At 62.5% G+C, this 111,454-nt stretch carries 111 protein-coding genes, 1 tRNA gene and 1 pseudogene (1 of these 113 cut by a window edge); 48 read left to right on the forward strand and 65 right to left on the reverse strand.

The genetic code is table 11. The annotated features are described in order from the left end of the window. Both pldH and AC0L3D_RS11580 read left to right on the forward strand, forming a co-directional pair. The coding region (gene pldH, locus AC0L3D_RS11575) for a pyridoxal 4-dehydrogenase, SDR-type (protein ID WP_473644403.1) at positions 1–535 on the forward strand (535 nt) is incomplete at its 5' end. 270 nt (positions 536–805) lie between these two features. Continuing rightward, entirely contained in the window at positions 806–1,039 is a 234-nt protein-coding gene (locus tag AC0L3D_RS11580) for a hypothetical protein (RefSeq protein ID WP_244529057.1), read from the forward strand. Between the two features lie 13 nt (positions 1,040–1,052). Here AC0L3D_RS11580 and AC0L3D_RS11585 read toward each other — a convergent pair whose 3' ends face one another. The 5 genes from AC0L3D_RS11585 to AC0L3D_RS11605 form a co-directional block, all read right to left on the reverse strand. Continuing rightward, the gene (locus AC0L3D_RS11585) at positions 1,053–2,297 is read right to left on the reverse strand and encodes a multidrug effflux MFS transporter (RefSeq protein ID WP_473644405.1); all 1,245 of its coding nucleotides are present in this window, start codon (positions 2,295–2,297) and stop codon (positions 1,053–1,055) included. A gap of 110 nt (positions 2,298–2,407) precedes the next feature. Continuing rightward, positions 2,408–2,743 carry a Grx4 family monothiol glutaredoxin gene (gene grxD, locus AC0L3D_RS11590; protein ID WP_023798253.1) on the reverse strand — a complete coding sequence of 112 codons (336 nt, stop codon included), beginning with the start codon at positions 2,741–2,743 and terminating at the stop codon, positions 2,408–2,410. Between the two features lie 175 nt (positions 2,744–2,918). After that, on the reverse strand, positions 2,919–3,152 hold the full coding sequence (locus AC0L3D_RS11595) for a BolA/IbaG family iron-sulfur metabolism protein (RefSeq protein ID WP_023798252.1): 234 nt from the start codon (positions 3,150–3,152) through the stop codon (positions 2,919–2,921). A gap of 80 nt (positions 3,153–3,232) precedes the next feature. Further along, a complete protein-coding gene (gene purL, locus AC0L3D_RS11600) occupies positions 3,233–5,473 on the reverse strand; it encodes a phosphoribosylformylglycinamidine synthase subunit PurL (RefSeq protein ID WP_473644407.1) in 2,241 nt (746 codons plus the stop codon). A 143-nt stretch (positions 5,474–5,616) separates the two neighbouring features. Then, positions 5,617–7,029, reverse strand: a complete 1,413-nt coding sequence (locus AC0L3D_RS11605) for an aminotransferase-like domain-containing protein (RefSeq protein ID WP_473644409.1) — start codon at positions 7,027–7,029, stop codon at positions 5,617–5,619. A 132-nt stretch (positions 7,030–7,161) separates the two neighbouring features. On the opposite strand from AC0L3D_RS11605, the gene AC0L3D_RS11610 reads away from it, so the two are divergent. Beyond that, positions 7,162–7,368, forward strand: coding sequence for a DUF1127 domain-containing protein (locus AC0L3D_RS11610; protein ID WP_473644411.1), 207 nt, complete (start codon positions 7,162–7,164; stop codon positions 7,366–7,368). Positions 7,369–7,512: 144 nt separating this feature from the next. On the opposite strand, the gene AC0L3D_RS11615 is transcribed toward AC0L3D_RS11610, so the two are convergent. The 5 genes from AC0L3D_RS11615 to purC are packed head-to-tail and all read right to left on the reverse strand — an operon-like array spanning position 7,513 to position 9,992. Further along, entirely contained in the window at positions 7,513–7,929 is a 417-nt protein-coding gene (locus AC0L3D_RS11615) for a hypothetical protein (protein WP_128246630.1), read from the reverse strand. Positions 7,930–7,974: 45 nt separating this feature from the next. After that, complete coding sequence (gene purQ, locus AC0L3D_RS11620; protein WP_023798248.1) at positions 7,975–8,643, reverse strand: phosphoribosylformylglycinamidine synthase subunit PurQ; 669 nt, start codon at positions 8,641–8,643, stop codon at positions 7,975–7,977. Further along, the gene (locus AC0L3D_RS11625) at positions 8,640–8,894 is read right to left on the reverse strand and encodes a hypothetical protein (RefSeq protein WP_023798247.1); all 255 of its coding nucleotides are present in this window, start codon (positions 8,892–8,894) and stop codon (positions 8,640–8,642) included. The genes purQ and AC0L3D_RS11625 overlap by 4 nt, the downstream gene beginning before the upstream one ends. A gap of 18 nt (positions 8,895–8,912) precedes the next feature. Further along, positions 8,913–9,155, reverse strand: a complete 243-nt coding sequence (gene purS, locus AC0L3D_RS11630; RefSeq protein WP_023798246.1) for a phosphoribosylformylglycinamidine synthase subunit PurS — start codon at positions 9,153–9,155, stop codon at positions 8,913–8,915. A 42-nt stretch (positions 9,156–9,197) separates the two neighbouring features. After that, complete coding sequence (gene purC, locus AC0L3D_RS11635) at positions 9,198–9,992, reverse strand: phosphoribosylaminoimidazolesuccinocarboxamide synthase (RefSeq protein ID WP_023798245.1); 795 nt, start codon at positions 9,990–9,992, stop codon at positions 9,198–9,200. A 277-nt stretch (positions 9,993–10,269) separates the two neighbouring features. Between purC and AC0L3D_RS11640 the strand changes: the two genes are divergently transcribed. Continuing rightward, a complete protein-coding gene (locus AC0L3D_RS11640) occupies positions 10,270–10,590 on the forward strand; it encodes a DUF1476 domain-containing protein (protein ID WP_091591813.1) in 321 nt (106 codons plus the stop codon). 212 nt (positions 10,591–10,802) lie between these two features. Continuing rightward, entirely contained in the window at positions 10,803–11,576 is a 774-nt protein-coding gene (locus AC0L3D_RS11645) for an HpcH/HpaI aldolase family protein (protein WP_128173190.1), read from the forward strand. Between the two features lie 117 nt (positions 11,577–11,693). Here AC0L3D_RS11645 and AC0L3D_RS11650 read toward each other — a convergent pair whose 3' ends face one another. Then, positions 11,694–12,242: an RBBP9/YdeN family alpha/beta hydrolase gene (locus AC0L3D_RS11650; protein ID WP_023798242.1), complete on the reverse strand. Its 549-nt coding sequence runs from the start codon at positions 12,240–12,242 to the stop codon at positions 11,694–11,696. Between the two features lie 305 nt (positions 12,243–12,547). On the opposite strand from AC0L3D_RS11650, the gene AC0L3D_RS11655 reads away from it, so the two are divergent. Continuing rightward, positions 12,548–13,360 carry a VOC family protein gene (locus AC0L3D_RS11655; protein WP_473644412.1) on the forward strand — a complete coding sequence of 271 codons (813 nt, stop codon included), beginning with the start codon at positions 12,548–12,550 and terminating at the stop codon, positions 13,358–13,360. 177 nt (positions 13,361–13,537) lie between these two features. On the opposite strand, the gene purB is transcribed toward AC0L3D_RS11655, so the two are convergent. From purB to AC0L3D_RS11670, 3 genes are read right to left on the reverse strand one after another with little or no spacing between them, the layout of a single operon-like run. Beyond that, positions 13,538–14,845: an adenylosuccinate lyase gene (purB, locus tag AC0L3D_RS11660; RefSeq protein ID WP_287259671.1), complete on the reverse strand. Its 1,308-nt coding sequence runs from the start codon at positions 14,843–14,845 to the stop codon at positions 13,538–13,540. A 59-nt stretch (positions 14,846–14,904) separates the two neighbouring features. Beyond that, complete coding sequence (locus tag AC0L3D_RS11665; RefSeq protein ID WP_287171908.1) at positions 14,905–15,423, reverse strand: hypothetical protein; 519 nt, start codon at positions 15,421–15,423, stop codon at positions 14,905–14,907. Beyond that, positions 15,420–16,145: a DUF2259 domain-containing protein gene (locus tag AC0L3D_RS11670; RefSeq protein ID WP_473644414.1), complete on the reverse strand. Its 726-nt coding sequence runs from the start codon at positions 16,143–16,145 to the stop codon at positions 15,420–15,422. The genes AC0L3D_RS11665 and AC0L3D_RS11670 overlap by 4 nt, the downstream gene beginning before the upstream one ends. Before the next feature lie 141 nt (positions 16,146–16,286). Between AC0L3D_RS11670 and AC0L3D_RS11675 the strand changes: the two genes are divergently transcribed. Next, complete coding sequence (locus AC0L3D_RS11675; protein WP_023798236.1) at positions 16,287–16,541, forward strand: DUF2171 domain-containing protein; 255 nt, start codon at positions 16,287–16,289, stop codon at positions 16,539–16,541. A 23-nt stretch (positions 16,542–16,564) separates the two neighbouring features. Here the strand turns inward: AC0L3D_RS11675 and AC0L3D_RS11680 are convergent, their stop codons facing one another. Beyond that, a complete protein-coding gene (locus tag AC0L3D_RS11680) occupies positions 16,565–17,566 on the reverse strand; it encodes a P1 family peptidase (protein WP_473644467.1) in 1,002 nt (333 codons plus the stop codon). Beyond that, positions 17,566–18,651 (reverse strand): branched-chain amino acid ABC transporter substrate-binding protein, encoded by a 1,086-nt coding sequence (locus tag AC0L3D_RS11685; RefSeq protein WP_473644416.1) that lies wholly within the window; start codon positions 18,649–18,651, stop codon positions 17,566–17,568. The genes AC0L3D_RS11680 and AC0L3D_RS11685 overlap by 1 nt, the downstream gene beginning before the upstream one ends. Positions 18,652–18,842: 191 nt before the next feature. Here AC0L3D_RS11685 and AC0L3D_RS11690 point away from each other — a divergent pair, with 191 nt between their 5' ends. The 7 genes from AC0L3D_RS11690 (at position 18,843) to AC0L3D_RS11720 (ending at position 25,340) form a co-directional block, all read left to right on the forward strand. Beyond that, entirely contained in the window at positions 18,843–19,337 is a 495-nt protein-coding gene (locus AC0L3D_RS11690) for a flavin reductase (RefSeq protein ID WP_027154198.1), read from the forward strand. A 33-nt stretch (positions 19,338–19,370) separates the two neighbouring features. Further along, on the forward strand, positions 19,371–20,300 hold the full coding sequence (locus tag AC0L3D_RS11695; RefSeq protein WP_027154199.1) for an AAA family ATPase: 930 nt from the start codon (positions 19,371–19,373) through the stop codon (positions 20,298–20,300). 4 nt (positions 20,301–20,304) lie between these two features. Further along, positions 20,305–21,555: a vWA domain-containing protein gene (locus AC0L3D_RS11700; RefSeq protein ID WP_473644419.1), complete on the forward strand. Its 1,251-nt coding sequence runs from the start codon at positions 20,305–20,307 to the stop codon at positions 21,553–21,555. Positions 21,556–21,583: 28 nt separating this feature from the next. Then, positions 21,584–21,922 (forward strand): XdhC family protein, encoded by a 339-nt coding sequence (locus tag AC0L3D_RS11705; RefSeq protein ID WP_254018040.1) that lies wholly within the window; start codon positions 21,584–21,586, stop codon positions 21,920–21,922. A gap of 183 nt (positions 21,923–22,105) precedes the next feature. Continuing rightward, on the forward strand, positions 22,106–22,810 hold the full coding sequence (locus AC0L3D_RS11710; protein WP_473644421.1) for an XdhC family protein: 705 nt from the start codon (positions 22,106–22,108) through the stop codon (positions 22,808–22,810). Then, positions 22,807–24,429 (forward strand): NTP transferase domain-containing protein, encoded by a 1,623-nt coding sequence (locus tag AC0L3D_RS11715; RefSeq protein ID WP_473644423.1) that lies wholly within the window; start codon positions 22,807–22,809, stop codon positions 24,427–24,429. Before AC0L3D_RS11710 ends, AC0L3D_RS11715 begins: the two co-directional genes overlap by 4 nt. 32 nt (positions 24,430–24,461) lie before the next feature. Then, positions 24,462–25,340: an alpha/beta hydrolase gene (locus AC0L3D_RS11720; RefSeq protein WP_473629324.1), complete on the forward strand. Its 879-nt coding sequence runs from the start codon at positions 24,462–24,464 to the stop codon at positions 25,338–25,340. On the opposite strand, the gene AC0L3D_RS11725 is transcribed toward AC0L3D_RS11720, so the two are convergent. Beyond that, positions 25,337–26,380, reverse strand: a complete 1,044-nt coding sequence (locus AC0L3D_RS11725; protein WP_473644425.1) for a DUF1176 domain-containing protein — start codon at positions 26,378–26,380, stop codon at positions 25,337–25,339. The genes AC0L3D_RS11720 and AC0L3D_RS11725 overlap by 4 nt on opposite strands. Positions 26,381–26,505: 125 nt before the next feature. Here AC0L3D_RS11725 and AC0L3D_RS11730 point away from each other — a divergent pair, with 125 nt between their 5' ends. Next, a complete protein-coding gene (locus AC0L3D_RS11730) occupies positions 26,506–27,012 on the forward strand; it encodes a DUF1993 domain-containing protein (protein ID WP_473629322.1) in 507 nt (168 codons plus the stop codon). 38 nt (positions 27,013–27,050) lie between these two features. On the opposite strand, the gene AC0L3D_RS11735 is transcribed toward AC0L3D_RS11730, so the two are convergent. Next, a complete protein-coding gene (locus tag AC0L3D_RS11735; protein WP_473629346.1) occupies positions 27,051–27,461 on the reverse strand; it encodes a hypothetical protein in 411 nt (136 codons plus the stop codon). On the opposite strand from AC0L3D_RS11735, the gene AC0L3D_RS11740 reads away from it, so the two are divergent. Together AC0L3D_RS11740 and AC0L3D_RS11745 are read left to right on the forward strand one after the other, a co-directional pair. Then, positions 27,460–28,527 (forward strand): aldo/keto reductase, encoded by a 1,068-nt coding sequence (locus tag AC0L3D_RS11740; RefSeq protein WP_473629321.1) that lies wholly within the window; start codon positions 27,460–27,462, stop codon positions 28,525–28,527. The two genes, AC0L3D_RS11735 and AC0L3D_RS11740, sit on opposite strands and share 2 nt — an antisense overlap. 60 nt (positions 28,528–28,587) lie before the next feature. Continuing rightward, complete coding sequence (locus tag AC0L3D_RS11745) at positions 28,588–29,853, forward strand: cysteine desulfurase-like protein (protein WP_473644427.1); 1,266 nt, start codon at positions 28,588–28,590, stop codon at positions 29,851–29,853. 15 nt (positions 29,854–29,868) lie between these two features. Here AC0L3D_RS11745 and AC0L3D_RS11750 read toward each other — a convergent pair whose 3' ends face one another. The 5 genes from AC0L3D_RS11750 to AC0L3D_RS11770 form a co-directional block, all read right to left on the reverse strand. After that, positions 29,869–30,900 carry a histone deacetylase family protein gene (locus AC0L3D_RS11750; RefSeq protein WP_473644429.1) on the reverse strand — a complete coding sequence of 344 codons (1,032 nt, stop codon included), beginning with the start codon at positions 30,898–30,900 and terminating at the stop codon, positions 29,869–29,871. A gap of 8 nt (positions 30,901–30,908) precedes the next feature. After that, complete coding sequence (locus tag AC0L3D_RS11755; protein ID WP_031254578.1) at positions 30,909–31,412, reverse strand: GNAT family N-acetyltransferase; 504 nt, start codon at positions 31,410–31,412, stop codon at positions 30,909–30,911. 208 nt (positions 31,413–31,620) lie between these two features. Next, a complete protein-coding gene (gene kce / locus AC0L3D_RS11760; protein WP_473629318.1) occupies positions 31,621–32,550 on the reverse strand; it encodes a 3,5-dioxohexanoate:acetyl-CoA acetone transferase in 930 nt (309 codons plus the stop codon). Positions 32,551–32,553: 3 nt separating this feature from the next. After that, entirely contained in the window at positions 32,554–33,933 is a 1,380-nt protein-coding gene (locus tag AC0L3D_RS11765) for an aminotransferase family protein (protein ID WP_473629317.1), read from the reverse strand. Position 33,934: 1 nt separating this feature from the next. Next, the gene (locus AC0L3D_RS11770; protein ID WP_473644431.1) at positions 33,935–35,575 is read right to left on the reverse strand and encodes a N,N-dimethylformamidase beta subunit family domain-containing protein; all 1,641 of its coding nucleotides are present in this window, start codon (positions 35,573–35,575) and stop codon (positions 33,935–33,937) included. Between the two features lie 156 nt (positions 35,576–35,731). Here AC0L3D_RS11770 and AC0L3D_RS11775 point away from each other — a divergent pair, with 156 nt between their 5' ends. The 7 genes from AC0L3D_RS11775 to AC0L3D_RS11805 all read left to right on the forward strand — a co-directional run bounded on the left by AC0L3D_RS11775 (position 35,732) and on the right by AC0L3D_RS11805 (position 42,176). Then, entirely contained in the window at positions 35,732–35,980 is a 249-nt protein-coding gene (locus AC0L3D_RS11775; RefSeq protein ID WP_023798216.1) for a ParB N-terminal domain-containing protein, read from the forward strand. Between the two features lie 137 nt (positions 35,981–36,117). After that, positions 36,118–36,603 (forward strand): SRPBCC family protein, encoded by a 486-nt coding sequence (locus AC0L3D_RS11780; RefSeq protein WP_236378199.1) that lies wholly within the window; start codon positions 36,118–36,120, stop codon positions 36,601–36,603. 26 nt (positions 36,604–36,629) lie between these two features. Continuing rightward, positions 36,630–37,586, forward strand: coding sequence for an alpha/beta fold hydrolase (locus tag AC0L3D_RS11785; RefSeq protein ID WP_473644433.1), 957 nt, complete (start codon positions 36,630–36,632; stop codon positions 37,584–37,586). 186 nt (positions 37,587–37,772) lie between these two features. Next, on the forward strand, positions 37,773–38,177 hold the full coding sequence (locus AC0L3D_RS11790) for a GFA family protein (protein WP_473629314.1): 405 nt from the start codon (positions 37,773–37,775) through the stop codon (positions 38,175–38,177). 168 nt (positions 38,178–38,345) lie between these two features. After that, positions 38,346–38,594: a hypothetical protein gene (locus tag AC0L3D_RS11795; protein ID WP_419696895.1), complete on the forward strand. Its 249-nt coding sequence runs from the start codon at positions 38,346–38,348 to the stop codon at positions 38,592–38,594. Between the two features lie 216 nt (positions 38,595–38,810). Continuing rightward, positions 38,811–39,827: a glycoside hydrolase family 25 protein gene (locus AC0L3D_RS11800; RefSeq protein WP_473629313.1), complete on the forward strand. Its 1,017-nt coding sequence runs from the start codon at positions 38,811–38,813 to the stop codon at positions 39,825–39,827. Positions 39,828–39,977: 150 nt separating this feature from the next. Beyond that, positions 39,978–42,176, forward strand: coding sequence for an esterase-like activity of phytase family protein (locus AC0L3D_RS11805; RefSeq protein WP_473644435.1), 2,199 nt, complete (start codon positions 39,978–39,980; stop codon positions 42,174–42,176). A gap of 63 nt (positions 42,177–42,239) precedes the next feature. Here AC0L3D_RS11805 and AC0L3D_RS11810 read toward each other — a convergent pair whose 3' ends face one another. The 14 genes from AC0L3D_RS11810 to AC0L3D_RS11875 all read right to left on the reverse strand — a co-directional run bounded on the left by AC0L3D_RS11810 (position 42,240) and on the right by AC0L3D_RS11875 (position 56,987). Next, complete coding sequence (locus AC0L3D_RS11810) at positions 42,240–42,446, reverse strand: type II toxin-antitoxin system HicB family antitoxin (protein WP_473629311.1); 207 nt, start codon at positions 42,444–42,446, stop codon at positions 42,240–42,242. 4 nt (positions 42,447–42,450) lie between these two features. Further along, positions 42,451–42,651, reverse strand: coding sequence for a type II toxin-antitoxin system HicA family toxin (locus tag AC0L3D_RS11815; protein ID WP_473516233.1), 201 nt, complete (start codon positions 42,649–42,651; stop codon positions 42,451–42,453). 6 nt (positions 42,652–42,657) lie between these two features. Continuing rightward, on the reverse strand, positions 42,658–46,440 hold the full coding sequence (locus AC0L3D_RS11820; RefSeq protein WP_473644436.1) for a vitamin B12-dependent ribonucleotide reductase: 3,783 nt from the start codon (positions 46,438–46,440) through the stop codon (positions 42,658–42,660). Between the two features lie 701 nt (positions 46,441–47,141). Continuing rightward, complete coding sequence (locus AC0L3D_RS11825) at positions 47,142–47,630, reverse strand: NUDIX hydrolase (RefSeq protein ID WP_128168492.1); 489 nt, start codon at positions 47,628–47,630, stop codon at positions 47,142–47,144. A gap of 216 nt (positions 47,631–47,846) precedes the next feature. After that, positions 47,847–48,347, reverse strand: coding sequence for a xanthine phosphoribosyltransferase (gene gpt / locus AC0L3D_RS11830; protein ID WP_023798205.1), 501 nt, complete (start codon positions 48,345–48,347; stop codon positions 47,847–47,849). A gap of 143 nt (positions 48,348–48,490) precedes the next feature. Continuing rightward, positions 48,491–49,324, reverse strand: coding sequence for a universal stress protein (locus AC0L3D_RS11835; RefSeq protein ID WP_128168493.1), 834 nt, complete (start codon positions 49,322–49,324; stop codon positions 48,491–48,493). Positions 49,325–49,529: 205 nt separating this feature from the next. Then, positions 49,530–50,273 carry a competence/damage-inducible protein A gene (locus AC0L3D_RS11840; protein ID WP_128168494.1) on the reverse strand — a complete coding sequence of 248 codons (744 nt, stop codon included), beginning with the start codon at positions 50,271–50,273 and terminating at the stop codon, positions 49,530–49,532. A gap of 252 nt (positions 50,274–50,525) precedes the next feature. After that, complete coding sequence (locus tag AC0L3D_RS11845; protein ID WP_128168495.1) at positions 50,526–51,425, reverse strand: carbohydrate ABC transporter permease; 900 nt, start codon at positions 51,423–51,425, stop codon at positions 50,526–50,528. Between the two features lies 1 nt (position 51,426). Then, positions 51,427–52,278 carry a carbohydrate ABC transporter permease gene (locus tag AC0L3D_RS11850; protein ID WP_287062084.1) on the reverse strand — a complete coding sequence of 284 codons (852 nt, stop codon included), beginning with the start codon at positions 52,276–52,278 and terminating at the stop codon, positions 51,427–51,429. Positions 52,279–52,484: 206 nt separating this feature from the next. Continuing rightward, complete coding sequence (locus tag AC0L3D_RS11855) at positions 52,485–53,810, reverse strand: ABC transporter substrate-binding protein (protein WP_128168497.1); 1,326 nt, start codon at positions 53,808–53,810, stop codon at positions 52,485–52,487. A gap of 39 nt (positions 53,811–53,849) precedes the next feature. Further along, complete coding sequence (locus tag AC0L3D_RS11860) at positions 53,850–54,938, reverse strand: ABC transporter ATP-binding protein (RefSeq protein WP_128168498.1); 1,089 nt, start codon at positions 54,936–54,938, stop codon at positions 53,850–53,852. Positions 54,939–55,217: 279 nt separating this feature from the next. Beyond that, entirely contained in the window at positions 55,218–55,457 is a 240-nt protein-coding gene (locus AC0L3D_RS11865; RefSeq protein WP_023798198.1) for a DUF2188 domain-containing protein, read from the reverse strand. A 31-nt stretch (positions 55,458–55,488) separates the two neighbouring features. Beyond that, positions 55,489–55,782 carry a DUF982 domain-containing protein gene (locus tag AC0L3D_RS11870; RefSeq protein WP_287248156.1) on the reverse strand — a complete coding sequence of 98 codons (294 nt, stop codon included), beginning with the start codon at positions 55,780–55,782 and terminating at the stop codon, positions 55,489–55,491. A gap of 101 nt (positions 55,783–55,883) precedes the next feature. Next, entirely contained in the window at positions 55,884–56,987 is a 1,104-nt protein-coding gene (locus AC0L3D_RS11875; protein WP_473644438.1) for an NADH:flavin oxidoreductase/NADH oxidase, read from the reverse strand. A 189-nt stretch (positions 56,988–57,176) separates the two neighbouring features. Between AC0L3D_RS11875 and AC0L3D_RS11880 the strand changes: the two genes are divergently transcribed. After that, entirely contained in the window at positions 57,177–57,755 is a 579-nt protein-coding gene (locus tag AC0L3D_RS11880) for an NUDIX domain-containing protein (RefSeq protein WP_128168500.1), read from the forward strand. 110 nt (positions 57,756–57,865) lie between these two features. On the opposite strand, the gene AC0L3D_RS11885 is transcribed toward AC0L3D_RS11880, so the two are convergent. Then, positions 57,866–57,954 (reverse strand) — tRNA-Leu (locus AC0L3D_RS11885). 799 nt (positions 57,955–58,753) lie between these two features. Here AC0L3D_RS11885 and AC0L3D_RS11890 point away from each other — a divergent pair. Continuing rightward, the gene (locus tag AC0L3D_RS11890) at positions 58,754–58,933 is read left to right on the forward strand and encodes a hypothetical protein (protein ID WP_027156055.1); all 180 of its coding nucleotides are present in this window, start codon (positions 58,754–58,756) and stop codon (positions 58,931–58,933) included. A gap of 219 nt (positions 58,934–59,152) precedes the next feature. Continuing rightward, positions 59,153–60,964: an adenine deaminase gene (gene ade, locus AC0L3D_RS11895; protein ID WP_128168502.1), complete on the forward strand. Its 1,812-nt coding sequence runs from the start codon at positions 59,153–59,155 to the stop codon at positions 60,962–60,964. Between the two features lie 25 nt (positions 60,965–60,989). Here the strand turns inward: ade and AC0L3D_RS11900 are convergent, their stop codons facing one another. Continuing rightward, positions 60,990–62,150: an alpha/beta hydrolase gene (locus tag AC0L3D_RS11900; RefSeq protein WP_473644440.1), complete on the reverse strand. Its 1,161-nt coding sequence runs from the start codon at positions 62,148–62,150 to the stop codon at positions 60,990–60,992. Position 62,151: 1 nt separating this feature from the next. Next, positions 62,152–63,219, reverse strand: a complete 1,068-nt coding sequence (locus tag AC0L3D_RS11905; protein WP_023798191.1) for an alpha/beta hydrolase — start codon at positions 63,217–63,219, stop codon at positions 62,152–62,154. A gap of 222 nt (positions 63,220–63,441) precedes the next feature. Here AC0L3D_RS11905 and ilvA point away from each other — a divergent pair, with 222 nt between their 5' ends. Both ilvA and AC0L3D_RS11915 read left to right on the forward strand, forming a co-directional pair. Next, positions 63,442–64,698 (forward strand): threonine ammonia-lyase IlvA, encoded by a 1,257-nt coding sequence (ilvA, locus tag AC0L3D_RS11910; RefSeq protein WP_128168504.1) that lies wholly within the window; start codon positions 63,442–63,444, stop codon positions 64,696–64,698. 10 nt (positions 64,699–64,708) lie between these two features. Next, positions 64,709–65,269, forward strand: coding sequence for a DUF1697 domain-containing protein (locus tag AC0L3D_RS11915; RefSeq protein ID WP_128168505.1), 561 nt, complete (start codon positions 64,709–64,711; stop codon positions 65,267–65,269). Between the two features lie 4 nt (positions 65,270–65,273). On the opposite strand, the gene AC0L3D_RS11920 is transcribed toward AC0L3D_RS11915, so the two are convergent. Together AC0L3D_RS11920 and gloA are read right to left on the reverse strand one after the other, a co-directional pair. Continuing rightward, on the reverse strand, positions 65,274–65,567 hold the full coding sequence (locus tag AC0L3D_RS11920) for a DUF2218 domain-containing protein (RefSeq protein ID WP_128168506.1): 294 nt from the start codon (positions 65,565–65,567) through the stop codon (positions 65,274–65,276). Positions 65,568–65,594: 27 nt separating this feature from the next. Beyond that, positions 65,595–66,035: a lactoylglutathione lyase gene (gloA, locus tag AC0L3D_RS11925; protein ID WP_473644442.1), complete on the reverse strand. Its 441-nt coding sequence runs from the start codon at positions 66,033–66,035 to the stop codon at positions 65,595–65,597. A gap of 239 nt (positions 66,036–66,274) precedes the next feature. Here gloA and AC0L3D_RS11930 point away from each other — a divergent pair, with 239 nt between their 5' ends. The 3 genes from AC0L3D_RS11930 (at position 66,275) to AC0L3D_RS11940 (ending at position 68,474) form a co-directional block, all read left to right on the forward strand. Beyond that, a complete protein-coding gene (locus AC0L3D_RS11930; protein ID WP_329608822.1) occupies positions 66,275–66,850 on the forward strand; it encodes a cold-shock protein in 576 nt (191 codons plus the stop codon). Between the two features lie 323 nt (positions 66,851–67,173). Next, on the forward strand, positions 67,174–67,686 hold the full coding sequence (locus tag AC0L3D_RS11935; protein WP_128168508.1) for a DUF192 domain-containing protein: 513 nt from the start codon (positions 67,174–67,176) through the stop codon (positions 67,684–67,686). A 20-nt stretch (positions 67,687–67,706) separates the two neighbouring features. Next, entirely contained in the window at positions 67,707–68,474 is a 768-nt protein-coding gene (locus tag AC0L3D_RS11940; RefSeq protein WP_473629348.1) for an alpha/beta fold hydrolase, read from the forward strand. A gap of 112 nt (positions 68,475–68,586) precedes the next feature. On the opposite strand, the gene AC0L3D_RS11945 is transcribed toward AC0L3D_RS11940, so the two are convergent. Then, the gene (locus tag AC0L3D_RS11945; RefSeq protein WP_473644444.1) at positions 68,587–69,186 is read right to left on the reverse strand and encodes an HD domain-containing protein; all 600 of its coding nucleotides are present in this window, start codon (positions 69,184–69,186) and stop codon (positions 68,587–68,589) included. A gap of 152 nt (positions 69,187–69,338) precedes the next feature. Here AC0L3D_RS11945 and cysE point away from each other — a divergent pair, with 152 nt between their 5' ends. Continuing rightward, positions 69,339–70,187 (forward strand): serine O-acetyltransferase, encoded by an 849-nt coding sequence (gene cysE, locus AC0L3D_RS11950; protein WP_023798183.1) that lies wholly within the window; start codon positions 69,339–69,341, stop codon positions 70,185–70,187. A gap of 196 nt (positions 70,188–70,383) precedes the next feature. Beyond that, positions 70,384–70,587: a DUF3126 family protein gene (locus AC0L3D_RS11955; protein WP_013531334.1), complete on the forward strand. Its 204-nt coding sequence runs from the start codon at positions 70,384–70,386 to the stop codon at positions 70,585–70,587. Between the two features lie 240 nt (positions 70,588–70,827). Here AC0L3D_RS11955 and AC0L3D_RS11960 read toward each other — a convergent pair. Further along, a pseudogene (locus AC0L3D_RS11960) lies at positions 70,828–71,558 on the reverse strand (hypothetical protein). 265 nt (positions 71,559–71,823) lie between these two features. On the opposite strand from AC0L3D_RS11960, the gene AC0L3D_RS11965 reads away from it, so the two are divergent. Then, positions 71,824–72,351: a gamma carbonic anhydrase family protein gene (locus AC0L3D_RS11965; protein WP_128168512.1), complete on the forward strand. Its 528-nt coding sequence runs from the start codon at positions 71,824–71,826 to the stop codon at positions 72,349–72,351. 53 nt (positions 72,352–72,404) lie between these two features. Here the strand turns inward: AC0L3D_RS11965 and AC0L3D_RS11970 are convergent, their stop codons facing one another. From AC0L3D_RS11970 to AC0L3D_RS11980, 3 genes are read right to left on the reverse strand one after another with little or no spacing between them, the layout of a single operon-like run. Continuing rightward, on the reverse strand, positions 72,405–72,623 hold the full coding sequence (locus AC0L3D_RS11970) for a hypothetical protein (RefSeq protein ID WP_473629349.1): 219 nt from the start codon (positions 72,621–72,623) through the stop codon (positions 72,405–72,407). After that, complete coding sequence (locus AC0L3D_RS11975; protein ID WP_473629350.1) at positions 72,571–73,029, reverse strand: hypothetical protein; 459 nt, start codon at positions 73,027–73,029, stop codon at positions 72,571–72,573. The genes AC0L3D_RS11970 and AC0L3D_RS11975 overlap by 53 nt, the downstream gene beginning before the upstream one ends. A 55-nt stretch (positions 73,030–73,084) precedes the next feature. After that, complete coding sequence (locus tag AC0L3D_RS11980) at positions 73,085–73,324, reverse strand: DUF1127 domain-containing protein (RefSeq protein ID WP_473644446.1); 240 nt, start codon at positions 73,322–73,324, stop codon at positions 73,085–73,087. Between the two features lie 172 nt (positions 73,325–73,496). Here AC0L3D_RS11980 and AC0L3D_RS11985 point away from each other — a divergent pair, with 172 nt between their 5' ends. From AC0L3D_RS11985 to AC0L3D_RS11995, 3 genes are all read left to right on the forward strand, one after another. Beyond that, positions 73,497–75,509: a BTAD domain-containing putative transcriptional regulator gene (locus tag AC0L3D_RS11985; protein WP_128168514.1), complete on the forward strand. Its 2,013-nt coding sequence runs from the start codon at positions 73,497–73,499 to the stop codon at positions 75,507–75,509. Positions 75,510–76,581: 1,072 nt separating this feature from the next. Beyond that, on the forward strand, positions 76,582–78,105 hold the full coding sequence (locus tag AC0L3D_RS11990) for a hypothetical protein (protein ID WP_473644448.1): 1,524 nt from the start codon (positions 76,582–76,584) through the stop codon (positions 78,103–78,105). Positions 78,106–79,248: 1,143 nt separating this feature from the next. Then, a complete protein-coding gene (locus AC0L3D_RS11995) occupies positions 79,249–79,881 on the forward strand; it encodes a hypothetical protein (protein WP_473644450.1) in 633 nt (210 codons plus the stop codon). A 188-nt stretch (positions 79,882–80,069) separates the two neighbouring features. Here the strand turns inward: AC0L3D_RS11995 and AC0L3D_RS12000 are convergent, their stop codons facing one another. From AC0L3D_RS12000 to AC0L3D_RS12040, 9 genes are all read right to left on the reverse strand, one after another. Continuing rightward, on the reverse strand, positions 80,070–84,761 hold the full coding sequence (locus AC0L3D_RS12000; protein ID WP_473629354.1) for an alpha/beta fold hydrolase: 4,692 nt from the start codon (positions 84,759–84,761) through the stop codon (positions 80,070–80,072). A 397-nt stretch (positions 84,762–85,158) separates the two neighbouring features. Continuing rightward, the gene (locus AC0L3D_RS12005) at positions 85,159–85,605 is read right to left on the reverse strand and encodes a MaoC family dehydratase (RefSeq protein WP_287253010.1); all 447 of its coding nucleotides are present in this window, start codon (positions 85,603–85,605) and stop codon (positions 85,159–85,161) included. A gap of 21 nt (positions 85,606–85,626) precedes the next feature. Continuing rightward, positions 85,627–86,838 (reverse strand): NAD(P)/FAD-dependent oxidoreductase, encoded by a 1,212-nt coding sequence (locus AC0L3D_RS12010; protein WP_473629355.1) that lies wholly within the window; start codon positions 86,836–86,838, stop codon positions 85,627–85,629. A gap of 10 nt (positions 86,839–86,848) precedes the next feature. Then, positions 86,849–88,081, reverse strand: a complete 1,233-nt coding sequence (locus tag AC0L3D_RS12015) for a flavin-containing monooxygenase (protein ID WP_287237620.1) — start codon at positions 88,079–88,081, stop codon at positions 86,849–86,851. 65 nt (positions 88,082–88,146) lie between these two features. Beyond that, a complete protein-coding gene (locus AC0L3D_RS12020; RefSeq protein WP_287237622.1) occupies positions 88,147–88,725 on the reverse strand; it encodes an OsmC family protein in 579 nt (192 codons plus the stop codon). 858 nt (positions 88,726–89,583) lie between these two features. Continuing rightward, the gene (locus AC0L3D_RS12025; RefSeq protein WP_027154472.1) at positions 89,584–90,009 is read right to left on the reverse strand and encodes a globin family protein; all 426 of its coding nucleotides are present in this window, start codon (positions 90,007–90,009) and stop codon (positions 89,584–89,586) included. Between the two features lie 470 nt (positions 90,010–90,479). After that, positions 90,480–91,088 carry a transglutaminase-like cysteine peptidase gene (locus AC0L3D_RS12030; RefSeq protein ID WP_023798174.1) on the reverse strand — a complete coding sequence of 203 codons (609 nt, stop codon included), beginning with the start codon at positions 91,086–91,088 and terminating at the stop codon, positions 90,480–90,482. A 268-nt stretch (positions 91,089–91,356) separates the two neighbouring features. Beyond that, complete coding sequence (locus AC0L3D_RS12035; protein WP_473629357.1) at positions 91,357–91,974, reverse strand: PilZ domain-containing protein; 618 nt, start codon at positions 91,972–91,974, stop codon at positions 91,357–91,359. Positions 91,975–92,091: 117 nt separating this feature from the next. Next, positions 92,092–92,730 carry a PAS domain-containing protein gene (locus tag AC0L3D_RS12040; protein WP_091591271.1) on the reverse strand — a complete coding sequence of 213 codons (639 nt, stop codon included), beginning with the start codon at positions 92,728–92,730 and terminating at the stop codon, positions 92,092–92,094. Positions 92,731–93,150: 420 nt separating this feature from the next. On the opposite strand from AC0L3D_RS12040, the gene AC0L3D_RS12045 reads away from it, so the two are divergent. From AC0L3D_RS12045 to AC0L3D_RS12065, 5 genes are all read left to right on the forward strand, one after another. Then, positions 93,151–93,909 carry a rhomboid family intramembrane serine protease gene (locus tag AC0L3D_RS12045; protein ID WP_473644452.1) on the forward strand — a complete coding sequence of 253 codons (759 nt, stop codon included), beginning with the start codon at positions 93,151–93,153 and terminating at the stop codon, positions 93,907–93,909. Positions 93,910–94,011: 102 nt separating this feature from the next. Further along, on the forward strand, positions 94,012–94,443 hold the full coding sequence (locus AC0L3D_RS12050) for a CBS domain-containing protein (RefSeq protein ID WP_473644454.1): 432 nt from the start codon (positions 94,012–94,014) through the stop codon (positions 94,441–94,443). Between the two features lie 344 nt (positions 94,444–94,787). Then, positions 94,788–96,287 (forward strand): Asp-tRNA(Asn)/Glu-tRNA(Gln) amidotransferase subunit GatB, encoded by a 1,500-nt coding sequence (gene gatB, locus AC0L3D_RS12055; RefSeq protein WP_473644456.1) that lies wholly within the window; start codon positions 94,788–94,790, stop codon positions 96,285–96,287. 4 nt (positions 96,288–96,291) lie between these two features. Then, positions 96,292–96,780, forward strand: coding sequence for a GNAT family N-acetyltransferase (locus AC0L3D_RS12060; RefSeq protein ID WP_473644469.1), 489 nt, complete (start codon positions 96,292–96,294; stop codon positions 96,778–96,780). Positions 96,781–97,036: 256 nt separating this feature from the next. Beyond that, positions 97,037–97,489, forward strand: a complete 453-nt coding sequence (locus AC0L3D_RS12065; RefSeq protein WP_027154463.1) for a phasin — start codon at positions 97,037–97,039, stop codon at positions 97,487–97,489. A gap of 151 nt (positions 97,490–97,640) precedes the next feature. Here AC0L3D_RS12065 and panC read toward each other — a convergent pair whose 3' ends face one another. Together panC and panB are read right to left on the reverse strand one after the other, a co-directional pair. Next, on the reverse strand, positions 97,641–98,492 hold the full coding sequence (panC, locus tag AC0L3D_RS12070) for a pantoate--beta-alanine ligase (RefSeq protein WP_128173245.1): 852 nt from the start codon (positions 98,490–98,492) through the stop codon (positions 97,641–97,643). 13 nt (positions 98,493–98,505) lie between these two features. After that, positions 98,506–99,348, reverse strand: a complete 843-nt coding sequence (gene panB, locus AC0L3D_RS12075) for a 3-methyl-2-oxobutanoate hydroxymethyltransferase (protein ID WP_128173246.1) — start codon at positions 99,346–99,348, stop codon at positions 98,506–98,508. A gap of 250 nt (positions 99,349–99,598) precedes the next feature. Between panB and AC0L3D_RS12080 the strand changes: the two genes are divergently transcribed. The 3 genes from AC0L3D_RS12080 to AC0L3D_RS12090 all read left to right on the forward strand — a co-directional run bounded on the left by AC0L3D_RS12080 (position 99,599) and on the right by AC0L3D_RS12090 (position 101,225). Next, positions 99,599–99,997, forward strand: a complete 399-nt coding sequence (locus AC0L3D_RS12080; RefSeq protein WP_023798164.1) for an NADH:ubiquinone oxidoreductase subunit NDUFA12 — start codon at positions 99,599–99,601, stop codon at positions 99,995–99,997. Between the two features lie 297 nt (positions 99,998–100,294). After that, a complete protein-coding gene (locus AC0L3D_RS12085) occupies positions 100,295–100,759 on the forward strand; it encodes a DUF2155 domain-containing protein (RefSeq protein WP_473644471.1) in 465 nt (154 codons plus the stop codon). 97 nt (positions 100,760–100,856) lie between these two features. After that, on the forward strand, positions 100,857–101,225 hold the full coding sequence (locus tag AC0L3D_RS12090; protein WP_236378251.1) for a hypothetical protein: 369 nt from the start codon (positions 100,857–100,859) through the stop codon (positions 101,223–101,225). Positions 101,226–101,250: 25 nt separating this feature from the next. Here AC0L3D_RS12090 and aat read toward each other — a convergent pair whose 3' ends face one another. From aat to AC0L3D_RS12120, 6 genes are all read right to left on the reverse strand, one after another. Beyond that, positions 101,251–101,868 carry a leucyl/phenylalanyl-tRNA--protein transferase gene (gene aat, locus AC0L3D_RS12095; protein ID WP_473534510.1) on the reverse strand — a complete coding sequence of 206 codons (618 nt, stop codon included), beginning with the start codon at positions 101,866–101,868 and terminating at the stop codon, positions 101,251–101,253. Positions 101,869–101,897: 29 nt separating this feature from the next. Beyond that, positions 101,898–103,241, reverse strand: a complete 1,344-nt coding sequence (gene accC, locus AC0L3D_RS12100; protein WP_473629365.1) for an acetyl-CoA carboxylase biotin carboxylase subunit — start codon at positions 103,239–103,241, stop codon at positions 101,898–101,900. 19 nt (positions 103,242–103,260) lie between these two features. After that, positions 103,261–103,719: an acetyl-CoA carboxylase biotin carboxyl carrier protein gene (gene accB, locus AC0L3D_RS12105; RefSeq protein WP_027154456.1), complete on the reverse strand. Its 459-nt coding sequence runs from the start codon at positions 103,717–103,719 to the stop codon at positions 103,261–103,263. 26 nt (positions 103,720–103,745) lie between these two features. After that, positions 103,746–104,180 (reverse strand): type II 3-dehydroquinate dehydratase, encoded by a 435-nt coding sequence (aroQ, locus tag AC0L3D_RS12110; protein ID WP_031254564.1) that lies wholly within the window; start codon positions 104,178–104,180, stop codon positions 103,746–103,748. A gap of 307 nt (positions 104,181–104,487) precedes the next feature. Then, a complete protein-coding gene (locus AC0L3D_RS12115) occupies positions 104,488–105,291 on the reverse strand; it encodes a DsbA family protein (RefSeq protein ID WP_473507583.1) in 804 nt (267 codons plus the stop codon). Positions 105,292–105,409: 118 nt separating this feature from the next. Further along, positions 105,410–106,804, reverse strand: coding sequence for a M48 family metalloprotease (locus tag AC0L3D_RS12120; RefSeq protein ID WP_287062007.1), 1,395 nt, complete (start codon positions 106,802–106,804; stop codon positions 105,410–105,412). Positions 106,805–107,002: 198 nt separating this feature from the next. Here AC0L3D_RS12120 and AC0L3D_RS12125 point away from each other — a divergent pair, with 198 nt between their 5' ends. Together AC0L3D_RS12125 and AC0L3D_RS12130 are read left to right on the forward strand one after the other, a co-directional pair. Further along, positions 107,003–108,151, forward strand: coding sequence for a pyridoxal phosphate-dependent aminotransferase (locus AC0L3D_RS12125; RefSeq protein WP_473629366.1), 1,149 nt, complete (start codon positions 107,003–107,005; stop codon positions 108,149–108,151). Between the two features lie 4 nt (positions 108,152–108,155). Further along, the gene (locus AC0L3D_RS12130; RefSeq protein ID WP_023798153.1) at positions 108,156–109,085 is read left to right on the forward strand and encodes a glutaminase; all 930 of its coding nucleotides are present in this window, start codon (positions 108,156–108,158) and stop codon (positions 109,083–109,085) included. A gap of 93 nt (positions 109,086–109,178) precedes the next feature. On the opposite strand, the gene AC0L3D_RS12135 is transcribed toward AC0L3D_RS12130, so the two are convergent. Beyond that, positions 109,179–111,454, reverse strand: partial view of an Rne/Rng family ribonuclease gene (locus AC0L3D_RS12135; RefSeq protein WP_473644458.1) — the 3' portion only. It continues 769 nt past the right edge of the window; the window shows 2,276 of its 3,045 coding nt (coding positions 770–3,045); the start codon falls outside the window, past its right edge; the stop codon is at positions 109,179–109,181.

Here is a 111,454-nt window from a genome sequence, read left to right on the forward strand (position 1 = left end):
GTTCGCCGAGATCCAGGCACTGACCGGTGGCATCGATATCTTGGTCAACAACGCCAGCATCGTGCCCTTCGTCGCCTGGGACGATGTCGACCTCGACCATTGGCGCAAGATCATCGACGTCAATCTGACCGGAACCTTCATCGTCAGCCGCGCGGCAACAGACCAGATGCGTGCCGCCGGCAAAGCCGGCCGGGTGATCAGCATCGCCTCCAACAGCTTCTTTGCCGGCACGCCGAACATGGCGGCCTATGTCGCGGCCAAGGGCGGCGTCATCGGCTTCACCAGGGCGCTCGCCACAGAACTCGGCAAATACCACATCACCGCCAACGCGGTGACGCCGGGCCTGATCGAGAGCGATGGGGTCAAGGCGAGCCCGCACAACGAGGCGTTCGGCTTCGTCGAGATGCTGCAGGCTATGAAAGGCAAAGGGCAGCCGGAACATATCGCCGATGTGGTGTCGTTCCTGGCCTCGGATGACGCACGCTGGATCACCGGCCAGACGCTGAATGTCGACGCCGGCATGGTGCGCCACTAAAGCGCCGACGTCTGAAAGGATCCATCCGCAGCGCTGATACTCGATGGAAGCTTTCGTCGATAAATTCGATTACATTTATCCGCGCGAAACCGGAGACCCGAGATGAAACCTCGGTCCGCAATTGTCGCCCTTACCCTTGCCCTGGTTGCCGGTCCTAACACGGCAACATCGCAGGAACGCGGCTGTCGCAGTCCCGAACCCGTCGACACCATAAACGAGATGTTCTCCGCGATCGTCGCCTGTTGGGAGCCGCCGCCCGGAACCGCGGGCATGACCCTGACGCTGCAGTTCTCAATTCGCCGAAACGGCACACTTATCGGCAAGCCTCGCGCCACCTACTCCCGTCTGGGGGATGATGGCAGCCTCAACCGGGCTTTCGTCGCCTCCGTCCTCGAGGCCCTCGACAAGGCTCTGCCACTGCCGGTTTCGGACAGGATGGGTGGAGCGATCGCAGGGCGTTTGCTGTTCCCTCGCTTCACCGCAGCGAGCGGGGATGAATCCTGAAACGCGTCCGGCCTTAAACCGGCGGATTCTGCGGCTGGAAGAATTTGCCGCGCTCGGCGATCAGCACCATCACCAATGCGCCAAGCGAAACGCTGCAGAATCCGGCGGCCAAGGGCGTCACAGTGCCGTTGAAGGCTTGGCCGATCAGCGTGCCGAGCACACCGCCGAGGAAGGTCTGCATGAAGCCCAGAATGGACGACGCCGTCCCGGCCAACTGGCCGAGCGGCTCCATGGCGAGCGCGTTGAAATTCGCGCCGAGTGCGCCGAACGGGACCATCGTGCAGGCAAAGAAGGTGATGAAAAGCCAGAGCGGCATCTTCATCTGGAGGGAAACGACCAGCCAGGCGAGGCTGATGGCCAGAAACAAGAGCAGCGCGCTTTGCGACAGGCGGCGCATGCCGATGCGGCCGACAAGGCGCGAATTCAGATAGCTCGAAAACGAGAGCACGCCGGCTATCCCTGCGAAAATCACCGGGAACATCTCGCCGACGCCGAAGACGCCGACATAGATCTGCTGCGCCGAGTTGATGAAGCCGAACATCGCGCCGAAGGCAAAAGTGCTGGCGAAGGCATAGCAGAGCGCGATGCGATTGGTCAGCACGATGCGGAAACCGCCAAGGACGGATGATGCCGTCAGCGGCCGGCGATATTCGGGATGCAGCGTTTCCGGCAGCCGCAGCAGCGACCAGGCTGAGACGACCAGTGCGCCTGCCGCCATTGTGATGAAGATCCAGTGCCAGGAGGCAAACAGCATGATGAACTGGCCGATGCCTGGCGCCACCACCGGAATGGCCATGAACACCATGAAGATCAGCGACATCACCTCAGCCATGCGCCGGCCATCGAACGTGTCGCGCACGATCGAGACGGCGATGACGCGTGTGGCCGCGGCGCCGATGCCTTGCACCACCCGGCACAGGATAAGCGTAGCGAATGTCGGGGCGATCGCCGCCGCACTCGCCGCTGCGACGTAGATAACCAGTCCGACGACGAGCGGAGCGCGGCGTCCGAAGCGGTCCGAGATCGGCCCGAAGAAGAGCTGTCCGCCGCCAAAGCCGAGAATGTACGCGGCAATCACATATTGGCGGTGGTTTTCATTTTCCACGCCCAGCGAGGCGCCGATCTGCTGCAGCGCCGGCAGCATGATGTCGATGGCCAGCGAGTTGAGCGCCATCAATGCCGCGCACAGCGCGATGAATTCCCAGCGCGGAATAGGCAAGGTGCTTGCCTGTTGCTGCGCTTCTGCATGCTGATCCACGGCAAAGTCCGATCTTCAAACGAAAAAGCGCCGGCGCACCGGCGCATTCATTCGTCTTGTGCCCCGATACCGGGGAGATAATCAGCTTGGCGAAGTGCCCTAAATGTCCGTCAGGCGGCGCCTTTGACGCTGACGCCCTTTTCGACGAGGAACGTCTGCAGTTCGCCTGCCTGGAACATCTCGCGGACGATGTCGCAACCGCCGACGAACTCACCCTTGACGTAGAGCTGAGGGATCGTCGGCCAGTTGGAGTATTCCTTGATACCTTGCCGCAGCTCGGCCGAGGTCAGCACGTCGACGCCCTTGTAGTCGGCCCCGATATAGTCGAGGATCTGCACGACCTGACCGGAAAATCCGCATTGCGGGAAACCGGGCGTGCCCTTCATGAAGAGAACGACGTCGTTGGCCTTCACTTCGCTGTCGATGTAGTCGTTGATACCGCTCATAGAAAATCCTTTCATGCCCGCGGGAGTCGGGCTCGAAACATTCCCTTTCAAATAAACCCATAGGTTGCCTGAAACAAGACGTTTGCCGCCCTCGTCACGCAAATGGCGCAAAGGATGGCCTGGGCCAAGAGCGTCGGACGGCTATTTTCCCAAGCCAGCAAACCCCCAAAAAAGCTTACTCCGGCACGCTGGTCTGCAGTGCGAGCGCGTGCAGCACGCCGCCCATATTGCCCTTCAGCGCGTCGTAGACCATCTGGTGCTGCTGGACGCGGCTTTTTCCGCGAAAGCTTTCGGCCACCACTTCGGCCGCATAATGGTCGCCGTCGCCGGCCAGGTCGCGAATCGTCACCTTGGCGTCCGGAATGCCTTCCTTGATCAGCCGTTCGATGTCGTGCGCGTCCATTGCCATGCGAGAATTCCTTGTTCAGATCTCATAGATATGATCGAACGGCGGATGAACCACACCGAAAACGGGCCCACTCGATCAAATCAGGGGTCCACGACCTCATTTGCCATGAAGCGAGGAAACCAGGATTCGTGGGCAGCGGTCAATTCGCCGACAGCGATCGCCCGCGCCTCGCCAAGTTTCAACTCACGGCCGCCGGTCGAGCCGATCCACGGTGCGAAGATGCCGAGCTTGCTCTGCTGTTCGCGAATGGCGTCCCATTCCTTGCTTTGCGGATCGATCGACAGCGTCAAGAGGTAGCGGCCCTGATCCTCGCCGAACCAGACCGGGATCGAATCGGTCCCGACCAGGCCGGGGACGGTCGCGCCGATGCCGGACGCCATCGCCATCTCGGCCAGCGCGACGGCAATGCCGCCATCGGAAACGTCATGCGCTGATGTGACGACGCCGGAGGCGATCAGGGCGCGTACATGGTCGCCGACGCGCTTTTCATGGTCGAGGTCGACCGGCGGCGGCGGGCCGTCGGTGCGGCCATGGATGTCGCGCATATAGGCCGACTGGGCGAGATGCGTTCCCCACATGGACGGCGCGCCGACCAGCAGGATCATCTGGCCCTCGGCGGCAAAGCCGATCCGCGCCATCTGGGACCAGTCGGCGATCAGTCCGACGCCGCCGATGGTCGGCGTCGGCAAGATGCCTTGGCCGTTGGTTTCGTTGTAGAGCGAGACATTGCCGGAGACGATCGGAAAGCCGAGCGCGCGGCAGGCGTCGCCGATGCCTTTCACGGCGCCGACCAATTGGCCCATGATCTCGGGTCGTTCCGGATTACCAAAATTGAGGTTGTCGGTGGCCGCGAGCGGCAGCGCGCCGGTGGCGGTAAGGTTGCGCCAGCATTCGGCCACCGCCTGCTTGCCGCCCTCGTACGGATCGGCCTCGCAATAGCGCGGCGTGACGTCGGAGGAGAAGGCGAGCGCCTTGGTCGGATGGCCCTCGACGCGCACCACGCCGGCATCGCCGCCCGGAAGCTGCAGCGAATTGCCCTGGATCAGCGTGTCGTATTGTTCCCATACCCAGCGGCGCGAGGACAGGTCGGGCCCGCCAAGCAGTTTCAGCAGCGCCTCGGCGACATCCGCTTGCGGTGCATCGCCGGCCGCCAGCGGCGCCGGCTTCTTCGGCTCGGTCCAGGGACGGTCATATTCCGGCGCCTGGTCGCCAAGGTCCTTGATCGGCAGATTGGCGACTTCGTCGCCCTGGTGCAGCACGCGAAAGCGCAGGTCGTCGGTTGTCTTGCCGACGATGGCGAAGTCGAGGCCCCATTTGTGGAAGATCGCCTCGGCTTGCTTTTCCTTTTCGGGGCGCAGCACCATCAGCATGCGCTCCTGGCTCTCCGACAGCATCATCTCATAGGCGCTCATGCGCTCCTCGCGCACCGGCACCTTGTCGAGGTCGAGCTCGATGCCGAGGTCGCCCTTGGCGCCCATCTCGACCGCCGAGCAGGTGAGGCCGGCAGCACCCATGTCCTGGATGGCGATGACGGCACCGGACGCCATCAGTTCGAGGCAGGCTTCGAGCAGGCATTTTTCGGTGAACGGGTCGCCGACCTGGACGGTGGGCCGCTTCTCGTCGATCCTGTCGTCGAATTCGGCCGAGGCCATGGTGGCGCCGCCGACACCGTCGCGGCCGGTCTTGGCGCCGAGATAGACGACCGGCAGGCCGACGCCCTTGGCTTCCGACAGGAAGATCGCATCGGTCTTGGCCAGCCCCGCCGCAAAGGCGTTGACCAGGATGTTGCCATTGTAGCGCGCGTCGAAATTGACTTCGCCGCCGACCGTCGGCACGCCGAAGGAATTGCCGTAGCCGCCGACGCCGGCAACGACGCCGGCAACCAGGTGCCTGGTCTTGGGATGGTTCGGCGCGCCGAAGCGCAGCGCGTTCATTGCCGCGATCGGCCGGGCGCCCATGGTGAAGACATCGCGCAGGATGCCGCCGACGCCGGTCGCCGCGCCCTGATAGGGCTCGATGAAGGAGGGGTGGTTGTGGCTCTCCATCTTGAAGACGACGCAGTCGCCGTCGCCGATATCGACCACGCCGGCATTCTCGCCCGGGCCCTGGACGACCTGCGGCCCGGTGGTGGGCAGCGTGCGCAGCCACTTTTTCGAGGATTTATACGAGCAGTGCTCGTTCCACATCGCCGAAAAGATGCCGAGCTCGGTAAAGCTCGGCTCGCGCCCGACCAGATCGAGGATGCGCTGATATTCGTCGGGCTTCAGCCCGTGCGCGGCAATGAGTTCCGGAGTGATCGGCACGGAATTGGAAATGGTCATGGGCGGCAATTTATGTCCTTGGGATCGAGTCCCGTCTTATCGCAAGCTTTGCAGCCGATACACCCATCAAGCGACGAAAAACGATGGAAAGGGTGCAGCAAGTAGCGAAAGATCGCCACTCTGCCCGCCGGTTTCAAGCCGGTTCAGGAGAAACTGTCGTAGCCGGCGCGGCCCTCGTCCAGCAGCCGCCGGATCACGCCGACGCCGCCCGCGATGTCCTCTCGTCGCTCCGGCTGTGAAACGCCAAACCGCACGCCGTGAAAAACCTGCTCGGAACGCCCGGCCTTGAACTCGTCCTCATCGTCGATGAGCACGCCATGTTCGAGACAGGCGTTCTTGAAGGTGCCGGAAAGCCATGGATCAGGCAGGGTGAGCCAGACGAAGGGCACATTGTCTAGTGCGTTGAAGTCGAACCCGGCTAGTGTCTCGCGCACGATCGCCACGCGCGCGTTGATCTCGACGATGCTGCGCTTGCGCATCTCGCTGGCCTGGCCGGACAGAACCAGTCGGCTACACACTTCCGCCAGCAGGAAGGGGAGGCCACCCGTCAGCATCTTGTGAGCGACCCGGATCCGGTGGCGATAGGCCGGCGGACAAGCGAGCCAGCCGCCGCGAACGCCGGCCGCAACCGATTTCGACAGGCCGCCGGCAACGATGGTCCGTTCGGGGGCATATTCGGCCAGGAGCGGCGTCGGGTCGTCGGTCAGATCGCCATAGAGATCGTCCTCGATCAGGATGACATTGTATTCGCGCGCGACGCGCGCGATGGCCTCGCGGCGCGTCGCCGACAGCGTCACCAGTGTGGGGTTCTGTGCCGTCGGCATCAGGAACATCATTTTCGGGTGTTTTTGCGCGCAGACGCGCTCGAAATCCTCTGGATCGAGCCCTTCCGCGTCCGACGTCACCAGCGCGGTGCGGCGGCCGATCAGGCCGGCGCTGCGAGAAATCTGCGAATAGGTGAGGTGCTCGAAGACGATATAGTCGCCGGGCGTGGTCAGCGCGGCAATCGCCGCCATAACCGCGGCATGGGTGCCGAGCGTCGGAACGATGCCATCGGGGCTTGGGCGAAACGAATTTCGCGACAGCCAGCTGCAGCCGGCCTCGACCCAGCGGTTGGGAAAATCCCGCGTATAGCTTGAAATCTCGTACGGATGCTCCTGCGCCGTGCGCGAAAGCACATCGGCGACAATGGCGCCCTGGCCGGTATCAGGCGCAGCCGTGCTGTCGAAGCGCAGTTTGCCGCGAGGCGCATCGATATAGCGCGTGCCTTCCACCTGCGGGTCGGGCGCCAGCAGATCGGTCTTGGTGTCATGCCGGCCAAGCACATAGGTTCCGCGTCCGACTTCGCCGCTCACCAGGCCCCGCTCGCGCAACAATTGGTAGGCCCTGCCGACCGTGCCGACGGTCGTGCCGATGTCGTATGCCAGATCGCGCTGCGGCGGCAATTTTGCCCCGGCGGCGATCAAGCCACGGTCGATGTCCGTTTCGATGGAATCTGCAAGCCGCTGATAGAGCGGCCCGGAGCCGGCGGAAAGGTCGGGAAGCCAATTTGTCATGGTGACAATTTTCTATATTGCACCGTTTTGAGAGTCAATACATATGTGACCGCGCAACAAATAGGTACAATCTCGAATTTTGGTAGCAAGAAAATGGCTTCAATCGATACAATCCGTTACATGAGAGCTGGATTGCCCGGAGCCCGCCCGTCAGGCCGGCAAGGCTATGTCCGTCGCCTGGTGCAAATGGTCAACTCACTCGCAAACCGGATCGGCCGCTTGCTGGATCGCCGGCGCAGTCGGCTGGTCTTGCTGGAAATGACCGACGATCAGCTCAAGGATATCGGCATCTCGCGTGCCGACGCCCATCGTGAGGGTCTGAGGCCGTTCTGGGACTGAGAATACGCGCTGAAATAGAAGACGAGCGAGCCGACAAAACTGCGGCCGGCTGCCATCGACGCTGGAACGGTGATGCAGATTTGCAGGACAAGTGCGGCCAAGCCGATGACCAGACCGGCGACCTGCAGGCAGCGGCTCACTGCCCTATGCAGCCGCACCGCAGGCCTGATTGCCAGCCTGCCAGCGGGCAATGTCCGAGCCGATGCGTGCGCCGAGCGGTTCGGCCATCAGCGGACCGTACACGTCAACCCGGCGTGAATTGCCCTGTGCCTGCACGACCAGCAACGGCTTTCCGCCATAATGCTTGACCGGAACCAGCAGGAAGCGCGGCGTGCCGGTGAACGAATTCAGCTCGTTGGCCATCTGATAGGGCTTGAAAGCGGGATCCTTGCTGGCGATCCAGCATTTGTGGGCGGCGATCGCCACCTGTTCCATGGCAAGCAGCGCCGCACTCTTGCCCGAAGGCGCCGGCGCGTTCTTCGGCTTCGACTGGCAGGAGGCGAGCACAAGGCAGGCGGCGGCGACAAGAGCGAGGCGGGCGATCGTCTGTCTCGGGCTCATGCGGCGCCTATTTCGAATTCGGAAAAAAGATGAACGCTGAAGATATCAAGCGGCGATGCCAAGCGCACTTTCGAACAGCGCCCGGCCGTCGCTGCCCCCATGCGCCGCTTCGATCAGGTTCTCGGGATGCGGCATCAGGCCGAGCACATTGCCCTGGCCGTTGATGATGCCGGCAATGTCGTTGATCGAGCCGTTGGGATTGGTGCCTTCGGCATAGCGGAACACGACCTGGCCTTCGCCTTCGAGCCTGCGCAGCGTCTCGGCGTCGGCAAAGTAATTGCCGTCATGATGCGCCACCGGCGAGCGGATGATCTGGCCCGGCTGGTAGCGGCGGGTGAACATTGTGTTGGCGTTGGCGATCTGCAGCTTGACCTGTCGGCAGACGAATTTCAGCGACGTGTTGCGCATCAAGGCGCCTGGCAAAAGGCCGGCCTCGACCAGGATCTGGAAGCCGTTGCAGACGCCAATGACCATCACGCCCTTGGCCGCCTTTTCGGCGACCGCCCGCATCACCGGCATGCGCGCCGCAATGGCGCCGCAGCGCAGATAATCGCCGAAGGAGAAGCCACCGGGAATGGCGATCAGGTCGACGTCGGGGATTTCGGTATCGGTCTGCCAGACCGTGACCGGCGGCGTTCCCGAAATCTTGGTCAGCGCCGCGATCATGTCGCGGTCACGGTTGAGGCCCGGCAGAAGAACGACGGCTGATTTCATTTCGGTTCGTAAGGCCCCTGGGCTTCGGCAAGTCCACGCAATTCGAGACGGCGCTCTATACGTTCGAGACGATCGTCTTGACGGCCAAGAATGCCGTAGATGTTATGGATGTCGCTTTGCGTTGCGACCATGTGACCCCGAATTGCGTTCAACTCCCGCTTCACTTCGGAAACATCTGGTCGAAGTTCAGCAACTTCGTGGTGCACACGCTTCAGGAGCTCGTACATCAACTCGTTCGTGGCTTCAGTCATATACCCTCCGGCACAACCTCAGGTAATGGCCACACTATAGTTCTCAATCACCGTATTCGCCAGAAGCTTGTCGCACATGGCTTTGAGATCGGCCTCGGCCTTGGCCTTGTCGCTCTCGGCAAGCTCGACGTCGAAAACCTTGCCCTGCCGCACCTGGCCGACGCCGTCAAAGCCCATCCCGGACAATGCGTGTTCGATCGCCTTGCCTTGCGGGTCGAGCACGCCGTTCTTGAGAGTGACGGTAATGCGGGCCTTGATCACGCTGGACATGCTCCTGTTCGACGTGTTGAGCGGCAAGAAATCTCAGTGCGGCTTGCCTTTGAGGCCATCGGTCGAGGCGACGAGCACCGGCCCGGCGGGACGCGGCGGCTCGTTCTCGTTCATGATGCCGAGGCGGCGGGCGACTTCCTGATAGGCTTCGACCAGACCGCCCATGTCGCGGCGGAAACGATCCTTGTCGAGCTTGTCCTGGGTCGCCACGTCCCACAGACGGCACGAGTCCGGCGAGATCTCGTCGGCAACGACGATGCGCATCATGTCGCCTTCGAACAGCCGGCCGCATTCGATCTTGAAGTCGACAAGCTGGATGCCGACTCCCATGAACAAGCCGGAGAGGAAGTCGTTGACGCGGATGGCCAGCGCCATGACGTCGTCGATCTCCTGCGGGCTTGCCCAGCCGAAAGCAGTGATGTGCTCTTCAGACACCATTGGGTCGTCGAGCGCATCGGCCTTGTAATAGAATTCGATGATCGAGCGCGGCAGCACGGTGCCTTCCTCGATGCCGAGACGCTTGGCCAGCGAGCCGGCGGCGACATTGCGCACGACCACCTCGAGCGGGATGATCTCGACTTCCTTGATCAGCTGCTCGCGCATGTTGAGCCGGCGGATGAAATGGGTCGGAATGCCCATCCGGTTGAGATGGTTGAAGATGTGCTCGGAAATGCGGTTGTTGAGCACGCCCTTGCCATCGACGATTTCGTGCTTCTTCTTGTTGAAAGCGGTCGCGTCGTCCTTGAAGAACTGGATCAGTGTTCCCGGCTCAGGGCCCTCATAGAGGATCTTGGCCTTGCCTTCATAAATGCGGCGGCGATTTTTCATCTGATCTTTTCTCTGGATTTCCGGGCAGGCGGCAAGCGACCAGTTCCTGTCCGTACGCCTAAATTAGTGCGGCAACGGTAGGGGTTCAATGCCGGTGTCTATCCCAATCGCAGTGTTTGCTCAATCGGCAAATCCTTTCAATCACCGCTTTCCGGAATGAAATGCCGCAGCGCAGCAAGTGATGTAGCATATTGACCGGCCCGCGGCCTTTTGGTTTGTGCTGGGCAAGACACATATTTCGACTGCCAACCAAATCGGATTTGACCGGAGGGATGCCATGAGCAGCATGAAAGATCGCGAGGAGGGCTTCGAGCGCAAGTTCGTAATCGACGAGGAACTCCGGTTCAAGGCTGCGGCCCGCCGCAACAAGGCGCTCGGCCTGTGGGCCGCTGAAAAGCTCGGCAAGGCCGGGGCCGACGCCGAAGCCTATGCCAGCCAGGTCGTCCTCGCCGATATCGAGGAAGCCGGCGACCACGACGTTTTCCGCAAGATCCGCAAGGATTTCGACGAAGCCGGGGTCGTCCAGTCGGATCATCAGATTCGCCGCACCATGGACGATCTGATGGCGCAGGCAATCGAGCAGATCAAGAACACCTGACCCTTTGCTCTGAGCCAATCGACACGCTGGACCAATCGACCGCCTCGCCCCTCCGGGCGGTTTTTCTTTGCCTTTGCAGCTGTTTCCGGCTGAACTGCATTAGAGTGACGTGCATCCATTCGGAAAGTACGCTCTAAAACTTTGACTCCTCGCGTCGGGCCGACTTTGTCGGCGATTTTGGGCCGATGCGAGGTCGAATAAGAAAGGCGCCCATGTCCCTCAAGTCACGCCTTGTGGCCGATGAAACCTTGTGCACCGCATGGTCCGGCGTGCCTGATGCCCTGACGGTCGAGATTCTTGCCAGACAGGGTTTCGATGCCGTCACGCTCGACATGCAGCATGGCGGACATCATGAGGACAGCGTGCTGCGCGGCCTTGCGCCGGTGCTGGCCGCCAGCAAACCGGCGCTGGTGCGCATTCCGGTCGGCCGCTTCGACATGGCCAGCCGCGCGCTCGATTTCGGAGCCGAGGCGGTGATTGCGCCGATGGTGAATTCGGTGGCGGACGCCAGGCTGTTCGCTGCCGCCATGAAGTATCCGCCGCTCGGCGAGCGTTCCTGGGGCCCGACTTACGCCTTTCCGCGTCATGGCAAGGGCGACTATGCCGACTGGCTGCGCGACAGCAACGCGCGCACCATGGCCTTCGCCATGGTCGAGACGCGCGCCGCGCTCGATGCACTCGACGGCATCCTCGACACGCCGGGTATCGACGGCATCTTCCTAGGCCCATCGGATTTTTCGATTGCCTGGTCGAACGGCGCCGCCGTCAACTCGACGCTCGAAAGCATGATGGAAACAGTCGCCTCGATCGCCGAGCGGACGCGCAAGGCCGGCAAGCATGCCGCGATCTACGTCATCGAGCCGGCCATCGCCGGCCGTGTGGTGTCGATGGGCTACCGGCTGCTGGCGATGGGCTCCGAGCATGCGCTGATCGGCCTGGGGGCAAAGACCCTGCTGAAGAGCGTGAGGGACTCGATCAGCGCCTAAAGCGCGTCGCATTGAAGGGAATGTAACGCGCTTAAAGTCTTTGTTTTATGCATGTCGTCCCAAAACCGCTTCGCACCCTCGGGTCAGGCCCGAGGGCATGCTTTTGGGCGACATGCACTAAAGGTCGGTCAGGAATTTCGCAAAAGTCATCGAGCCTTCCGGCCACGGGCCGAAGCCGGCATCGGCGTTGAGATGTCCGGCCTCGCCGGCGTCGATGAACAGCGAGCCCCAGGCGCCGGCAATGTCCTCGGCCACCTCGAAGGTGCAGAACGGGTCGTTGCGGCTGGCGATCACCACCGAGGGAAATGCCAGCGGCTCGCGCGGATAAGGTCCGAAGGTCATCAGGTGCCTGGGTTTTATCTCTGGATTGGCGACGTCGGGCGGCGCCACGAAGAAGGCTCCGGCGACCGGACGCTGGAACTGCGGCATTGCCTGGATCACGGCAGCGACGCCGAGTGAGTGCGCGACGATGACGACCGGTCGCTCGGCCTCGTTGACCGCCTTCGCCACGCTCGCCGTCCAGTCTTCGCGCACTGGCTTCGACCATTCCGCCTGCTCGACGCGCCGCGCCGTCGACAATTTCGATTGCCAGCGGCTCTGCCAATGGTCGGGACCGGAATTGGTGTAGCCCGGCACGATGAGAATGTCTGCATCCCTGACTTTCATGGCGCGCATGTAGCGAGGGACACGGTTTCGTGCAACCGCGCATGATCCCAAAAAGTGTGAAGCGGTTTTTGAACAAGATCATGCGCAACTGGGTCTGATCATTTTGCGATTGCTCATAATTGTGAACACCATGTTCGCTTCTTGACGTCTTGTGTGAACGATCAAGAACGACGATCTGTCATCGGGAAAAGAAACAGCCGTGTACATGAGACCCAGGATTTGGAACTGACACGACGTACGATGGTAGGTGGCGCGGGCTCCTGGTTTTGGGGATCTCGTCGAAGGCCGGCCAAACGGAGACTTTGATGAGCGAATTGCCTTTTGCCGCCACGACCCCGGTCAGCGTTGCCCGCGTCGGGCTGCGGGCGCGAGATGCCGAAAGCTTGGCCGCTTACTATCGCGATGTCATCGGGCTGCAGGAACTGAGCCGCACCGGTGGCACGATCACGCTGGGCGCCGCCAATCGTCCCTTGCTCGACATCGAAGCGGATGCAGCGGCGAAGCCTGACGATCCGCGCAGCGCCGGCCTGTTTCACACTGCCTTCCTGCTGCCCAGCCGGGCCGACCTCGGGCGCTGGATCAACCACGCCATCGCCAACAATATCGGCATCGACGGCGCTTCCGACCATCTGGTCAGCGAGGCGCTCTACCTGACCGATCCCGAAGGCAACGGCATCGAGATCTATTCCGACCGCCGCCATGAGGACTGGAAGTGGAATGGTGACAAGATAGCGATGGCGACCGACCGGCTGAATATTTCGTCGGTCGTCGCCGACGTGCCCGCCGGCAATGCCGCCTGGCAGGGCATGCCGGACAACAGCATCATCGGCCATGTCCATCTGCGCGTCGGACGGCCGGAAGACGCCGAGGCCTGGTGGCACCAGGAATTCGGCTTCGATACCATGGCGAAATATGGTGGCGCGGCGGTGTTCCTGTCGTCAGGCGGCTACCACCACCACATAGGCGCCAATTCGTGGCAGAGCGCCGGCGCCGGCCGTCGCGATCCTTCCCGGTCCGGCCTCGCCTGGGTCGAAATGCGGTCCGACAATGTGACTGATGCAGCGACGCGCGAGGACCCGTGGGGAACGGTGATCAGGACCGTTCCCGGCAAGGCTTGATTATTCGAACCTGACGGTGCGGCGAGGTCGATGCCGTCTTACCTTCTCCCCTTGTTTGTGGGAGAAGGCGGCCGCCCACGGGTCTTGCCTTCGGCAAGCCCGAGGACAGGCTCCGCGGTCCGATGAGGGTGCTCCAGCTTGGAACCGCCGGCTGGGACCGGTCAAAACCGCGTGGCCTCACGCTTCTCCGAACACCCGCTTGAAGATCGTGTCGACATGCTTGGTATGATAGCCAAGGTCGAATTTTTCACGAATTTCGGCCTCGGGCAAGGCTGCGGTGACCTCCTTGTCGGCCAAAAGTTCCTCAAGGAAATCAGCGCCTTGCTCCCATACCTTCATGGCGTTTCGCTGCACCAGCCGGTAGGCGTCCTCACGGCTGACGCCGGCCTGGGTCAGCGCCAGCAGCACACGCTGCGAATGCACGAGGCCGCGGAACTTGTTCATGTTCTTCAGCATGTTGTCGGGATAGACGAGCAATCTGTCGATGACACTGGTCAGCCGCGATAGCGCGAAATCGAGCGTCACAGTCGCATCCGGGCCGATCATGCGCTCGACCGACGAATGCGAAATGTCGCGCTCGTGCCAGAGCGCCACGTTCTCCATCGCCGGCAGCGCGAACGAACGCACCATGCGCGCAAGCCCGGTGAGGTTTTCGGTCAGCACCGGGTTACGCTTGTGCGGCATCGCTGACGAGCCCTTTTGCCCGGGCGAAAAATACTCTTCGGCCTCCAGCACCTCGGTGCGCTGCAGATGGCGGATTTCCGTCGCCAGCCGTTCGATCGACGAGGCGATGACAGCGAGCGTCGCAAAGAACATCGCATGGCGGTCGCGCGGGATCACCTGCGTCGACACCGGCTCCGGCTTCAATCCGAGTTGCTTCGCCACATGTTCTTCGACATAGGGATCGATATTGGCGAAGGTGCCGACTGCACCTGATATGGCGCATGTCCCAATATCCTCGCGCGCGTGCACCAGCCGCTCGCGGCAGCGCGAGAATTCGGCATAAGCCTGCGCCAGCTTGACGCCGAAGGTGGTCGGCTCGGCGTGGATGCCGTGGCTGCGACCGATGGTGACGGTGTCCTTGTGTTCGAAGGCGCGGCGCTTGAGCGCCGCAAGCAGGCCGTCGATGTCGGCCAGAAGGATGTCGCTGGCACGGGTGAGCTGCACGGCAAAGCAGGTGTCGAGAACGTCCGAGGAGGTCATGCCCTGATGAATGAAGCGGGCGTCCGGCCCGACGAATTCGCTGAGGTGGGTGAGGAAGGCGATGACGTCGTGCTTGGTGACGCGCTCGATCTCGTCGATCGCCTCGACGTCGAACTTGGCGGCTCCGCCTTTTTCCCAGATCGTTTTGGCGGCCTCCTTCGGGATCACGCCGAGCTCGGCCAGCGCGTCGCAAGCGTAGGCCTCGATCTCGAACCAGATGCGGAACCGGGTTTCGGGCGACCAGATGGCCACCATTTCCGGCCGGGAGTAGCGAGGGATCATCGGTCAGTCCTGACTTGCGAGGGCGTTCGCCCGCGTCGTAACAGAGGCAGACAAAATGCTCAACGCTGCTGCCGCGCAAACCAGATGCTGGCGAGAGCAAGCGCGATGAAACCGAGCGGAAAATAAAGCCGGATACCCAGCACGATGAATTGATAGAACGCCGTTGCCATGGTGTGCACGAACTGGATGGACCAGCCAATGGTCAGTGCAGGTTCATGCCATTGGGCATAGTAGGAACGGTATTGCAGCGCAAAGAGCCCACCGGTGAAGCCGATCGTGGTGGCAAGAAGGCAGACAAAGGCGGCCGCCAAGGCTACTTGCCAATGCCGCCCGAGCGAGACGAGCCGCGCCAGGAACAGGCCAACCGGAAAGGCGAGCGCACCGCCCGCCGCATAGAGCAACGAGACGAAGCGGATATTTGCCGGGGTCACCCAGTCGTCCAGCAGCAGATTGACAAGTGCGCTGGCGCCCATCGCGGCGGCCCACAGCAGGGCGCCGCAAACTGCGGCGGACGGCGACGGCAAGGCCTTGCGGATGCGATCCAGGACGCCGCTGCGTATGGCGGGGAGCGACGTCACAGCCGGCCGGTCACCGCGATCCAGCGATAGTCAGGCCCTTCGAAGCCGTACTGGCGCACCGCGATCAGCACGGCATAGGCGCTGAGGCCCTGCATGGAAAATGTCTGCACCGCGCCGATTCGATAGCCGTTCGGGCAGCCTCTGGTTTTGGGGATCGACTTGTCCTCGTGCAGGAGTTCAGTCTTGCCGCCGCCTTTCGCCTCGATGCGCAACAGGCGAAAGCCGTTGATCTCGCCAAGGTTTTGGCAGGTTTCGGTATCGTTCATGCCGATCTCGTCGAGTCGGAACTCGAGCGGATCATCGACCGGCGAAAAGATCGGCCGCGGGTTGACCACCATGCGGAACGGATCGGCCGAAAGCTCGGTCACCGGGTTGGAGCCGGCGGTGATGCCGCGATTCGCCGTCAATTCCGCCTGTTTGATAATAGCTTCACCTTTCTGCCGGGCTGCAAGACGCGCCGCGTCGAGCGTTGCGTTCTCGTCGTCAAGCCGCACCCTGATCGGTGTGCCCTTGAGAAAACTGTCGTCGGCGGTGTTGATGTAATAGCGATTGGCATAGGGAAACCCCGACCCGTCCTGGACACCGTACTCCTCGAAGGCGAAGGCGCCGCCATCCCCGGTGAAGCCGAGGATTTCAAGCTCGGCAACATCGCCGGCATGCGCGGCGAGCGAAGTTGCAAACTGGGCAAGGAGGGACACAGCAAACAGGACGAGAATTCGCATCGGATTTCCGTTTGAGCAGCCAGCGTTGTTTCGATCACTATCACGACATCGTCAAAACGTCGTGCCCTCTGAGACGCAACCCGATGCATCCAATCGTGCCGTCATTTGTTTATGTTGGCAGCTTGAAATGGAGAACCCACAATGACCGATGCAGCCAGCATTCGCGAACATATGGAAGTGATCGGCGCCGACGGCGTCCATGTCGGCACTGTCGACAAAGTTGAGGGACAACGAATCAAGCTGACCAAGCGCGACAGCGGCGAGGGCGCCCACAGGGGGCATCACCACTTTATTCCGCTCAGCCTCGTAGCCGAAGTCGAGGGCCAGAAAGTCCGGCTGTCGGCAAATTCGGATGTCGCGGTCACGTTCGAGGAGGAAAAATCCGACCCCACCTGATGACGGGCCACGGCAGCCCGCATTCAGCGCGACGACCAGACCGGAAACAGGTCGCCATCGGCGGGCGTTGCGGCAAAGACGCCGCGGCTGATGGCGCGCGCCATGGTGGCGCCGGCCACGGCGTAAAGCTCGATGGCGTCGTTGGGCGCGAGCTCGATGCCGCTCTTGCCGGTCGCCAGCGCGAAAACCAGATCGCCGTCGGCCGGCGTATGTGTCGGCCAAATGGCGCGCACGAAGCCGTCATGCGCTGATATCGCCAGGCGTTTTGCGGCGGCCTTGGTGAGAAGGGCGTCCGTGGCGATGACGGCGATGGTCGTGTTGCCTCCGACGTGCTTGTCGCGAAATTTCAGCAGGATCCTTTTCGCGTTCTTCGGCATCGGCGTGGGATAACCGAGTCCGCCGAACTCGTCGCCGATCTCGAAGGGCGCTGCCCAGAAGTGCCTGCTTCGGGCGATCGTCACCGAGCCGGTCGGATTGACGGCGACGAGTGCGCCGATGGTGACGCCGCTGTCGAGCATCGTCGAGGCCGATCCGAGGCCGCCCTTGAGGCCGGAACTCAGGGCACCGGTGCCCGCGCCGACCGTGCCGAGCGGAAAATCGATGCCGACTGCCTGTGCCGCCTCATAGCCGAGATCGCGGTAGGGCGGATAGCGGCCCCAGTCCTTGTCGCCGCCGTTGCGCAGGTCGAACAGGATCGCCGCCGGCACGATCGGCACGCGAAAGCCGCCGACCTCCACGCCGATGCCGTTTTCGCGTAGTGCCGCCTGTACGCCGGAGGCGGCATCGAGGCCGTAAGCCGAGCCACCCGAAAGCACCACGGCATGGATCGCCTCGATCGAATTGTGCGGCTCGAGCAGGTCGGTCTCGCGGGTGCCCGGCGCACCGCCCAGGATCTGCACACCGGCCACTGCCGGCTCGTCGCAGACGATGGTGGTCACCCCGGACTTCAGCCTCGCATCGGAAGCGTTGCCGACACGCAGGCCGGCGACATCGGTGATGAGATTGCGCGGCCCGGTGCGAAACATCATTTGGCCTCCGCCGGCACGAAATTTGCGCCGTTGAAACGGAAGACCCGATAAAGGTTTTCGGTCAAGTCGCCCTTGCCGTCAAAGCGGATCGGTCCGATCGCGGTGCTGAAGTCATGCGCGGCGAGCGCATCGGCCAGTGGCCTGCCGGGGGGGTCCGCCAGGGCTGTCGCCGCCTTGGCGATCTCGACCGCTGCATAGGCCGGCAGCGTGTAGCCGTCCGGCACGATCGTTTGTGCGGCAAAGCTTTCGAGCACCCTGGAGTCGGCGACATCGGCCCATTCGGGCGGCGCAAACATCAGCGTGCCCGTGGCATAAGGCACGTCGCCGGGCGCTGTGCGCAGCGCTTCGCCGCCGGCAAAAATGATGCCGGCGTCGAGCTGGCCGGCGTCGCGGCCCATGATGGCGATGTCTTCGCCGTCGCCGCCGGCAAAGACATGCGTTGCGCCGGCCTTCCTTAGCCGCCCGAGCAGCCCGATCTGGTTGTCGAGCTGCGGCCTGAATGTGTCGACGAACACCGGTTTCAGCGCCGCCTGCTCGGCTGCCGCCCGAAGCGTCTCGGCGATTTCGCGGCCGTAAATCGTGCCGTCGTCGATGATGGCGAACAGCTCGTTCTGCCATTGGCGGGTGAGATTGAAGGCGACGGCGTTCCGCTCGTCATCGCCGCGCGGCCCGAGCCGAAAGATCGGCCAGCCGGTCTTGGCGCGCCGGTCGGTCAGACTTTCGGTGCGCACGCCAACGGTGATGACCGGTATGTCGGCGTCCTTCAGGATCGGCAGTGCCGCCTCGATCGCCTCGGTGCAGAGGAAGCCGACGACCACGCCGACTTTCGACGCAACGAATTCTCTCGCCGCGGCAGCCCCGCCATCGGCCGTGCAGGCGTCGTCGACAACCTTGAGTTGAGCACCGTTCGCCGCTGCTGCCAGGCCGGCGCCCGCCTCGATCTGCTTGCCGAGGGTCGCCGACGGCCCGGACAGTGGTGCCGCGACACCGACCAGCAGCGTCTCAGCGTTCGCATCACCGGCGAGAGACAGCCAGGCCAGCACCGCTATTGTCGTTGTCGTGCCTATTGTCCGGGGTCGCATGCGAGCGAAGAATTCCTCCGCGCCGGTCGCGTGTTTGCCGGCGCCACTTCCTGCCAAGACCTAAAGGCTGGTCAGCTTTCACGCAACACGCGAAATTCAGGATGCGTGTCAACCACTTCGCTTGTGGCATGCAATATGCCGCCATATATAACGGTTGGGTTCATCTCGCTTCAAACCAATGGAAATCGCCGGTGCTGAAGAAGAACGACATAGGGCCGCAGGCCTATCGCGACGCGATGGCCCATTTTGCCGGCCACGTCCATGTGGTCACCACCGATGGTTCCGCCGGCAGGCGCGGTGCGACTGTCATTGCAGCCTGTTCGGTGTCGGACACGCCGCCGACCATCCTGGTCTGCCTCGATCGCGAAAATCCCAAGAACGAGCCGTTCGTGAAGAATGGCAGGTTCGCCTTGAACGCGCTGGCTTCGGACCAGGAGGCGCTGTCGGTGGGCTTTTCCGGCCTCACCGGCCTGCCCGTCGAGGAACGCTTCGCGCTCGCCGAGTGGGATATGATCTCGACCGGCGCGCCGACACTGAAGGGCGCGCTTGCCGTGTTCGACTGCGAACTGATCGATACCAAGGATCTGGCCACCCACCGTGTGCTTTTTGGCAAGGTGACAGGCCTGCGTATCGGCGATAATTTGCGGCCGCTGATCTATCACGACCGCGGCTATCACGCTCTGTAGAGGCTCTGGATGGGCCGCACCCACGGAGAGAGAATGACCGGGTTGAAACCACGCCCTACGCCGCGGACGATCGATGAGACGCTCGATCTCCTGACCGGCGCGGACTATGTGGCGGACCGGTCGCTGGCGACCGTGCTGTTCTTGTCGCTGCGCATGAATCGGCCGCTGTTCCTCGAGGGCGAGGCCGGCGTCGGCAAGACCGAGATCGCCAAGGTGCTGGCGCAAGCGCTCGGCCGCCGGCTGATCCGCCTGCAATGCTATGAAGGCCTCGATGTCTCTTCGGCCGTCTACGAGTGGAATTACGCCGCGCAGATGATCGAGATCCGCATGGAGGAGGCGGCCGGCAAGGTTGACCGCTCCGACATGGAACGCAACGTCTTTTCCGAAAAATACCTGATCCGCCGCCCGGTGCTCGACGCGCTGACCGGCAAGGCGGGCGCCGCCCCGGTTTTCCTGATCGACGAGCTCGACCGCACCGATGAGGCCTTCGAGGCGTTCCTGCTCGAAATCCTCTCCGACTTCCAGGTGACGGTGCCCGAGCTCGGCACGATCAAGGCGGAGGAGCCGCCGATCGTCATCATCACCACCAACCGCACCCGCGAGATCCACGACGCGCTGAAGCGCCGCTGTCTCTATCACTGGGTCGACTATCCGAATGCCGAGCGCGAGCTGGAAATCGTGCGCCGGAAAGTGCCGCAGGCCAACAGCCGGCTGTCGGCCGAGGTGGTTTCGTTCATCCAGAAGCTGCGCCAGATCGAACTGTTCAAGGTGCCGGGTGTTGCCGAGACCATCGACTGGGCCGGCGCGCTGACCGAACTCGACAAGGTGGCGCTCGATCCGGAAACCGTTTCCGACACGATCGGCGTGCTGTTGAAATATCAGGACGACATTGCCCGTATCGAGCAGGGCGAAAGCCGGCGCATCCTCAACGAGGTCAAGGCCGAGCTTTCGGCGGCGGAGTAGGGCGATGGCAACGCCGCATCCCGAACCGAAAGAGGCCACGCCGGACGGGCGGATCGCCGATAACATCGTCTATTTCGCCCGCACCTTGCGCAAGGCCGGCATGCGGGTCGGCCCGGCCTCGGTCAAGGATGCCATCGAGGCGGTGCTGGCCGCCGGCATCGGTTCCCGCGACGATTTCTACTGGACGCTGCATGCCGTGCTGGTATCGCGGCACGAGGATCACCCCACCTTCGACGAAACCTTCCGGCTGTTCTGGAAATCGCACGAACTGATCGAAAAGATGCTGGCGATGTTTTCGCCGGTGGCGCCTGATATCAGAGAGAAGCAAAAGCCGCGGGCTGCGGAAAACCGCGTCAGCCAGGCGATGTTCGAGGGCCACCAGAAGAACCAGCCGGCGCAGGAAATCCCCGAGATCGAGGTCGACGCCCGCTTCACATTTTCCGGCAACGAGGTGCTGAGGGGCAAGGATTTTGCCCAGATGAACGCCGCCGAGATGATCGACGCCAAGAAGGCGATCGCCGAGTTACGGCTGCCCTTCGACATGGTCAGGACACGCCGCTTCAAGTCTGATGCGCATGGTCGCCGTATCGATCCGCGCGCCATGATGCGTTCCGCTGCGCGCACCGGCGGCGAATTGATCCTGCCGAAATTCCGTTCAGCCCGCGAGGTTCACCCGCCGCTGGTCGTGCTTGCCGATATTTCCGGTTCGATGAGCCAGTACACGCGCATCTTCCTGCATTTTCTGCATGCCCTGACCGAAAAGCGCCGGCGCGTGCACGCCTTCGTTTTCGGCACCAGGCTGACAAATCTGACGCGGCAGATGCGCCATCGCGATCCAGACGCAGCACTCGCCGACTGTTCGGCGGCGGTGATGGACTGGTCGGGCGGCACCCGCATCGGCGATACGATGGGCGAATTCAACCGGCTGTGGTCGCGGCGTGTGCTGGGGCAGGGTGCGGTGGTTCTCCTGATCACCGACGGGCTGGAGCGCGACGACGTTGCCGGCCTGTCGGAGGAAATGGAGCGCCTGCGCAAATCCTGCCGGCGGCTGATCTGGCTGAACCCGCTGCTGCGCTTCGACGGCTTCGAGGCGCGTGCCCGCGGCGTCAAGGCGATGCTGCCGCATGTCGACGAATTTCGCTCGGTGCACAATCTCGATGCGCTCGCCGACCTGTGCGCATCGCTGGACAAGACTTCGGCGCGCTCCGTCGACCCACGCAGATGGATTGAGGGTGGCGCGAGAGGCGCAGCATAGTCATATGTTTTCTCCGGGAGAAGCGGTGATGGAAAACAGCATTTATCTCGATGAGGCCCGCGATCCGCTGATCATCGCGGAAGGCTGGATGAAAGACGGCAAGGATGTCGCCATTGCCACCGTGGTCGAGACCTGGGGCTCGGCGCCGCGCCCGGTCGGCAGCCACCTTGTCATCGACGCGGAAGGCAATTTCCACGGCTCCGTCTCTGGTGGCTGCGTCGAAGGCGCGGTGGTCACCGAGGCGGTCGACGTCATCGACAGCGGCAAGGCCAAGATGCTGGAGTTCGGCGTCGCCGACGAGACCGCCTGGCAGGTCGGCCTGTCCTGCGGTGGCCGCATCAAGGTCTATGTCGAGCGGTTGGGTTAGAAGCATGATCCCGCAAAGTGGGAACCGGTTTGCGGACAAGAATCATGCTTAAACAAGAGAGCATGATCCCGCAAAGTGGGAACCGGTTTGCGGACAAGAATCATGCTTAAACAAGAGAGCATGGTCCCGCAAAGTGGGAACCGGTTTGCGGACAAGAACCATGCTTGAACAAGAGATATTTCGATGGATCCCTACGCGCTGAAGACGCTGAACGCCGAACGCCGCGCCCGCCGCGCGGTGATCCTGGTCACCGATCTCGGTGATGGCCGCGATCGCATCGTGCGGGAGGGCGATCAGGTCGCCGGCGAATTGGGCGCTGCGATCGCCAAGGCGTTTCGATCAGGCAATTCCGGGTCGGTCGAGGCGGAAGGGCGAACCTTCTTCCTCAACGCCTACCTGCCGCAGCCGCGCCTGGTGGTGATCGGCGCAGTCCATATCAGCCAGGCACTGGCGCCGATGGCCAGGATCGCCGGCTACCCCGTGGAGATCGTCGATCCGCGCACGGCCTTTGCCACCGCAGACCGCTTTCCCGATGTCGCGCTGCATGCCGAATGGCCGGAGGATATCCTGAAGCGCCAGCCGCTCGACAGCTTTACGGCGCTGGCCGCCGTCACCCATGATCCGAAGATCGACGATTTCGCGCTGAAGGCGGCGCTCGACGCCAACTGCTTCTATGTCGGTGCGCTTGGCAGCCGCAAGACCCATGCGAAGCGGGTTGAGCGCCTGCTGGCATTGGGCGCGACCGCCGACCAGATCGCCCGCATCCACGCGCCGATCGGTCTCGACATCGGTGCCGCGAGCCCGGCCGAGATCGCGGTCGCTATTCTAGCACAGGCGATCCAGGCCTTTCGTTCGCGTGGCCTCGAATCCAAGGACGCGGTGGCGTGAAGTTCGGTCCAATCCCCGTAGATACGGCCGAAGGCGCAGTGCTGGCGCATGCCACCACGGCCGGAGAACGGCGCTTGCGCAAGGCACACAGGCTGAGCGCCGAGGATGTGTCTTTGCTCAAGGCAGCAGGGATTTCGGAGATTGTCGCGGCTGTTCTTGCTCCCGATGATTTGAGCGAGGACGCTGCCGCCGAAAAGATCGCCGAAAGCATGATCCATCGCAATGTCGAGGCGAGGCCCGCCGCGACCGGCCGGGTTAATCTGCACGCCCGGGCCGCCGGTATCTTCACGGTCGATGCCGCGATGATCAACGCCATCAACGCCGTCGATCCGACCATCACCATCGCCACGCTGGCGCAGCACGCACCGGTCGAAAATGGCCAGATGGTCGCAACCGTGAAGATCATTCCCTTCGCCGTTGCTTCCGCCCTGGTCGATGCGGTGGCAAGGATCTGCGCCAGCGGCGAGATCTTTGCCGTCAATGCCTATCAGCCGGTGCGCGTCGGCGTCATCCAGACGGTTCTGCCCGGCATCAAGCCGAGTGTGCTCGACAAGACGTTGCGGGTCACCGAAGCCCGTCTGGCGCGCTCAGGTGGCCGGCTGACGGCCGAGCGCCGCACGCCGCACGAAATTGGCGCCGTTGCGGAGGCTGCGGGCTCGCTGGCGCGTGACAACGATATTGTGGTGATCTTCGGCGCATCGGCGATGAGCGATTTTGGCGACGTCATCCCGGCAGCGATCGAGAAGGCCGGCGGCACCGTCACTCGCGCCGGCATGCCGGTCGATCCCGGAAATCTCCTGGTGCTCGGCGCGCTTGCCGGCAAGCGCGTCATCGGCGCGCCGGGCTGCGCCCGCAGCCCCAAGGAGAACGGCTTCGACTGGGTTCTCGACAGGTTGATCGCCGGTCTCGACGTGACGGCCAAGGATATTGCCGGCATGGGTGTCGGCGGTCTGTTGATGGAAATCCCGACCCGGCCACAGCCGCGCGAGCCGCTGCCGGCGCCAAAGTCTGAGAGTGCCGAGTTGAAGGTCGATATCGTGCTGCTGGCCGCCGGCCGCTCCAGCCGCATGGGCGGCCCGAACAAGCTGCTGGCACTGTTCGACAGCCAGCCGCTGGTGCGCCGCAGCGCCGAGCGCGCGCTCGGCTCTAAAGCTTCGGGCACCGTCGTCGTCACCGGCCATCAGCGCGAGCGTGTACGCGCCGCGTTGTCGGGACTGGATGTGACTTTCGCTGATAATCCGGATTTCGCCGAGGGCCTGTCTTCATCGCTGAAGGCCGGCATCGCGCGGGTCAGCGGCGATGCTGCCGGCGCCATGATCGTGCTTGGCGACATGCCTGGCATCGCGTCAGCCGACCTCGACAGGCTGATCGATGCATTCCGCAAATTCGAGGGCCGATCGGTCGTGCGCGCGTCGCATGAGGGAAAGCGAGGCAACCCTGTGTTGCTGCCGCGTTCGCTGTTTGCGGCGATCGCTCATCTCGAAGGCGATACCGGCGCGCGCCATCTGGTCGAGGGCGAGGGGCTCGATGTCATCGATGTCGAGATCGGCAGGGCAGCGTCCATCGATGTCGACACCCCCGAGGCGCTGGAAGGCGCCGGCGGCGTGCTGCAGGATTGACAAACCGGGGCCGAAAAACGCATGCCTGAGGGATGGCTATTCGAACCGTCCTATGCGCTCTACTGACTTCAATATTTTTCCTGTCTTCTTGCGCTGCTTACGCTGACGTTCTCAAGCCCTTCAAAGACGATCTGTTCGCCTATCCGGCCATCCTCTCGTCCGAGGGCGCCTATGTAGTCGTCGACTATCGCGAGCTGCGCGATATCAACGCCCGCGACCAAGTGCCGGAGCGCCGCGCGCAGGCGCAGTATGTCGACATCGGTGTGCGCAAGGTGCAGCAGGATCTGCTGCTGAAGACCGACGCCGGCAATATCCGCCACGTCGCCGTCGGTCGCACGCAAGGCGCCGGCATCATCGTGCTCTATCTCCACGGGCAGGGCGGCAGCCGTAAGCAGGGCGTCGACGATTTCACCTTCGGCGGCAATTTCAACCGCATCAAGAACCTGATGGCCGGCAATGGCGGCCTCTATCTGTCGCCGGACTTCTCCGATTTCGGCGACACAGGTGCTGCCCAGATCGCCGCGCTGATCGGCCACTATGCCGAACGGTCGCCGGGCGCGAAGATCTTCGTCGCCTGCGGCTCGATGGGCGGCGCACTGTGCTGGAAGCTAGCCGTCCGCAAGGATACTAGCGGCCGCATCGGCGGGCTGCTGCTGCTCGGTTCGCTGTGGGATGAAAGTTTCCTCTCGAGCCCGGCCTTCAGCCGCCGGGTTCCGGTCTTCTTTGGCCAGGGCAGCAAGGACCCGGTGTTTCCAGTCGAGAAACAGGAAGCCTTCTTCCGTTCGATCCTGGCCAAATCGAAAACCTATCCGGCTCGCTTTGTCCGCTTCGAGACCGGCACGCACGGCACGCCGATCCGCATGACCGACTGGCGCGGCACGCTCAACTGGATGCTGTCGAAGGCCCCTTAAGGCGGTGTGTTGTAGTCCACCACTGTCTGCGGATTGATCTCGCCGTCATAGGAGGCGTCGACATCGTACTGCACCAGCGAGAAATTGCCGTTGCGAAACAGATACGTGCCGGCCGACGCGGCATCGCCGACACCGCGCCACTTGTTGAGCGACGAGATCGTCTTGGTGGCGTCGTCATACTCGGAATTGACCAGCTGGTCGTCGGTCTGGAAGCCGGTGACGTTGATCGCCTCGACCTTGCCTTCGCTATCGTTGTTCTCATAGTGGATATCGAGTTCCGGCGAGGCGAACTGCAGCTGCCGGACGCCTGACACATCGTCGTGGACATAGTAGACGGCACTCTCATTGTAGGCAGCCATCGAGCAGAAGAAGCGAAACAGCCGCGTCTCGCGTTCGGGTTGATCGGCCTCGGCGCCGGCATCCTTGTAGCGCAGGGAGTAGGCGTCCGGCTCTGCCAAGGGCTCGCCGCCAGGCATTTCCTTGTCGCACTGGTCGCCATAAGTGGCCGCAAACGCCTTCTTGGCCTGCTCCAGCGCCGCATCCTTCTTCGGCGGCGGCGGTGCGTCGCCGCAGCTTGCCGGCACGGCGTCCTCGAATTCGGCATTGGACGGTTTCAGCGCGCCCTTGTCGATGAAGATCGGGCGGAATGGCGGTTCCTGGATCGAGGCGTTGACCTGGCGCAGCGTGTAGCAGCCGGCAAAGACATTTTCGCTGCCGTCCTTGGCCGTCGCCCGGATGGCGACCGGAACATTGTAATAGATGCTGCCGGCCGCACCGTCTTCGGACACGCCACCGGTTTTGACCTCGACCCTTTCGGTGCCGTCATAGCCCTTGACGAAGGCGTCGAAATCCTTGGCCGGCCTGGTGTCGCCGAAATAGTCCCAGGCGCGCGCGAACTCTTGCCGGTTGATGGCGCTGTAGAACGAGCGGATGACCGCTTCGGCGTCCGACCTGTCATCGACATAAGGTGCTTCGGCGGCGAGCACTGGCTGCACGGCAAGGAAGAAAAAAGCCGTCGCTGCAGAAAGGGCGCTTCTCATCGGGAATCTCCACCGGATGGGAAATCCTATCATAGCGATTGCGGCGACGCGGTGACGCTTGAAGAATCGCCCACGGAGGCGCTAGGTCAGCGCCGTCGGCGTTCCCGCCAGGATAGGAGAGTCTCGTGACCATATCGATGTACGAAGCGTCCGTGCCGGTGTTTTCGGCCAGGTTGAAGGCGCTATCCGACGTGCTGAACATCGCCGAGCAGAATGCGCTCGACCGCAAGATCGATCCGCAGGTGTTTTTGACGTCGAGGCTGGCGCCGGACATGTATGCGTTGACCAGACAGGTGCAGATCGCCACCGACCACGCCAAGGGCGCGCCGTCGCGGCTTGCCGGTCGCGAGGTGCCGAAATACGAAGACAACGAGGCGAGCTTTGCCGATCTCCAGGCGCGTATCGCCAAGACCGTCGACCTCCTGGCGACATTCTCGGCTGCCGATATGGACGGCTCCGATGACAGAATGATCGAGCTGAAGCTTGGCCAGCGCGAATTGTCGATGGCCGGCATGCAGTATCTGCTGCATCTCGCCATGCCCAATTTCTATTTCCACGTGACCACCGCCTACGACATCCTGCGCCACAATGGTGTGCCGCTGAGCAAGGCGATTTTCATGGGATCGCGTTGAAGAATGGCGATATCCCGGTCGAGCCGGGATATCCGTGACTAACGTGAGGACATTTCGCGGGCGACGCGCGGAAAATCGGCTGGTTTGATGCCGATGTCGGCACGATCGGCATTGCTCATCGAATGAAGCAGCGCCAGAGCCGCGCGGTAGCGCAGATGTTCCTGTGGACGTGGACGGGCGAACATTTCAGTGAGAAAACCCATGATTCCAGCCCCTGGTTGGTCCTCCCGAGCTTCAATGTAGGCGACTCGTAACAATTGTGCAGTGCAGCATTTGCATGGCAGCCATGCCGCGCTGATCTTTTGACTTCGCCGAGCGCCCTGCTTCGGCCGCTCGGAAAAGTCGCTGGCCACGGTCGGCAGGGTTGGAGACAGCCCGCGCATTCCTGTATGCTGCGGCTTCCTTCCCGCGCAGCCGCGCAAAAGAGTTCCCGCCGGAGAAATTTCCATGCAAAAACGCCGCCTTGGTCGGACCGATCTTCTTGTTTCCCAGATTTGCCTGGGATCGATGACCTGGGGCCAGCAGAACACCCAAGCGGATGGCCACGCCCAAATGGATCTGGCATTTTCGCGCGGCGTCAACTTCATCGACACCGCCGAGCTCTACCCGATCCCGCCCAAGGCGGAGACGCAAGGCTGGACCGAGAAGATCATCGGCAGCTGGATGAAAGCGAAGGGCAACCGCGATCAAGTGATCATCGCCTCGAAGGTGGTTGGCCGCACCGCCAACACATGGTTTCGCGGCAACCGCCCGTCGAAGCTGGTGCGCGCCGACATCTTCGATGCCGTCGAAAAATCGCTGACCAGGCTCAACACCGATTATCTCGACCTTTACCAGATCCATTGGCCGGAACGGGACGTGCCATGGGGCGCCAATCCGAACCGCGTCGGTGCCGTGCCGCTGCGGACAGATTCCGCCGGTGCACCGGGCGGCGAGACGCCGATCACCGAAACGCTCGCCGTCTTCGAAGAATTGGTGAAGGCCGGAAAAATCCGCCATTTCGGCCTGTCGAACGAGAGTTCCTGGGGCGTCATGCGGTTTATCGGCGAAGCCGACAAAGGCGTCGGCCCGCGCCTGGCGTCGCTGCAGAACGCCTATAATTTCGTCAACCGCGGCTTCGAGGTGAACCTTGCCGAGGTCTGCGAGCGCGAACAGGTTTCACTGCTCGCCTATTCGCCGCTGGCGCAAGGCTACCTGACCGGCAAATACGATCATGGCGCGCGGCCGCAAGGCTCGCGTTCTCAGCTTTTCAACCGTGGCCAGCGCTACGAGACGCCCAATGCCGCGGAGGCGCAGCTCCAGTATAACGAACTGGCGCGCTCTTTCGGCATGGAGCCGGCATTGTTTGCCAACGCTTATGTCACGAGCCGGCCCTTCGTCACTTCGAGCATCATCGGCGCGACGACCCTTCCGCAGCTCGAAATGGCGCTGTCTTCCGCTGATGTCGTCTGGACCGAGGATATGCAGAAGGCGGTCGATGCAATCCACCAGCGTGTCGGCAACCCGTGTCCGTGAGCTCCTTTCCGGCGCTGCAAGGCGTGATCGCCGAACGATTACAGTAGGGAGGGGGAAAAAGTGAATTTTCCAATCGAGGTCGTGCGCGAGAAATTTCCGGCACTGTCGCTGACCGACAAGGGCCGTCGCCGCATCTATCTCGACAACCCTGCCGGCACTCAGGTGCCGCAAGCGGTCGCCGACGCGGTGTCACGCTGCCTGTTGACCACAAACGCCAATCTCGGCGGCTTCTTCGAAACCACGATCATGGCGCAACAAATCGTCGACGAGGCCCATGCGGCGATGGCCGATTTCCTCGGTGCTGCAAGCCCGCAGGAAATCATCATCGGTGCGAACATGACGACGCTGACCTACCACATGTCGCGCACGCTCGGCCGCACGATGAAACCCGGTGACGAGATCATCCTCACCCGCATGGACCACGAGGGCAACGTATCGCCATGGCTGCAGCTCGCCGAAGATCTTGGCCTTGTCGTGCGCTGGCTGGCTTTCGACGAGCAGAGCTGGCGGATCGAGGAGGCGGCGCTTGCTGCGCTGCTCACCGACAGGACGCGGCTTGTCGCCTTGAACTACGCCAGCAATCTGACCGGCTCGGTCAACCGGGTGAAGGCGCTGACCGGCATCGCCAGGCAGGCTGGCGCGCTGGTCTATGTCGACGCCGTGCAGTTCGCACCGCACGGCCTGATCGACGTCAGGGACCTCGGCTGCGATTTCCTGGTCTGTTCGGCCTATAAATTCTTCGGGCCGCACATGGGCATCGTGTGGGGCAGGCTGGATGTCATCGACGCGCTGACACCCTACAAATGCCGCTGTTCGTCCAACGCTCTGCCGGAGCGGTTCGAACTCGGCACGCCGCAGATCGAGCTGATGGCCGGACTGACAGCCGCGGTCGATTATTTTACGGAGCTGGGCGCCGCCGCCGGTAAGGATGGTTCGCGACGTACCAGGATAGTCAAGGCGTTTGAAAGTTCAATTGCTTACGAGAACAGGCTGACGCAAAAGCTGATCGACGGCCTGTCGGCCGTTTCGGGCCTGACCATCCACGGCATCACCGATCCGGCACGGTTCGGAGAGCGCGTGCCGACGGTCTCGTTCACTGTCGACGGCATCGTGCCGGAGACGATCGTGCGGCAGATGAATGCGGAAAACATCTTCCTGTGGTCCGGCCACAACTATGCCTGGGAGATCGTGCACCAGCTTGGCATTCCGGCCGAGCACGGTGTCGTGCGCATCGGCATCGCCCATTACAATACGGCGGCCGAGATCGATGAGACGCTGGAGAGCGTGCATCGCGTTATCGCGATGCTGCGACAGGAGCGATCCTGAGGCATCCGGCTGATATTAGCGTTTCTTGCCGCCGCTGAACCCGGTGAGGAAGGCAGTAAGATTGTCGCCGAGTTCGTCGCAGAGATAGCCGCCTTCCTGGACGATGACCGTCGGCAGGCCACAACCGGCGATGGCTTCGCCGATGCGCGAGAAGCCTGGCGTCGTTACCGTCAGTCCGCCGAACGGATCGCCCTCGAAGGCGTCGAGGCCGAGCGCCACGACAAGCGCTTCCGGCGCAAAGGCGCGGATGCGCTGGAACGCCATGTCGAGTGCTTCCAGGAACGCGGCATCGCCGGATTTGCGCGCCAGCGGCAGGTTAAGATTGTAGCCGAGACCAGGCCCTTCGCCGCGTTCGTCGGCATGACCCCAGAAGAACGGATAGAAGCGCACCGGATCGGCATGCAGCGAGACGGTGAGCACGTCCGGCCGGGCATAGAAAATACCTTGCGTGCCGTTGCCGTGATGCAGGTCGACGTCGAGGATCGCCACCCGCGCAGCTTGCCTGCGCAGCACCTGCGTCGCGACCGCCGAATTGTTGATGAAGCAGAAGCCGCCGGCGACGTCGGCAAAGGCGTGATGGCCGGGCGGACGGCACAGCGCATAGGCAGCCGGCGCGCCCGCCATTACCGTGTCGGCGGCCTCGACCGCGCTCCAGGCGCTCCACAGCGCGCTCCGCCAGGTCTCGCCGGAGATCGGGCAAGCGGTATCGGCCATGTGGTAGCCGGCCTGGCCGACCGCCGAGGCCGGATAAGAGCCGCCCCGCGCGATCGGATGGATGTTGGGGATCACTTCGGCCGAAGCGCCTTCGATTCGCTGCCAGCGCGCGAAGATGTGCTCGAGAAAATCGAGATATTCGGGCGTATGCACAGCGGCAACCGGACCAAGCCCGTGATCTCTCGGCCGTTCGATCGTGCAGCCGGCAGCCTCGGCGCCGGCGAGCAGCCGTTCGACGCGCTCCGGCTTTTCCGGATTGGGCTTTTGGGCGCCGCTGGAGAGGAACGCCTTGGGATCGTGGCGCTTCTGCTCTTCGGCATAAAAGGCTTTCATGATTTCCCTCATTCCTCTGGTGCATCGGCGAAGGCAAAGAACGCGTCGCCGACGATCTTCTGCACCTGCTCGTAGCTCGACCAGGCAATGCCCAGCCTTTCGTAAAAGGCCTTGGCGGTTTCATTGTCGCTGTCGACGGACAGTCTGAGATAGGCGCCGCCGTCCTTCCGGCATTCTCGGGCGACACGCCGCAGCAGGCGTTCGCCGATCCTGCGGCCGCGAAACCGATCTTCGACATAGAGATCCTGCACATAGACGCCGGGCCGCCCCATCCAGGTCGAGAAGATCGGGAAATGCAGGCAGAGGCCGGCAAACTCGCCGTCGACTTCGGCGATCAGAGTCGAGAAGGCAGGTTTTTCGCCAAAGCCACAGGTGCGCAGGTCTTCGGGCGTAGAAGTGATTTCCTGGTGTGCGCCGGTATGCGCGCCAAGCCGCAGGATCGCGGCATGGATGGTTTCGACGTCCTCGATGCGGCCGGGGCGGATGAGGACGTTTGTTGATGGCGTAGTCACGACAGGCAGGGCGCCCAGGCACCCCCCTCTGTCCTGCCGGACATCTCCCCCGCAAGGGGGGAGATTGGCAGCTTCGCTCTTGGCGTCTGTCCTGCAACGTAGACGATTGGCGGAAACGACTGGGACATCCGATCTCCCCCCTTGCGGGGGAGATGTCCGGTAGGACAGAGGGGGGTGCGACGGAACGCAAGCATCTCAAATCATCGTCTCAAAAAGCCACCCGGTCACCGCCCTTGAGCGCCAGCATCTCGCGCGCCTCGGTGGGCGTGGCGACGTCCAGCGACAGCCCGTCGAGCACGCTGCGGATGCGGCGCACCTGGTCGGCATTGGACTTTGCCAGCTGGCGGCCGTCGTAAAGGCTGTCCTCCAGCCCGACGCGGACATTGCCGCCCATCGCCGCCGCAATCGCAATCATCGGCATCTGGTGGCGCCCGGCGGCCAGCACCGAAAACTGGTAGCTGTCGCCGAACAGTTTGTCGGCGATGCGCTTCATATGAACCAGATTGTCGGGATCGGCGCCGATACCGCCGAGAATGCCGAACACGAACTGGATGAACAGAGGTCCCGACACCAGACCTCGATCGCGAAAATGCGCCAGTGAATAGAGGTGGCCGACATCGTAGCATTCAAATTCGAAGCGTGTGCCGCAGCCCTTTCCAAGTCTTTCGAGCACGGTCTCCATATCGGCAAAGGTGTTTTTGAAGATCGTGTCGCGGGTCGCTTCCAGCAGTTTCGGCTCCCACTCGTGCCGCCACTCCCTTGACCGGTCGAGCATCGGGAACAGCGCGAAATTCATCGAGCCCATGTTGAGCGAGCACATTTCGGGCTCGGCCCTGAGTGGTGCGGCCAGCCGCTGGTCGAGCGTCATCAGCGAGGAGCCGCCGGTGGTGATGTTGATCACCGCTGATGTCGCCTGCTTGATGCGCGGCAGGAACTGCATGAACACATCAGGATCGGCGGTCGGCCGCCCGTCCGTCGGATCACGGGCGTGAAGATGCAGGATCGAGGCGCCGGCTTCGGCAGCCGCGATCGCCTCTGCGGCGATCTGGTCCGGCGTCACCGGCAGATGCGGCGACATCGACGGCGTGTGCACCGACCCGGTGACGGCGCAGGTGATGATGACTTTTCGCGGCGCCATGGCTCAGCCTTCGACCGGCAGGTCGAGTTCGCCGGCCAGCACCTGCAGCGAGTCACCGATGATGGCGACGATCTCGCCGATCTGCTCGGCCGTGACGATCATCGGCGGCGCCACCATGAAATTGTCGCCGTCGACGCCGCCCTTGACCTTTCGCCCATAGATGATCAGGCCGCGCTCATAGGCGAGGTCGAGCAGGCGCTGGGTGGCCTTCTTCGCCGGTGCGATCGGCCGCAGCGTATCGGGGTCGGCGACCATCTCGGCACCGAGCAGCAGTCCCTTGCCGCGCACGTCGGCGATAAACGGAAACCGCTTGGCCAGGCCCTTCAACTCAGCCATCAAAAGATCGCCCATGCCAGCCGCGTTGGCGATCAGGTCGAGACGATCCATTTCGCCAAGCACGGCGAGCCCGGCGGCGCAGGCGAGCGGATTGCCGGCATAGGTATGGCCATGCTGGAAGCCGCCGGAGGCGAGCAGCGGCTGCACCAGCCGCATGGATGCCGCCAGCGCGCCGAGCGGCGCATAGCCCGAGCCCAGCCCCTTCGACAGCGCGACGATGTCGGGCTTGCAGTTAAAATGGTCGCCGCCGAGGAATTTGCCGGTGCGGCCGGCACCGCTCATCACTTCGTCATGGATGAGCAGGATGCCGTAGCGGTCGCAGATTTCGCGGATGCGCGGATAGTAGCTGTCCGGCGCCACCAGCGCCGCGGTGGCAGCGCCGCCGACCGGCTCCATGATGAAGGCGAGCACGCTTTGCGGCCCCTCGGCGAGGATATTCTCTTCCAGCATGTCGGCGTAGCGGACGCCGCGCTGTTCCATCGAGAGATTGTCGCGGTCGCGCCAGGCGGCCGGCGCCGGCACGGTCGGCATGACCTGCATCATCGGCGCAAAGGTTTCGGCCAGCGCATCGTCGCCCGTGACGGCGAGCGCCCCGAGCGTGCCGCCATGATAGGAGGGAAAGCGCGTGATCACCTTCCAGCGGCTGGCCTGTCCGGTGGCGACGGCCCATTGCCGCGCCAGCTTGACGCAGGATTCCGTCGCTTCCGAACCGCCCGAGACAAAGAAGATCCGGTCCAGGTCTTCGGGCAGCTTTCCGGCCAACTCCCGTGCCAGGTCCTCGGCCGGCTCGTTCTCGAAATGCAGCCGGTAGGCGAAGGTGGCGCGATCCATCTGCCGCTTCATCGCATCGAGTACGTTGCGGTTGGAATGACCGATATTGGCGACCATCGGTCCGCTCGACCCGTCGATGAAGCGGCGGCCGTCCTGCGTCCAGATGTAGATGCCTTCGGCGCGGTCGACCAGCGGCCGGCGCAGGCTGGACAGATAGAACAGATGCGACGGCAGGCGCGTCTCGGTATCCGGGGCAGGGGTCTGGGACTTCAGCATGTCAGGACTTTCCGAGATAGCGGTCGAGTACATTCCTGGTGACACGCTCGACCATCGCGTCCTGCCTTAGCAGGCCGGCGACCCATTCGCAGCTTCCGGCGTGGAACACCTCGCCCTTGCCGCGCCGGAAATTGACGATCATGCCGTTGCCGCGCTTGACCTTGTCGAGATTGGCGTCGCTCGCCTCGCCGAACAGCGTTTCGGCGGTGAAGCGTCCATCCTCGTCGCCGAGAAACTGGTGTTCGAACGCGATGTCGGCGCTCTCCTCGACTTGCGCAGCCATGCCGACCGCAAGGATTTCCAGCCCATCCGGCGCGCCGCTGTCGGGCGTCGGGTAGGGCAGGCCGCCGTGGATCTCGTGGTCGAGCCCGTCGACCTCATAGCCATAGACATGGCTGTCGGCGCCGAGCAGGTCGCCGTAATAGATGCCTGTGCCGGCGAACGCCCAATGCTCAGGCCGGTAGACCGGAAAGCCGCGCACGCCGCGCGGTGCGCAACCGCCCCAGCCGGCGTAGAGGCCCCTGGTCGCATTGAGCCCGAAGGTCGTCGCACCCGGTCGGCCGATTTCCGGTGCTTCCCAGGAGTTGGTGGCGCGGGTCACGTCGCCGCCGCGATAGACCGGATCCTCGGCGCGGGCGCGGTATTTGTAGCAGACCTGACGGCGGCCCTCGTCCTCCAGTCTGGTCTGCCACATGAAATTGCCGGCGAAGCGCGCCGCATGGCCGCCGCGCTCGACATAGGCGTCGACAGCGTCGCGCATCTCCCAGGTCCAGTATTCGTCATGGCCGACGAAGACGACGCAGTCGTAGTCGTCGAGGATTTCGGGCGAGAAATGCAATTCGTGCTGGCTGGCAAGGTCGACCGCATAGGCGGCACGCTCTGCAAAACGAAAGAAGTGGCTGTCATAGCTTGCCCAGCCCGACGAGGCGTATTTCTTCGAATGGCCGGTGGCGAATGCCCCTTCCATATGCGGATAGCGCGGCACGGTTTTGGGCGCCACGGCGACCTCGAGCGGCACGCGCGGCGCCTCCTTCGGCAGGACAACAAAGCCGCGGCACCATGGCCGCTGCGTCGACACCATTGGGGCATACTGGTCGCGGTTCGGGCCGGTGATGCCTTCGTAATGATTGGAGCCGCCCCAGGTGTTGTAGGCAAGCCAGGTGCCGGTAGCGGCGACCTGCAGCACACGACCCCGTTTCTTGCCGGGCTGCGGGGTAACGATGAAAAGATGGTGGCAGCGGACCGGCTTGCCATCGCGGCCATCCGCCGTCAGCGTGACGCGATAGGCCCCGGACGGCCAGTCGTCGCCGACGCGGAATTCAAACGACGCGTCCCAGTCGCAGCCTAGGACCGAACATTGGTCGGGTGTATCCTGCCAGCGTGCCGCGATCCCGGCCTTCTCGAACATTTTCGTCTCGATGCCGCCGTCGCGGACGATCGCCATGCTGAAGCTGGAGGCCGTCGAGCTGACATGCAGCGTCACCGTCTCGCCCCGACGGTATGAGAAACGGTCGCTGTAGCACCAGATCTCGCCATGTTCGCCGTCCATGCCCGGCCACTCCCAGTAGTGGCCGCGCACCGCTTGCCGGCGCTGGTGGGGCGTCAGTCCGAAATCGGGGAATTCGGTCGGCAAGTCAGTCATGGCTACCGGCATGATCGAAGATCGCCATTTCGGCCATCTGCTCGGCAAGCGTCAATCGGAAACGATCGGGCCAGCGATAGCTGACAGCCGGCCTTGGCCTTGCCTGTCAAACCGACTATCTCTCAAAAGGCGGCCTTTTCCGCCGCGGGAGCCGACATGCTGAGAGTGCAAAAGGTCAGGGTGGACGACATCTACGTGCCGACCGCGCGCAGGAAGACGCTGCATCCCGAGACCGTTCGGCATCTGGCCGAGGACATTCTGGAAAACGGCATGAAGACGCCGATCCAGGTGCGCCACGACGGCAAGCGCCATATCCTGGTTGAAGGCCTGCACCGGCTGGAAGCGGCGAAGTGGCTCGGCGAGACCGAGATCGAAGCCTATCTGGTGCAAGCCAAGCGCCACTAAGCTCTCATTCGGCGTCCGCCGGAATCGGCCTGGCGAAGTTTTTCGCGAAACCGTGTCGGGCTGCGCGTTGCCCACTCGTCCTTGAGACGGAAACCGGCATTCAAGCAATCCTTTTGCAAGCAAGTGAGGAGACCATCATGACGACCAAGCTCGACATCGCCCCCAGTTCCGACCGTGAACTGGTTCTCGCCCGCATCATCGATGCGCCGCGCGAGAACGTCTATCGCTGCTGGACCGAGCCGAAGCTCGTGACGCAATGGTTCGCGCCAAAGCCGTGGACGACGCCGCGCGCCGAAATGGACGTACGCACCGGCGGCTCCAGCCTGGTTGTGATGGCCGGTCCCGACGGCAACGAATTCCCGAACCCCGGGGTCTTCCTCGAAGTCGTGCCGGGCAAAAAGATCGTTCTCACCGACGCCTACACAAAGGCCTGGGAGCCGTCCGAAAAGCCGTTCATGACGGTCGTGCTGACCTTTGAGGATGAAGGCGAGGGCAAGACCCGCTACATCGCCCGGGTTGCGCATTGGTCGGTCACTGACCGCGAAGAGCACGAGAAGATGGGCTTTCACGAGGGCTGGGGCCAGTGCGCCGACCAGCTCGAAGAAGTCGCCAAGCGGCTTTGATATCGGCGGGACGCAAGGAGACCGACATGTCCAGATCGATGTTTTTCGCCATTTTCGCCTCGGCCGCGGCGCTCTTCGCCGCGCCGGGCGACAGCAATGCCGAGGACGTAAAGCCGTCCATGACCAGCGAAACGAAAGCCATGCCCAAGCCGGCGAAATCCGGCCTGCTGCCGATCAACGGCCTGAATTATTATTACGCCGTCTATGGCCGGGGCGAGCCGCTGCTTCTGCTCCATGGTGGTCTCGGCACCACAGACATGTTCGCGCCGATCCTGCCGAAGCTTGCCGAAAGCCGCACCGTCATCGGCGTCGACCTGCATGGTCACGGCCGCACCGCGCTCGGCGATCGGCCGTTGAGCCTTGAGGTGATGGGCGACGACATGGCGGCGATCGTCAAGGCGCTCGGCTACGACAAAGTCGACGTCATGGGTTATTCGCTGGGCGGCGGCGTTGCCTTCCGCATGGCCGCCCAGCATCCCGAGACAGTGCGCCGGCTGGTGCTGGTCTCGACCGGGTATGCCTCGGACGGCTTCTATGCCGACATGCGTACTCAGCAGGCGCAGGTCGGCGCCGCGATGGCCGACATGATGAAGGACACGCCGATGTACAAATCCTACGTGGCGGTCGCGCCGCGCCCGCAGGATTTTCCAAAACTGCTCGACCAGCTGGGCGCCCATATGCGCAAGGACTACGACTACTCCGCCGCCGTGGCGAAGCTGAAGATGCCGGTCATGCTGATATTTGGCGACAGCGACATGTACCGGCCCGAGCATGAGATCAAGTTCTATCAGATGCTCGGCGGCGGGCTGAAGGACGCCGGCTGGATGCGCGAGAACCTGTCGCAGAACCGCTTGGCCATCCTGCCGAACCGCACCCACTACGACGTGTTTTTCGCGCCGGAACTGGTGGCCGCCGCACTGCCCTTCCTCAATGGCGAGACCAAGGTCAAGACCTGGGACGAGATCGTCAGAGAAACGCACTGACCGCCTGACAACTGCCTGCCGGCCGTCCTCCCGCGAGATGGCCGGCGACGCTCGTTGCGCATCGCGCCTGATCGTACATTCGGCCTGCCGCATCACGCCAACAGATGGCGCCATCAAAGCTTTTCAATTGACGCTCCTATCCCGGCAGCTACCTTCCTGCCAATCTTCAGAAGACGGGCTAAGGCAATGGCGAAATATCAGGGTGGCTGCCTGTGCGGGGCAGTGCGCTACCGCACCGAGGCCGCGCCGATCAACGAGCGCGCCTGCCATTGCCGGCTTTGCCAGAAGGCGCTGGGCGCGGCCTTCAACGCCCGCGTGCTGTTCCGCATCGACGACGTGACCATCGACGGGCCGGTGGCGACGGTGAATTCCTCGCCCGATCTCAAGCGCGGCTTCTGCCCGGGCTGCGGCACGACGATATTTTCCCGGCGCGACTCCGCCGGCATCACCTCCGGCTCGCTCGACGATCCTTCCATGTTCAAGCCGCAGATGCATATCTGGACCGCCTCGAAGCAGCCCTGGGTACAGCTCGACGACGGACTGCCGCAATATGAAGGCGCCCACCGCCGAATTGAAGCACAGGCGAATTGAAGTACATGCGAACTGAAGCACAGGCGAACCGAAGCGCAGGCGAAATCAAGCACAAGGCGTGCCCAAATTTTTTCGTCCGGGGCACGAGATAGTCGGCAAAGCGTCATTGGCGAGCCATCATTGCCGCCTATCTATTGCCTGCGGGTCGGCAGTCGAAGGAGGCGACGGATGAACGACAGAATTAACACCCTGGATGAGCTTTTGAGCGATCCGATGGTCAAGCTGGTGATGGAGCGTGACCGCGTGCAGCCGGCCGAGCTTCGCTCGCTGCTTGAAGAAAAGGTTCGCCGGGATGACGATGCGTCGGTCAATCCCGTCACCGATCGCCCAAACTCCGATCGCCTTGGCACCGACCGCTCCGTCCCGCCCGCTCATATGGTAGCCGAGAGCTGCCACAATCTGTGGTTGTGCGGCTAAGCAGCGGCCTGGCGTCGGCGATCCTTCGCGCGCCTTCGGTCCTGCGGCGTTTCCAGGCTCTCACCGCTACGGTGATAGAGCGAGCGCCTTACCCAGCCCCTCTGCCCTAACAATTTGATTCAAACTTTGTTGGTAATTTCTTGTTAGTAATCCGGACTGGTTTGTCCGGCGGCGTTGTCTTGCCCTCGGTCTGTTGTGTTCTGCGTACAGGTCCAGATGCGGTTACCAGGCGTCGTCATCTTCTCGATCGCGTCACTTTGCCTTGCCGGCTGCACGTCCACGTCCGGCGTCGACGCGCTGCAAGTGCCGTCCAGCGAGACGACCAGTTCGGTTGTGCGGCCGCCCGCGCCGGTGGCGTCGGTCGGCGCTGCCGATGTCGAACCCGACTTCGCGCAGGAGGAGGCGACGGAGCAGACTGTGGCGATGGCCACTCCGGAGCCTGCCGAAAGCATCGAGCCACCCCTCGAGCCGATTGCCCTGGTGGCGCCGAATCGGCTGGCACGGGCAGCACCGATGCTCGCCGAGCCGGTCCAGCGCTATCGTTTTCGTGACGCCAAGCCGATCAATTTCGGCAGGGCATCGCCCAGACACCTCGCCATTCACGGCGTCGACGTCTCGCGCTGGCAAGGCAACGTGAACTGGGCGAAGCTGCGCGCGCAGGGCGCGAACTTCGCCTACATCAAGGCGACCGATGGCGGCGATCATCTTGATCCGATGTTCATGAAGAACTGGCGCAATGCCGACGCCGCCGGCCTGAAGCGCGGCGCCTACCATTTCTTCTACTGGTGCCGCACTGCTGGTGAGCAGGCCGACTGGTTCATCCGCAACGTGCCGAGGGTCGAGGGCGCCTTGCCGCCGGTGATCGATGTCGAGTGGAACGGCGAATCCAGCTGCAAGCGGCGGCCGACGCGGCAAAAGGTGCTGGAGAAGATGCAGGTCTTCATGGACAAGCTCGAGCGCCACTACGGCCAGCGGCCCATCATCTACACCGCGCCTGATTTCTACCGCGACAATCTCAGAGGCGCATTTCTGGACTATCCATTCTGGCTGCGCGCGGTGGCACAGCACCCGTCAAAGGTCTATCCCGGCCGCAAATGGGTGTTCTGGCAGTATTCCGGCTCCGGCCTGTCGCATGGGGTGAGGGGCCGCATCGACCTCAACGTCTTCCACGGCGACGAGAGAGCCTGGCGGAACTGGGTTGGCGGGCGGCAGATGGTGGCCGAGGCGGAGTAGGCGGCCGAACAAAGTGTCCATTTGCAGACCAGCATGAGGTGAATATCGACGGACCTGGCCGCCTGTCGCGGAAGTGTCATCGTTCCGTCATCGCATTGAAATGTCGTTCCCGCAATCAGGTGGCTTCCATTCGAACAGGAGACGCCACCCGTGCCCCGCCATTCCGCGCTTTTCGTCCTGACGGCAGCGCTTGCTGCCTCGGTTTCGCTGCCGGCCCATGCCGACATGATGTTCAACCGGGTCGCGAGCTTCGCAGTCGCTGGTAACCTGCCGGGAAACGTCGAGAACACCACGCCGACTTCGTCCGAGATCATCACGGCGAGCGAAAACGGCATGACGCTGGTTTATTCCGATAGCCCGCTCGGTGCTGTCGGCTTCATCGACATCGCCGATCCCAAGGCGCCCAAGGCCGGCGGCATCGTCAAGATAGCAGGCGAGCCGACCTCGGTTGTGGTCATCGGCGGCAAGGTGCTGGCCGGCGTCAACACGTCGGAAAGCAAAGCCAGGCCTTCGGGCAACCTCACCGTTATCGACCTTGCCGCCAAGGCGATCGAAGGCACTTGCGACCTCGGCGGCCAGCCGGACTCGCTGGCGTTCAGCAAGGACGGCAAGTTTTTGGCCATCGCCATCGAGAACGAGCGCGACGAGGATCTGAACGACGGAGAAATTCCGCAGATGCCGGCAGGCGACCTTAGGATTTTCACGCTTGCCGAAAGCCAGCCTGATTGCGCGACGATGAAGACCGTCAACCTGGCGGGCATTGCCGAAGTCGCTGGGGAAGATCCGGAGCCGGAATTCGTCGCCTTCAACGAGGCCGGCGAGATAGCGGTCACGCTGCAGGAAAACAACCACATCGCCATCGTCAACGCCGAAACCGGCGCGATCGTCACCCACTTCTCCGCAGGCTCCGCCACGCTGGACAAGATCGACACCAAGAAGAACGGCGCCTTGTCGTTCGATGGCAAAATGGAAAACGTCGCGCGCGAGCCCGACGCCGTGAAATGGCTCGACAATGACCGCCTCGTCGTCGCCAACGAAGGCGACTACAAGGGCGGCTCGCGCGGTTTCACGATCTTCAGCAAGAAGGGCGAGGTCCTCTACGAATCCGGTTCGTCCTTCGAGCACCAGGTCGCCAATGCCGGCCATTATCCCGACGACCGCAACAAGAAGGGTGTCGAGCCGGAAGGTCTCGAGACCGGCACGTTCGGCGAGGACAGGCTGCTGTTCGTCGCTTCGGAGCGTGGCTCCGTTGTCGGCGTCTACAAGGACACCGGTGCGGAGCCTCAGTTCGCCCAGATCCTGCCGTCCGGCATCGGCCCGGAAGGCCTGGTCGCGATCCCGTCGCGCAATCTCCTGGTTACCGCCAACGAGGCCGACCTGGTCGAGGACGGGCTCGCCCGCTCGCACGTGATGATTTATGAGCGCTCCGAAGGCTCCGCCACTTACCCGATGATCACGGCAAAGCTCACGGCAGACGGCACGCCGCTCGGCTGGGGCGCGCTTTCGGCGCTCGCTGCCGGCGACGCTGCCGGCAGGCTGTTCGCTGCCTCGGACTCGTTCTACGCCGACGCGCCCTCGATCTTCGAGGTCGATGCCACCCAGACCCCGGCACTGATCACCGGCAAGACCATCGTCACGCGTGATGGCCATCCTGCACAGAAGATCGACATCGAAGGTCTTGTCGCCGACGGTGAAGGCGGCTTCTGGCTGGCCAATGAAGGCGATCCGGCAAAGCTCGTCCCGCACGCCATCCTGCGCGTCGACGACAAGGGTGTGATCAAGCAGGAAATCGGCTTCCCGATGGAACTGCTCGCCCACCAGACCCGCTTCGGTCTCGAAGGCATCACCGCGATCGGCGAGGGCGACGACCTGACGCTGGTGATGGCCGTGCAACGCGAATGGGCCGACGATCCGAAGGGCCAGGTCAAGCTTTTGGCCTACAAGCCGAAGGCCAAGGAATGGTCGGCTGTGCGCTACCCGCTCGAAGCGACCGAAGCTGGCTGGATGGGCCTGTCGGAGATCACCGCGCATGACGGCAAGCTCTACATCCTCGAACGCGACAACCAGATCGGCGACCTGGCCAAGGTGAAGCGCATCTATTCGGTGGTGCTCGATGCCTTCAAGCCGGCCAAGCTCGGCGGCGACCTGCCGTTGGTCGAAAAGACGCTGGTGCGCGACATCATCAGTGACCTGAAATCAGCCACCAACGGCTATGTCGTCGACAAGGTCGAAGGTTTCACCATCGACAAGAACGGCGACATCTTCGTCGCCACCGACAATGACGGCGTCGATGATTCGTCCGGCGAAACGCTGTTTTTACGCCTGGGCAACATCAGCGCGGTGAACTAAGGCTGGAGCAGTTCTCCCTTCTCCCCTCGTGGGCCCACAAGGGGAGAAGGGAAGGCCCGGTTGTTACACCTCTACATATTCCGCCAGGCTCACACCTTTGGGCACATCCAGCCCATCGGCACGCAAGCCTTCGATATGAAAGCGTATAGCGTCGCGAATTTCGGTTTCCACCTCAGGCACCGTCGCACCGGTCGCGATGCAGCCAGGCAGGTCCGGCACGTAAGCGGAAAAATTGTTTCCGGCTTTTTCGATCACCACCGCGTAACGCATGTTATCACTCCTTTAAACCGGACTGCTTGAGGATGCTATTCAGTGTTCCCGGTGCAACCTCGTCAGACGGCTTGCCGGCCACCGTGACGCGGCCGGCTTTGATTTCATGCTTATATTGGCGATGACTGCCTTTAGTTGCAACCAGATACCAGCCGTCGGTTTCCAGCAGGCGAATGACTTCGCGGACCGTAAGCCGAGGCGGCATCGGTCCTCAGCTACATCCGCTCGTCGAGCCACAGGTGTCGCACTTCTCGCACGTGCCGTTCCGCACCATCGTAAAATTGTGGCATTCGGAGCATTCGTTGCCGATGTAGCCCTGCATCAGGGATTGCTGACGCCGGGTCGCCGCAAGCGCCTTGGCCTCGGCGGCTTCTTTCGCGGCCTCGTCGGTGAACAGCGCAGTCGGGTCGGTTGCTTCCTCGTAGGCAATGTCCTCGACCAGTTCCTTCGCCCGTTCCTCATAGTCTCGCTTATAGGCGATGGCTTCGTCGCTGGCCGGCTTCAGCGCCAGCACGTTGGAGCCTGAGAACGCGGTCGGCGCCGAGCGAGTGGTAGCGGGAGAGGGACTTGAACCGCCGAACCCCTTGGGGTCGGCGCCCATGCCCGACACCAGCTTGACCGGCGAGACGCCGCGGGTCAGCCCCTTCGAGAACGGCGTCGCCTTGCCTTCGTTGATGCCGCGGCCGAGTGCGGTCTTGTCGAAATCCGACTGGTCGACATGGGCGAGGTCGTGGCGGGCAAGATAGGACACAGCAAGCTCGCGGAACACGTAGTCGAGGATCGACGTGGCGTTCTTGATCGCGTCATTGCCCTGCACCATGCCGGCCGGCTCGAATTTGGTGAAGGTGAAGGCTTCGACATATTCCTCGAGCGGCACGCCATATTGCAGGCCGAGCGAGATGGCGATGGCGAAATTGTTCATCATCGCCCGGAAGGCCGCACCTTCCTTGTGCATGTCGATGAAGATCTCGCCGAGGCGACCGTCGTCGAATTCGCCGGTGCGCAGATAGACCTTGTGGCCGCCGACGACCGCTTTCTGGGTATAGCCCTTGCGGCGGTTCGGCAGCTTTTCGCGGTCGCGATAGAGGCGTTCGACGACGCGTTCGACGATCTTTTCGGTCACCTGCACGGCGCGCTGTGAAGCCGGCGCGGCGATCAGCTGCTCGACGGCATCGTCCTCGTCGTCTTCGACGTCGGCAAGCAGCGAGGCGTTGAGCGGCTGCGAGAGTTTCGAGCCGTCGCGATAGAGCGCGTTGGCCTTCAGCGCCAGCTTCCACGACAGCATGTAGGCGCCCTTGGCGTCTTCCACCGTCGCGTCGTTCGGCATGTTGATGGTCTTGGAAATGGCGCCGGAGATGAACGGCTGCGCCGCCGCCATCATCTGGATGTGGCTGTTGATCGACAGTGAACGCTTGCCGATCTTGCCGCACGGGCTGGCGCAGTCGAACACCGGCAGATGCTCGGCCTTCAGGAACGGCGCGCCTTCCAGGGTCATCGCACCGCAGACATGGATGTTGGCGGCCTCGATGTCCTTCTTCGAGAAGCCGAGCGCCGGCAGCATCTCGAACGAGAAATCGTTGAGCTGCTCGTCGGTGAAGCCAAACGTCTCCTTCACCCAATCGGCACCCAGCGTCCACTGGTTGAAGACGAACTTGATGTCGAAGGCCGACTTCAACGCGGCGTTAAGCGCCGCGATCTTGTCGTCGGTAAAACCCTTTGCCCTAAGCGAGCCGGGGTTGATGGCAGGCGCCTGGTTGAGGTTGCCGTGGCCGACCGCATAGGCCTCGATCTCGGCGATCTGGCTTTCCGAATAGCCGAGCGTGCGCAGCGCTTCAGGGACGGCGCGGTTGATGATCTTGAAATAGCCGCCGCCGGCCAGCTTCTTGAATTTCACCAGTGCGAAATCGGGCTCGATGCCGGTGGTATCGCAATCCATGACCAGGCCGATCGTGCCGGTCGGCGCGATCACGGTTGCCTGCGCATTGCGGTAGCCATGCTCCTCGCCGAGCTCGATGGCGCGGTCCCAGGCAGCCTTGGCATGGGCGGCAAGCTCCGGCTGCTTCAGGTCGGAGGCGACCAGCGGCACCGGGTTGACGGCGAGTTTCTCGTAGCCGTCCTTGTCGCCATAGGCAGCGCGGCGATGGTTGCGCATGACGCGCAGCATGTTCTGCGCATTGCGGTCGTAGTCGGGGAAGGCGCCGAGCTCGGCGGCCATTTCGGCCGAGGTGGCATAGGCCGTGCCGGTCATGATTGCGGTGAGTGCTGCGCAGATGGCGCGGCCCTCGTCGGAATCATAGGGAATGCCCGAGGTCATCAGCAGGCCGCCGATATTGGCGTAGCCGAGGCCGAGCGTGCGGTATTCGTAGGAGAGCTTGGCGATCTCCTTCGACGGGAACTGCGCCATCATGACGGAAATTTCCAGCACCATGGTCCACAGCCGAACCGTGTGCTCGTAGGCTGCGATATCGATGGTGCCGTCGGCGTTGCGATAGGGCAGCAGGTTGATCGAGGCCAGGTTGCAGGCGGTGTCGTCGAGGAACATGTATTCCGAGCACGGGTTGGACGCCCGGATCGCACCGGCCGCGGCGCAGGTGTGCCAGTCGTTCATCGTCGTGTTGAAGTGCAGGCCCGGGTCGGCCGACGCCCAAGCGGCATAGCCGATCTTTTCCCACAGATCCCTGGCTTTCAGCGTCTTCAGCACCTTGCCGTCCTTGCGGGCGGTGAGATGCCAGTCGCCGTCCTGCTCTACGGCGCGCAGGAAATCGTCCTTCAGCGAGACCGAATTGTTGGAGTTCTGGCCCGAAACCGTGAGGTAGGCGTCCGAATCCCAGTCGGTGTCGTAGGTCTTGAACGACATCGAGGTGTAGCCCTGCCTGGCGAACTGGATGACGCGGTAGATGTAGTTCTCCGGCACCCCGTCCTTCTTGGCCAGCTTGATCTCACGCTTCAGCGCGGTGTTGATCGCCGGGTCGAAGCAATCGTCGTCCTGGCCTTCGCAGTTGATGCAGGCTTTCATGATCGCTTCGAGGTGCTTCTTGACGATCTTAGAGCCGGTGACCAGCGAGGCGACCTTCTGCTCCTCATTGACCTTCCAGTCGATGAATTCCTCGATATCGGGATGGTCGGCGTCGATGATGACCATCTTTGCGGCGCGGCGCGTCGTGCCGCCCGACTTGATAGCGCCCGCCGCGCGGTCGCCGATCTTGAGGAAGCTCATCAGGCCGGACGAGCGGCCGCCGCCGGACAGTTTTTCGCCTTCGCCGCGCAGGAACGAGAAGTTGGAGCCGGTGCCGGAGCCGTATTTGAACAGCCGCGCTTCACGCACCCACAAATCCATGATGCCGCCTTCGTTGACGAGATCGTCCTGCACGCCCTGGATGAAGCAGGCATGCGGCTGCGGATGCTCGTAGGAAGACTTCGACTTGGTCAGCTTGCCGGTGAACGGGTCGACATAGAAGTGGCCCTGGCTCGGGCCGTCGATGCCGTAGGCCCAGTGCAGGCCGGTGTTGAACCATTGCGGCGAGTTCGGCGCAACGCGCTGGGTGGCCAGCATATAGGCGAGCTCGTCGCGGAAGGCGCGCGCGTCGTCCTCCGACTTGAAGTAGCCGCCCTTCCAGCCCCAATAGGTCCAGGTGCCGGCAAGACGGTCGAAGACCTGGCGGGCGTCGATCTCGGAGCCGTAGCGCTCGGCTGCGGGCAGTTTTGCCAGCTCGGCCTCGTCGGCGACGGAGCGCCACAGGAAGGAGGGGACGTCATTCTCCTCGACCTTCTTCAGCCGTGCCGGCACTCCGGCCTTGCGGAAATATTTCTGCGCCAGGATGTCGGCGGCAACCTGACTGAACTGCGCCGGCACATCGATATTGTCCAAGCGGAACACCACCGAGCCATCCGGATTCTTGATCTCCGAAAGCGCCTTGCGGAATTCGATCTCCGCATAAGCCGCCCGTTCTTGACCTGCTAGCCCTTGCTTGGTGAAACGACGCTCGATGCGCATTGGTCCTATCCCTTTGTGTCTAGATATAGCGCCTTTCCCAGGGGATTTCTGCCCCCATTGCGAAACGCGCATGTCCGCCGTCTGCCGGCGTTCGAAAACGGCCGGCTCCTTTTCACGAGGCTCCGCCCGCCCTGCTGGTCGAACTCCTTGCGAAGTAGCCGTCCAACGCGCCGACAGACCCTGCGGGTCCCTCAAGACTGAAACTTTTTTGCGACTCCCTCAATCGAGGGAACTTCACATTATCTAGCGTCGAACCTACCTGCAAACACTAAATATAGTATTAACAGACAATTTATTCCAGTCCGACATTTTTCCCTTTCGTCCCCAAAAACCCCAAAATCCCGACGCCTCCGCCGGCCCCGTAGCCAGGGCGGAAATGCGGCCAAACGCACATAATCCGGGAAAAAAGACCGGGCTCAAAACTTTCCGGTCGCGCTCTCAACAGGAGCGCATGACCTATAAAAGGCGACTCGTTTTGCGCCGTCAAGGATTCGTTTGCGTAGCTTTTGTGACCCCAACATCTTGTGTGTCACATATGTGGATAACGGGGATAGAAGTGGCCGCAGGATTTCGATTTACCCACGTTCAGGCCATCAGCCCGACAACGCATGCCAAAGCTGGAGTGGCCAAATCGATTCCCTTTGCCCAAGAACATCGCCGGTGATGCGCGGCAGGTGCGCGGCTTTGGCCGCTATGCTTGCTCAGGAGAACTGGTGCGGGTCGGCACAGAAATAGGCGATGATCTGGCCAAGATCCGGCTCGTTGACCATGCGCACAGCCTCGGCGGGGCTGACCCATTTTCGGATGCGCGACCGCTTTTCCTTCCACCGGTCGGCGATCTTGTCGACCCGCAGCGGAAACACCAAAACCTCGCAAGGCACTTCCTCGCCGGAAGCCAATGCCTTGGCATAGAAGTAGCGGCCGGCTTCGTGGTGGGAGACCGTGCCGCGCAGTCCGGCTTCCTCGCCGGCCTCGCGCGCCGCCGCTTCGCAAAGCAGTTCCTTGGCCTCAGGCCAGCCCTTGGGAAGCACCCAGCGACCGGTATCGCGGCTGGTGATCAGCATGATCTCGACGCCATGGCCGGTGTCGCGCCAGGGCAATGCTGCAACCTGCAGGCGGCACGGCGCTGCGCCGAAGAGCCGCTGGACCCTTTCGGCCAAATGGTTGTGCGTTACTGGCCTCGTCAACATCGTAGAAGCTTGCCCCAGCCTCCAGAATCACTTGTCGTCTCGTGAATCTTACGGCTAATCATAAGCAATAAAAGTAAAAAACCTCATACGCACGAATTAACCACACACGAGACGTCGATTCAGGAATATCGTGCGCCGCTGCACTCTTTCAAGAAGTGCGCCGGCAAGAAGGCCGCGCCGGTATGTTCCGGGAGGAGAAAAAGCAGCTGCCGCGAATCAGCCGGCGTGGTCGTCGGCGATCGGCTTCTGGTAGGTGAAGCCCATGTCCCACGGAAAATAGATCCAGGTGTCCTGGCTGACCTCGGTGACGAAGGTGTCGACCAGCGGCCTGCCTTTCGGCTTGGCGTAGACGGTGGCGAAATGCGCCTTGGGCATCATGGCGCGGACGATGCCCGCGGTCTTGCCGGTGTCGGTGAGGTCATCGATGATCAATACGCCGGCGCCGTCATCGGCGAGCAGTGCCGGCGTGACCTCCTTCAGCACCTGCAACTGCCCCTGGCTGGCATAGTCGTGATAGGAGGCGACGCAAACCGTCTCGATGACCCGGATGCCGAGTTCACGCGAGATGATGGCGGCCGGCACCAGGCCGCCGCGGGTGATGCAGACGATCGCTTTCCATTGGCCTTTGTTGGCGCCGGCAAGCCGCCAGGCGAGCGCACGCGCGTCGCGGTGGAACTGATCCCAGGAGACGGGAAAGGCCTTTTCGGGAAGGGACATTTTTCGCGCACTCCGCAGCGCGCGAAAACGCGCGCAGACACTTGAAGGAACGCGCGGAATTAACTGGAAAGCCTTGGCCCTGGCAAGGGCGGCGGCAGGCGATCCCTGTGGACTTGCCGCCTGTGGACTTGCCGCTTGTCGATTTACCGCGACAGGAAAGCTGCCACCGGCAGGGTGCGCAGCACCGTGCGGGTGACACCGCCGAACAGAAGCTGGCGCAGCCAGGAATGGCTGTAGGCGCCGAGCACGAGCAGGTCGGCGCCAGTTTCGGCAACCCTGGTCTGGAGCACCTCGTCGACCGAGTGGCCGGCCGATTGCAGCACCGAGACGCTGACCGTGGCGCCATGCCTGGACAGGGCGGCGGCGATTTCGGCGCCGGCCGCCTCCGGGGCCTCGTCGAGCGTGTCCGGCGGGTCGATAACGACAATATCGGTTTGTTCGGCCTCGATGATGAAGGGCAGGGCGTCGAACGCGGCGCGCGCCGCTTCCTTGCTGCCGTTCCAGGCGAGCAGCACATGCTTGAAGCTGGTGATCAGCGGGCCTGAGTGCGGCACGACCAGCACCGGCCGGCCGGCGTCATAGACCAGCGTGTCGACATCGGCGTTTTGATCGCCGCCCGTCTCGCGCTGCGCGGCGATGATCAGGTCCGCGGTGCGAACGGTCGGGATGCCGGTCAGCGCGCTGTCTCCTGAAAAGCTCTCGAGGCTGCGCCACTCGAAGGACAGGCCGGACTCTTCGACATGCCGGAGGAAAACCGCCCGCAATTTTTCAGCGCGTTCCTTGTTCATGTCGGCCGAAACCTGCAGGAACTCGGTGTCGGGAAAGCCGGTGGCCGAGGTGTAGGGGACCGGAAGCGCTTCGGCATGAATGCCGATGAGATGGCTCTCGAACTTGTCGGCAAGCGGGACGGCGCATTCGAGCACGCGCTCCGCGTCCTGTTCGTTCTGCAGTATGGCGACGATGGTCTTGAATCGCATGGCAACCCCTCAATTCGCGGGCGAGCGAACTCGCCCGCATGAAACGTTACAGCACTATGCTTGGTTCCGGTTAGCCCGGATATGGCCTAATGTATGTCGCCCAAAAGCATGCCCTCGGGCGCGTGGTGCGCAGCGGTTTGGGGCACCATGAATAAAGACAAGAAGGCGCGTCGCATGAATCCTCTCAGGCGCGACGCGCTTTGGATCAGTTGGCCGCGCTGGCGAGCCCTGCGACCATCGCTTCGACGTCGGCGCGGGCGGCGTCCAGCGCTTGCTGGCTGCGGGCACGGACGACCAGCTCGGTCCAGAACTTGCCGTCGCTGTATTTCGGGTAGGAGCCGATGATTGTGTCCGGATGCGCCCTCTGGATCTCGCCCAGCGGTCCGCCGACCAGGCCTTCGCCGAACGGACAGTGCACCGTGGCCGACAGCATTTTGGTGCCGGCCTGCAGCGTCGGCACGACATTGTCGAGCATCGCCTGGAAAATCGCCGGCACGCCGGCCATGACATGGACGTTGCCGATGCGAAAGCCCGGCGCGATCGACACCGGATTGTCGATATGGTCGGCACCGCGCGGCATCCGCGCCATGCGCTTGCGCGCCTCGGTGTATTCGATGCCGCGCGCGGCGTAGCTCGCTTCCAGCATCGCATAGGCTTTGGCGTCGTATTCGCAGGGCACGCCGAAGGCCCTGGCAATGGCATCCGCGGTGATGTCGTCATGCGTCGGACCGATGCCGCCGGTGGTGAAGAGGTAGGTATAGCGGGCACGCAAGGCATTCACCGCGGCGACGATCTCGTCTTCCTCGTCGGCAACGATGCGCACCTCCTTCAGGTCGATGCCGATCGCCGTCATGATGTCGGCGAGGTGGCCGATATTCTTGTCCTTGGTGCGGCCGGACAGAATCTCGTCGCCGATGACGAGCATGGCAGCGGTGACGATTTCGGGCATCGGGAGGCTCCGCAGAAGGTCAGTTGAGGCAGGCAGGTCGCCTGAGATAACGCGGCGGATGGTTGGCGGCAATGCGCCTCTTCTTCCTTCTCCCCTTGTGGGAGAAGGTGGATTGGCGCGCAGCGCCAAGACGGTTGAGGGGTGTTGGACGGAACGCTGTTGGTGCCAAGCTGGAACACCCCTCATCCGACCTCGCTTCGCGAGGCCACCTTCTCCCACAAGGGGAGAAGGGAGAAGGCGCCCCGCAGGGCGCTATTCCTTCACCGCTCCGGTCATCGAGGAAACGTAGTGCTCGACGAAGAACGAATAGAGCACCACCACCGGCAGCGAGCCGATCAGGGCTCCGGCCATCAGCGCTCCCCATTCATAGACGTCGGAGCGGACAAGCTCGGTGAGCACCCCGACCGGCACAGTTTTGTTTTCCGACGACTGGATGAACGTCAGCGCATAGATGAATTCGTTCCATGACAGGGTGAATGCGAAGATGCCGGCCGAAATCAGGCCGGGCACCGACAGCGGCAGCACGATCTTCATGAGGATCTGCCAGCGGCTCGCCCCGTCGATGAGCGCGCATTCTTCCAGTTCGAACGGGATCGAGCGGAAGTAACCCATCAGCAGCCAGGTGCAGAAAGGGATCAGGAAGGTCGGGTAGGTCAGGATGAGCGCGAACGGGGTGTCGAAAAGCCCAAGGTTGAACACCATCACCGACAGCGGGATGAACAGGATCGAGGGCGGCACGAGATAGGCGAGGAAGATCGCGAGCCCGACGTGCCGCGCTCCCGAAAACCGCAGCCGTTCGATCGCATAGGCCGCGAACACCGCAGCCAGCAGCGACAGGAATGTGGCGGCGGTGGAGATGATGATCGTGTTGAGCAGCCAGCCCGGATAGGACGTGTCGAACAAGAGATAGCGGATGTGCTCGAATGTCGGATGCACGACCCAGAACGGATTGAAATTGGCGTAGTCGGTCATCTCGTGATTGGGCTTGATCGCCGTGATCGTCATCCAGTAGAACGGGAACAACAGCACGATGACGAACACCAGCAACGGCAGATAGACCGTCACCACGCGCCGCGGCAGGCTCTGAAGATAGCCCATGCCGCCTTCGTCGAGTTCCTGCCGTTTCGTTTTCTTGATCGCGGTCTCAGCCATGTCAGTCTCCTCCGCCCTGCTGCCATTTGCGGCGTTGCAGGCCGAAATAGCTGAACAGGATCGCCGCAAGCAGGAACGGGATCATGGCGACCGCGATGGCGGCGCCCTCGCCAAGCTGGCCTCCCGAAATGCCGCGCTGAAACGACAATGTCGCCATCAGATGGGTGGCATTGACCGGTCCGCCGCGGGTCAGCACATAGATCAGCTGGAAATCGGTGAAGGTGAACAGCACCGAAAACGTCATGGTGATGGCGATGATCGGCGTCAGCAGCGGCAGCGTCACAAAACGGAACAATTGCCAGCGACTGGCGCCGTCGAGCGTGGCGGCCTCGTAAAGCGACTGCGGTATCGTTTGCAAGCCGGCAAGCAGCGTGATGGCGACGAACGGAATGCCGCGCCAGACATTGGCGGCGATGACCGAAGCGCGCGCGTTCTCCGGATCGCCGAGGAAATTGATGCGATGGTCGATCAGGCCCATTTCCATAAGTGCCCAGGACAGGATGGAGAACTGCGAATCGTAGATCCACCAGAAGGCGATGGCCGACAGCACCGTCGGCACCACAAACGGCAGCAGGATGATCGCGCGGAAGAACGATTTGATGGGAAGGTTCTGATTGAGAATGAGCGCCAGCCAGAGGCCGAGCGCGAACTTCAGGATCGAGGCGCTTATCGTGTAGAGCAAGGTGTTGAAGACGGAGAGCCAGAAGACGGCGTCATCCGACAGATATTGGTAGTTTTCGATGCCTATGAAGATACCGGGGCGACCGATGCGGGTATCCGTGAAGCCGAGCCAGACCCCGAGCCCGAGCGGATAGGTGAGGAAGACCAGCAGCAGCGCTGCCGCCGGCAGCATGAAGCCGAAGCTAAGCGCGTTCCGGCTGTCGGCCAGGAGCGACAGGCTCCGCGACAGGATCGACGGACGCGGCTGAACGGCAGCGGACGACACGGCCATGGGACGGCTCCTCATAGGGTCTAGTGGCATGGTGGCCTGAGTGGCGGCCACGCGATTTCAGAAACCAGACCGGGCAGCGCGGTCGCGGCTGCCCGGCTGCGCTGCGATCAAACGCGATAGTAGCGGTTGGCGCGTTTCTCCGCCTCTTCCATCGCCTCCTGCGGCGTCGCCTGGCCCGTCACCGCCTTGGCGAACATGTCGACCAGGACATAGTCGGCCATGGTCGCCGCCGAAGCGTAGCCGAGCGGCCCGGCATAACCGTTGGGACGCAGCGTCGCAGAGGCCTTGGCGTAAGCGGCATTGTTCGGGTCGGCCGTCCACACAGGATTGTTCTCGAAGGCTTTGAGTGTCTGGCAGCAATAGCCGGCGGAGGAGGTGATCCACTCTGCCATTTGCTGTTCCTCGAACATGAACTGCAGATAGGCCTTGGCCGCGTTGGGGTAGGGCGTGTAGTCGAAGATCACGGCCGTGGTCACCTGGAACAGCTCGACCGATTTTCCGACAGGACCGATCGGCAGGCTGGTCGTGCGCATGTCCTTGGCGATTTCAGCCAGTTTCGGATCATTGTCCTTGTTGGTCTTGGCCGTGTTATACACGGAAATGCCGTTGGCGATGACGCCCAGTTCGCCGGCCAGGAAGGCGCGGTTGTTGTTCACGTCGAGCCAGCTTTCGGTGCCGGGGATGAAGGTCTTGTAGAGTTCCTGGGCGTATTCGATCGCCTTGAGCGTCTCGGGGCTGTTGATCGTCACCTTTCCGCTCTCGTCGACCATCTGGCCGCCATGGCTCCAAAGCAGCCAGTGAGCATAGTTGTTGCCGTCGCCGACGCCATGGCCGTGCGTGAAGCCGGCCGGATGGCCCTTCGCCTGCAAGGCCTTGCAAAGCTCGAGGAAGCCCGCCGTGTCCTTCGGAAACTCCGAGAAGCCGGCCTCCTTCACCCAGCTTTCCCGATAGACGATGGCATTGCCGATGGTGGCCAGGGGCAGGCCGAGGAATTTTCCCTCCCGCGTCGCATATTGCTTTGGTCCGTCGTGCCAGCCGCCATATTTCGTGCCGAGATACTCACCCAGTTCCGACACGTCGTGCAGCTTGTCGGGGTACTGGTGCGGGTCGTCGAACCAGACCAGCATCAGATCTGGACCGGAGCCGACATTGGCGGCAACCGCCGCCTTGGGGCGAATGTCCTCCCAGCTTTCCTTGTCGACGCGGACCTCGACGCCTGTCGCCTCGGAGAACCGCTTGGTGTTGGCCAGCCATTGGTCTTCATCGCCCTGAACGAACGGCGACCAGCGCAGCATGCGCAGCTTTGCGCCATCTTCGGGCTTGTACGTCAACCCCTCCTGGGCAAAGGCGGAAGAGCCGACGAAGCGGCTTCCCAAGGCTCCCGCCGCCACGCCGGCGGTCGTGCGGATCACGTCACGTCTGGTGAATTTCATGCTCGTTTCCTCCTGTTTATTGTCCTTGCCTTATGGATCCTACTGCCGGGCGCGCAGTTCGAAGCGCTGCCCGGTTTCGCCATGAAAGAGATGGATGAGGCCCGGCTCGGCCGTGAGCCGTACGGTCTCGCCCGGCGTGAAGGAATGGCGCTCGCGGAAATTGGCGACGATCTCGTCACCGCCGGCCGTCCGGCCGATGAGCTGCACTTCCGACCCGGTCGGCTCGACCACCACGACGGTGACTGGAATGCCGTCGTCTTGGGATAGCCGCAGATGCTCGGGGCGTATCCCCAGCACCACCTGCTCGCCGCTGCCGGTCGACGGCACTGCGGCCAGCGGCAGGGAAATCCCGCCGGAGCCGCGAAAAGACGGTGAGCCGCCATCCGTCGCGATTTCGCCCCGCAGCATGTTCATGGCGGGCGAGCCGATAAAGCTGGCGACAAAAAGGTTGTTGGGCCGGTCGTAGAGCTCCAATGGCGGCCCGATCTGCTCGACGATGCCGTCATGCATGACGACGATCTTGTCGGCCATGGTCATCGCCTCGATCTGGTCGTGGGTGACATAGACCGTCGTGGTTTTCAAGCGCTGGTGCAGTTCCTTGATCTCGGCGCGCATCTGCACCCTGAGCTTGGCGTCGAGATTGGACAGCGGCTCGTCGAACAGGAAGACCGCCGGATCGCGCACGATCGCCCGGCCCATGGCGACGCGCTGGCGCTGGCCGCCGGAAAGCTGCCGGGGATAGCGCTCCAGCAATGGCACCAGCCCCAGGATTTCGGCGGCGCGCTTGACGCTGGCAGCGCTTTCGGCTTTCGCAGCACCCTTGAGCATCAGCGAGAACGCCATGTTCTCGGCCACGGTCATGTGCGGGTAGAGCGCGTAGTTCTGGAACACCATGGCGACGTCGCGTTCTTTTGGCGCAACGTTGTTGACGACGCGCTCGCCAATCGCGATCTGACCGCGCGAAATCTTTTCCAGGCCGGCGATCATCCTGAGAAGGGTCGATTTTCCGCAGCCCGACGGCCCGACCAGCGTGACGAACTCGCCGTCCTCTATATCGACGCTGACACCGTGCAGAATCTCGACGGTTCCGAATGATTTGTAGACATCGCCAATCGCGACAGACGCCATCGATTTCCTCCCGAATGCTTCCTGCGACGTCTTCGAAGGAAACCGCTTTCCTGACTGGCCGCGGCAGTTCCCAAAGCTCCTCCCTGGTCACGCGCGATGATGAAACGGTAGCGCTACCAGACTGCCCTGTAAAGCGGCTGCGTGGCAAGCGCCCTTCTTCGTCGCGCCTGATCGTGAGCGTTCCCAGCGGGACTGTAATTCGCCATGTCCGGGATCATAGCAAGAGCATGACTTGTCAAGCCCCAGCTCTTGAAACCGAGGTGCGAGAACGACACCAGCCTAATCGGAAACTTCGGTTTGCGGCCGGTCCCGGCCGTCGGCGAGCTCGTCGTGCCATTTGCCTTCGGCGTCCTCGTACTGGATGCCGTCGGTGGTGCCGGCGACCTGCTGTTCGGCCGAAGCGATCTCGGCGGCGCGCAGCGCGTCCTCGTGAGTAGGAAACGTCTCCGAAAATGTCTCGCCGACCTTATAGGCCCAGCCCCCGTCATGCTCGACGATCTTGTAGGTCAGCTTGGCCATGAAATCCTCCAGTGGAAAAAGCTCGGGTTGCTCAATGCGGTTTGCGGTCGGGCAGTTTGCCTTCGGGCAATCTCTCTTCGGGAACCAGCACGTCCGATTCCATGGCGGCCTCTACCAATGCCCGGCGCGCATCCGCTGTCGAACGATAACCTTCCAGCACTTTTAGGCAAGTGTCGAGAGCATCGCGATGCCGAGGGCCACGATTGAGCGGCCAGACGGTCATCAGGCACTCCGCAGCTTCCTGGGTGCTGCGGATCTCACGGTATTTGCCGACACGGCCAAGTTCGACCACGACCGGCTTTTCAAAAGGCTTGCTGTCCATCATCGCCGCCAACGCGGAGCCGCTGATTTGGTTGCACGCCCCTCGGCGTGCGCAAATGTCTCGGGGTAACGGTCGTTGCGGCGGCGGCCCTGCAATCGGGCCGGTCAGCCGGCCGCCTTCATCCAGTGCTGCATCGTCGTCACCGAGCGGGCAAGCTGCGGCGCCGGCTGGATTTTTTCGCCGAAGGTGGCCGCGGCGCGCCACGCCCACCGCGGATCGGCGAGGAAGGCGCGGGCCAGGGCCACCATGTCGGCACGGCCCTCGGCGACGATCGCCTCGGCCTGCTTCGGATCGTCGATCAGGCCGACGGCCCTTGTCGGGATTCCGGCGCCGTTGCGAACGGCCTCCGCCAGGTGCACTTGGTAGCCGCGACCTGCCGGCAGCTTCTGCAGGGGCGAATTGCCGCCGCTCGAGCAGCAGAGATAGGCGACGCCCGTTGCCTTCAGCGCCTTGGCCACTTCGATTGCGTCGTCGACTTCGAAGCCGCCATCGACCCATTCCTTGACCGACAGACGCGCCCCGAGCATCAGCCCGGGCACTGCCTTTCTCACTGCCTTGGCGATCTCGACGACAAAACGCATGCGGTTTTCCAGCGAGCCGCCCCAGCGGTCGGTGCGCTGGTTGGAAAGCGGCGACAGGAACTGGAAGATCAGATAGCCGTGCGCGGCGTGCAATTCGATGAAATCGAAGCCGGCACGTTCGGCCCGCCTTGCCGCCTCGGCGAAGCGTTCGATGATCTGCAGGATCTCCTCATCCTCCAGCGCCCTCGGCACCTGCCAGCCCGTGTCGTAGGCGATTGCCGAGGCCGACACGATCGGCCAAGGGTCCTGATCGGCGTTCAGCGGCCCGCCGCCTTCCCAAGGTTTCTGGTTGGAGGCCTTGCGGCCGGCATGGGCAAGCTGCGTGCCGAACCTGGTGCCGGGAGCAGCGACGCGCTTGGCCGCATCCAGCGCGCGCCGGGCGGCCGCCTCGTTGTCGTCGGAATAAAGGCCGAGGCAGCCATGCGAGATGCGGCCGCGCCGCTCGACGTCGGTCATCTCGACGGTGACCATGCCGGCGCCGGACATCGCCAGGTTCATCCAGTGGTACAGGTGCCAGTCGCTGGCCGAGCCGTCTTCGGCGGAATACTGGCACATCGGCGCCACCGCAATGCGGTTGGGAAAGGTCAGGCCGTCAAGCGTGATCGGCTGGAAAAGGGAAGGGGTCATCAGGAAACTCCGGGGAGGGGCTGTCGCTATTTAGGCAATGGATTGCGCCCGCGCCATACACGAGGCGGTGAAGCGCGCCTCTGCTGGATGAAGCCGCGATCCTTCGCTGTAGCGATTGCCCTGAATTGCTGTCGGGATTGCGCGAAGGCCCGATCACCGCTACGCCTCGCCGGCAACACGGAGTTCACCATGGAAGACCGCATTCGCATCCGTTCGGAGGAAGTCCTTTCCGACGACTGGGCAGTCCTGAAAAAGACCGTCCTCGATTATCGCCGCCGCGACGGGCAGTGGGAGACGCAGATCCGCCAGACCTACGATCGCGGCGACGGCGCGGTGATCCTGCCTTACGACCCGGAGCGCTCGACGGTTCTGCTGGTGCGGCAGTTCCGCTACGCGGCCTACGCCACCGGCCACCGCGAGCCGCTGATCGAGGCCTGCGCCGGCCTGCTCGATGAACACGATCCCGAAACCTGCATCCGCAAGGAGGCGGAAGAGGAACTCGGCTATAGGCTGAAGGACGTCGAACGGCTGTTTTCGCCCTTCATGAGCCCCGGCAGCGTGACCGAACGGCTCTGGTTTTTCGTCGCCCGCTATTCGCCGACCGACCGCATCTCCGACGGCGGCGGCGCGCCGGACGAAGGCGAAGACATCGAGGTCCTGGAAATGCCGCTCGACGAGGCGCTGGCCGGCATCCACGACGGCCGCATCATCGACGCCAAGACCATCATCCTGATCCAGCAACTGAAGCTGAACCCGATCCGGGTGTGATCCAAGCCGGAACCTGCATGCACCAGCGCTGTGGCGTCGGTTGCTGGTGCGGACGACGGGAATCGAACCCGTACGATCAGAGATCGAGGGATTTCAAGTCCGAGGTGAGGTGGTGCGAGCGACGGGGATCGAACCCGTAAGCCATTGTAGTGGCGGCAGATTTTAAGTCTGCTGAGTTTACCAGTTTCTCCACGCTCGCTGGCACAGTTGGCCCTGTTTGGCACAGCCGTGTCACTGTGTCACGAAGGTTTCTCAGCAGGATTGGCACGGGCAAACTTGGTGCGCTGCTGCGGTGCAGAACCTTTTGATGGCGGAGCGAGGCGCCCCCCTCTGTCCTGCCGGACATCTCCCCCACTTGGGGGGGAGATCGGCAGCTTCACGGACAGCGTCCTTTTTTGCCAGGTTGGTGTTGGCGAAATCAGTGATGAAGGCCGATCTCCCCCCTCGTGGGGGAGATGTCCGGCAGGACAGAGGGGGGCGCGAAGGATCGCTACGGAGCGCGTTTATTCTGAGCCGTTGCATTCTTCGGCGGATGTCACGGAATGATCCCAGGGTCTGCGCCGCGTCGCTAGGATGACGAAGGCGCGGCGGCTTTCGGCCAATCGCAGACGTTGGAGAATTGGCGGCTGCAGGCCGGTCAGCAGCGACGGGCCATCCACTGATTCAAACTTGATCAAAATCATCCCGGAACCATTTCGGAGCGGCTGAGTTTCGGGCTAAAGCTACTGGAACCCCTGACATGGCAGAGTTTGACGCAGGACAAGGGAAGTCTGTTGCCAACGCGGTACGGCGATTGCTGCGTTCCGAAGACTTATCGCCGGCACTTGCACGGCGTGCTGAATCTTGCCGTCGACCCACGACTGCCCAGCACCTTTGTCCCATTGTTTGAGGCGCTTGATCAGGCCGGGCGGGAACCGTTTAGGCATTCCCGGAGCTCAAACGAGCGATAACCGAGTAAACGCGCTGATTTCTCCTGTACCCGCTATTTTCTCCACCCCATGACTCAACGCTATGACATTGAGAAGACACCTGAAGGCACATGGGACATCATCGATGTGTTCACGGGACTGCCGGTTGTCGAGGTCGGCGTCCCGTTGATCGACATGCCGATCGAAGAGGCCGACGATCTGGTCGAGCTTCTCAACTGCCGCGACAGGGAACAACGGGGCGATACTTGAGCGCCCGATTTCCTGATCGAAACTCCCGAACAACCTGATTTGCCGCAAACGGACCCGCCTTCCGGTTGAGGCATTTTGTCGTGGACGGCGCCTCGCAGCGCCGCCGACGGCGCCTCCGGCAACGACAGGTGAAGACCGCGTAGCCGCACACGACCCACAAGTTCCCCGCTGGTCAAAATCCGCGCGGCTTGGCACAGTCGGGAAAACAGGAGTCTCCTCATGGCGAAGACCGCGCGTGCGACGAAACCAAAACCCTGGGCCGAGGCGGCGACGCATCTGGTCGACGTCGCCATGGGCAGGAGGCCCGCCGATCTCGTCATCCGCAACGGGCGCTGGGTCAACGTTCATTCCGGCGAGATCATCGCCGGCACCGACATTGCCATTGCCGGCGGCCGTTTCGCCTATTGCGGGCCGAATGCCGGCCATGCCATCGGCCAGGGCACCAAGGTGGTCGACGCCGGCGGGCGCTATCTGGTGCCGGGCCTTTGCGACGCTCACATGCATGTCGAGAGTGGCATGGTGACGGTGACGGAGTTTTGCCGCGCGGTCATCCCGCATGGCACCACCTCGATGTTCATCGACCCGCACGAGATCGCCAATGTGCTCGGCCTGCCGGGTGTGCGGCTGATGCATGACGAGGCCGTCGTCATGCCGATCAACGTGCTTGTGCAGATGCCGTCCTGCGTGCCTTCGGCACCTGGGCTGGAGCATGCCGGCGCCGAGCTGACGGTTGCCGATGTGACCGAGGCGATGGGCTGGGAAAACATCGTCGGACTTGGCGAGGTGATGAACTTTCCCGGTGTCGCTGCCAACGATCCGGTGATGGCCGGCGAGATCGCCGCGACGGTGAGGGCGGGCAAGACCGTCGGCGGCCATTATGCCTCGCGCGATCTCGGCCTGCCGTTCCACGGCTACGTCGCCGGCGGCCCCGAGGACGACCACGAAGGCACGCGCGCCGAGGACGCCATCGCCCGCGTCCGCCAGGGCATGAAGGCAATGCTGAGGCTGGGCTCGGCATGGTACGACGTTGCCTCGCAGATCAAGGCGGTGACGGAGAGCGGGCTCGATCCGCGCAACTTCATCCTGTGCACCGACGACAGCCATTCCGGGACGCTCGTCCATGAAGGCCATATGGACCGGGTGGTCCGCCACGCCATCAGCCAAGGGGTGAAGCCGGTGACCGCGATCCAGATGGCGACGCTCAACACCGCCCAGCATTTCAGGCTGGAGCGCGAGCTGGGTTCGATCGCGCCGGGGCGGCTCGCCGATCTGCTGATCGTCTCCGATCTGGCCGCAATGACCATCGACGAAGTCTATGGCCGCGGCGTCAGGCTGGCCAAGGGCGGTAAGCTCGACATCGACATTCCGGCATATGACTATCCGAAGACGGCAAAGAACACCGTCAAGCTCGGCAAGAAGCTCAAACCGGGGGATTTCGACATCGTGGCGCCTGTCGGCGCCAACGAAATTCGGGTGCGGGTCATCGGCGTGATCGAGAACCAGGCGCCGACGCGGGCGCTCGAGGCCGATCTTCCGGTGGAGGACGGGCTGGTCGCCATGGACCGTCGCAACGACGTCTGCCAGATCGCGCTGGTCGAGCGCCACCGCGGCACGGGAGGCGTCACCAACGCCTTCGTCTCCGGCTTCGGCTATATGAGCGACTGCGCCATGGCCTCCAGCGTGGCGCATGATGCGCACCACATCATCGTCGTCGGCACCAGCAAGCAGGACATGGCATTGGCGGTCAACCGGCTGGGCGAGGTCGGCGGTGGCGTCGTGCTGTTCTCCAGGGGCAAGGAACTGGCGCTGGTCGAAATGCCGATCGCCGGCCTGATGTCGGACGAGCGCGCCGAAATCGTCGCCGCCAAGGCCGACAAGCTGACCGAGGCAATGCGCCAGATGGGCTGTTCGCTGAACAACGCCTACATGCAGCACTCGCTGCTGGCGCTGGTCGTCATCCCGGAACTGAGGATTTCCGATGTCGGCCTGATCGACGTGACGACGTTCCAGAAAGTCGAACTGTTCGTCTGACAACGACCAAGGGCGTGCCCGCTCCTCATCTGCCGGTGGCGATGGTCAGCACCTTGAACGGCGTGGTGATGACGATCTCGGCGACGGAGCCGACGGCCTTGCCGATGCCCTGGCCGAGATTGTTGATCGGCTGCGCCGGATCGACCTCGTCCGATGCCAGGCCGGCCGGCGCGCGCAGCCGGTCGCCGAGTAGCTGCACCAGGAATGGGTTGTCGGCGAATTTGGCGTGGTTCAGGCGGTCGCCGCCTTTGGTCTTGCTCAAGTCGACCACCGACACGCCATAGCTGGCGAGGTCGGCCGCGTCGCCATAGTCGCCGACGCGCGGCTTGTCGCCGGAGATCAGGGAGGACAGCCTCAGGGCGCGATCGTCGCCCGAAAGCAGGATGGCGAAAGGCTTGTCGGGCTTGCCGTAACGGATCGTCTGCTTCTTGAATACATCGACATCGATGTCGGGCGAGGCCAGGATGACATAGCCGAGCTTGTCGCCGAGATCACGGTCGCCGGTGATGGCAAGCTGGCGCAGCGCCTCCATCGTCACCCAGGTGCCCATCGAATGGGCGATGATGTCGATGCTCTTGGCCTTGGTCTTGGCCAGCATCCGCAACGTCTCTTCGAGATCGTCGCGCGCCGCGTTGGCGCTTTCCTTGTCGTAGATATAGCCCGTGGTCTTGCCGCTCGACGCCCATGAGAACAGCACCGGCGTGCCGGAGTATTTGGTGTCGTGCGCGATCTGCGTCAGCCGGTAGATGCCGTCGTCGAAACCGTTGTTGAAGCCATGCACGAAAACCAGGGCGCGGTCGCCGCGCATGGCGATGTCGGCGCCGACCGCCTTGGCGAATTGCGGGGCGCCTTCGTAGAATTCGACCTCGGTTGCCGTGAAGTCCTTCGCCGGGTTGCTGTTGGCGGAGCCCCTGACCCGCTCGACGGCGCCGACCTGATGGGTTTTCGGGACGGTGACTTCGACACTGGCAAAACTGGTGGTCGGTGAACGGTCACCGTCGAACACCTGCCGCGGGTCCTTCGTCGCCTTTTTTCGGGTGGTGGCGACGAAGATCTCATGCGTGGCGGCGATGTCGGAGGCAGGCACCGTCACGGTCGTCGTGTTGAGAAGGTCGTGGGTCTTGCGGCCGGCGCAGCCGGTTACCGCGAGCGCCAACGCTACGACGAGACAAGTCTTCGAACGCACCTCACTGCCCGAGCAGACTGATGCGGTCGGTCACCTCGCGGTCGCTGGCAAATCCGTCATCCTCGCGCAGCCGCTGGCCGATCATCTTCACCAGCTCGGGGTTGTCGGCAAATTTGGTGTGGTTGAAGCGATCCGATCCCTTGACGCTGGAGAGATCGACGACGCTCACGCCATAGTCGGCGAGGTCGGCCGCGTCCTTGTAATCGCCGACGCGCGGCCGCGAGCCGGCGATCAGGCCGGAGAGCCGCAGCGCACGGTCGTCGTCGGACAGTAGAAGGATGAATGGCTTGTTCGGCTTCCCGTAGCGGCGCATCTGGCTCTTGAACACGTCGACATCGATGTCGGGCGAGGCCAGCACGACGTCGCCGAGCTTGCCGCTGAGATCGCGGTCGCCATTGATGGCGAGCTGGCGCAGCGCTTCCATAGTAACCCAGGTCCCCAGCGAATGGGCGACGATGTCGATGCGCCGCGCGCCGGTCTGCGAGAGCATTCTCAGCGTGACTTCCAACTGGTCGCGGGCAGCACTGGCGCTTTCCCTGTCATAGACATAGTCCCGGGTCTTGGCGCCCGATGCCCAGGAAAACAGCACCGGCGTGCCCGGGTAGCCGGAATCATGGGCGATCTGGGTGACGCGGTAGACGGCGGCGTCGAAGCCGGTGTTGTAGCCATGGACGAAAAGCATGACGCGGCCGCCGCGCGCGGCGATGTCGGCACTGAGCGCGTTGGAGAATTTCGGTGCGGTGTCGTAGCCGACGACGTCGGAGGCCATGAAATATTTGGCAGGGTCGTTCGACTTGCCGCGTGAGCGCCGCTCGATCTGACCGGCTTCGTGGGTCCCCGGCACGGTGACGTTGACGCGGGCATAGTTCAGCGTGGCCGAGCGCTCGCGGTCGAAAACCTTGCTGGGATCGTCGGAGCGCTTGCGCGTCGTGGCGATGAAGATGCTGTGGTTGCCGGCGATATCGGTCACCGGCGCCGACACCATGGCGCTGCCGAGCAGTTCCTCGGTCTGCCGGCCGCCACAGCCGGCAACGAGCAAGGCAAGGACAAGGATACAAATCTTCTTCAACTCTAGAATTCCACTCCGGCCGAAAGGCTTGATCCAACCTCCGCGACCCCTCCCGGACAGCCGAAGTGCGGCAGAAGTAAGTCGTTTCCTGCCGAAATGCGCTCAGCGGCTTGCGACAGTCATCGCACTGTTGCGCGAAAGCCAAAACGATTGCCCTGATCAAACACGTACGGCGTGTGCTAGCTTCGCGGACACCACAGACGATCCGGGGTAATTTTTTCGATGACCAGTTTCTCTTCCCGCGTCGCGGTCGCCGCTGCCGCGATCCGCCAGATCTTCCCGGAAACACCGCTGCAGGAAAACGACTATCTGTCGAAGAAGACCGGCGCGCGCGTGCTGCTGAAGCGCGAGGACCTGTCGCCGGTGCGCTCCTACAAGATCAGGGGCGCCTTCAATTTCTTCCGCAAGGCGCTCGACGCCGGCAACGATGCCGAGCTGTTCGTCTGCGCTTCCGCCGGCAACCATGCCCAGGGCTTTGCCTTCGTCTGCCGTCATTTCGGCAAGCGAGGCGTGGTGTTCATGCCGGTGACGACACCGCAGCAGAAGATCGACAAGACGCGGCTGTTCGGCGGCGAATTCGTCGAGATCAGGCTGGTCGGCGACTTTTTCGACGACTGCTACCGCGCCGCCTCCGAATTCACGGAAAGCGCCGGCGCGCACATGGTGCCGCCGTTCGACCACAAGGACATCATCGAGGGGCAGGCGACGGTCGCCTACGAGATATCAGGCCAGATGCCGGGCGCGCGCATGCCCGACATCATCATGCTGCCGGTCGGCGGCGGCGGTCTGGCAGCGGGTGTGACGCATTATTTCGCCGACCAGCGCCGCGACACGCGCTTCGTCTTCTGCGAGCCGGCCGGCGCGCCAAGCCTGAGCGAGAGCCTCGCCACCGGCAAGCGCATCAAGCTTGCCAGGGTCGACAATTTCGTCGATGGCGCCGCGGTGGCCGAGATCGGCCGCGAGCCGTTGCGGCATCTCAGGGCGTTTGCCACCGAAGCGGTGCGGCTGATCCCAGAAAACCGGCTCTGCGCGACGATGATCGAGATGCTGAACGTCGAAGGCGTGGTGCTGGAGCCGGCCGGCGCACTGGCGATCGACGCGCTGAAGGATTTTTCGAAGAAGGAAATCAGGGGCAAGACCATCGTCGCGGTGGTTTCGGGCGGCAATTTCGATTTTGAGCGGCTGCCGGACGTGAAGGAAAGGGCGCTGCGCTTCGAGGGGCTGAAGAAGTACTTCATCATCCGCTTTCCGCAGCGGCCGGGCGCGCTGCGCGACTTCCTCGAATTGCTCGGTCCCGACGACGACATTGCCCGCTTCGAATATCTGAAGAAATCGGCGCGCAATTTCGGCTCGGTGCTGATCGGCATCGAAACCAAGGACCGCCGCAATTTCGAGCTGCTCAACGCCAATTTCGAGGCCGAGGGCGTCCAGTATCAGGACATCACCGACAACGAGACGCTGGCCGGGTTCATCATATGAGCGCCCGAATATGAGTGCCCGGGCGAAGATTTTCGTTGCGTTGTTTTCCGGCATCAATGTCGGCGGCAACCGCATCGTCAAGATGGCGGAGTTGCGGTCGTTCTTCGAGGAGCTCGGCTTTGGCGACGTCGCCAGCTATGTGCAGAGCGGCAATGTCGTGTTCCGTTCGGCAAAGGGCGACGCGGCCACGCTGGCCAAACAGATGGAAACGGCCTTCGAGAAGAAATGGGGATTTCACTCGCGCATCATGGTGCGCGATCTCGGCTGGTTCGAGCGGCTGGTGGCAGAAAATCCCTATCCGGAAATTGCCGGCGAGCCGACGAAGCTTCACGCCTATGTGCTGGAGCGCCCGCCGACCGCCGACGAGGTCGCGCGGCTGGCCGAAAAATGCACCGGTCCCGAACGGTTCGAGGTCAGGGGCGACGTGCTTTACCTGCTCGCACCAGAAGGCCTCGGCAAATCGGTATTTGCCAACCTCATCCCGCGCACGCTGAAAGTGCCCGCCACCGCGCGCAACTGGCGCACGGTGCTGATGCTGCTAGAGATGGCCGGCCGGAATGGCGGAGCGTAGTCGCCTACGCTGCCGAAGCCTTTTTCCAATCGAAGGTCAGCTGTTCGCGGAAAGCGAAGCGTTTGATGTGGTCGGCGACGACCGTCTCCAGCCGCTCCAGCGAGCCGGCTTCGTCAGCGGTTACCGCGATATGCAGCGCTGCCGGGTCGGCATCGAGAACCGTGCGGCCCAGTGAGAGATCGATGGTGCCGTGGTTCGGATCGAACGCGACGGGAAACTTGTGCGCCCAGTGTTTGCAGAGCTGCTGCAGATAGCGGCTCGCATGTTCAGTGACGACATCGGCATGGCTGGTCGGCATGAATGAATTCTTCCCCAATGCGGCCCGTTACCAGCTTCCGGTATTGGGCATCGACGCCCAGGGCTCGGCCTTGGCCTTGGCCGGGCCTTTCTGCAAAAGCTCGATCGAGATGCCGTCCGGCGATTTGACGAAAGCCATGTTGCCGTCGCGCGGCGGCCGGTTGATGGTGACGCCCTTGTCCATCAGCTGCTGGCAGGTGGCGTAGATGTCGTCGACCTCGTAGGCGAGGTGGCCGAAATTGCGGCCGTCCTTGTAGTCTTCCGGATCCCAATTGTAGGTGAGCTCGATCAGCGGCGCCTTGTCGGTGATGCCGCTTTGCTCGTCTTCGTCAGCTGCGAGGAAGATCAGCGTGTAGCGCCCCTGTTCGTTTTCGTGGCGGCGCACTTCCTTGAGGCCAAGCTTGTTGCAGTAGAAATCGAGCGAGGCATCGACGTCGGCGACACGGACCATGGTGTGGAGGTAGCGCATGTGATTTTCCTCGAAATGTTGCTTTGCGGCGGAACATAGGGGCCACCCGGCCAAAGGGCAATTCCCGATAGCTGCTCCTGCCGGCAAACAACAAATCCGGTATTCCCGCAATGAACCGTGAAAAAACGCAGCTCAGGTCTTGCACACACCGGAAACGGAAGTGTTAATCTAACGTCAAGAATCAGTTGCGGTATTCTTGGAAAAAGGGGGGCGTTGTTATGGGGGAAAAAGCCTCTTTCATGGGGCGGGACGGAACCGGTCACGACGCCTTGCAAAGAGACGAGAGCGGCGACACGGCCGGTCTTGTCGAGATTGCGGGCGCTATCAAATGGTTCGACGTGGCCAAGGGTTACGGTTTCATTCTTCCCGATGACGGCTCTTCCGGCGATATTCTCCTCCATGTGACATGTCTTCGAAAAGACGGTTTCCAGACCGCCTTGGAAGGTGCGCGCGTCGTCTGCCTGGTCAAGCAAGGTGAGCGCGGATTGCAGGCATTCCGCGTGCTCTCCATGGATCTCACCACGGCGACCCATCCGGCGGAGATGCAGGAGCAGCGCACCCACGTCTCGGTGACGCCGGAAAGCGGCCTCGAACGGGCGCTGGTGAAATGGTTCAACCGCACCAAGGGGTTTGGTTTCCTGACCCGGGGCGAGGGCACCGAGGACATTTTCGTCCACATGGAGACGCTGCGCCGTTACGGTATTACCGAACTCAGGCCGGGGCAGGTCGTGCTGGTCCGCTTCGGGCGCGGCGACAAAGGCCTTATGGCTGCCGAAATTCACCCGGATATGGGGACCTTGCCCGTCTCGCATTAGGTGCGTTGATATTCAGGCCTTACTCAGATCTTTTCGAACGTTTGCGCTGCCCCTCACCTGCCTGCCGGCATCCTCTCCCCGTATAGTGACGGGGAGAGGGGCGCTGTCATCAATGATTTCGCCAATTTCCGGCCGTTGTAGAAATGTATGCCATCGTTGCGGCCAGCCCCTTCTCCCCGTCACTATACGGGGAGAAGTGCCCGGCAGGGCGATGAGGGGCAGCGCTGAGATCAACAATTGGTGGGTCGCAAGCGCAGGGAACTATATACAGGCTGGAACCACTTGAATATCAACATACCTAGGACGATGGCCGAGGAGTCTGAATGACTTACAGGAACTGGCTGACAACGGGCATAGTCTGCGCCGCGATCGCCTTTGTCATCGCCACAGGCGCTTTCTTCCATTCGCAGCGACCGGCTTCGGCAGACAGCCGGGCGATGATCCTTGCCGTCGACCCGCAGCCGCTGGTCGCGGTGACGAAAGGCGGCGAACGCTCTTTCTCCGTCGAAATCGCCGACACCTCGGCCGAGCGCGAGGCTGGCCTGATGTTTCGCGAGGAGATGGCCGACGATCATGGCATGCTGTTCGTGTTCGAGGAGGCTCGGGATGTCAGCTTCTGGATGAAGAACACGCCGATGCCGCTCGACCTGATCTTTGTCGGTCAGGACGGCAGAATCCGGGCGATCAAGCAAGGCGAGCCGCAATCCGAGGCGATGATCTCGCCCGGCGAGCCGGTTCGCTTCGTGCTCGAGCTCAAGGCGGGCACGGCCGCCAGGAGCAGCATCGAGGACGGCGACCTGTTGCGTCACCCGGCAATCGGCACTGCGCACAACTGAACGCGCAGGATCCATCGCAGATGCAGTTTTTCGCCCATGACGGTTTTGACCTTGCCTTCCTCGACCGCCAGCCGGCATCGGGGCAGGGCGATCCGGTGCTCATGATCCATGGCTTTGCCTCGACCCATTACGTCAACTGGGTGTCGCCCGGCTGGTTCAAGGCGCTGAACGATGCCGGCTACCGCGCCATCGCCTCCGACAATCGCGGCCACGGCGCCTCGTCGAAGAGCTATCAGGACGCCGATTATACGCCGGCAAGGATGGCGTCCGACGGGGCAGCGTTGCTGAACCATCTCGGCATCGAACGCGCCCATGTCATGGGCTATTCGATGGGCGCGCGGATTTCCGCGTTCCTGGCGCTTTCCGACCCGGATAAGGTGGCGACGCTGGTCTTCGGCGGTCTCGGCGTCGGCATGGTCGACGGCGTCGGCGACTGGGATCCGATCGCCGCCGCCCTTCTGGCCGACGATCCAGATAGCACCAGCCATCCACGCGGCCGCTCGTTTCGCGCCTTCGCCGACCAGACCCGCAGCGACCGCCGGGCGCTGGCCGCCTGCATTGCCACCTCGCGGGAATTGCTGGCCGAGGCCGACATTGCGCGCATTGCCCAGCCGACGTTGATTGCCGTCGGCACCAAGGACGATATCGGCGGTTCGCCCGACGAACTGGCCGCCTTGATGCCGAACGCCAGGGCTTTCCATATCGAGGGCCGCGACCACATGCTGGCCGTCGGCGACAAGTCCTTCAAGCAGCGGGTGCTGGAGTTTTATGCCGATAATCCGCTGTGAGTACATCGGTGGTTGAGTTGGGGTGACCCAAGGCCTGAAGGATGCAGCGGCTCAGGATAAAGCCGATCCGTAGCGATCCTTCGCGCCGGCATCAAAGGTGCAGCAGCAGCGCTCACGCCCCGAGCGCTTCGAGCGAACGCGCCATGTTTTGCCGAGCCTGAGCCTCGAACCGCTGCCTGAACTCCTCGGTGTGGAAGATGTGCGGGCGGGCGAGGAAGCCCTTCAGGACAGCACTGCGGCCGGCACGCCACATCGGCTCTTCCACCCAGCCATATTCGCGGCGAACCGCCTGTTCATAGGCGTCGAACGCATCAGGCGGCGCCCCCAGGATCGCCAGGTCCATGTCGAGGAACAGCGCTGCGTCGCGGGCGGCATTTTCGTCGTCAAACTGCGGTAACTCATGAGTGGCGGTGGCTGATATCATCGTCGTGATGCGGCCAAGGCGCTGCGCATCGGTGCGGCCGGCGAGCTTTTTCTCGGCAAGGACGGCACTCCTCGCCTCGTTGTCCTTGCCCCGGCTGTTATAGATGGCGTCGTGGAACCAGATCGCCGCTTCGACCGCCTTGGGATCGTGCAACGATGCCCGACAGTGGCCGGCCAGCGCCAGCATCGCCTCGATATGGCCGAGGTTGTGATAGTGACGACCCTCCGCCTCATAGAGCGCGGAAAGCTCGCGCTTCAGCGGCTCGTCGATCAAGGCTTGGTCTTCCATCGCCGCTTGAATTTCCGTGAACCAAATCCATTTGACAAAGCACTAAGGAAAATTGAGTTCAACCGTGCTATGATCTGGCTTATAGAGCATGTCGCGCAAAAGTGCGCAGCGGTTTTGGTGCCAAGCCGGAGACATTAGGCCGGAGACCATTGATGAACAGCGTTACGATTGCCCGCCCGACCATGGTGAAGCCGATCGACCCGATCTGGCGCTCGATCCGCGACGAAGCGATGGAGGCGGTCAACCGCGATCCGCTGCTGGCGGCGTTCCTCTATTCGACCATCCTCAACCAGGAAAGCCTGGAGGAAGCGGTCATCCATCGGCTGGCCGAGCGGCTCGCCCATCAGGATATCGGTTCCGATCTCATCCGCCAGACATTCAAGGCGATGGCAGCCGACGACAAGGATTGGGCGTCGACGGTGCGTGTCGACATTCAGGCCTACTACGACCGCGATCCGGCCTGCGACCGCTTCATCATGCCGGTGCTCTATTTCAAGGGTTTTCATGCCATCCAGACGCACCGGCTGGCGCATTGGCTGTGGAACCAGGGCCGCCAGGATTTCGCGCTCTACCTGCAGAGCCGGTCGTCCTCGGTGTTCCAGACTGACATCAACCCGGCCGCCCGCATCGGCAAGGGCATCTTCCTCGACCACGCCACCGGCCTCGTCGTCGGCCAGACGGCGGTGATCGAGGACGACGTGTCGATCCTGCACGGCGTGACGCTGGGCGGCACCGGCAAAGCCGGCGGCGACCGCCATCCAAAAATCCGCTACGGCGTGCTGATCGGCGCCGGCGCCAAGATCCTCGGCAACATCGAAGTCGGCCATTGCTCCAAGATCGCGGCAGGCTCGGTGGTGCTGTCGCCGGTGCCGCATAACAAGACGGTTGCCGGCGTGCCGGCCCGCGTCGTCGGCGAGACGGGCTGCGACCGGCCCTCGCGGCAGATGGACCAGCTTTTGCCGTCGCAGTCGATGGACCACGTCGTCAGCTTCGATATTTGAGCGCTCGGGCAGGGGCCCTTTGCAAAGGCGTCTTTCTCCCGTCACTATACGGGGAGAAATGCCCGGCAGGGCAATGAGGGGCAGCGCAAACCTCAAGCGATTGCCCTGTCTCTCTCGCCGGCTTGCCTTTACATCGCCATTGTCGACGTGCCAGAAGCGCGCTCAAACGAGCAAGACCGACGATCGGAGAAGACTTTTGAAGCCGGACGAAATCAGAAAGCTGGACGCCTATTTCAAGCGCGTCTTCCAGAACCCCAAGCTTGAAGTGAAGGCGCGGCCGCGCAAGGATGATTCGGCCGAGGTCTATGTCGGCGACGAATTCCTCGGCATCGTCTTCAAGGACGAGGACGACGGCGACTATAATTTCTCGATGGCGATCCTCGACATCGACCTCGCCTGAGCCGGGAGGCGATCGGTGCCGGCCGACCTTGAGCCAGCTTGCTCGCCGCACCCTCTTCTTCAACGTTGGCGATTGGCGAAAGAAGAACGAATAGCCAATCTCCCCCTTGAGGGGGAGATGCCCGGTAGGGCAGAGGGGGGTGCTGGGGGTGCTGTCCCGCCGACGTCGCGCAAATTTCTGCGCTGCTGCGCGATCAAAAGTCACTGAGCAGATTCTCGCACGGTTCGCTTCATCATCATCCTAATGCCCGGCCTTCAGCATACGCGCAGCCTTGGCGGCGATGGCTGCGTCGAGCGCCTGCCAGTCGCCCAGAAATTCCATGGGAAAGCGGTAGGTGAGGCTGAGATTGTCGCCGACCAGAATGTCGCGTTCGCAGGGCGCCAGCGATTGCGCAGCACTTGGGCCGCTCAGGCAGCGGGCCACGAACGGGTCCTTGCCCCGGCGATTGCCGACCACCAGCACCTCGTTGAAATAGCCCGATTTTTCATTGAAGCCGTAAAGCGTCGTGCCGCCCGGACCGGGCGTGCCGGGTTCGACAATCAGGGCGCTGTAGATCGGCGCGAAGCGGCCGCTCATGTCACGCGACATGACCTGTCGTTCGAACGACAGAAAGATGATGCTCTTGGCTGATCCAGTGTGGTTGAAATCGTCGCGGGCCGCCTCGCTGTAGCCGTCCATTTCGGGATAACGCAGATAGAGGTCGAGGCGCGAGGCGATGCCGTCGCGCCGCGCCTGGTCGAAGCGGATGACATTGGCCGGCACGGCGATGACGTTGTTGCCGATCACCACCTCGTGGACTGTCGTGTCGTCGGTATATCCGGCCATGGCGATCGAGCGGCCCAACCATTTGCCGCCAAGGCTGATCGTCATCGAAAGCACTGCCAGCGCAGCGAACACGTAGAACACCCGCTTCATCAGCTTGGAATCAACGACGGTGAGTTGCGACCGTTGGCGGTGGCTGCCTGCTTCATCGCGATCCCCGATTATCGCGTGGCACGGCTCTTGCGGCACGCCTGTCGAAACACGACTGTGCGGTTTCATGGTAAATGGAAGGTGAAGATGGGTCCGGTTGGACACACACTCGTTGCTTTTAGTGTTGCCTGACGGCGCTGATCTCTTGCGGTTGTACGGCGAGGATCTTTGGCGTTGGGCGTCGTGCTGATCGACATTGCATCCCAGGCAGGCACTCACCTAGGGTCGACCGATCTTTCAGCCTGAGACGATTCGGAGGAGAAAATGCCGCTCTATGCGATCGACGGAAAAGCCCCCGGTTTCGAGGACGCCGACAGCAACTGGATCGCGCCCGACGCTACCCTGATCGGCGACATACAGATCGGCCGCAACGCGGGCTTTTGGTTCGGCGTCGTCATCCGCGGCGACGACGAGCCGATCATCATCGGCGCCGATACCAATGTGCAGGAACACACGGTCATGCATACCGATGTCGGTTTTCCCCTGACCATCGGGCAAGGCTGCACGATTGGCCATCGCGCCTTGCTGCATGGCTGCACGATCGGCGACAACAGCCTGATCGGCATGGGCGCCATCGTGCTGAACGGCGCGAAGATCGGCAGGAACTCGCTGGTCGGCGCCGGCGCCCTGGTCACCGAAGGCAAGGGATTTCCCGACAATTCGCTGATCATCGGCTCGCCCGCCCGTTTGGTGCGAACACTGGACGATGCCGCGGTGGCAAGCCTGCGCGCTTCGGCCGCGCACTACGTCGCCAACGGCAAGCGCTTCAAGGCGGGGCTGACGAAGACCTGAGGCCAGCCTTGGTCAAATCTTCGGCTATGGTTTCACCGGCATTGTCCCCCAACTCACCCTCCATTGGAGCCGCGCCTGGTCATTGCATCGCGCAGCAACGAAGCGTCAGCTTCAAAGCCGGCATTGTCGGCGTCCTCGAGGGCCGTCGTATAGTCGTCGATGCGGGTTTCGATGGATGGGTCGGCGCCCGCCGCCAACAGTAGGCGGATGGCATCGACGCTACGAATGGCGACCGCATAGTGAAGCGGCGTCCAGTCGTTTACGCCCCGCATGTTCAGGTCTGCGCCCCCACCGTCGGGTTCGGACTATTTCCAGTCTGTCAGCCCGGTCGGCGGAGAGTGCCGCAATGATTGCCGGAAAACCGCCGTGGTGGTGATAGTTCGGGTCCGAGTCCGCATCCAGTAAGATCGAGATGAAAGCGGCGGGGCTCCAATAGATCGCATACTCCAGTGGATGCCCAAGGCCGAGTTCAAAGGGCATCTGCTCGTCGAACCAGCCGGGTGAGCCGCCGAGAGCCACACCGAGGGCCTCGAAGTCGCCCGCCTTGAACGCGTCGTCGATGGCCTTGAACAGGCGGTGGCGCTCGCATCGATCTTCCGGGATTTCCAACATCGCAGCGATCCGGAGGTTGAATTGGCCGCCATATTGCCCCCATCCGCCGCTGCCTGAAAGCGCCATGGGCGGGTTGCGATTGGAGAGCAGGTCGATAGCTTTGCGCAGCCGTACGCCGAACTTATCGCATCGACATCAAGTTCGTGATCAGACCTGCCTTGATGTCGAGTGCGGGTCGATGGGCCTCCGGATGACCGATGTCGTTCAGCTGATCGGCCGTCAAGTCGGCCAGTGCCCTGCGTCTTGCGACGGTGCGCCGCCACCCCCTGAAGGTGGCAATCATAATTGCTGCGCTTTTCAGGCCAGGTCCAAACAGATGTCTTTTCGAGGTGCGGGCGGCGCGAGTTTGCGTGTCAGCCATTTTTAGTCTCCCATTCGAGATTTGCGGATGAGAGCGTGCCACGCGGGTGTTTTCGGGCCGTTCGGCTGTGCGTGAAAAAAACCGAAAAGCCCGACGAGCTGCCGTTAAATCGGTGTTAAAACTATCCTCCGAAATGTATTCCGCCGCGGCGGTCAAAGTCTGGAGACCATCTGTGCGCATCAGGTTGCTGGGCGGCCTCGAGGTTACTTCGCCGGAGCGCCGGCCCGTCCGTTTCGCCACGCGCAAGACTTCGCTTCTTTTTGCTGCCCTGGTGCTGGCGGGCCACCGCGGCCATCGTCGCGAGCAGCTTTCCGAGGCCTTTTGGCCGGGACGAAGCAATGGCCAGGCCCGCAATAGTTTGCGGCAAGCGCTGGTCGACATCCGGCGCTCGTTCCCGACCAGCAAGGATGCCACCCTCTACATCGATGGGGATCAGGAAGCCATCGCGCTGATTGCCGGTCCGGATGACGCGGACATTTCGATCTTCGACCGGAAACTGGAGCAGGGCGGGGCGGCCGATCTCGCCGTCGCCGCCGACCTCTACCGCGGTGGGGTGCTTGCGGGGGAAGCCATTCCTGAGGAACTGGATGAGTGGTTTGGACCCTATCTGGACAGGTATCAGCGCAAGGCCCTGCAGTTGGTCGATCGGCTGAGCCTCGCGCTGCCGATACCCGGCTCAGCGGAAGAGACGGCCTGCGAAGGGCTCGCCGAGAGATTGCTCGCCTCAGATCCTACCGCGGAGGCCGCCCATCGGGCGCTGATCCGGATCCACGCGCATCGCGGCCACGAAAACGCCGCCTTGCGCCAGTTCGAACTTTGTCGGACTGCCCTGAAAAAGCAGCTGGATGCTGAGCCGGAGGCGCAGACAAGCTCGCTGGCGGCTTCTCTGCAGTCCCGGGAACGACCTGGGGATCAGCAGCCGGGGCCAAGCTCTGGCGTCGCGGCGCCGGCACAGGTGCTGGCAGTCCTAACGAGACACGGCGACCAGCCGTCAATTGCGGTGCTGCCGTTTCAGAATCTAAGCGGTGATATCGAGCAGGAATATTTCGCCGACGGAATGGTGGAGGACATCGTCACCGCCCTGGCTCACTTTCGTGCCCTGTTCGTAGTAGCACGGAATTCGAGTTTTACCTACAAGGGACGGTCGATAGACATAAAGCAGGTCGGGCGTGAACTGGGCGTGCGCTATGTGGTCGAGGGAAGTGTGCGGAAAGCGGGTGAGCGCCTGCGCATCACCGGACAACTCCTCGACGCTTCGAGCGGCCTCCACCTGTGGGCTGACCGTTTTGAAGGTACTCTAGCCGAGGTTTTCGATTTTCAGGACCAGATCGCCTCGAGCATCGTCGGCGCGATCACCCCAAAGGTCGAGGAGGCCGAAATTGAGCGCGCCAAGCGCAAGCCGACTGAGGACCTCGACGCCTACGACTATTATCTGCGCGGGTTGGCGTCCCACGACCGAGCGGTCAACACCAAGGAAACCATGGATGACGCTCTGCGGTTCTTCATGAAGGCGATCGGCTGTGACCCGGTGTTCGCTGCCGCCTATGCCCGGGCGGCGCGCTGCTATGCGGCGCGAAAGAGCAACCGCTGGATGATCGATCGCCTAGAAGAGACTGCCGAGGCGACCCGACTGGCAAAGAGAGCGATCGAACTTGGATGGGACGATGCAATTGCCCTTTCGTACGGCGGATACGTGCTCGGCTATGTAGGCGGCGATGTGGAGGAAAGCGCGGCGTGCGTCGAACGCGCGCTTGGCCTGAACCCGAACTTGGCTGCGGCGTGGGGTTACAGCGCCTGGGTTCAAGCGTGCTTAGGTGAGCCGGAGAAAGCCGTCGAGCGCGCCGCGCAGGCAATGCGCCTCAGTCCGTTCGATCCTCGCTTTTTTGTTTGGGAATTTTGCACCGCACTCGCTCACTTTTGTGCCGGGCGCTACAACGATGCTGCTGAGTGGGCGAAAAGGTCTTTGCGCTCGCAACCAAACTACGCGAGTGCGACGCGTGTGGCGACGGCAAGTTACGTCTTGGCCGGTCGGCTTTCGGAAGCCGAGAAGATGATGGCCCGCCTGCGCGAACTCGACCCTACGTTGCGGCTTTCGAATCTCGCTGAGGTGCTGCCGCCGTTTTGTCGACCGGACGATCGCAGCAGATATATCGAAGGACTTCGCAAGGCGGGCCTGCCCGATTAACGCGGTGTCAGCGTGAAGCGAGGCAAACGGCTTCGGCACCAGATGGCCGACGTACTGCCGATGGATGCTAACTATAAGGTGACGGTTGACCGTGGAGGCCTGTGACCTAGCTTAAAGCTTAGCCGGACCGTCCAGAGCCGGAAATGGTGGGATGGTGCGCTACCGTGGGAGAACTCTGGGGACGTTGAGATGCAGAGGTGCAAGTCGGCTTTTCAGAGCCTGTGCGCCCTTGGCGGCCGACAATCGGCGGCCACGGCCTGTCAAGTTTCGTTTCAAACAAAAGTCATCTGCGCCGGCACGCCTATCAACGCGCGACCGCCGCTCCGCCATGCAACAACAATTCGAGCACTGGAGGGACCTCGAAGCAAGTGACAGCTTCGAACGCGACCAAAGGCTTTAGCCAGCACCAAGGCGAGGGGCCAACAACGCTTCACGATCTTAAGATTACACCCAAAACCGCACAGGCACGGCAATGCGAAATCATCTTGCCGAAATTTACGCAAACAGCGCAGATCTCGCCGTCCTGGGTGGGATAGCAGCATTTGCCTCGATGGGCCTCTATCTTGTGCTAAGGCGTATCCTTATCGGGGTGCAACGGCGTCGCCTCAAATCAGATGTGAGCGAACGCGGATCTGACCTCCCCGAGGAGGAGGTGTCTTGGGATTGGGAAATCCCGGTCAACCTTGCAACCGAGCCTGCTTCTTCTTCTCAGGTTGCCGTGCCCTCAGACGCGGCAGACCTGGATATTCGGCGTCAGGATGCCAATTGCCTTCGGTTCGGGGTGCGAATCGAGTATTTCGACGTGATCTCCGAAGCTTGCGAGAGCTCGTCTGTCACCCGGACCAACGCTGTCGCTTCCGCGACGAACATAGCGCAATCCGGCCGACTTGCGACATCGATCAGGGAAATCGCTGGCTATGTTCATAGGCAGGTGGCGGCAAATCTTGCCGCCTTAACTAGTCCAGCATTGACGGCTCTGAGCCGTATGCCAACACAACTCGCCCTCGCGGAGAATCCCGACCCCACCACAGCGACGGCCTCACCTCCTCGCATTCGCAGGCCGATCGGTCTTGTGCCCCGCTTTGGCGTCGCAGCAATCTGTCTGGCCGTGCCGCTTACCTATGCGATGACGAGACAAAACTGGGTCGAAAGCGCCCCCGCCATTTCGCTGGTCCAGGGCAACGTCAATCCGGAGCTTTCGCGATCCTTCGAGCTTCCGGCGAGTGCTGCATTGGATGTGCGTAGGCCAGCCCAGGGAGACGAGCGCACGAGTGTCGAATTGCTCAGCCCGGATCTCACGGCTGCCCGGGCGCAAGTCGGAGCAGCTGGTGCTCAGGCAGCCGCAGCGAAGGAATTGGACGGCCAGGAGCGCCGGGCGGCGGAAGGTGAGCGCGCCAGGAGCGCCGCTCTGCAGCGAGCGCTGCTCGAATCGCGCAAGGAGATCGACGCGCTGAGGACAAGCATGGCAGCCGCCGCCAACGTACGCCAGGAGCAATTGCGCAACGAGCTCGCGGCAGCCCTTACAGCTGACGCATTGCGGCGCCTTGCGGGAGATGCCCGCACGATGCTGAGCGAGGCCACCAACTATGTCTTTACGGAGATGCCCGCTGCTCACCTGGAGCGTCAGCGAGCCGGATGGGTGGCGCGCGATCTATCGCGAGCGCAGGCGCAAATTGAGCGGCTTGAGACCGAGGCCGCCGAGGATCGCGCCAAGGCCAAGGCTTCGCTGGCGCAAGCGAGCGGAATGCTCGATGACGAACGCCGAAAGTCAGACGAACTTCGTGGCGAGCTCTCCAAAGTGAAACTGTCCAATGCTGCGCTCATGGAGCGCGCGGACGCGGCTGAGCAGGAATTGACCGGTGCCGTCACAGCGAGAGAACGAGTGGAGCAGACGGCAGCCGAGACGGAGCGGGCGCTGGCGCGACAACAGGCGGCAGCAGCGTCGACGCGTGAGGAGCTGAAAAAAGCTCGCCTCGAGCGCGACGCGGCTGAACAGGAACGAGCCAGGGCAGTCTCAGCGAGAAAGCGTGCCGAGCAGACTGCAACCGAGACATCGCAGGCTCTGGCAACAGAACGCGCTGCAGCAGTCTCGACGGGGGAGGAGCTGAAAAAAACTCGCATCGAGCGCGACGCGGCTGAACAGGAACGAGCCAGAGCAGTCGCAGCGAGAGAACGAGTGGAGCAGACTGCAACCGAGACGGCGCATGCTCTGGCACGAGAACGCGCTGCGGCAGTCTCGACCCATGAGGACCTCGATAAAGCTCGCCTCGAGCGCGACGCCGCCCGAGCACTTTTGCTACAGGTCGCCAAGCTGAAGGAGGCTTTGGACAAGCAACGTGACGTCACTGTTTCTCTTTCCCGCGACCTGGCCGCCGCGCGCGCGGACAATGACAGGCTCAGGGCTGAGCGTCGCAGCGCCAAGATTGAGCCGCCGCTGAAGCGGCGCGCTGGCCGCGCAGCCGCCGCTGCCGGCGGCGTGAAGGCTGTCAGCCAGAAGACTGCACGCAGCAAGGCTCGCGACCCGGCGCGGATTGCGGGGGTGCGTTCTCTCTCACTTCCCTATCCCCTCAGGCCAAGACAGGCGACATTGGAGTGATTTCCAAAACGACTGCGCGGTCCTCCTGTTGAAGGCCCAAGCTCTTTGAGATCATTGCGACACGTGTGTATTGCGAGAGTAGACTAGGATGAATCGAATCACCCCATTCGAATTCATTCTGCTCTCGTCGGCGAGTAGTTCTGCGCGATACGCTATGTCAGCCCGATCACACTGCCTGTAGCATTCAATTCGCATTTGATCGGCGCCTGCCGCGTCTCCACGTTGCCTTGCCGTCCATAGTCGATGCTGACCTCGACGGGAGCTGAGATCGTATCCGGGGTCAACCGACGCATGGAACCTGCGCTGCTGACGCGCACACTGGTCGCGCCAAACGGGGCGGCGGCTGACTCGATTGCGTCATGGCAGGCGCGAACGACTTCATCCGGGACGCCCGGCAGCGCCTTGATTGGACTGACCGTTGCTGGACTGTCGACGTCACCAGGAGGCTGAAGGCTGGACGGAAGGTCGAGCGACCGTCCACTTGCGGACCGGGCGACACTGACGGCAGTGGCGGCCGTGGTTGCCGCAACTGCCGCCGTTGCAGTGGTGCTGGTCCCATCGTCATCCACCGGTGACCTGCTGCTGGAGCCGCTGGGTCCTTTGTGCGCGCCGTCTTTGCGGCCTTCACCGTGATGGCTGGCAGCGCTATTGCCTCCGCCACCCTGGCTGGCAGCGCTATTGCCTCCGCCACCATGGTTGCCACCGCTTTTGCCTCCGCCGCGCTCGCCGCCGGCGGTAGCTCCTGCGCAAGCTACCGCGATCGAGCAAACGAATACGAAACATGCCCAGCTGGATTCAGGGGATTGACGCACGACCACCTCCATAAAGTGCGTCGGTCGAACCGTCTTTCCGCGGCATGCAGTCAGGACGGCGCAACCGCCGCCGCCATGCAAAACTCGCGACTAAGGCGCCCACGGAGGTTAACTAGCGGATCAATCCGGTGTATCAAGGACGCGGTACGTGGTACGGGCGTCGTCCCGGTTGCTGGCGGGAGGGGAGGCCACGATTTGACCCCGTCGCGAGGTGCAGCCGAAGAGAACTGCAAGCGTCTCTGCAACTAGGCGACTCGCCTCTTGAAATGAAACGGCCTTTGACCGGACGATCACTAGTGGATCGGCCATTGACGATGCCTTGCGCCTCTTTATGAAGGCGATCGACCGTGATCCGGAGTTCGCGATAGCCCATGCGCGGGCGGCGCGGTGCTACGCTACCGGAAAAAGCAACCGCTGGATGGTCGACCGTGCGGAAGAGATTGCCGAGGCTACTCGACTGGCCAGGAGAGCGGTCGAACTCGGAAGGGACGATGCGATTGCGCTTTCCTACGGTGGATACGTCCTCGGCTACGTAGGCGGCGACCTTGATGACAGTGCCGCTTGCATCGATCGCGCGCTCGCTCTCAACCCGAACTTGGCCGCCGCTTTGGGCGTCAGCAGCTGGGTGCGGGCTTGCTTGGGCGAGCCAGGCAAGGCCGTCGAGCACGCCGCGCTTGCCATGCGTCTTAAGCCCATTGGTCCACGCCTGTTCGCTTGGCAGTTCAACACCGGGCTCGCCCATTTTTGTGCCGGCCACTACGATGACGCTGTCGCTTGGGCGGGAAAGTCGCTGCGGCACCAGCCGAACCACGTGAGCGCGATGCGTGTAGTGGCGGCGGGTCATGCCCTTGCGGGGCGCCTATCGGAAGCGCAGCAAATGATGGCTCGGGTCTGCGCGTTCGATCCATTGCTGCGGCTTTCGAATCTCGCCGAGGTGCTGCCGCCGTTTTATCGACCGGACTGATCGCAGCAGATATATCGAAGGCCTTCGCAAGGCGGGCCTGTCGGGCTAACGCGGTTTCAGCGCGAGGTGAGGTATATGTCGGCTTCACCGACGCATACTGGATTTCGAAAACCTAGCGTAGCCGGATGCTTATTCAGCCGCAGTGGCGGCGGCGCGGTTGCTGGGCACGCGTCACGTAGCCACGTTGGCTAGAAGAACTCACGCGCCGCCCGCGCATCCTGGCTGTCGTCGAGCTTACCGACAAGCTCGCCGTGAGGCGCGATAAATTCACGCGCTTTCTCGACATCTCCAAGGCTTCGAAGACAGCGAGCGAGTTCCACAGCGATACGCAGTTGGCCAATCGCGGAACGCTGCAAGGTGGCGACGTTCGCAGCCTTGTGGAGCATCTTCTCGATCTCGTCAGGTCCGCCACCGCTCTTTTCGCGGATACAGGCTTCGATCCTAAGTACTTCGGCGAGCTGGAAATAGGTTCCGTTGTAGCGGCCGAGCTCGAGGGCAGCTTCAACCGACTTGCGAGCGCTGTCCAGCCTGCCGCTGTCGCCCAGCGCTTCGGCGTAAAGGCCTATCAGATAGGGCAGCCCCATTTCAGCGCCGGTCCGGCGAATGGCAGATATAGCTTCCTCCATGCCGCGCAGGCCGGCCCCCCGTTCCCCAAGCCGGAATTGCCCCCATCCAACCTGGAACGCGGCTTGGCCGACAAGGAGCGGCAACTGGAACTTCTCTGCTATCTGCAACTCGCTTTCCGCCGCCCGAAGCGCGGCCTCAGGCTCCCCCGCGAACATATGGAGGTAGCTGGTCCCCCAAAACGCAAGCGCCATGCTCAGCGGATGCTCGAAACGTCCGGCGAGCCCGGTTGCGTCTTCGCACCGTAGCCTTGCCTTATCCGGCTCGCCGGCCAGCCAGGCTGACAATCCCGAGAAGCAGCGGCAGCAGACGCCCGGGTCATGACCGGAGTACTTGTACGTCAGATAATGATCGCGGTCGGGGTCGTAGAGGCCGATGGCGCGTTCCGCATGGTTCTGGGCCGCCGCGGTCTCCCCAAGGAAGAAATTGTTTGTCCAGAACATGTGCTCGGTCTCGATCGCGAGACCGGGATCGCTGTCGTCCTTAGCCATGCCAGCCCATCGGCAGGCCAGTTCCTGCGCCGCTGCCGGCTTACCGCTAAGCATGTAGTATTGGGCTCTCCCGCGCAGCGCCGTGAACAGACGCGCCTGGTCGCCGATCTTACTGCAAAGTTCCTCGGCGCGCTCGAACGCGGCGAGCACTTCGGTCGCACCCCAGCCACGGGCCGCCATGAGGGCCACGCCCCTCGCGAGCTGGAACTCGATCTCTTGCTCATCGGCGTCGGCGACATCGTTGCTCCTCAGCAGCCTGACCCCAAGGTCCAGTTGCTCAAGTGCACTGACGTGCGCCGACCGCCTGATCGCCTTGCGAGCCGAGATCAGAAGATAGCCGACGGCTTCGACCCAGAGGTGAGCCTGTTGCGCGTGTCTGGCCAGGCGTTCGCTGTGCTCATCAAGCCGGTCCGCGTAATGGGCCTTCAATTCGGCAAGCGCAGTCCTGTGGAGCTCAATGAGCGCCGACGATACGATACGTCCGGACACAGCAGTTCGGATGAGGACGTGCTTGAAGCGGACGAAAGCCTCGGGAAAAACCTGAAGCTCCACTAGGAGATCGGCCTTTTTCAAATTCTGGAGGGCGGCATCGAAGCGCAGGCTCGACAGCGTCGCCATCCTTCGTAGCAAGGGCACCGGAATCTCTCCGCCGAAGATCGAGGCGACCTCGGCTACCCGCTTCGAATCCTTGTCGAGACGTTCGAAGCGAGCGTCGACGATCGTCTGGATACTCGCCGAAACGACGATCTCGTCGACCTCGCCAGAAGGCCGGTAGCGGCCCGGCTGCCCTTCCAGCTTGCCGGTCTCGGCGAGAGCGCGGACGGTCTCTTCCAGGAACAATGCATTGCCTTTGCACGCATCCCCGACTGCACCGCGGAGCTGCGCCAGCTCAGGGTCCCTGCCAACCAGGTAGTCAAGAAATGCTGCTGCTTCGGCCGTATTGAACGCCGGCAGGCGGATTTCGGAAGGTCCTGCAGCGGCGAAGGCACCGCGATCGTATTCGGGTCGACAGGTCAGGATAAGCAGACAGCGGACAGTGGGCAGTGCCTGCGCCAGCCGCACCAGGACCCCCTCACTCTCGGCGTCTATCCAATGAAGGTCCTCGACCAGGAGAACGACGGGCTTCTCGCGGCCAAGGAAGAGCAGAAGCCCAACCGCTGCTTCCTGCATGCGCCGGGATCGCTCCTGGCCAGAAATGATAGCCCAGTTCGGATCCTGAACGGGCAGTTCCATGACTGCCATGATCGGATCTAGGAGCCGCTCATCGAAGCCTTGCGCGCTTTGCGCGGCCAGTACCTTTTCGATTGCGATTGGCGGCGCTTCGGTGTCGCCCACGCCGAACAGGGTTTGCAGCAGTTTCCGAATTACGACGAAGCCGCTGCGCAGGTCCGTTTCGAGCGCGCCGACCTCCAGATTCTCAGCATCATCGTGAGGGATGGCCCCAACGAATTCATGCGTGACACGCGACTTGCCGTGACCGGGATCGCCGACCACGAAAACCGTCTGACCTTCGCCGTCGAATACTTCATGCCAGGCCTTGTTCAGAATCTGCAGTTGCATCTCGCGGCCGACGAACGGCGACAGCTGCGTTTCGGCGCGCAACTGCCAGCGCGAGCGGCCCCGCCTGATCTCGATCACTTCAAAGAGCCGCTGGTTCTTCGGGTATTCCGACAGAAGTGGCGCTGCCAGCGCTTCCATACTGACGAAGCCGCCAGCCGATGCCCGGGTCCTGGCGGTTGCCACCACGAGATCGCGCCCCAACGCCTGGCTCAGCGTATGGGCCACGGACACCGGCCCGCCGCGCACCTCCAAAGCCCGGTCACGTGCCGGGCTGACGATCACGATGCCTGTGTCCAGGGCAGCACGAACGCCGGTCATCCAATCGCCATGGCGCAGCGCGAGCTCGCGCAGCGCGAGTGCGGTCCGGCAGGCAAGTGCAGCATGTCCTTCGAGCGGCTCAGGCGCACCAAACGACGCGACGAGGTCGTTCTCGGAAATCGTCAGAACCGTTCCTCCGTTGTCGCGCACGAGTGCGGTGGCCTGCATGAGGAAGGGGTCGACCCGCTCCAGCGCGACATCGGGAGGCAGGTTCTCCATCACCGGTTCGGCGTATTGGAAATCGGCGCACAGGATCGTTGCCTGTCGCCGGGTCCTCGGGTCGACCGCAACGACCGTTTGCGCCTGAAGCGCCTCGTTGGCAAATGTCGACGCCTCGAGAATGAAGTTGCGGAACGCGGGTTCCTCGGCAAGAAGGATGTGATTGGCGCTTTCCAGTTCGACGAAGCGGGCACCAGTTATCGATCTGGCGAGCTCCAAACCTTCCGAGAAAGGCGCGACCCGGTCGCCGTTGGCATGCAGCACGAGCGCTGGCACATGCAGCCGTTCAAGCGATCGCGATATGTCAATGTCGGCAAAGACATAGCTCAACCGCATCGCGTTTTCCGGCGTGAGTGTCCGGCGCTGCAGCTCATTGAACCAATCCATCTGCACGCGATTGGCGCCCGGTATAAACAGGTTGGTGAACATTTGGCGGAACAATGGATCGTCCCGACCCCAGCCCTGACGCATCAACGCCGAGATTGCTTCGCGTCTGACGATCTCCGCCGCATTTCCGCGCGCTCGCCATCCACGAACATATCCCCCCCAAATCAAGAGACCCGCGACCTTCTCGGGATGGCGAATGGCGTATTCGACCGAGAGAGCACAGCCTTGCGATATTCCAAGGAGGACGAAACGGTCGAGGCCCACGGCCTCTACGACGCATTCGAGATCGTCGACGAATGCATCGAAAGACACATCCTCACAGACTGTGTCGGAAAGGCCGTTCAGGCGCCCGTCGTAGCGTACAAGCGTGAAGCCGCTGGACAGGCCGTGGATCCAATGTCCCCAAACCGGGCTTTCCCAATCGAAGTCGAGATGGGACATCCAGTGCGAGGCACGCACGATCGCTGGCCCGGATCCGCTGATGACATAGGCGATCCGGGTGCCATCGCGGGCATTGACGTAGCGTATCTGCTGCTTACCTGACGAAACCTTCGTGGAAGGCGATGGGACGGGTTCGGGCACAGGCCCCGTCAGCGGAGGTTCGGGGGCCGGCCGGCCAACAGGTCCAGCCGTCGTGCCACTTCGGATCGGGGCAGCGGCGACGGTCAGTCGAGCCTGATCGTTAATGCGGGCGATCTCGTCTGCTAGATCATTGTCCGGAAGAAGTGACTGCAGTGTGTGCAGGTGGGGAAGCGCCCGCTCAGGCTCGTCGCCCAGGCGATCGATCAGGGCGCGTAGCGCCTTCAGGTGCAGAATCTCGGTCTCGTTCGAACAATAGACGCGCCAAGCCTCGAACGCCTGGCAGCGCGGCAGATAGAGGTCCGACAAGAACGGGCCGGCGAAAGCCGCAGCGATCGCTTCCAGACGCTCTGTAGGCAGCGAACCAACCGCATCGGCCGACAGGCTCCTGATCAGATCGTAGTCGAGCCAGATCGATCCCGGCTTCAGTTGGACCACGTTGCGATCGGCCGCAAGCCGGGTCTCGCCGTCAGCGTTTAAGATCTGGCGCAGCTTCGAAAGGCTCCAACGCAGCGCGCCCCGAGGATCATCAGGGACGTCCCAAAACATCTCACAAAGCCACTCGCGGCGCTGCTGCTTTTGCTGCACGGCCAGATAGGCGAGTAACGCCCGCGTCTTGCGCGATTGCGTTAGGGCCACAGGCTCGCCGTCACGGCGAACCGTGAGGTCGCCAAAGACCCTTACTTCGAAGGCCGAGCTCAATCCGGTTGTCCTAACCGTATGGTCGGCCTTACATTAGCGACGAAGCATTTGGGTTCGCAATACCCAAACCGATGGCGGACGTGTCTTCACGCCCGCCATCGCATTTGACCCGTACTCCGTCACCGGACCTCAGCCCTGCGAGCGATCTCGCAAAGGCGTCTGAAGTTAATCACCCGGTCGAGATGCTCCCGGACTGCCTCGAGCGGCGGACCTTTGCGGATGTCTTTCCACAGAGTGGATGTCGGGGTTGCATAGATACCGAATGAGATGTTCATAAAGTTGGCTCCTTGGTTTGCAGCGGACCATTCCGCTAAGTTCCTCGAACATGCGTTCTGCCCGTTGGAGACAGCGTGTGGGAGAGCATGGAAATGCGGAGCCGCCCGGCAGCCTATGGCGGCTAATCGAGCGGCACAGTGTAGGTTGTTGCCGTGCCGGACAGGCAAATCTCGCCTGCCGAGTTTGCGACGGTGGTTGACAGCGTGCAGATCGGCTTGTCTTCCCGCACGCTAAGCACCTCCGCGCGTGCGACGATCTCCTCGCCGATACCTACGGCCTTGAGGAACTTCCACTCGACGCCAAGAAAGACGCTGCCGGGTCCTGGTAAGTCCTCGGCCACCAGAGCATTGAGAAGGCCGGAAGTGACACCGCCCTGAACTATGAGACGGCCGAATACGGTGCGGGCGGATAGGACATCATCGTAGTGGAGTGGGTTTCTGTCGCCGGTCATGTCGCTGAACGCAATGATGTCGCTAGCCCGAGTGATGCGCCTTCGCTCTGCACTGGCCCCGAGTTCCGGTTGTCCGAACCGGACTCCGGACCATCCGGATCGTATGGTCGTTTGCATAGCCTTGCTCCGTTTTGTGTTTCAGATTGCCTCTAGCTGCGACGTCACTAGCCCTTGCGGGAGAGGCGGAACCTCGCGATCGCGCGCCGCCCGGGCCAAGAGCACAGTGACTTCGGATTTCATCGCCTCGCTGAAGCGCTTGTGGCGTTCAGGTAGCTCTTCGAGGGACCAGTCGAAGGCACTGATGGCGTCCGTGGTCTCAAGAATGGGCAGCGCGAGGCTGTCGCGTACTTCCTGGAACTCCCGCAATGCGGACGCGCGACAGGAAAGTATTGCCGTCGTGGCCCCTTCGGCATCACGCAGGGCGTCGGAAATACCATGCGAGGTCAGCGGATCGCGGAAGAAGCCGGCATCGCCGATCAGCATCCAGCCAGGGCCGTATGCCTGCCGCAATCGGCCGGGCGTGCCGCGGAAGGCCTTCAGACGTTCGCCACCATTGCCGAAGGCCCGCGATCCCAATCCGGGTGCCAGCGCTGCCAGGGCAAGCTGTGCGGCGGAAAGATCGAAACGGAACTCCGCGTCGAACCGCTCGGTCGGAACGGATGCGACGATACAGGCAAGCCCGTCATTCGTCGGTATCACGCCGCCGGATAAGTTCCGGCCGAAATACCAGTGGTATCCCGAGAACGCCGGCGCCGGGGCGTAGCCGAAGACATGTGCCACCGAGCACCGCCCCTGCACCAGCGTCCGTGCCTCGACCTTGCGAGCGATAAACGAGCCGAGCCCGTCTGCTCCAACCACGATATCGGCGCTTATCTCGCGAGTTTGGCCGCCGGCATCTCTCAATGTGACGCCGCGAACACGGCGATGTGCGTCGAACATGAGATCATGGACCGGTGTGTCATGCATAATCGTGGCTCCAGCGGCTCGTGCTGCATCGACCAACATGCGATCAAGCACCGTGCGGCGTGGAGCCATCAGGCCCGGAATATCTGGCTCGGGCCGAATGGGCACCGTGACCTCCTGCTCGCCATAGTGAAAAGTGGTAGACCTGATCACCGGCGCACCGCTTTGGATCAACGGTTGGAGCAGGCCCCAACGCGAAAGCTGCATGACGGCTGGTCGCATCAGCGCGTGTGTAGACAGAGTGTCAGATCCATAGGACTGGCGGTCGACTGCCAGCACCCGCAATCCTGCCCGGGAGAGCAGCATTGCCGTCGAGGCTCCGGCGCAGCGCGCGCCGACAATGATGGCGTCGTAGTGAGAATGTGCGGGGACGACATTGGAAAGCATCGGAATGTCCTTATGCTGCCTTGAGGCCGCTCTGACCGAGATAGTGTGAGACATGGTCGGCGATCGCTTGCGCGTCCGGTCCAACGCCTCCAATGAAATTGGAATCGCGCTTGCGCAGAAAGCGAAAGCCAAGCGCATAGAGGCCGGCGACGGTCGTTATCCCGGCCTTGTGGGCCAGTTCGCCATCGGCGGTGATGACGGGCAGTTTCAGCCATGAAAACGAGCGGCTGTAGCCGGTCGCCGATATGATGGTGCCGATGTCGTCGTTCGCGAACGACAGGCGCTTGAGGCAATTCGTCGGCAGCTCGATCGGGGCGGGGGCGCCGGCCATGGATTTGTGACCCGCGAACTGGTCGACCTGGCGAAGGAGCCGGTCCTGCTTGGCGTCCGCCGCCGTGATGCTATCTTTGAGATCATCGGCAAAGCCAATTGTCCCGTTCGAGATGCCTTTCAACCGCCCGGTGAGTTCGACTCCGATGCCCTGAAGGGTCGCCAGATCGACATTGGAGCGATCCGCCCGACCGGCAAGTTGAAGTGAAGGCTGTCGTCTGGCGCTGTCGGGATCTGTCAAATCGTCCAGCCGCTGGGACATGAATCCCATATGGTAGAGCCACCAGAAGATATCCTTGTCTCGCCAGATGCGCGGCAAACGCGTGTGCTTGCCGACGGACAGGATTACGCGTCTGCCACTGCGTCGCAGCTCGTCGGCAATCTGGACGCCCGACGACGATGCGCCGACAACCAGCACGCCGCCTGACGCAAGCTGGTCGGGACTTCGGTACTGCGAAGCGTGGATGCTGACCGGTTGGTCCGCGCTGGTATGCAGGGGGAAGGGCATGCTCGGCACGTCGCAATGACCAGTGGCCACAACGACGACTTTCGCCGACCAGTCGCCGGCGGTCGTCCGCAGCCTGAAGCCCTGCCCATCCTGTTCGCACGACAAGACATCGACGTACGAGCGCACCGGCGCTTGCGATCGATGGGCATAGCCAACCAGGGTTTCCACAAACGCGTCGCGGCTCATGTAGCCGTCGGGTTCGGAGCCACAATATGGGGAGCCTGGCAGCGCGTTCAGCCAATTGGGCGTCAAAAGGCGGAGCGAACGCCATGTCGAGGACCGCCACCGTTCGCCAATGCGCCCGCGTTCCAGAATGACATGCGAGATCCCACGTTTTCGAAGGCAATGGCTCAAGGCGATGCCCGCCTGGCCAGCGCCGACGATGACAACGTCAGCCTGTTCCATATTGTTTCCATCAATTTTGGAGGGTGACGGTTCAGACACCCGTCCGAACCGCCTTTCCGGGTGGATTACTGGATGGTTTTGACACCGACCGAAACGGAAACACCGTTCGTCAGCATGTCGAAGACCGCGGACCGTGCCCGTGTCTGCTCGACCAATTGCTGGAGCTTCTCGGACGGCGCATCGCCCTCGATTTCGAACGCCACCGCGATGTTCTGAAAGCCGTTTCGGACCTCGTCGGAAATCCCGAGGATGCCGCGCAGATCGATGTCGCCATCGACCGAGCACTGCACCTTGGTCAGCTTGATGCCGCGCGCCGCGGCGATGTTGGCGACGCCCGCCATCAGGCAGCTGGCGAGCGCATGCAGCAGCCATTCGACCGGGGTGGGCCCGTGATCGGCGCCGCACAGCACGGCCGGGTGGTCGCTGTCGGCGTAATAGGCTTTGGCATGCTTCTGTTCCTGGCCGGCGCCGTGGAAGCCGAGCATGACGCTCTTGCTGTGGGTGCCTTCGACCCACTCGTTGTGGACGCGGAACTGGAACTTGGCCAATTCAGGCTGGCCGGCGACAAAGTTGATCGTTGCCAGAAGGTTCGGCGTGTCGACGCCGTTCAACGGTGGCCTTGAGGCCTTGGTGGTGTGTTGCATCGTCTTCTCCAAGTGAATAGTGCGGCGAATTTGCCGGACCGCTTCCTTGTGACGGCGCTGCGTTTGAACGAGGGTGGTTGCGTTCGTGGAATTTGCCATGGAATTGCTGATCCACATGCTTCCACGCTACGAAACGATCTGCGAGACGTGGGCCTTGTTCAAAGCGCCAAAACCCCCGGCGAGGTGATCGCCCAGGATTGCGCGGTTGAATAATTCTTATGTTGAAGGCTTGGCCCGACTTCGGGGCAACCTCTCGCGCCCGTCGAGCCGAGCCTGTTCACCAGGCCGAGTCAATGTGGATCAGCATCATTCGCGTTCAAGCGACCGCGTTGAGCGCTGTTGGCAATCGTAAACCGCATGGACTTGACGTGATCGATCTCCGAGCGGCCGATGCACATGTCGTTGAGCAGATAAGTCGGGCGTTGAATGTAGCGCGACTCGCTCGCTGCGCATCTTCAATGCACGGAAGGCCAGGCGGATCGCGGATTTGGCGAAGCCGATAGCGTCGAGCCTGTCTCTCGAGGCGGAATAGTTTGCGTGATCGATAGGGGTCGTTTTTTCTCCATCCTCATCCTCATCCTCATCCTCATCCTCATCCTCATCCTCATCCTCATCCTCGCGACGCGACCATTCGCGCCGTCAATTAGAGGAGGTTGCGATAAGACCAGGGGAGTGAGCGTTTGAGCCTCCGTCGAATTATGGTCGAATTCGACGGAATGGATCCGTTAAATTGCGTATGCAACCACGGGAATCGACAGCCACTGTCAATCGCGGCCGCCGGGCTGGGCCACGGGCGCGTTTGGTTTCAAAGCGCGAACATCGCTAACTTAAGTGCCGATTGTTCCGGCATCGGATGCCTCACGCTGCGAGCTGATCCTCGCGAGCAGCCGCGATCATCACACTTGCGAGCAACGCATAGGCTGCCTCCCAAGCCTCGCCGACCGCCGGCGTGAAGGCCGTGCCGAGGCCGGCCGCCATCGTGTCGATGAGCGCTTGCCCGACGATCGGATAATGATGCTCCTTGAAACCGCAAGCCCCATGGCGCTTGGCGAGCTCGCGTACGGTCGGAAGGACGGTGTTGGCACGATCCAGTCCGCGCACGACGGAGCCCAGGCTCGCCATCAGCTCTGCGCCTTGCTTGGGCATGTCGCTCGCCAGAAACAGTGCGCGAAGATCCGAGTCGATCGCGAACAGGCGTTCATAGAACAGAGCCGCGGCTGCCACGCGTATCGGGAGGACCTCGTGGAAACTATCCTGAACAAGTCGAATCTGGTCGGGTGTCATTGGCGACGCTCCTGCGCTCCTGGCCTGCCTGCGGCTCGACCATCCGCCCAAAACGTTTCGCATACATGTCGTCCGGCGCGTCGATGTGTTTCAGTTGTGTCTCAATTGAGGTTCGGTTTGCGCTCAGTGTATTCAGATTCCTTCTGTGTCCTGACGGTGCCCGGAAACGTCTCAATGAAACCAAGCGTCTAGGAAACATTCCCGAACAGTCCTCTGATCACAGATCACTCGATTTTTCATCGCCTGGTAGCTCACGGCCGAAGCTTATTGCGCCGCTGAATTTGTCGCAATCGGAGCAATGTCCGCACCGGTCGTCTCCCGCCATTCCCGACGCGCAAGTAGGATTTGTCACTCACCAGGATCCTAGTACCGCTTGAAAAAGTGGAGCCGGCCCGGGGACTGGGCCGGCTCCTAAACCCGGTCGTTGGGGACGGGGAGGTGGGGCTCGACCGGGCTTTTGCGTCGCGTCCTTAGCGGACGCTGGCAACCGCGCCGGAGCGGCCGTCGTTGATCGTTACCCAAGCGCCAGAATTCTGGCTCGATTGGCGCTTCAGATAGGTGTAGTCGGTGTTGGTCCAGGACAGCACCCTGGTTTCGAGATTGTCGAGGATGAACTCTCCGAGGCTGGTGCGCACGGTCAGCACCGCGTGGCCGTCTCCGTTCGGCTGGCGCGCAACCGTCATCAAGAGATCGCCGGCCGGAACGCCGATGTTCATCAACGCGCGGCGCTTTTCCAGCGCATAGTCCTCGCAGTCGCCGAATTCGCTGTTGGAATAGGACCAGACCTCTTCCTTGCCCCACAGTTCCATATCGGTGCGCGGCGCGATCCTGCTGTTGACCGAATTGTTGATGCTCACGATCTTCGCCCACAGCTTGCGGGTCAGTTCGATCGGCGCCTGCTTCGGCGTTCGCTGATTGCATTCCTGCGGAATCTTCTGGCAGAACTCGTAATGGCCGACCGGCTGTGTGGTGCGGCTGCCGGTGTGCATGAAGGCAGGTCCCGCTGCATACGCTGTTCCCCAGGCGGTAAGCTGCGTCGCCATTGCCAAGAGCAACAGCTTGCCCCTCGTCTTCTTCATCGTCCAGTCTCCCCGTTTGAGGAGACAATGACACGATTGGATTTATTCGGCGCAAAGGCTCGAAGTAGACATTAAGTAAAACGCCCATAGAATAAACATAAAATTTGAATCATTTCAGTATAAAATTGTTGAGGCGTTTTTCGCGGGGATCACATCGGCGCGGCGCGGCGCCTTGGTGCGGCATCGGTGGCAGGCTGCGTTGGCCGGCGCGAGTCAACAAAAAACCGGCCGAAATGGGCCGGTCGATTGCGGGAGTGTGCGCTGTTTGTCAGGTGCCGGATGCGTTGAATTCGGAATCGAGCGTTTCCGGCCTCTGGATGACCGCGAACTCGATGGCGATGCCGTCCTCGAAATGGCGCACCACCTGGCCGCGCATGGTGCCCAGCATGACCTGGGTGCCGATTGCCGGCTTGACGTCGATCTCGACCGCGGCGCCCGAAAGCGACAGGTCGATGATGCGGCACTGGTACTGGCGCCCGTCGCCGAGCTGAAGCACGCTGGTCGGATTGCGCGGCGCCACGCGTTCGTGGCGGCGGTCTTCCGGCAGATCGAGCTCGTGCTTGTTGGCAAGCCAGGTCAATTGCGCTGCAAGCTTGTCCTTCTTGCGTTCCGACGCGATGACCGTCATCGCGAAACCGTCCTGCAGGATACGGGTGACGACGCCTTCGATGCGGCCGATGTGATCGATATAGGCGATGACTTTCTCGCCCGGCATGCCGATGCGCTCGGTGCGAAGCGCTACATTGCCCGGCGACATGTCGACCACCTGACACGGATGTTCGGTGCGATCCTCCAGCATGAAGCGTCCATAGATCTTCACGCGGACGCGCTGAAAGTTGCGCCTTTCAGCTTGGGACGGCGCGGTGTCGACCGCCGCTGACCTCATGACTGCCTACACCCCGTTTGGCATTCCGCGCGTTGATGCGAGGAACTTCGCCGGAAAGCTACAGCGAAGCGGGTTAACAAAGGGGAAAGCCTGACGCCGCTACTTTAGGATTTTGGATTATTCCCCGCGCCCGCCGTCGAATACGACCAGATGACGGATGCGGCGTGCCTGGCCGAGCGCCGAAATCGTCTGGGACGGATCGAGTTCCGACGGGACAAGCGAGGGAACGTCGATGGCCGGCCGGTTCTTGAGGAATTTCGGTTCCTTCTCCGGATCGACGAGACGGATCGAATCGATCAGGGCGTCGGCGATCGGATCCGCGCCCAGCCAGAAGGGTTTTTCAGCGGCGCTTATCACGCCGAGGCAGCGCGGATTGTCGACGCCGCCGTCGAGCGGCAGGGCGAGCAGCTCGAACTTGCTGGAACGGTCGGTGCGGCTGAAACCTTCATAGGTGATGAGCACGACGGATTTTTGATCGAAGACGCCCTGGATCAGTTTCGAGATAAGCCGCTGGTCCTTCTCGCGCCACAGCGAGGGAAAGGAAAACCCCTTGAGTTCACGGCCATAGACCGCGCAAAGCCTGGTGCCGGCGAGCCGGAATACCGCTTCGCCGCGCGTATCCTTTTCCAGGATGAATGTGTCGGCCAGCAGCGACTTGATATCGGCCGGCTCGACTTCCGAACGCTTCGGGGCAGGGCGCCCGTCACGCAGCCGGTTCCAATAATGGAACAGCGTGATCGATCCGTTCTGGTTCATGTTATGCTGCTCCGCGCAATCTGTCGTCTGATGTCCCATCGGTGAACAGAAGGGCGCCCTCCGAGGACCTACATGCGTTGCGGAGCAGGATGCGTGCCAGCATCGTTAACACTTGTTCACGGGTCGGGGCCGTTAAGGTTAACAAGTGGTTTACGTTGCGCTCCGCCCAGGCCCGTGGCACGTTAAAACCACTCCAGAAGCGGTCGTTTCGCAGCGATCGGCAGCATTTCAGTCAAAAGTTTGGGGGAGCATGGGGGCTCGACCAGCCGTTCAAGGGCAACCTTGGACGGCTTCTTTTTGATTCGCGCCAATTTTGATTCGCGCCGTTTTGATTTGCGTGGGGCGATTCGCCCTTTGTGAATCGGGTGACCGTGATCTACATGCTCGCGAAGTCGAAACCAGCGACTGAGTGCGAGCCATATGAGCGAACCAGCAAGCCCCTCGGAAATCGAACAGGGCGAGGGCGGACCTGTCGGCCATGAGCCGGAGCCGCGCCGCGAGCCGGTTTTCAACATGCCGCCCGTTGTGCTGGCGGTGATCGGCATCTGCGTCGTCCTCTATCTCATGCAGGAGTACGTGCTTAGCCAAAGCCAGCTGCTGACATTGTTGTACGATGCGGCCTTCATTCCAGTTCTTTATACTGGCCAATATGGCTTCGACTGGTTCCTGTTTTCCCGGCCCTTCACCTATGCCTTCCTGCATGGCGGCTTTGCTCATCTGGCCGTCAACATGGTGTGGCTGGCGGCTTTCGGCTCGCCACTGGCGAACCGCTTCGGCGCGCTTCGTTTCAGCCTCTTCTTCGCCGCGACGGGGCTGGCGGCGGTGGTGCTGTTCTGGGCCGTGCATCCGCTCGGCGAGGCGCCGCTGGTCGGCGCATCGGGGGCGATTTCCGGCATGATGGGGGCCGCCGCGCGCTTCGGCTTCCGCACCGACCGCTCGTCCGGCAAAGCCGCCTTCGCCGGCGCGCCGCTGCCGATGGCGGCGGTGTTCCGCTCGCGCGGCGTTGTGACTTTTCTTGCCATCTGGATGGTGATCAATCTCGCCACCGGCCTCGTTGCCTTCGCGCCCGGCATCGACAGCCAGATCGCCTGGGAGGCTCATATTGGCGGTTTCGTCGCCGGCTTCTTCGGCCTGCGGGCTTTCGATCGGCAGCAGCAGGCGGACGAGTTCAGGGCCTGAGCCTCGCCGCACTTGAAAACCAATCGATCGCGGCGCACGATGTCTGGCACTAGGGAAAGCCGGTCAGGGCAGGAACCGGCAAGGTAAACTGAGGAGGACGCCATGACTGTTAAGGCAATTCTCGAGCAGAAGGGCCACGACGTGTTGACGCTCGGGCCGAACGAAAAACTGAGCGAGGCCATTCGCATCCTGGCCGAGCACAGGATCGGTGCGCTGGTCATCACCAATGGTGATCACAAGATCGTCGGCATCCTTTCCGAGCGCGACGTCGTGCGGGTCCTCGCCAGGGAAGGGGCCGTCGCATTGGATATCGCGGTGCGTTCGGCGATGACCCCCAAGGTGAAGATCTGCAATGAGAACCACACCGTCAACGAGGTTATGGAGATCATGACCAGTGGCCGTTTCCGCCATCTGCCGGTGGAAAAGGACGGCCTGCTCGACGGCATCGTGTCGATCGGCGACGTGGTCAAGCGGCGCATCGAGGATGTCGAGCGCGAGGCCGCAGAGATCAGGGCCTATATCGCGACGGCGTGAGATCGCCAGCAAGTTTTGTCGAAGTCGGCGCCGCCCCTCATCGCCCTGCCGGGCACTTCTCCCCGTATAGTGACGGGGAGAAGGGGCCGGCCGCAGCCTTGGCGGCTTTTCTTGCTACAATGGAGATTGGCGAAATCGTTGATGCGGGCGCCCCTCTCCCCGTCACTATACAGGGAGAGGATGCCGGCAGGCAGGTGAGGGGCAGCGCAAACGTTTCCAATAACGGTTGCCCCTACCAGCCTGCGGCTTCACGCTTGTCTCCTTTTGCGGTTTGCATTAGCTGATGACTTCACTTTAAACGTCGAATTCACGTGAATTCCGTCACCGATAACGCGCAGGCCGCCATGACCCTCATCGACACCCGCATACCCGACGCCAAGCGCCTGATATCAGGCGCCACCGGCGACTGGGAGATCATCATCGGCCTCGAGGTTCATGCGCAGGTGACCTCGCAAGCAAAACTGTTCTCCGGCGCCTCGACGGCTTTCGGTGCGCCGCCGAACGCCAATGTCAGCCTCGTCGATGCGGCGATGCCGGGCATGCTGCCGGTCATCAACGAGGAATGCGTCAAGCAGGCGATCCGCACCGGCCTCGGGCTGAAGGCCGAGATCAACCACAAATCGGTCTTCGACCGGAAAAACTATTTTTATCCCGATCTGCCGCAGGGCTATCAGATCTCGCAGTTCAAGCAGCCGATCGTCGGCGAGGGCAAGGTGATCGTCTCCGTCGGTCCCGACAGGCACGGCGAGTTCGAGGACATCGAGGTCGGCATCGAGCGCCTGCATCTGGAGCAGGATGCCGGCAAGTCGATGCACGACCAGCATGCGACGATGTCCTATGTCGACCTCAACCGCTCCGGCGTGGCGCTGATGGAGATCGTCTCCAAGCCCGACATGCGATCCGCCGACGAGGCCAAGGCCTATGTCACCAAGCTGCGCACCATCGTGCGATACCTCGGCACTTGCGACGGCAATATGGACGAAGGCTCGCTGCGCGCCGATGTCAACGTCTCGGTGCGTCGGCCCGGCGGCGAATTCGGCACGCGCTGCGAGATCAAGAACGTCAACTCGATCCGCTTCATCGGCCAGGCCATCGACTACGAGGCGCGCCGCCAGATCGCCATCCTCGAGGACGGCGGCAAGATCGACCAGGAAACGCGGCTGTTCGATCCCAACAAGGGCGAGACGCGCTCGATGCGTTCCAAGGAAGAAGCGCACGACTACCGCTATTTCCCGGATCCCGACCTGTTGCCGCTGGAATTCGACCAGGCCTATGTCGATGCGCTGGCAAAGGATCTGCCTGAACTGCCCGACGCCAAGAAGGCGCGGCTGATCTCATCTCTCGGCCTGTCGATCTACGACGCTTCGATCCTGGTGTCGGAAAAGGCGGTCGCCGACTATTTCGAGAAGGTGGCCGCCGGTCGCGACGGCAAGCTTGCCGCCAACTGGGTCATCAACGATCTGCTCGGTGCGTTGAACAGAGCCGGCAAGGGTATTGAAAATGCTCCGGTTTCGCCCGATCAGCTCGGCGCGGTCATTGACCTGATAAAAGAGGGCACCATCTCCGGCAAGATCGCCAAGGATCTGTTCGAGATCGTCTGGAACGAAGGCGGCGATCCGCGCCAGTTGGTCGAAAGTCGCGGCATGAAACAGGTCACCGACACCGGCGCCATCGAAAAGGCGGTCGACGAGGTGATATCAACCAATCCCGACAAGGTCGAGCAGGCGCGCGCCAAGCCGAGCATGGCCGGCTGGTTCGTCGGCCAGGTGATGAAGGCGACTGGCGGCAAGGCCAACCCGCAGGCCGTCAACGACCTCGTCAAGGCCAAACTCGGGATCGAATAGGATGATGTTCGTTCGCACCGCTGGCGAGCGCGATCTTGCCGCGGTCCGGGCGTTGCTGGTCGAAACGTGGCACGCCACCTACGACGCCATCTATGGTGCTGCCAAAGTCGCTGAGATAACAGATGAATGGCATTCGATCGCCTCGCTCAAGGCGCGGCTGACACGGCCGAACTCCGAATTCCTGGTCGCAGACGATGGCAACCGCATTGGCGGCATGGCGTTCGCCGCAGCCACCACGGATGCGAGGATCGTCATGCTGAACCAGCTCTACGTGCTTCCGGCCTGCCAGAGGCAAGGGATCGGCCAGGCGCTGCTGGAAGAGGTCGAGGCCAGCTTTCCCGAGGCGCGGACGCTGCGTGTCGAAGTGGAAGAGGCAAATGCTCCCGCCGTCGCCATCTATCGCTCGAAAGGGTTTTTGCCAGCCGGGAACACTGCTGACTGTGGCGGTGGCTCAGGGCTGCCGGCGCTGATTTTGGAAAAGGCGATCGAATAGATTTGCCTGGCCTGACAGGTCGCAGTCAGTTGCGTTTTTACGGGGCTGCGCCGGTCGGTTGCGGGCTGAATTGCGGAATCGCGGTCCGCAAAAAACACGCCCGAAGGTAGAAATTCACCGGTGGCTAGCGCTGAGGCAAAAAAGCATGGTGCGACGCACAAAAATATTGCAATGCACTGCAGATGCCGTAACGTCAGGTTCTAGATGAACGAGACGGCCTTTCTACAAAGGTCGCCCACCGCAAAGGATGGAAACTATGACGAAGACCGCTGATAAAACTGCTGAAAACGTTGAGAATGCAGAAGTCCAGACCGAGGTAACCGATCAGTTCCGTGCTGTCGCCGAAAAGGGCGTCGAGCAATCGAAAGAAGCCTTATCGAAATTGGCGACCGGCGCCGAGGCGACCCAGAAGGCTCTCGAGTCATCCTTCGAAACAGCCAAGACCGCTAGCAATGAGCTGTCGCTGAAGACGATCGCCGCTTTGCGCGCAAATGTTGAGGCCAGCTTTTCTCACCTCGAAGCCCTGGTTACCGTGAAATCGCCCTCCGAGTTCGTCGAACTGCAGACAGACTTCTTGCGCAAGCAGGTGGAAAAGACGGTCGAGCAGAGCAAGGAGCTCCAGGCGGCGGCGACGAAAGCCGCCGAAGACGTATCCAAGCCGATCAAGGATGTCTACGAGAAAGCGATGAAGGATCTCAAGGTCGCCTGATTGGCCTTGATGCCTGATTGGCCCTAAGCATGTCGCGCAAAAGCACGCCCTCGGGCTTGAACCGAGGGCGCGAAGCGGTTTTGCAATAGCGACATGCATCAAAGCAACAACCTGAAACGCGTCGCATGAATCCATCCAAACGGCACGCGCTTCAGGCGGAGGGAACTTCCACATTGTCGATCAGCCGGGTCTTGCCCAGCCAGGCGGCTGCGAGCAGGCGTCCGTCGCGGTTTGGCCGCCACGGGGCGAGCGTCAGGCTCTCGCGCGCCGCGACATAGTCGACTTTGTCGAAGCCGGCCTCGACCAGCGCGCGGCTGGCCTCGGCGGTCGCACTGCCTTCATCCGCGCCTGCCGCGAGTGCCGCCGCCGTTCGGCGCAAGATGGCGTTGAGCTGGCGCGCCACCGCGAGCTCGGTTTCGCCGAGATAGGCGTTGCGTGACGACATGGCGAGCCCGTGCGCGTCGCGTATTGTTGGCGCGCCGATGATGTCCACCGGCAGATCAAGATCGCTGCAGAGCTGCCTGACGACGCAAAGCTGCTGATAATCCTTTTCGCCAAAGACCGCGCAGTCGGGCGACGCCTGCAGGAAGAGCTTTGCCACGACGGTTGCGACGCCGTCGAAGAAGGTCGGCCGGAAATCCGATTCCAGCCCGGCGGCTGGCCCGCCGACCGAGATCCTGGTGGCGAAGCCGGCCGGGTACATCTGCGCCACACCAGGGGTGAAGGCAAGTTGTGCGCCGGCCTCGGCCAGCCGATCGAGGTCGCGGCCGAGCTGGCGCGGATATTTGTCGAGGTCTTCGCTCGGCGCGAACTGGGTTGGGTTGACGAAGATCGAGACAACGCAGCGATCGGCCTTCTCCAGCGCGATCCTGATCAGCGAGATATGGCCGTCATGCAGCGCACCCATGGTCGGCACCATGGCAAGGCTAAGGCCATCGCGACGGCAGTCGCGGATTTGCGCGCGAAGGGCGGCGACGCTGTCGACGACGAGAGGTCGGCTCATGCTTCGCCCCGGCTCATGCTTCGCTCTTGTCGGCTGCGGCCGAAAAAACGTGGCTCGGGCCGGGGAATGTCCGGCTGCGCACCTCCGCTGCATAGCTGGCTGCCGCCTGCGATATGACGCTGCGCAGGTCGGCATATTGCTTGACGAATTTCGGCACCCGGTCGACGGTCAGGCCGACCATGTCGTCGATGACCAGGATCTGGCCGTCGCACTCGCCGCTGGCGCCGATGCCGATGGTTGGAATGGAAATGTGCCGGGTGATATCGGCGGCGACGGTCTCGACGGTGCCTTCGATGACCACCGAAAACGCGCCGGCTTTTTCGACCGCCTCGGCGTCGCGATAAAGCGCAGCCACATTCTCGTCGGTCCGGCCCTTGATCCTGTAGCCGCCGTCGCTTTCCACCGATTGCGGCTGCAAGCCGATATGTCCCATGACCGGAATGCCGGCAGCGACAATCGCCGCAATCTGTCGGGCAACTGTCACGCCACCCTCCAGCTTGACGGCCTGGCAACCGGTTTCGCCGACAATCCGCCGCGCCGAGGCGACGGCTTGGCGCGCCGTCGCCTCATAGCTTCCGGCCGGCATGTCGACCACCACGCAGGCCTTGGCTGACCCTCGCATCACCGCTTGACCGTGGGCGATCATCATCTCCAGCGAGGCGCCCAGCGTGGTCTTGTGGCCATGGAGAACCATGGCCACGCTGTCGCCGACCAGAAGCAGGTCGACATGATCGTCGAGCAGGCGAGCGATGGGGTAGGTATAGGCGGTGAGGCAGACGATCGGCTCGCCGCCCTTGCGCAGGCGAATGGAGCTGGCACTGATCCGCGGATCGGCGCCGGATGCGTCTGGGGCCATCATTCCCTCCCTCAACCGTCAATCAGGCTGGTTCCTGCATGCGGCGCGCTGAGCTTTAGAAAGACCCGGCAGCCTTGGCAAGGCATGCCTCGAAAGGACGCGAAAGGCTTGCCACTGTGCGTCGGTTTTCCGACGGCCATTTGCGTGGCTCGTGCGGCAAAACCCTTGCCTTGGCGATGGCCTGACGCCATAAGCAGGAAACAGGCGCCGCCGCTGTCGCCACCGCGGGGATTTGCCACGGGGATTTTGGATGAAGACTTTCCTTCTGCAGTTTTTCACCTGGTGGAACAGCCAGACGCTGGGCACGCGCTTCCATACCTGGCGGCATGGCAAGAAAGTCGGGCAAGACGAGGCTGGCAACGTCTACTACGAGGGTGGTGTCGATTCGGAAGGCCGCACCCGCCGCTGGGTCATCTATCGCGACTATTCGGAAGCCTCGATGATTCCGCCCGGCTGGCATGGCTGGATGCATCACCGCGTCGATGTCCCGCCGACGAGCGACACCTACAAGCCACGCGACTGGCAGAAGCCGCATCAGCCGAACCTCACCGGAAGTGCCGCGGCCTATCGCCCCAAGGGCTCCATACTCAGCAATCAGCACCGCCCGCAGGTGACCGGCGATTACGACGCCTGGACGCCGGGGTCGTAACCGCTCGCCAAGGGCGGATCGGTCCTTTATCGCCACAATTGGCGTTTAGCAGCTTGTCGATCTGACAGCAGCGACTAGCCTTGGGCGCGACAGAATCACCCCGGGCGCAAACCACCGGATCCCTACATGAGCATTTTCAGCCGAATCTCGATAGGCGGACTGACGGTGGCCGCCACCGCTTTTGCGGCTTTTAGCATCGCCGCCGCTCAGACGCTGGAGGCGCCAGTGGACCCGGGGGCGCCGACGGAATTTGAGGCGCCAGTGGACCCGGGGGCGCCGACGGAATTTGAGGCGCCAATGGAGCCGGAGGCGCAAGTGGAACCGGAGGCGCCAGTGGACCCGGCTGCACCGCCATTGGAACCGGATGCGACAGTGGAACCGGATGCGACAGTGGCGCCGGCGGCACCGGCCGCACCACAACGCATCACCAATCCTGTCGCCGAATTCGCCGGCATCGACAAGATCACCGGCCGCATCATCACGTTCGATGTCTATATCGACGAAACGGTGCAGTTCGGCGCTTTGCAGGTGACGCCGCGCATCTGCTATTCGCAGCCGCAAACCGAAGAGCCGAAGACCGATTCTTTCGTCGAGGTCGACGAGATCACGCTGGATCGCAAGATCCGCCGTATCTTCACCGGCTGGATGTTTGCCGAAAGCCCCGGCCTCAACGCCGTCGAGCACGCCGTCTACGACGTCTGGCTGAAGGGCTGCAAGCAGAAGTCGGAAGTGCCGGCACCCGACGCGGCCAAAACCAATTAGCCAAGACCAGTTATAATGCCTGGCGTGCGGGATCGCCTGTTCGGAACCGCCTTATTCTCCGTGCGTTGGTCATGGCTGGCGTTACGGAGATGTTCCCATGATGGCCAACAAGAACGAACTCCTCGATCTCGAAAAAGGGTTCTGGACCGGCGACGCAGCCTATTTCAAAGCCAATGCCGACACCAAATGCCTGGTGGCTTTCCCACAGATGGCGCAAACGATGAGCAACGCCGATCTGGCCGAAACCGCGACGGGCCTAAATCGCTGGCGCGATCTCGACATCGACCTCAAGGGCATCATCGAGCCGGGCAGCGACATTGTCATGCTGACTTATGAGGCCCATGCCACGCGCGAGAATGGCGAGCCTTATGCGGCGCTGGTCAGCACCGGCTATGTCCATCGCGTCAATGGCTGGAAGATGATGTTCCACGCGCACACGCCTCTTGAGCCTGCCGCAAAAACCTGACCAAAAACCCGACCTTTGGCGCAGATCATGGGAAAAACACCGTCTCGCCCTTCAGCGCGTCGGCCAGCATCTTTTCGTATTTGCCCCTTGGCACGTCGACCGCGCCGAAGCGTTTGAGGTGCTCGGTGGTGAACTGCGTGTCGAGCAAGGCGAAGTGTCGATCCTTCAGGCGTTCGACAAGGTGCACCAGGCAGACCTTCGACGCGTCCGTTTCCCTGGCGAACATGCTTTCGCCGAAGAACACCCGGCCAAGAGACACGCCGTAGAGGCCGCCAACCAGCCGACCCTCGCGCCAGGCTTCGACCGAATGGCAATGGCCCATCCGATGGAGTTCGACATAGGCCTCGCGGATCGGCGCGTTGATCCAGGTCGACCGGCGTTCCTCGCGCCTCTCGGCGCAGCCGTCGATGGTCGCTTCGAAATCAAAATCGAAACGGATATCGAACAGGTTTTTCCGGATCGCCTTCCTCAGGCTTTTGGGCGTGTGAAAACCATCCAGCGGGATGATGCCGCGCGTCTCCGGCCGCACCCAGAACACTTCCGGATCGGTGGCGCTTTCGGCCATCGGAAAGACGCCCGAGGCGTAGGCCTTGAGCAACAGGTCGGTCGGGATGCGATAGCCTGGCGCGTAAGGACGGGTCATCGCATCATTATATTCTATAAGTTCACGTCCTAATCCTCATCGGCCAGATATTTTTCCAGCCAGTGGATGTCATACTCCCCATTGGCGATATCGGCATTGCCGACGAGATCGCGAAACAGCGGCAGCGTCGTCTTGATGCCGTCGACGACGAATTCGTCGAGCGCCCGCCGCAGCCGCATCATGCATTCGACGCGATTGCGGCCGTGCACGATCAGCTTGCCGATCAAACTGTCGTAGTAAGGCGGGATCTTGTAGCCGGAATAGACGCCGGAGTCGACACGGATGCCGAGGCCGCCCGGCGTGTGGAAGTGGGTGATCGTGCCGGGCGAGGGGGTGAAGGTGCGCGGATCCTCGGCATTGATGCGGCATTCGATGGCGTGGCCCTGAAAGCGGATCTCTTCCTGGCGCATGGAAAGCCCGCCGCCCGAGGCGACGCGGATCTGCTCGTGCACGAGGTCGATGCCGGTGATTGCCTCAGTCACCGGATGCTCGACCTGCAGGCGCGTGTTCATCTCGATGAAGTAGAACTCGCCGTTCTCATAGAGGAATTCGATGGTGCCGGCGCCGGAGTAGCCGAGATCGGCGATCGCCCTGGCACAGACGCCGCCGATATGCGCGCGCTCCTCGGCATTGAGCGCCGGCGAGGGAGCCTCTTCCCAGACTTTCTGGTGGCGGCGCTGCAGCGAACAGTCGCGTTCGCCGAAATGCACGCCGCGGCCGGCACCGTCGCCGAACACCTGGACCTCGATGTGGCGCGGCTTTTCGAGATACTTCTCGATGTAGACGGCGTCGTCGCCGAAAGCGGCACCGGCTTCCGAGCGCGCCGTCTGCAGTGCGACCACAAGATCGGATTCGCTGCGCGCCACCTTCATGCCGCGTCCGCCGCCGCCGGCCGACGCCTTGATGATCACGGGATAGCCGATCTCGGCGGCGATGCGTCTGGCTTCCTTTTCCTCGGTGACCGCCCCGTCGGAGCCGGGCACCACCGGAATGCCGAGGCGCTTTGCGGTGCGCTTGGCCTCGATCTTGTCGCCCATGATGCGGATGTGATCGCCGGACGGGCCGATGAACGTGATGTTGTGCGCGGCGAGGATATCGGCGAATTTGGCATTCTCCGACAGGAATCCGTAGCCCGGATGCACCGCGTCGGCGCCGGTGATCTCGCACGCCGCGACGATCTGGTGGATGTTGAGATAGCTGTCGCGCGACGGCGGTGGCCCGATGCAGACGCTCTCGTCGGCGAGCCGCACATGCATGGCGTCGGCGTCGGCGGTGGAATGCACCACCACCGTCTGGATGCCGAGCTCCTTGCAGGCGCGCAGCACCCTCAGAGCGATTTCGCCGCGATTGGCGATGAGGATTTTCTGGAACATTTTTCGGCTGTTCCCGGCTCTACTCGATCACGACGAGCGGCATGCCGTATTCGACCGGCTGCGCATCCTCGAACAGTATCGCCGTCACCGTTCCGGCACGCGGCGAGGGGATCTGGTTCATCGTCTTCATCGCCTCGATGATCAGCAGCGTCTGGCCTTCCTTGACCTGTTGGCCGACTTCGATGAACGCCTTGGCGTCGGGCGATGGCGCCAGGTAGGCGGTGCCGACCATCGGCGAGGCCACTGCGTTCTTGGACACGTCGGCCGCTGCCGGGGCGGCTGCGCCAGCCGGCTGCGCTGCCGGCGGCGCATAGGCGGGCTGCGGTGCGGCGACCGCATGGACGGCCGGCGCCTGTCGCGACACGCGCACCTTCAAGTCGCCCAGCTCGACCTCGATCTCGGTGAGGTTGGTGTCGTTCAGTATGCCCGCCAGATCGCGGATAAGCTGCTGGTCAACACCATTCTTTTTTATCGACATTTTCGAGCCTTCTGTTTGTTGGCCGGTCATAGGCGTGCGGCCAGCGCCTGCAGCGCCAGTGTGTAGCCGAGCGGCCCGAACCCGCAGATCACGCCGACGGCGACCGGCGAGACCATGGAGACGTGGCGGAATGATTCCCGCGCATGGATGTTGGAAAGATGAACTTCGGCGACGGGCAATGGCGCGACGGAGCGGATGGCGTCGTGAATGGCGATCGAGGTGTGGCTGTAGGCGCCCGGATTGATGACGATGCCGACAGCCTTGTCGGCGGCTTCCTGTATCCAGTCGACGAGGTCGCCCTCATGGTTCGACTGACGGAAATCGATCTCGAGCCCAAGTGCCGCACCTGCCTGCTTGCAATCGTCGGCGATCGCGGCCAGCGTCTTGCCGCCATAGATGCCCGGCTCGCGTTTGCCGAGCGCGTTGAGGTTGGGACCGTTCAGGACGAAAACCGTTTTCAAAATGCCGACCTTTTCCCGGTGTGGTTTCGAATCCGAAATTCGCAATACCTTGGAGCAGCGCTTTGAACGAATTTCGGCTTCAAAGCCACACTGGCATTTTATACATTTCTGATGTGGTGGATTTAAAGTTCCTGAACACTGACGCCACCAAAGCAGCAGGAACTTCAAATCCACCACATCAGCGCCGGCATCAGTCGGCGCACCGGGCCTCTATAATGGGCTTAGACGCCTGCGAAAAGAGCGCAAGTGGGTTCTTTCGCTGTCCACAACAGGCGGAAAATGGCTTGCGCAGAAAGCCAGCCGCCGATCAGAGTGCGGCCTTGGCCGCTTCGATCTTCTTCGCCAGCACGTCCTGGCCGAGCGCACCGAACACCACCTCGTTGCCGACCACATAGGAGGGCGTTCCGGTGATGGCCAGCTTGTTGGCAAGATCATAGGTCTTGGAGAGGGCCTCGGCGATCGACGGATCCTTCATCTTCTCGCGCAGCGTCGCTTCGTCGGCGCCGAGCGAAAGCGCTACCTTGATGGCCGCCGCTTCGGTGGCGCGTCCCTGGGCGCCGAGCAACGCGTTGTGGAACTCGCCGTATTTCTCCGGCATCATCAGGTGGAAGGCCATCGAGACGACGCTTGCCTTCTGCGAATCCGGGCCGAGGATCGGGAACTCCTTGAGCACGAAGCGCAGATCCGGATCGGCTGTCGTCAGCGTCTGCATGTCCTCCATGGCGCGTTTGCAGTAGCCGCAATTGTAGTCGTAGAATTCGACGATGGTGACCTTGCCGTTCGGATTGCCGACGACGCCGTCGAAGGCCGAGTTGAAGATCTGGTCCTTGGCATCCTTGATGACGTCGAGACTGGCGACGCGCTGCGCCTCCTTCTGCTTGGCCTCGAGCGCCTCCTGAGCTTCCAGCAGCACTTCCGGGTTCTTCAGCAGATAGTCGCGGATGATGCCTTCGACTTCAGCCCGGTCGATCTTGGTGTCGGCGGAGGCTGCCTGGGCGATCTGCGCGGCATCGGCCTTTGCCGTCTGCGGACTTCCGGTCACGAACCCGAAACCCAGCATGGCGAGAGCGACCGCCACGCCCGTGGTGCCCAGCAGAATTGCCTTCTTCATCATCCTGATCCTCTTGCCTGGTTTCCGGCCGGGTTGTCCGACCCGATTGGCCCGACTACCCGATTGGTTCGACTACCCGATTGGTCCAATTTCTTGTCGCCGCGCACGGCCGGAAGGTTCACTTTTTCTTGCCTGATGGTGCGTAGTTTATGATGTCCTGCGCGCGGATCCAGCCCGGCTCGCCACGCTTCATTTTCATCTGCGCGCGCATTGCGAAGATCTTGGCATCCTTGTAGGCGCCGGAATAGAAATGGCCTTCGGCGGTCGCAAGGTCGGCGGCCGGAATATTGCCAAGCTCGCCATAGGCCTGCGCAAGATGGCGGTAACCGACGGCGTTTTCTCGGTCGCGCGCGAGACCCTTGTTGATCTGCACCACCGCTTTCTCCAGGGAATCGGGCGTGCCGACTGCCATCAGCGCCTGGCCGTAGGAAACCGGCAGCAGCCCGGATCGCGCTGGGTCGAGGCTGACCGCCTTGGCATAGGCTTCCGCGGCAGCCTTCGGTTTGTTCGCCTTCATCAGGATGTCGCCGCGCAATTCCTGGAAATAGGGGTTCTTCGGCTGTGCCTTGATCAGCGCGTTGGTCTTGGCAAGCGCCCCGGCCAGATTGCCGAAAAGATAGCTCGTCTGCGCGTCGCCATATTGCGAGGCGAGGCTGCCCGGCATCTTGCGCATCAGCCGCGATGCGGCGGCCTGACCTCCCATATAGGCGGCGATCTTGATGCGCATCATGTCGTGCCGCTGCTGCAGCGCCGGCGGATCGACCTTTTCGACGTAGGGGCTTTTTTTGACCAGGACTTCGAGGTTGGCGATGCGTTCGCGCGGCAGCGGATGGCTGATTCGATAGGGGTCGACCTGCGCCCCCGACAGCGAAAGTGCGCTCTGAAAGCGGCCGAAGGTCTTCAGCATGCCCAGGCCGGACTGGCCGGTGGCATTGAGATAGGTTATCGCCGAGCGGTCGGCGGTCATCTCTTCGGTGCGCTGATAAGCGAGGATGCTGCGCTGCGCCATCTCGCCGCCGCCAGCTGCAACCCCCATGCCGGCGCCGGCCAGGCCCCGGCTTTTGCTGGTGGCGCCGGCAACCATGGCACCGGCGCCAAGCAGCGTCGCGATGATGGCCATCGTCTTGGCGCGTTCGAGCTGGTTGCGCAATTTTTGCTGGTGGCCACCGGCGATATGGCCGGCTTCATGGGCGATGACGCCGATGATCTCGTTGGGCGTCTCCGCCGACATCAGGGCGCCGGTGTTGATGAACAGGCGGGACCCGGCAACGAAGGCGTTGAAACTCTGGTCGTTGACCAGCACGATGTCGACGCCGTCTTCCGGCAGGCCCGCGGCCCTGAAGATCGGCCGCGCATAGGCGCGTACCAGCGCCTCGATCTCGGCATCGCGCACCACCGGCACGTTTTGCGCAAAAGCGCTGACGGTGCCGGTCACAGCGACCGTCGCGGCAAGCGAAAGCGTCGCGAAGGCGCGCGCTGCCCTGGCTATCGTCGATTTGGGTCGGCTCAACATGGCAGGTCCACTGGTAGACGAGCGGGTGAAGGATGAAAAGTCGGCACTGAAACTTTTACTGAACTTGTGATCCTCACATCAATCGGGCATTTGTGCGGCGCGGGACGCCAAAGCTCGGCGCCGGCAGCCGGCAAGCGCCGGCCCGAGGGCCGATCTCAAAGGGCCGACCCAAAGGGCCAACAAGGAAAATGAGGTCAAATGGTTGTATCGCTTTCGCGTCGCGGCGACGTCGAGCCGTTCCACGCCATGGACGTTCTGGCGGAAGCGAATCGGCTGAAGGCCACGGGCGTGCCGGTCGTTTCCATGGCCGTTGGCCAGCCGTCCGATCCGGCGCCGGCCGGAGTCAGGCAAGCGGCGACGAACGCATTGAAGATGGGGCGCATCGGCTACACCGACGCATTGGGTCTTGCGGGCCTGCGCGAGAATATCGCCCAGCACTATGCCGACCACTATGGGCTGGCCGTTTCACCCGGCCGGATCGCCGTCACCACCGGATCGTCGGCCGCCTTCAACCTGGCATTTCTGGCGATGTTCGATCCAGGCGACCGTGTCGCCATCGCCGCACCCGGTTATCCGGCCTATCGCAACATCATGGCCGCGCTCGGCATCGAGATCGTCGAGATCGAGCTCGACGGTGATGCCTATCTCCACGCCGAACATCTGAAGGCTGCGCATCGCGAAAAGAATCTGAAGGGCGTGTTGTTTGCCAGCCCCGCCAATCCGACCGGGGCGATTATCCCCGCCGACGAGCTGTTGGCGCTGGTGACGACGGCACAAGAGCTCGGCATCGCCGTGATCTCCGACGAGATCTACCACCGGCTGGCTTACGCTGCGCCGGACAGCACAGCACTTGCCTGCGGCCCTGACGTGACGGTGATCAATTCCTTCTCGAAATACTACTGCATGACCGGTTGGCGCATCGGCTGGATGGTGCTGCCGGAACCATTGGTGCGGCCGGTCGAGCGCATCGCCCAGAGTCTCTACATCTCACCGCCGGAACTGTCCCAGATCGCCGCGATCGAGGCGTTCAAGGCAACCGCGGAATTGGAGGCTGTGAAGGCGCGCTACGCGGGCAATCGCGAGCTTTTGATGAAACGCCTGCCCGAACTCGGCTTTACCCTGGCGGCACCGATGGACGGGGCGTTCTACGCCTTCTGCAATGTCACCAGGCACACCAACGACAGCATGGCCTTCGCGCGCAAGATGCTGGCCGAGGCGCATGTGGCGGCGACGCCCGGCCGCGATTTCGATCCGCTTCAAGGCCATCGAGCCATGCGCTTTTCCTACGCCGGCAGCCACGACGAGATGGTCGAGGCGATGATGCGCATCGAGCGCTGGCTGAGATAGCGTGATGCCGGACCTCGAGCAGGCTTTGACCGAGATTGCCGCCGAAATGGCCGAGCGCACGGATCGCGGCGACGTCGCGACCTACATACCGCAGCTCGGCAAGGTCGATCCGAAAAAGTTCGGCATTGCCGCGGTGACCAATGACGGTCGCGTGCTGATGGCGGGCGACGCCGATGAGCCGTTTTCGATCCAGAGCATTTCGAAGGTGTTCACGCTGACACTGGCGCTCGGCAATGTCGGCGACGCGCTGTGGCAGCGTGTCGGGCGCGAGCCTTCGGGCAACCCGTTCAACTCGATCGTCCAGCTCGAGCACGAAAACGGCATTCCGCGCAATCCGTTCATCAATGCCGGCGCCATCGTCATTTCCGACATTCTGCTCGCCGGTCACCAGCCGCGCGAGGCGATCGGCGAGATCCTGCGCTTCATCCAGTTCCTGGCCGACGACGAGACCATCATCATCGACCGCGAGGTCGCGGCTTCGGAACGAGCCACCGGTTTTCGCAACTTGGCGCTCGCCAACTACATGAAGTCCTTCGGCAATCTCAGCCACGCGCCGGATCTGGCGCTGGGCGTCTATTTCCACCATTGCGCCATCGCGATGAGCTGCCGGCAACTGGCTCTGGCCGGCCGCTTCCTCGCCAATGGCGGCAAGAACCCGGCGACTGGCCATTCCGTGGTGTCGGCCGAGCGCGCGCGCCGCATCGGCGCGATGATGCTGACCTGCGGCCACTATGACGGCTCAGGCGATTTCGCCTTCCGCGTCGGCATCCCCGGCAAGAGCGGCGTCGGCGGCGGCATTTTGGCGATCGTCCCGGGCGTGGCCTCGCTCGCCGTCTGGTCGCCCGGCCTCAACGCCAACGGCAATTCCAGGCTGGGTTCGATTGCGCTGGAAAGGCTGGCGAAGATGATGAACTGGTCGGTTTTCGCGCCATAGAGATTTGCCCGCTTCAGACAAGAAAATCCCGCGCTGTCGACAGGACAGCGGGGATTTTTTTGTTCAAAAGATCAGGCTGAACTACCGAAAAGCTTAGAAAAAGCCTTTCCGCTGCCACCAGCCGGCACGCTTCGGCTTCTCCTCGGTCTTTTCCTCTTCGGCAACAGTCGAGGACACGATCGGCTCAACCGGAGCATCGACCGGTATGGGCTTGCGTCGCGATGGGCGGACCTTCGGTTTCTCGTCGACGGCGGCCACGGCTGTTTCCTCCGAAACAGCTGCGGGAGCCTCGGCAGAAATTTCCGGCTCGGCTACCGGCGTCTCGGCAACGACGTCCGCCGCAGCCTTCTTCGGCTTGGCGGCGCGGCGCGGCTTCTTCGGCTTTTCGGCGCTTGGCATGTCGTCATTGGCCGGAGCAAGGTCCACAGGCTCTTCGACCGGCGTGGCTTCGACCGGCGTTGCTGCTGCCGGTTCGCCGGAGACGGCCTCCAAGACCTCGGGACGGTCAGCCGCCTCGGCAGTGCCTGCATCGACCTCGCCTTCGCCGTCTTCACGGCGATTGCGCTTGCCGCCGCGCTTGCCGCGCCGACGCTTCTTGCCCAGACCTTCGTCAGGCTCCGGACCTTCATCAGGCTCCCGACCTTCAGGCTCTTGCCCGTCATCCGACGCTTCCACCGCCTCGGTGACGCCGACCTGGTCCTCGTGGTCTGCTTCGGCGCCTTCATCGCTTGCCGCCTCGGAGACGCCATCGGCAGTGGCCGAGATGGACGCACCTTCCACGGGGGCGCCATGCTCGCGGTCGCGATCCTTGCCGCCGCGCCGTCTGCGGCGCTTGCGGCGCTTGCGGTCGCGGCCTTCGCCATCCTCGCTGGGCCTTGGCTGCTGCGGCTGCTGCGCCTGGCGCGGTTGTTCCGCCGGTGCAACGACCTCGTCTTCCTCCTCCTCGATGACGATTTCGTCGGCGGGCTCTTCCGGCTCGACATAGGCGGGCAAGGTCCGCACCTCGACGAAGCCTTCAGGCTTTTCGGCCAGCGCGCCGCGGAAGATCGCATAGTGCTGGGCGCCGACCGTATCGTCGGCCTCGACGGTGATGGTCAGGCCGAAGCGGTTTTCGAGCTCCACCAGCGTGCCGCGCTTGTGGTTGAGCACATAGAGCGCGGTCGCCGCCGGCGTCCGCACCGTGATGTGGCTGCGCGAATCCTTTAGCAGGAATTCCTCGATCGCCCGCACCACCATCAGCGCGACGGACGAATCGGACCGCACATGGCCGGTGCCGCCGCAATGCGGGCAAGGCTTCATCGTCGATTCCAGCACGCTGGCACGGATGCGCTGGCGCGACATCTCCATCAGGCCGAAATGCGAGATGCGGCCGACCTGGATGCGGGCGCGATCGTTCTTGAGGTGATCCTTCAGCCGCTTCTCGACGGAGCGGTTGTTGCGGTTCTCCTCCATGTCGATGAAGTCGATGACGATCAGGCCGGCGAGATCGCGCAGCCTCAGCTGCCGTGCGACCTCCTCGGCCGCTTCCAGATTGGTGTGAAGCGCTGTGTCCTCGATCGAGTGCTCCTTGGTGGAGCGGCCCGAATTGACGTCGATGGCGACCAGCGCTTCGGTCTGGTTGATGATGATGTAGCCGCCGCTCTTCAGCGTCACCTGCGGCTGCAGCATGCGGTCAAGCTGCGCCTCGATGCCGTTGCGCACGAAGATCGGCGTCGTGTCGCGGAACGGCTGCACGACCTTGGCGTGGCTAGGCATCAGCATGCGCATGAAATCCTTGGCCTCGCGATAGCCCTCTTCGCCGGAGACCAGGATCTCGTCGATGTCCTTGTTGTAGAGGTCGCGCACCGAGCGCTTGATCAGGCTGCCTTCCTCGTAGACGAGGGCAGGGGCCGTCGACTGCAGCGTCAGGTTGCGGACGTTTTCCCAAAGCCGCATCAGATATTCGTAGTCGCGCTTGATCTCGGCCTTGGTGCGGCTTTCGCCGGCCGTGCGCAGGATGACGCCCATGCCCTGCGGCACTTCGAGATCGGCGACGACCTCCTTCAGCCGCTTGCGGTCCTGCGCGTTGGTGATCTTGCGCGAGATCCCGCCGCCGCGCGCCGTGTTCGGCATCAGCACCGAATAGCGGCCGGCAAGCGACAGGTAGGTGGTGAGCGCCGCGCCCTTGTTGCCGCGCTCTTCCTTGACGACCTGCACCAAGAGGATCTGCCGGCGCTTGATCACTTCCTGGATCTTGTACTGGCGGCGCACCGGCTTGCGGCGGTTGCGCGCTTCTTCCAGCGCATCCTCGGCGCCGACCGATTCGACCTCATGGTCATCCGAATGCGATGACTGCACCTCTTCCAGCATGCCGCGATCATTGTCGGTGG

The organism is Mesorhizobium sp. WSM4837 (assembly GCF_055811435.1).

Excerpts from the sequence above, each read along its gene's own strand:
- cysE (WP_023798183.1), top strand. The coding sequence starts at position 69,339 with ATGAACAGCGTTACGATTGCCCGCCCGACCATGGTGAAGCCGATCGAC.
- AC0L3D_RS11980 (WP_473644446.1), bottom strand. The coding sequence starts at position 73,324 with ATGGCTGACACGCAAACTCGCGCCGCCCGCACCTCGAAAAGACATCTG.
- AC0L3D_RS11820 (WP_473644436.1), bottom strand. The coding sequence starts at position 46,440 with ATGCGCATCGAGCGTCGTTTCACCAAGCAAGGGCTAGCAGGTCAAGAA.
- AC0L3D_RS11995 (WP_473644450.1), top strand. The coding sequence starts at position 79,249 with ATGAAGGCGATCGACCGTGATCCGGAGTTCGCGATAGCCCATGCGCGG.
- AC0L3D_RS11890 (WP_027156055.1), top strand. The coding sequence starts at position 58,754 with ATGACTCAACGCTATGACATTGAGAAGACACCTGAAGGCACATGGGAC.
- AC0L3D_RS11650 (WP_023798242.1), bottom strand. The coding sequence starts at position 12,242 with ATGAAAGTCAGGGATGCAGACATTCTCATCGTGCCGGGCTACACCAAT.
- AC0L3D_RS11825 (WP_128168492.1), bottom strand. The coding sequence starts at position 47,630 with ATGTTGACGAGGCCAGTAACGCACAACCATTTGGCCGAAAGGGTCCAG.
- AC0L3D_RS11850 (WP_287062084.1), bottom strand. The coding sequence starts at position 52,278 with ATGCTGCCGGCGGCAGCGCTGCTGCTGGTCTTCCTCACCTATCCGCTC.
- AC0L3D_RS11865 (WP_023798198.1), bottom strand. The coding sequence starts at position 55,457 with ATGGCCAAGCTGACCTACAAGATCGTCGAGCATGACGGGGGCTGGGCC.
- panC (WP_128173245.1), bottom strand. The coding sequence starts at position 98,492 with ATGAGCCGACCTCTCGTCGTCGACAGCGTCGCCGCCCTTCGCGCGCAA.
- AC0L3D_RS11945 (WP_473644444.1), bottom strand. The coding sequence starts at position 69,186 with ATGGAAGACCAAGCCTTGATCGACGAGCCGCTGAAGCGCGAGCTTTCC.
- AC0L3D_RS11580 (WP_244529057.1), top strand. The coding sequence starts at position 806 with ATGACCCTGACGCTGCAGTTCTCAATTCGCCGAAACGGCACACTTATC.
- AC0L3D_RS11740 (WP_473629321.1), top strand. The coding sequence starts at position 27,460 with ATGCAAAAACGCCGCCTTGGTCGGACCGATCTTCTTGTTTCCCAGATT.
- AC0L3D_RS11705 (WP_254018040.1), top strand. The coding sequence starts at position 21,584 with ATGGAAAACAGCATTTATCTCGATGAGGCCCGCGATCCGCTGATCATC.
- AC0L3D_RS11625 (WP_023798247.1), bottom strand. The coding sequence starts at position 8,894 with ATGACTGAAGCCACGAACGAGTTGATGTACGAGCTCCTGAAGCGTGTG.
- AC0L3D_RS11680 (WP_473644467.1), bottom strand. The coding sequence starts at position 17,566 with ATGTTTCGCACCGGGCCGCGCAATCTCATCACCGATGTCGCCGGCCTG.
- AC0L3D_RS11975 (WP_473629350.1), bottom strand. The coding sequence starts at position 73,029 with ATGGCGCTTTCAGGCAGCGGCGGATGGGGGCAATATGGCGGCCAATTC.
- AC0L3D_RS11605 (WP_473644409.1), bottom strand. The coding sequence starts at position 7,029 with ATGACAAATTGGCTTCCCGACCTTTCCGCCGGCTCCGGGCCGCTCTAT.
- AC0L3D_RS12045 (WP_473644452.1), top strand. The coding sequence starts at position 93,151 with ATGAGCGAACCAGCAAGCCCCTCGGAAATCGAACAGGGCGAGGGCGGA.
- AC0L3D_RS11700 (WP_473644419.1), top strand. The coding sequence starts at position 20,305 with ATGGCAACGCCGCATCCCGAACCGAAAGAGGCCACGCCGGACGGGCGG.
- purC (WP_023798245.1), bottom strand. The coding sequence starts at position 9,992 with ATGAAAAATCGCCGCCGCATTTATGAAGGCAAGGCCAAGATCCTCTAT.
- AC0L3D_RS11685 (WP_473644416.1), bottom strand. The coding sequence starts at position 18,651 with ATGCGACCCCGGACAATAGGCACGACAACGACAATAGCGGTGCTGGCC.
- AC0L3D_RS11735 (WP_473629346.1), bottom strand. The coding sequence starts at position 27,461 with ATGGAAATTTCTCCGGCGGGAACTCTTTTGCGCGGCTGCGCGGGAAGG.
- panB (WP_128173246.1), bottom strand. The coding sequence starts at position 99,348 with ATGGCCCCAGACGCATCCGGCGCCGATCCGCGGATCAGTGCCAGCTCC.
- AC0L3D_RS11815 (WP_473516233.1), bottom strand. The coding sequence starts at position 42,651 with ATGCCGCCTCGGCTTACGGTCCGCGAAGTCATTCGCCTGCTGGAAACC.
- purB (WP_287259671.1), bottom strand. The coding sequence starts at position 14,845 with ATGATCCCTCGCTACTCCCGGCCGGAAATGGTGGCCATCTGGTCGCCC.
- AC0L3D_RS12065 (WP_027154463.1), top strand. The coding sequence starts at position 97,037 with ATGACGAAGACCGCTGATAAAACTGCTGAAAACGTTGAGAATGCAGAA.
- purQ (WP_023798248.1), bottom strand. The coding sequence starts at position 8,643 with ATGAAATCAGCCGTCGTTCTTCTGCCGGGCCTCAACCGTGACCGCGAC.
- AC0L3D_RS11770 (WP_473644431.1), bottom strand. The coding sequence starts at position 35,575 with ATGACTGACTTGCCGACCGAATTCCCCGATTTCGGACTGACGCCCCAC.
- AC0L3D_RS11615 (WP_128246630.1), bottom strand. The coding sequence starts at position 7,929 with ATGAGCCCGAGACAGACGATCGCCCGCCTCGCTCTTGTCGCCGCCGCC.
- AC0L3D_RS12015 (WP_287237620.1), bottom strand. The coding sequence starts at position 88,081 with ATGGAACAGGCTGACGTTGTCATCGTCGGCGCTGGCCAGGCGGGCATC.
- AC0L3D_RS12025 (WP_027154472.1), bottom strand. The coding sequence starts at position 90,009 with ATGACACCCGACCAGATTCGACTTGTTCAGGATAGTTTCCACGAGGTC.
- kce (WP_473629318.1), bottom strand. The coding sequence starts at position 32,550 with ATGGCGCCGCGAAAAGTCATCATCACCTGCGCCGTCACCGGGTCGGTG.
- AC0L3D_RS11670 (WP_473644414.1), bottom strand. The coding sequence starts at position 16,145 with ATGCGAATTCTCGTCCTGTTTGCTGTGTCCCTCCTTGCCCAGTTTGCA.
- AC0L3D_RS11835 (WP_128168493.1), bottom strand. The coding sequence starts at position 49,324 with ATGCGATTCAAGACCATCGTCGCCATACTGCAGAACGAACAGGACGCG.
- AC0L3D_RS11710 (WP_473644421.1), top strand. The coding sequence starts at position 22,106 with ATGGATCCCTACGCGCTGAAGACGCTGAACGCCGAACGCCGCGCCCGC.
- AC0L3D_RS12115 (WP_473507583.1), bottom strand. The coding sequence starts at position 105,291 with ATGAAGAAGGCAATTCTGCTGGGCACCACGGGCGTGGCGGTCGCTCTC.
- AC0L3D_RS12035 (WP_473629357.1), bottom strand. The coding sequence starts at position 91,974 with ATGAGGTCAGCGGCGGTCGACACCGCGCCGTCCCAAGCTGAAAGGCGC.
- AC0L3D_RS11800 (WP_473629313.1), top strand. The coding sequence starts at position 38,811 with ATGCGGTTACCAGGCGTCGTCATCTTCTCGATCGCGTCACTTTGCCTT.
- AC0L3D_RS11940 (WP_473629348.1), top strand. The coding sequence starts at position 67,707 with ATGCAGTTTTTCGCCCATGACGGTTTTGACCTTGCCTTCCTCGACCGC.
- AC0L3D_RS11720 (WP_473629324.1), top strand. The coding sequence starts at position 24,462 with ATGGCTATTCGAACCGTCCTATGCGCTCTACTGACTTCAATATTTTTC.
- AC0L3D_RS11695 (WP_027154199.1), top strand. The coding sequence starts at position 19,371 with ATGACCGGGTTGAAACCACGCCCTACGCCGCGGACGATCGATGAGACG.
- AC0L3D_RS12005 (WP_287253010.1), bottom strand. The coding sequence starts at position 85,605 with ATGCAAACGACCATACGATCCGGATGGTCCGGAGTCCGGTTCGGACAA.
- AC0L3D_RS12040 (WP_091591271.1), bottom strand. The coding sequence starts at position 92,730 with ATGAACCAGAACGGATCGATCACGCTGTTCCATTATTGGAACCGGCTG.
- AC0L3D_RS11775 (WP_023798216.1), top strand. The coding sequence starts at position 35,732 with ATGCTGAGAGTGCAAAAGGTCAGGGTGGACGACATCTACGTGCCGACC.
- gloA (WP_473644442.1), bottom strand. The coding sequence starts at position 66,035 with ATGCGCTACCTCCACACCATGGTCCGTGTCGCCGACGTCGATGCCTCG.
- AC0L3D_RS11785 (WP_473644433.1), top strand. The coding sequence starts at position 36,630 with ATGTCCAGATCGATGTTTTTCGCCATTTTCGCCTCGGCCGCGGCGCTC.
- AC0L3D_RS11640 (WP_091591813.1), top strand. The coding sequence starts at position 10,270 with ATGAGCAGCATGAAAGATCGCGAGGAGGGCTTCGAGCGCAAGTTCGTA.
- AC0L3D_RS11645 (WP_128173190.1), top strand. The coding sequence starts at position 10,803 with ATGTCCCTCAAGTCACGCCTTGTGGCCGATGAAACCTTGTGCACCGCA.
- accB (WP_027154456.1), bottom strand. The coding sequence starts at position 103,719 with ATGTCGATAAAAAAGAATGGTGTTGACCAGCAGCTTATCCGCGATCTG.
- AC0L3D_RS12060 (WP_473644469.1), top strand. The coding sequence starts at position 96,292 with ATGTTCGTTCGCACCGCTGGCGAGCGCGATCTTGCCGCGGTCCGGGCG.
- AC0L3D_RS11595 (WP_023798252.1), bottom strand. The coding sequence starts at position 3,152 with ATGGCAATGGACGCGCACGACATCGAACGGCTGATCAAGGAAGGCATT.
- AC0L3D_RS11965 (WP_128168512.1), top strand. The coding sequence starts at position 71,824 with ATGCCGCTCTATGCGATCGACGGAAAAGCCCCCGGTTTCGAGGACGCC.
- AC0L3D_RS11845 (WP_128168495.1), bottom strand. The coding sequence starts at position 51,425 with ATGGCTGAGACCGCGATCAAGAAAACGAAACGGCAGGAACTCGACGAA.
- AC0L3D_RS12020 (WP_287237622.1), bottom strand. The coding sequence starts at position 88,725 with ATGCAACACACCACCAAGGCCTCAAGGCCACCGTTGAACGGCGTCGAC.
- AC0L3D_RS11920 (WP_128168506.1), bottom strand. The coding sequence starts at position 65,567 with ATGCCGACCAGCCATGCCGATGTCGTCACTGAACATGCGAGCCGCTAT.
- AC0L3D_RS12085 (WP_473644471.1), top strand. The coding sequence starts at position 100,295 with ATGGAGCCGGAGGCGCAAGTGGAACCGGAGGCGCCAGTGGACCCGGCT.
- AC0L3D_RS12130 (WP_023798153.1), top strand. The coding sequence starts at position 108,156 with ATGCCGGACCTCGAGCAGGCTTTGACCGAGATTGCCGCCGAAATGGCC.
- AC0L3D_RS12120 (WP_287062007.1), bottom strand. The coding sequence starts at position 106,804 with ATGTTGAGCCGACCCAAATCGACGATAGCCAGGGCAGCGCGCGCCTTC.
- AC0L3D_RS11790 (WP_473629314.1), top strand. The coding sequence starts at position 37,773 with ATGGCGAAATATCAGGGTGGCTGCCTGTGCGGGGCAGTGCGCTACCGC.
- ade (WP_128168502.1), top strand. The coding sequence starts at position 59,153 with ATGGCGAAGACCGCGCGTGCGACGAAACCAAAACCCTGGGCCGAGGCG.
- AC0L3D_RS11765 (WP_473629317.1), bottom strand. The coding sequence starts at position 33,933 with ATGCTGAAGTCCCAGACCCCTGCCCCGGATACCGAGACGCGCCTGCCG.
- AC0L3D_RS11930 (WP_329608822.1), top strand. The coding sequence starts at position 66,275 with ATGGGGCGGGACGGAACCGGTCACGACGCCTTGCAAAGAGACGAGAGC.
- AC0L3D_RS11725 (WP_473644425.1), bottom strand. The coding sequence starts at position 26,380 with ATGAGAAGCGCCCTTTCTGCAGCGACGGCTTTTTTCTTCCTTGCCGTG.
- purL (WP_473644407.1), bottom strand. The coding sequence starts at position 5,473 with ATGACCATTTCCAATTCCGTGCCGATCACTCCGGAACTCATTGCCGCG.
- AC0L3D_RS11935 (WP_128168508.1), top strand. The coding sequence starts at position 67,174 with ATGACTTACAGGAACTGGCTGACAACGGGCATAGTCTGCGCCGCGATC.
- grxD (WP_023798253.1), bottom strand. The coding sequence starts at position 2,743 with ATGAGCGGTATCAACGACTACATCGACAGCGAAGTGAAGGCCAACGAC.
- AC0L3D_RS12125 (WP_473629366.1), top strand. The coding sequence starts at position 107,003 with ATGGTTGTATCGCTTTCGCGTCGCGGCGACGTCGAGCCGTTCCACGCC.
- AC0L3D_RS12080 (WP_023798164.1), top strand. The coding sequence starts at position 99,599 with ATGAAGACTTTCCTTCTGCAGTTTTTCACCTGGTGGAACAGCCAGACG.
- AC0L3D_RS11810 (WP_473629311.1), bottom strand. The coding sequence starts at position 42,446 with ATGCGTTACGCGGTGGTGATCGAAAAAGCCGGAAACAATTTTTCCGCT.
- AC0L3D_RS11860 (WP_128168498.1), bottom strand. The coding sequence starts at position 54,938 with ATGGCGTCTGTCGCGATTGGCGATGTCTACAAATCATTCGGAACCGTC.
- AC0L3D_RS12010 (WP_473629355.1), bottom strand. The coding sequence starts at position 86,838 with ATGCTTTCCAATGTCGTCCCCGCACATTCTCACTACGACGCCATCATT.
- AC0L3D_RS12090 (WP_236378251.1), top strand. The coding sequence starts at position 100,857 with ATGATGGCCAACAAGAACGAACTCCTCGATCTCGAAAAAGGGTTCTGG.
- AC0L3D_RS12050 (WP_473644454.1), top strand. The coding sequence starts at position 94,012 with ATGACTGTTAAGGCAATTCTCGAGCAGAAGGGCCACGACGTGTTGACG.
- AC0L3D_RS11915 (WP_128168505.1), top strand. The coding sequence starts at position 64,709 with ATGAGTGCCCGGGCGAAGATTTTCGTTGCGTTGTTTTCCGGCATCAAT.
- AC0L3D_RS11655 (WP_473644412.1), top strand. The coding sequence starts at position 12,548 with ATGAGCGAATTGCCTTTTGCCGCCACGACCCCGGTCAGCGTTGCCCGC.
- AC0L3D_RS11840 (WP_128168494.1), bottom strand. The coding sequence starts at position 50,273 with ATGCCCGAAATCGTCACCGCTGCCATGCTCGTCATCGGCGACGAGATT.
- AC0L3D_RS11875 (WP_473644438.1), bottom strand. The coding sequence starts at position 56,987 with ATGACCCCTTCCCTTTTCCAGCCGATCACGCTTGACGGCCTGACCTTT.
- AC0L3D_RS11870 (WP_287248156.1), bottom strand. The coding sequence starts at position 55,782 with ATGATGGACAGCAAGCCTTTTGAAAAGCCGGTCGTGGTCGAACTTGGC.
- gpt (WP_023798205.1), bottom strand. The coding sequence starts at position 48,347 with ATGTCCCTTCCCGAAAAGGCCTTTCCCGTCTCCTGGGATCAGTTCCAC.
- AC0L3D_RS11780 (WP_236378199.1), top strand. The coding sequence starts at position 36,118 with ATGACGACCAAGCTCGACATCGCCCCCAGTTCCGACCGTGAACTGGTT.
- gatB (WP_473644456.1), top strand. The coding sequence starts at position 94,788 with ATGACCCTCATCGACACCCGCATACCCGACGCCAAGCGCCTGATATCA.
- AC0L3D_RS11970 (WP_473629349.1), bottom strand. The coding sequence starts at position 72,623 with ATGCGGGGCGTAAACGACTGGACGCCGCTTCACTATGCGGTCGCCATT.
- AC0L3D_RS11855 (WP_128168497.1), bottom strand. The coding sequence starts at position 53,810 with ATGAAATTCACCAGACGTGACGTGATCCGCACGACCGCCGGCGTGGCG.
- AC0L3D_RS11750 (WP_473644429.1), bottom strand. The coding sequence starts at position 30,900 with ATGAAAGCCTTTTATGCCGAAGAGCAGAAGCGCCACGATCCCAAGGCG.
- accC (WP_473629365.1), bottom strand. The coding sequence starts at position 103,241 with ATGTTCCAGAAAATCCTCATCGCCAATCGCGGCGAAATCGCTCTGAGG.
- ilvA (WP_128168504.1), top strand. The coding sequence starts at position 63,442 with ATGACCAGTTTCTCTTCCCGCGTCGCGGTCGCCGCTGCCGCGATCCGC.
- AC0L3D_RS12030 (WP_023798174.1), bottom strand. The coding sequence starts at position 91,088 with ATGAAGAAGACGAGGGGCAAGCTGTTGCTCTTGGCAATGGCGACGCAG.
- AC0L3D_RS11795 (WP_419696895.1), top strand. The coding sequence starts at position 38,346 with ATGAACGACAGAATTAACACCCTGGATGAGCTTTTGAGCGATCCGATG.
- AC0L3D_RS11880 (WP_128168500.1), top strand. The coding sequence starts at position 57,177 with ATGGAAGACCGCATTCGCATCCGTTCGGAGGAAGTCCTTTCCGACGAC.
- AC0L3D_RS11675 (WP_023798236.1), top strand. The coding sequence starts at position 16,287 with ATGACCGATGCAGCCAGCATTCGCGAACATATGGAAGTGATCGGCGCC.
- aat (WP_473534510.1), bottom strand. The coding sequence starts at position 101,868 with ATGACCCGTCCTTACGCGCCAGGCTATCGCATCCCGACCGACCTGTTG.